Origin of the sequence: Legionella micdadei (assembly GCF_000953635.1) — a bacterium.
GTDB classification, from domain to species: Bacteria; Pseudomonadota; Gammaproteobacteria; order Legionellales; family Legionellaceae; genus Tatlockia; species Tatlockia micdadei.
This window is the reverse complement of sequence record NZ_LN614830.1, coordinates 598,015-713,357: the sequence shown is the minus strand read 5'-3', so window position 1 is coordinate 713,357 and position 115,343 is coordinate 598,015. Positions and strand designations below refer to the sequence as shown.

Genomic DNA, 115,343 nt, shown 5'->3' with positions numbered 1-115,343 from the left:
TAGCACTGGAGAACAGTCTGATAAAAAGCAAAAAAAGGACGATTTTTTAGAATTAAAACGAGAAATAATGAATGTTTACCTTAAAGATAATTTTGTGCAAACAAATCAAATGCTAACCCTATCGTCATTCAAGATTTAAACCTAAAGCAGATTACTTATTCTTTTTTGTTGTAAACAACTAGAAAAATCCAGTTTAGGCAGTCACGAGTGATAACTAAAAGTAGTCCTACATTCCATACCTACTAGAGCCTGGGGTTGAGTCCATAAAATTATCTTTATCCAGTTCAGGTGCGCTAGGCATAATTTGCAAATGTGCTGCTAATATTGCACTTTTAAATTCTAAATAGTTTTGCCATAGTATTCTTGGATCCTTTTCCTTATCTCCTGCTCTGTACTCTTCTATTGGTTTTTGTAAGTTTGTTGTATCTTGTAGTTTTTCGATTACTTGGCTAACTAATAAAGCATCGATCTTCAAATCCAATTCAATTATTAAAAACGCTAAAAAATGAGAATCAGGGGAATTGAAAAAGGAAGAAAAAACAGCATCTTGGTATTTAAGAGCCTCTGATGCATTAGTGATGGCGCGGATTTTTTTAATTTCTTTGTTAAAACTTTCAAGATTATTAAATTGAGCAGGTATACGTCTTCTTTCTACTGGTTCGGAGAAAAACGATTTCTCTTTTTTCCAGATAAATGTTGCATTTTTTATGTAAAACTGTCCATATTCTTTTTTATACAATGTTAAAAAATCTTCACTAGCAACAGATTCCATTTTCTCAGCTAAGCCAGGCTTCATTCTTTTTATAGATTGCAGATGAGCTAATATCTTGCGTATATGTTTATTTAAAGCTGTGTTGTTTTCATCTACTGCATCCCTTGAATATTTGGTGTACATAATAATAGCCAATAGCAAAAAATTAACATTGCGCCTAATTTTAATGCACCTATATTAAGGAATTATTAAACAGCAAAATATTGAGGCCGAAGAGGGAAAAGTCTAATTTATCTATTGTCAGAATATAATTTAATTAACACGTGAGCTAAATTTCACCTAGGAAAAAATTAAACCCAACTGTTGCCATAATAAGTTAAAATTGTACTATTGGATTTAATATTGAGTTATAATTAAAATTTTATAGTACATCAAACCGTGATATAATTGTATCTAAATTAACCACATTGAATTGGGTATTATTTACAATACCTTGCTTATACGCCCCCTAAATCATCACTTCTCACAATTTAGGATTAGAAATACCGAATGACATTCGGTTAGCAAATTATTTATAAGGAAACAACATGAGTTTTGCATCATTGGGTTTAATAGAACCCTTGCTCCGTGCCGTTAGCGAATTAGGCTATCTTGATCCATCCCCCATTCAGATTCAAGCTATCCCTGCTGTTTTACGCGGTAAGGATGTCTTAGCTTCAGCCCAAACTGGTACAGGTAAAACAGCCAGTTTTGTCTTACCCATTCTACAAAAATTAAAAGATAAACCACGTGCTAGAAATAACCGGACCCGCGTTTTGATAATCACCCCAACACGCGAATTAGCTGCTCAAATTCATGAAAGCATCATTCAATACGGATGCCATTTGTCACTGCGCTCTGCTGTCGTTTTTGGGGGAGTAAAAATTAACCCACAAATGATGAAATTGCGTGGAGGCGTAGAGCTATTAGTGGCAACGCCTGGACGATTACTGGATTTACACCAGCAGCGAGCCATCCTATTTGATGAAGTGGATATCTTAGTTTTAGATGAAGCAGATCGTATGCTAGATATGGGTTTTATTCATGACATAAAGCGTGTTATCAAGTTATTACCTGCTAATCGGCAAAATCTCATGTTTTCTGCCACTTTTTCTGAAGAAATCCGCGCCCTGGTTAAAGGCATATTAAAGGAACCCATAGTAATTGACGTAGCGCCTCGCAATACCACTGCCGCTACCATAAAACAAACGGTTCATCCAGTGGATAAAAGCCGGAAATCTGCTTTATTAAGCCATTTAATCCATAAAAATAAATTGGGGCAAACACTGGTGTTCTCTCGAACCAAACATGGGGCAAACAAATTAGTAAAGCAATTAGCCCAAGACCACATTCACGCCGCAGCCATCCATGGTAATAAATCACAATCACAACGCACTAAAGCTCTGGCTGAATTTAAATCTGGCGAGTTACACATTTTAGTTGCTACGGATATTGCAGCTCGTGGCATTGATATTGATCAACTACCTTGTGTTATCAATTTCGATCTTCCGCAAGTTGCAGAAGACTATGTGCATCGCATTGGCCGAACAGGTCGAGCTGGCGCTTCGGGACAGGCAATTTCTTTAGTGAGCGCAGATGAGGCGGCACAATTAAATGCTATAGAACGATTGATTAAACGTAGATTAGATAGAATTGAAATTGAAGATTTTGAACCCAACCATAACCTCCCTAATAGCCCATCACCTGCTCAAACTAAAAAAAATAGTCCTAAAAGAAATAAAGCAACCGCCATTGCAGAAAGAGCTCAGAAACAGCGGTTTGGCAAGTGTAAATAGATGTAATTAGCGCCTGGATTAGACGATTTGAGGTAGGTGCAGCTGCTATAGTGCTTTATCCAGGTTTTGATACATGACTATTATTATTTCTTAATGGGACTAGTCCTAATCCACCTGAGGGCTTTTACCATATATTATTTGGGCAGAAGAAAAATTAAATCGAATTAGCTATAAATTGAATCCTTAAGTACAATGAAAGAATAAAGTTGAGATAATTGAGGCTCCTTATGATTTTTGGTATTTTAAATCTTACATTTTGGGGATATATTTTCGCGCTTCTTCTCCTCACACAAATCACTATTGCTTCAGTCACCCTTTACTTGCATCGCTGTCAAACCCATCGGGCTGTAACCTTGCATCCAACAGTGAGTCATTTTTTTCGATTCTGGATTTGGTTAACAACCGGTATGGAGACAAGGGTATGGGTTGCTATTCACCGTAAGCATCATGCCATGACAGATGTTGAAGGGGATCCGCACAGCCCTCAAGTCTTCAGTATAAAAAAAGTCTTTTGGCAAGTCCCTGAATTGTATCGCGAAGCAGCAAAAGATAAGAATATGATTGAAAAATATTCCCATGGCACTCCAGATGATTGGATTGAACACAACCTGTACTCTCGTTATTCTAATAAGGGGGTACTTCTTATGTTTCTAATTGATTTACTACTATTTGGTTTTCCCGGGATAACTATTTGGGCCATACAAATGATGTGGATTCCGCTGTCAGCCGGTGTAGTGAACGGCGTAGGGCATTATTGGGGATATCGCAATTTTGAATGTTCCGATAAGTCAACGAATGTATTGCCTTGGGGCTTTCTGATAGGCGGGGAAGAGCTCCATAATAATCATCATACATACGCTTCTTCTGCTAAATTTTCTGTGAAATGGTGGGAATTCGATTTAGGTTGGTTTTATATACGTTGCCTATCTTTCTTGGGTCTTGCTAAGGTAAAAAAATTACCCCCCAAATTAGCCAGGGACAACACAAAATTACATGCTGATTTAAATACTATAAAAGCTGTTATCGGTAATCGTTTCCAAATTATGTCTGATTACTATAAAAGGGTAACTGTTCCTGTTCTGAAAAATGAAAAACGTAATCATCTTAAAAATAAAAAAGAATGGCATTTATTTAAATGTGCTAGACGTCTATTACGACAAGAATCCACAAACGCTAACTCCCATTTGCTAACCTTACTAAATCGGTTTGAACAATTACAGCTTGTTTATAGTTATCGTCAATCATTGCAACAAATTTGGCTAAAAAAAGTATCATCTCAAAAGGAATTGATTGAGTCCTTAAACCAATGGTGCAAAAAAGCGGAAGAGTCAGGGCTGGATGTATTGCATCAATTTTCTCTTCGACTAAAAAGCTACGTTTTAATTAGCAAAGATGGTCCATCAGTGGAAGTACTGCAAAAATGACCGGTGTTCCGAAACCATGAATGTGGGGGATAGGCATGGGAATGCACCAAACTGGGCATGAAACCCAATCTATTTGTACATGTTGCCCCCTTGCTACCTCAATACAAGTCTAGTGAATTAGTTTTATTTGCAAACATGTCCCTAAAGATTACGCGATATTCATATTGTTAGGTGGGCTATAATTAAAATATTACGGAAAAGAGAAATTTAAATGCTAAACATCGAACCTCAAAAAGTCAGACAAATTCTTACTGAAATAAAGCATTTTCAGGAAAAGGTAGATGAGTACCCCAAATTGACCACCGAAAAGGACACGCCGCTTATTTTATCTGATCCTGAATATCAAAATATGCTCACTACAATAAATAACTTACCACCTAACCAACAGGCAACTTTAGTTGCTTTAATGTATCTGGGTCATGGCGACTTCAAAAAAAACGAATGGAATGAAGCGTTTAATATTGCCCAAAACCAACTGACAAGACATATAGGACAATACCTATTATCCCAACCAAATGTAGTAAACTGCATTGAGAACGGCCTAAATGTTTTAGGCTTCACAAAGAATTGAACATGAGAGTAGGTATTTTGCAAAATTTTTCTCTGATTGAGCATTTAACATTCTTCGTGAAAGAGGCTCTAAATAGGCAGAGTGCTTATCTTAAGAAATATTGAATTCCGTTCCCTTCTATTACCTATCGCGAAATGGATGCAGTCGGATCAAACTATTTTTTGCACCTGATGCAAAAAATACAAGACGATCTCAAGAAAAGAAAGCAGGGATTTGGATTTATAACAGTAATCCAAGTTTCCTAACTAGTAAACTTAAAGGTTTCAGCTTCCCTACTATCTATGCCATACTACGGGAATTTTCGAGCGTTTTCCCTTATCTGATATTAAAATGAACTCAAACTTCAAGATAACCACATTTATTTTGTTAAGAGGTGAGAATCAACCTTAATTGATAAGTAATGGTTCATATCCTTATGTTGGATTTCGAACACAAACGGTCAGATTAGGCCCTGAAGGGAGCTGGGCATCAATGCGCAATAAATTAATAAAATCGATTTTTCTAGGGGCGCTCTTACTTACTTATGGTTTGCTTTTTTATTTCCTTATAAATCTTAAGTTAAATTCGGATTTCACTTCTTTTTATGGCTCAACTCTGGCTTATACTCAGGGTATGAATCCTTACCAAGGAGTAACAAGTTCTTTTTTACCGCATTCTATTGACGTACCTGTGGATTTAAACCCCCCTTTCTTTTTGGAGTTATTTGCGCCATTTAGCCATCTAACCTTCATTACAGCATCTATCTTATGGTTTTTCATTTCATTAATTTTAGGAGGAGTTGGAGCCGTATTAAGTTTTTTTATTTTTTCTTCCCCGACAATGTTTAAAAAGTACTGGTGTAATTTACTCCTACTTTATTTAGCCATGTACCCAACCATCATGAATATTAGTTTCGGCCAGTTGGGTAATTTTTTATTATTTTTTATTGTCCTCGGTTATTACTTTTTTTCTCATAATAAGAAAGACTACTTGGCTGGTTTTTTTTGGGGAATTGTCGTTGCAGTTAAATTATTTCCAGCCTTACTATTCTTTTTTGTCCTGGTACAAAGGCGGTATAAAGTCTTTTGGGCTATGCTAGTGACCGCTAGCTTTGCAAGTCTTATTCCTTTATTTACCCATGGATTTCAAATCTATGTCCTTTATTTCAAAACACTAAAGAATGTTTTATGGTATGGCAATAGCTGGAATGCATCCATTTATGGTTTTCTCTATCGTTTATTTATCAATGTGGATACTCAGCAGAATTTTTTACCGATAAAAATTATTTATTTATTTATTTTTATTGCCTTATTGAGCTGGTATATAAAAAAACTTCATTATTTCCAAAAGATTGCCCAGCCCCATTACGCTTTTTGTTTAACCATAATTATGATGCTACTGTTGAGCCCTTTTGGTTGGCTTTACTATTTTCCACTGCTGGTTATGCCGTTAATACTTATCCACAAAGCTTTAAGCTCGACACTTCTTGCTTCTGGAGCAAAAAACCCAAAAATCTGCATTAACGAATCTGCTCCTACCTTAAACATAAGAGAAGAAAAAAAGAAAATATTTTTTGGAAATAATGTGCGTGGAAAATCATTGTATAATTTATGGATCATAGGATTATTTCTTATTTGCTTTCCTCAAGGTAATATTCAAGCTCGTTATATGGGGTTATTTATCTACAAAATAACAGTCTATTCTGTTTTTTTTTACGGCTTGCTGTTACTCGTATATCTTTTAAATACAACTTGTCGTTTTGCTCCCTATGGCCAAGCACCACATGCCCATAGCACTTGCCTTTTTCCCGCAAAAATTGTTTTATCTCTAGGATTAAGCGTTGTTTTAATAATCCTTCTCATGCATTTTTATCTAATACTCCTTTAGCCTGTTATCGGCATTCTCTCCCAGCTTCTGGTAATTATATTTCGGACTATCCAGTTGACTAATAGCTATTCCGATAAGTGATCGCTATCTCGATTCAGGTATTTATCCATTAGATCCCGGTGCCACAGAACGGATTAGTATGAATCCTGGATAAGCTATTGAAGGTCGAGAAGACGGTTACCTATGACCAGCAATCCATGATGAGTTCAAACCACTTCTCATTGGCTGCGTCGACATGAATGGCAATAATCTCTTAGCAGATGTGTCTATCGATAAATCTGTAGATGAAAACTTATTCCACTTATTCACAGGAACTATCATATTGTACGTAATATAACCATTGGCAAGGCAAATGATCCGGATGGCTATATCACCGGTATTGCTGTTGAAGGAGCCAGAGAAGCAGTTATTGCTTTTACTCGGATTTTTGTCAGCAATAACCAAGCCAAACAGCTTACAGGCGTTCGAGTATCTAATCTGGGCAGATGAAAAATAAAGTTTTGATTTTTTATTCTGCACTGCGGTGGAGTCTAATTAATCAGTTATTTAATTCTTAATCGTCCCTTAATCTATTTTTATTACAATAATGGCGATTTTTGAATTCTTAGATTAAGGGTATGAAGTTTTTTGAAGAGAGTCATCATTTAAGATTATATTATGCGCAAAAAGCAATTGATTATACTCTATCTAGAATAAAGTACTCGAGCAATTTAGGCGACAATGACAATAGCAATTCGTTAGAAACTGGAGAAGATAAAACTTTCAATAAGATGCGAAGCATTGAAATAACACATGCACCGTACACATTTGAATGGATAAATATTATTTCTGATTTAGCTGAATACTATTCTGTTGGAAACTGTTGCGAAAAATCATGTGTTGCCTTTATGTATTTATACAAAAAATTTTCTCGATTACCTATCGATCAACGGCCCTCGCTTGAACTCTTTAATAATCCTTTTGATGATCATTTTTTCGTTGTTATTGGACGCTTCAATGGTACAGAAAGCTCAGACCCAAGAACCTGGAATCCAGGAGCAATCATCTGTGATCCCTGGGCCGAAACAAAAAGCTTTGCAATCAACCAAATTGATTTCGATAATATTGAAAAACAAACGAATTATGTAATTCAATCACTACGTTCCCATGATCTTTTGCACCCAGGATTAATCTTGAAGCGCGATGTATTAGCGAAAGCAAATCAAGTTAAAGACAGAATCGTAATCTCTCAAGAGTGTCTTGTTTTACGAGCACGCTTTGATTTTCTACGAAATCAATTATTTTGCTTTAATCAGAATGTACCTATCACTTATGAAGCTTGGGATTATCCAAAAGAAAAGCATTATAAAAAACAAATCGACCTAGAAACCAAGTTGCCATTTTAAGTACTGAAATCATCAGTAACAATGGTCTAGACAGTAATCCAACTGATGTCTTAAGAATAAAGCCGGATGATGAAGAGACAACTAATTTATCGAACCCAGCAGTTATTTTTGGCCTTTGTGCCGATATTTTAATATTTTCTTAATAAACACTTTGTACGATATCGCTTTTTCAGAAACAGACATGAGCTAAATGAAACTGTACCATTACCTTTCCGAAGCAATTGCAGCATTTCAACGAAAACCAAAAGAAGTATTCGCTATTATCTCTCTTAATAGTAAAGCCTATTTCGTTTTCCGTAGTAATCCTGATGCGAATACATCCACGATTATGCAAGCCCATGCAAAAATGGTTATCGGAAATGAGCTGAAAAATTCTGATTTAAACGATGTTGATGACGTCCGCAAGCAAAAACTTTATCATTTCATGATTAATGGTGGTGTCCCACAACAATTTCCACGACATTCTCAACACGCTGAAGAAAATCTCATTCGTAACTTCCCTAATATTTTAAAAAAATTTAAAGCAGAATTTCCAAACCAAAAAATTAATACTGTTGAAATTTTTTTAACGCACTCGCCTTGCTCAAGTAATGGACAAAAGAGGTACAGTGCGCAATGTTATACGAATAACTTCTTTCTTCCTCCTGGTTGTGACAAAAAGCTATCTGCATTTTTTAAAAAAGAAAATTATAAGTATTTTGATCAACAACTATTTAATAGAAAAGTGAAAGTTAGAATACATTATAACCACCAATTTGATCCCTCAATAGGCTATGATAATCACTTCATCAAAGAAGCAGATCCAATTCTTAAAAAGGTTCTATGCAGTGGATTTGATAACAGATTAAAGCATTAACAAGGGGGCCACACCTTTTTAAAAAGAAGCGTATTTCGCATTTCTTAGGCAATGCCCGGAAGCTGCCTAGGTTTGGTTTTTTACAACCGGCAACTCACTCCATCGTGTAGTGTATGCAGGCGATTTAAGTTCCGAACGCATAGCCCAATGCCGGCTACATCCTTCAGCAGCCAATCGAATTGTTTCGTGTCCATATCGATTATTAATTGAATCAAAAACTTTCATCAAATTCTCTTTTCTTGCTAAATCACTACTCGATGGCTGGTTAAACATATCCATTTGTCTTGGATTTTTAGGGGAAAGCCTCTCAAGACAGACACCCACTTTCTTGTAAAGGTATCCCTTTTTAAATAAATTTTTTAAACATAATTTCGCAATTTTAGTAATAATAATTAGATCATCAGTTGGATTAATCAGTTTAAATTGCATACCGCGGCAGTATTGCGCTAAGTCCTCGCGAAAACGATTAGTTTGTACAAAAACATACACGTATTGCGTTACCAAATTTTGGCGCCTCAATTTTTCACATGCCCTAGCACAATAAGAACTAATCGCTTGGGCAATAGATTCATAATCGGTTTGCATCTGGCCAAATGATTTCGAAGACATAATCGATTGCCGTGCCTCAACCTCTGCTAGCCCATGGCAAGCGATTCCGCGTAATTCCATGGCAATTCTCATCATGACAACACTCCATTGCTTTCTTAGCCAATGAGGATTTGAGTTTGCCAAATCAAAAGCGGTATAAATCCCTTGTCGCATTAATTTTCCCGCTAATTGCCGCCCTACGCCCCAAATATCCCCTACTTCAATTCGTTCTAACCACTGGCGTTGGTGCGTTATGTTAAATACGGGAATTTTTAATTCTTTTTTGCACACATGATTGGCAACCTTAGCCAAAGTCTTTGTAGGCCCAATACCAATTGAAGTGGGAATGCCTGTTTCTTTTAAAATTTTTTTTTGTAATTTCGAGCAAAAATAATCATGCTGTTCTTTAGGGAGCGAAGACAAATCTAAGAACGCTTCATCAATGGAATAGATTTCAACATCCGTCCAATTTTCCTGGATTACAGACATTACCCGATGAGAGATATCACCATATAAAGTGTAATTTGAAGAAAAAATATGCACCTTATGCGCTTTACAAAGCGCTTTGATCTCAAAAAGAGGGCAACCCATTTTTATTCCTAACGCTTTGGCTTCATTTGAACGCGCAATCACACAGCCATCATTATTGGATAAAACGACAATGGGTTTATCTCGTAAATCAGGACGAAATAAGCGCTCGCAGCTGGCATAAAAATTATTGCAATCAATTAGGGCAAACATAGTTCACCCAAACGTATGGATTACGTGTTTTACGACTCCCCAAATCACCAAATCTTGCTCATCAGTGATATCAATAGCCGGATATTTATTATTTGCAGGTAAAAGCTTTACACAACCCTTTAATTTATAAAGTCGTTTAACAGTAAGCTCTCCATTAACAGCAGCAATGACAATTTTTCCGTGGGTTGCTTCAAGGCTGCGATCCACAATTAATAAATCTCCCGATTGAATACCGACATCGGTCATTGAATCACCCGATGCTTTCACGATGAAAGTGGCCGCCGGGTGATTGATGAGATATTCGTTTAAATCGAGAAAATCTTCGATGTAATCATCGGCAGGCGAAGGGAAACCTGCCCTTACCGAACTTGAATAAATAGGCAGCTTATGGATGGTTTTATTTGAGGGTTCTAAAAAATACAATACTTCCTGTATCCGAGAAATAGGTACACGTAATGATTTTGTTGGCTCGCCATATTTTCCTTGCCCTTTAGGCCTTCCTGCTCCGGGTCTTTTTCCACCATGTTTATTTGTTATCATTTGTTCATTTTGATTTATGAATCATTAATCAAAATATTAGAAGTAAAAACCATCTCTGTAAATCAAAAAATAAGCATAATGGATAAAAGTAAATACAACTCATTGGTTATAAAAAGAAATATTTTAAAAATAAATTTAATCGAAACCTTAACCCTGAATGGCGTGACCTGTATGAATAAATTTGCCGATGATTCAGATCGAATGGATGCCGCGGGACGTCGGAGAACAGAGCTAGACTGGGTTTTCACAGATGTGTAGATTCAAGGGCAGCCGCAGCACGTGGGCGGTAAGTGAATTGTCAACAGCCCCTAACTGATAAGAGAAAAATAAAATTCGTCGAAGATGTAAAACCAACCAAAAACCAGTCCTTCCGAAGCATTACAAACTAAAATTGGTTTAATGATATAGAATTAAGTTGTAAGAATTTAAGTGGCTAAAGGAGAAAGAGATGCTTGAAGAAGCCCGTAGAATTCACAAACAATTTCAGGGATTTCTTGAATACTCCAACTCGATGGCCTCTCTTTGGTTACAATACACCAACAAAACCATTGAACAAGCGAACAATGTAACCCAAGCTTTAATCAACTTCCAGCAGACACTGATTAATCCCTATCCCTCAATGTTAGATGATGCTGCTGAGTACATCACTGATTTTATCCAACGATTCCTTTTGTTTGAAGATGTGATGAGAAAACGAGGCAATCAATATCTTAAGCATGAACAAGATGGGCAACCCCCTGTGCTCATTTTTTCCTACAAAATGCTTATGGACGGCAGGACATTTGATAGACCAGTTAACTATGCTTTAGTTGAAATTGTTCCTCCTGAATCGATTCAAATCGATCCCACTAAAAGACCTTATGTGATTGTAGACCCACGCGCAGGCCATGGCGCCGGAATTAGCGGTTTTAAAGATGAGTCACAAGTAGGAGTCGCGTTACGCTCAGGACATCCGGTGTATGTTGTTATTTTTTTTCCTATTCCTGAACCAGAACAAACCTTGATGGATGTAACCGCTGCTCATGAAAAATTTTTAAATGAAGTGGCACTGCGTCATCCCCAAAGCCCCAAGCCTTGTGTGATTGGAAATTGCCAAGGAGGCTGGGCGGTGTTAACCCTAATAGCTGCTCATCAGGATATCGCAGGAGTTGCCGTAGTGAATGGTGCCCCATTGTCCTATTGGGAAGGTGAAAACGGAAAAAATCCTATGCGTTATATTGGTGGAATTTTCGGTGGAAGCTGGATTGCCCAACTGGCTGGTGATTTAGGAAACGGCAAATTCGATGGTGCGAATCTCGTCATGAATTTTGAAATGGCCAATCCAAAAGTGACTTATTGGCAGAAATATTATAATTTATTTGCCAATATCGATAATGAAGAAACTCGTTTCTTGAATTTTGAACGTTGGTGGGGAGGGTTCTCTTTATTAAACGCAAATGAAATGCGGGGAATTGTCGATAACCTTTTTATTGGTAATAAAATTGTGCATAGCAAAATTCCTTTGGGTGAATCCGGCAGTAATTTGGATTTGCGTGATATTACCATCCCAGTCATTGTTTTTTGTTCAGCAGGAGACACCATCACACCACCACAACAAGCTTTAAATTGGATAGCAGATCTTTATTCAAATACCTTAGAAATAAAATTAGAAGGCCAAGTTATCGTTTACCTAATTCATGAAAATGTTGGCCATTTAGGTATTTTTGTATCAAGCGAAGTGGCCAAAAAGGAACATAGCCATATTGTCGATTTATTAAATTATATTGAACATTTGGCACCAGGATTATATGAATTAAAACTGCATGAAATCAAAGGCGATCATGAGACACCAGTGCATTACCTAGCCCATGTTGAAGAACGATCCATTGCCGATATTCGTCACGAAAATCGAAAAAATGATACAGAAATTTTTAATCTGGTGAGAATGGTTTCTGAGTATAATGCTATGGGCTATGATTTTTTTATAAGCCCAATAATTCGGTATTTAAGTAATGAATATACAGCAGAATTAATTAGAAAATTACACCCTTTAAGACAAAACCAATATTTATTAAGCGATCTTAACCCACTCGTGTCCTCTTTGGGTCTAGCTGCATCTGTTGCTAGGCAAAATCGTGTAAAAATTTCTAAAACCAATCCTTTCCTGCTGCAACAATTGCATTTTGAAAAATTGATTAGTTCCCTCTGGGACTTCTCAACTACTATTCGTAATAATTTAGCCGAAATGATGTTTTATGCACTGTATGGCTATATACAGTTATGGGTACATTTTGATCCTAAAAGAGACATGATAGTTCATTATGTGGATCAAAATTATAGCGAAAAAATAACTCAATCGATTATTGCCCATACTCATGAAGGAGGGATTCCTGAAGCAATATTTCGTATATTACTTCTATTAGTTAAAGCACAAGGGTATTTTATTGTCGCAAATTTTCCTCATGTATTTAAAAAAATACGTGATAGTATTGCCTTGAACCACTTAGAAGTGAGTGAATTAAAACAAATCGTCCATGCACAAACAATCATGATCGAATACGACCCAGAGTTGGCCCTTAATACGCTACCCCATTTATTAAAAAGTCGGGAGGAGTGCACCATCGTCCTTGGAGTGATCGAAGATATTTTAAACTCATTAAAAATAAGGCCTTCAGAAAAATATATCGAAAAATTTCAAAAAATTAAGGGATTATTGGAAGAAAAATTCAAGGGCAATACGCTAGAGGAATAGATCTATAAATTCAGCTTTTCTCTATTCAGGGAAACATTATTCTTAATTAGTTTTCAAAATTTCTACAACAAAAATAAGTTAACTTATGAGATGACATTAATTCTTAAATATACACCGTTTGTGATTAGATTTTTATTTCGCCTTTGAAATCTAGCTTGATTGATATAACCCACATCAAACGAAGTGGATTTTGAAATGTGTTTTTCTATGCCAGTAAAGAAGCGATTTTGAGAAAAGAACTTATTACTTACCCAGGACGGGTGATTTAAATTAAGGAAAAACTCATCGAAAGTTATAAATGAGTATTTTTTATTCTGAAAAGGGATTCTGAGGGTAAATTGATCTCGAAAACGTATTGCCCATTGAGGGTATAAAGTATTTTTTCGTTCTTCTAAACGAGTACGATTGTTCAATTTAAAGGATTTAGATTTGTACATGTCCCAAAGAAATTGCTGCCACACTACATTTTCATGGGACTCAGTTCCTTGAATATCCTCAGATAAGAAATAAGCAGCACCAACATAAGGTGCAAAATTTGGCGTGATTTGGTATCCCGCACCATAGAAAACGTGAGCTTCATCCAACCCATATCGATCATCGATGACGACTAATCTTGGTTGCAAATAATACTTCCATTTTTCATGTTTTTTTAAAAATGAACCGATAAAAGTTCCATCGAACCAGAGATTTGCATAATGTTGCGTATGTGAAAAAGCTGGGATGCAAAGCAAAAGGAAAAATAATGAATATAAAATCCTTTTTATTGTTACATTCTTCACTTTGTAATCCTTTGGAATATAATGCCGACGTAGAATTTAAAAAATTAGGGCGTCAACTATTTATTCTCCCACAAAAAACACGCGGAGTTAAATTCCCTAATGCGTACATAATCAACTCATAGTCAATTTGGCTGGGGATTCCCCCTATTTTATTGGATTACCTTGTTGTCTTCGTTAGACATTGTTTTCCTGATTGTGAATATTTTCAACAACCCATTTTTGGGTATGAGTAGTAGGCATTCTGGAAAATACAGCATAGCTAAACACCAAAAAACTGAAAAGTAACAAATAAACTAAATCCCAATAAGGAGGCAGGACATGTTTCCCACCATAATTACCAAGATAAGAGAACGTGCTAAGACCTAAAAGATACAATATAAACCAAAGTGCTCGTTTCCCATCAAGTCCCTGATGTATTTTTTTTATCAAGCAATAAAGAAAACAACACATCAGCCCTAAAAGAGTGATCACCAATAGCTTTCGCACGCTGTGGAAACCCGCCCAATAAACTCCGACCGTGCAAACATAAAATCCGATAAAAGCAATCAGGTTACCACCTTTCACGCGAAAAGGCCGTTTATAGTTTGGTAATTGCTTTCGTAAGCAAACAAGTCCGATGGGGCCTGTGGTATAACTCACCATTAATATTGCTACAAGAAACGCTGACATTTCCTGCCATCCATGCAACACAAGCGACATTATGGCAGCGAGTATGAAGTTTACTCCCAAACTAACCCAGGGCACTTGGTACTTATTGCGTTTGGCAAGGACAGGGGATGTATGAACAACTGAGCCCATGCTGCTTAGCATATGGGCTGCAGTCGTTGAATAAACTAACCCAGTTGAATAAGGCGATATAAACGCATCAACATACAATAAAACGCTCAGCCAGAGTATCCCAGCCAGTGCGGCCAACGCTGCAAATGGTCCTGCGTCACCAGTAAACGATAAATTCACCCACCCCTTTTCAAGTGCTTGTTCGCCAACACTACTAATAAAGGACCATTGTAATCCTGTATAAAGTAATGTCGTGAACAATAATGAGCCACCCAAAATCAGAGGAATGTATTGTCCTGGTTTTTGCATTTCACCCATCATGATAATCACTTGCCTAAATCCCAATAAGGAAAAAAGTACACCTCCACTTGACATTGCAGCCATAACCCCTTGCCAACCATAGGGCATGAAACCACCGTATTGAAAAAAATTATTTTTGTGATAACTCATGGTTAGTAAGCTTGCGATGGTGAGAGCAGGGATTATCATCTTCCAAACAGTAAACGCTGCATTAATGCGGGCAAATAAACCAATACCGAAATAATTGAATAAAACAAAACTCATTAATACAACTAAGGATAGTACATAACCTAACGGAGTATTCTTATAGTAAACACCGTAATGAGTGACTAGGCCTGGAATATAATTGCTGGCGTATTGAATGACGCCTTGGGTCTCAATGACCGGTAAGATAGCCAAGGAAAACCAGGTCATGCTGCTTATAATCATGCTGGTTAGGCGTCCATGTGTATATAACGGCAAGTAAGCAAGACTATCGGACTGCGGAAACATCATACCTAATTCAGCGTAAGACAAAGCAACAAACAAAAGTAAAAAACCTGCTAGTGGCCAGGCTATAATGGCTGCAGGGCCAGCAAAATGAGCCGAATATAATGAACCAAATAACCAACCTGAACCGACCATGCTAGTTATTGAAATCCAAAGTAAACTCAAAGCACTTAAATTTTTATTCATTTGTTTTTTTGTATGTCCTTATTTTTTGATGCAAGGTGAACAATTAGACCAGGTAACCGAAGCACAACGTGTCTAGGATGATGTGTTGATTCGCTGCCAAAGTTTATAAACCTCAATCCCATCTGGATCCGGATGATGAACCATAGGCATATTACGTTCTTGCCAGGGTTTGGCGAATTCTCCGTAGAAATTATCCAGAGTAAAATATTTGCGATGATCTTCGTAATATTTCTTGTATTCGTCTCTTGTGGTTATAAAGGTCACCTTCAAGGGACTGCAATAATACATTGCCGCTAAACACATCGGGCAAGGATGAGCTAGGATAAAAAACTCACAATCTGTTAAATGCTCTGATTTTAACTTTGCGGTTGCTTCCCGTATCGCAACAATTTCCGCATGCGCTGTAGGATCTTTGGTTTGTGCAACCTGGTTAGTAGCTTCAGCAATGATTGTATTATTTTTAGTAATAATACAGGCAAAAGGACGGCCTCCTTGCTTAACATTCTCTATTGCCAATTCAATTGTTCGTTTAATGAACTCGGTCATAGCTATCTCCTTAACCAAATTAAAATCCATTTTTGCAAAAGAATATCTGCTAACAGTATGGCCTATCACAACATAGATTAATGCAATGAATTAAAGATAACTACCTATTAATGATGGCTAGCTATCCTTTTGGATTCAAAAAGCCGGGCTCATGTCCATTACTCCTGGCTTCATCAAGCTTAAGGCAGCTCATCGAATCGCTTCAAATTGATTACTTTATCTTCCCAAGACGAACGGCTTGCATAGAAAATATGAGCTGTTGGCTCCAGGGAAATATCATCATCGAGTGTTCCTGCCGGTAAAACTACTTTGCCTTTCCCATCTTGCCTAGGAAGCGGGCAGCCACAAATCTTGCAGAATGCACGTTCTTTTCTTGTATTTTCCAACTTGAAATAGGCGATATTCTCTTCGCCCTGCTCCCACAATAATTGAGCATCATTAAAGAAAACGTTAGCGCCATGCGCTGTGCCAGTTTCTTTTCGACATCGGCTACAATGACATAAATACATTGCTTTTGGCTTTTGCCCTGTAGCGATGACATAACGGCAAGCGCCACATAAACACCCACCTTGGTATCGATTCATTTGAGACTACTCCTATTTGACTTAGATCCGCAGCATTCATTGCCTTATTCTAAAAATGCACAGTTTTCGGGAGAAGGGGCGTGGCATTCAGCCAATGTCCCATGATTTATCCAATGCCAATAAGGGCTCTCTTTAGGTCTCCATGCATCATGGGCGAGAATAACTTTATTAGTGATAGGATCACCATGGTAGAAACAATGGCCGTTCTCTAAATAGGCTTTATCCCATTTCGCTGCAACAAATACCTTCACTCCCTTGATAAATTGTAAAGTATCAATTTGCCTAGCCAGTTCTTCACCATCAATGTAGAGGGGAAGCCAATCATGGAATAGCCCCTTTTTAATTTCTCCTACTGAGGGACAAACAAGGCTATTCGGCTGGGAATAAGCCCTGGAAATGAAAAACAAACACAACATTATTCTTATTATCATCGTGGAAGATCCTTTTTGGGTTGGTATGCTTGCGGCCACAGGTTAACATTCCTAAACTTGAAATAGCAAGATCGAGCCAAACTTGGTAACAGCATTTAAGATATACAAGCGATTACTTCTGCATTTCATCAATAGGAATATATTGTGACCTTTAAACAAAACTGGGAAAAAGCGGGTTTAGGGCACCATTTGCCAGATGAAACACTTGAGGCTATGGTAGAGCTTGCTTTTCCTGGGAGAACGATTCAATCCAAGCACTCTATCTCAGAGGGCTGTGCCAATTTAAATTACGTCATTGAAATTGCGCAAATTAAAGGGCCCTTTATTTTACGTATTTATTTAAGAGATCAAAAAGCTGCTTATCGCGAACAAAAACTGGGGCAATTGCTAAAGCAAATTGTCCCTATTCCGCAAATTCATTTTATAAGCAATTATGAATCTTATCGTTTTGCGATTGCTGAATACTTACCAGGAATATCATTGAGGGATTTACTTTTAGGTAACCGTTCCCAAAATTTCGGTGCGCTTCTAGTTGATACAGGGCTAATGCTCACAAAAATTCGTAGCTATGTTTTTGAGGAAGCTGGCTTTTTTGATGAAGATTTAAAAATAACCCGATCTATCTCGCAACAAGGGTATTCAGAGTATGGGCAACAGTGCTTAAGGGAGCCCGTTGTTGAGCAAATCTTCTCACCACATGTCCTTGGTAAGATGGGTTATTTTTTAAAAAAGTACCAAGCATTCTTTCCTGATGAACAAGAAACCCATTTAGTTCACGCCGATTTTGATCCAGCCAATATTCTAGTTGTCGAGACGGATAAAGAATGGCAAATTTCGGGCATTTTAGATTGGGAGTTTTCTTTTTCAGGTTCTTCTCTATGTGATATAGCGAATATGCTTCGTTACGCCCATCAAATGCCGGCCTGGTTTGAACGTGGTTTTTTACAAGGATTAAAAAAAGGAGGATATCGGCTTCCTGAACATTGGCGTATATCGGTTCACTTGCTTAATTTACTCTCTTTGCTCGATTGCCTTATACGAAGTTGTGGTAAACGTCCCAATCAACGCAAGGATATCTGCGCCCTGCTTGGGAACATTTTAACCGAATTAAGCCGCTTTGCAGAGATTGAAAAAAATGGATAAAGCCGTTAGACCACTGTTTCTCACGAACAATTACAAGCTTTCAAAGCCACAACCGAGTGTCTTTTAAATCAGCAAGTATGGCAATGGATTGATTAATCACTTCAGGGCAGTCGCCCCAGCCAATGACCGGCTATCAATTGCTTGTAGTGTTTTAAAAGCGGTGATTGGGAAAATCATATAACAATGACTAAACTTAATTTGATAGCGTGCTCAACAAGGAGTGTTATGGTGAAACTAATCAACGCTTTCGTTATTGCAATTATTTATTTCGGATCTACCCAAAGTTTTGCTGCTAAAAAAATATTAACATTAGGCCCGCCTCCAAGGGGACTGGAGTGCCAAGAAATATATGAAACAGCTGCTCAACCCAAGTCAACAAAAGAAATTTTCGCTACAACGCAATCGATATGTGCAAGGAAAGGCGGATTAAATGTGTTGAGTGAATCATACGGTGATCCAAAAGAACCTCAAGGGGTAATCTTATCTTGTGTTGGGGACACTCCTGATAGAGTCATTTTTGCTTGCTATTTTCCGGCAAATTGATGAAATTTATCCTCTTACTGTTTATTTTTATTACATATCATTAAATTGCTCTGCTTTGGCTAGCAGCTATCGGCCCTACAGTTCCTATCCAATCTTTAATATAAAAGCACATTATTCTTAATTTTTATAAATATTGATAAAAACATTTGCATTGTACTCAAGATTTAGATTATTCTGGAAGGGACTCACAAGTATAAGGAGATCATGATGGGTAAAAGTGCTACAGATACTCGTGCAGTAATCAATGGAGATAAAAAAGGAAAACAGCCTGCTTCTAATCATGGAGCGCCACTTTTTTTTAATCAAAGGCCAATTTCCCCAACTTCAGAAACAGCGGGAACACAACAGCCCGTTCAACAAATCCACTTAGAAACTAATACTGAGTTTTTACTCGCTGCAATTTTAGAAGAATTAAAAACGCGTAACATGCTTGACCTCATGAAACTAAAACTTAAACAGGCTAAAGAGCAAGAGGAGTTGCAGACATCCGAAGAAAAACAAGCAGAAGATGCAGCACGGTTTGAGGAAATCCGACCTTCGATGTATACCTGATTTATATCCGCTAAAAACCAATTAACAGCTGGCTGTTAATTGGTTTTTTAATAGCATACCGAACCAATTTATTGATATTTCCTTTACATAAAGTCAAAAATCCTCGAATTATCCGCGCGAAATTAGAGTTGTATCGCCTCTTCTAATAATTGTTTAAAGCCTGTAACAATTTTATCCGCGTGTGATAACTGGTGTTTTTCATACGTGGTCAGTAACCCTATGACGCACATTCCTGCCTCTTTAGCCGCTTTTACCCCATGAGGTGCATCTTCAATTGCCAAGCAGCGATTTGGAGAAATATTTAATCGCTGAGCCGTCAATAAATATCCCTCAGGTGAAGGTTTGCCCAACTTCACATCTTCTGAAGTCACAATCGTATTAAAATAGGATTGCAATTTCCCTTCTCTTACCCTGGAAAGAACGGCGGTAATTTCGCTTTTAGTAGAACCACTGCAAATTGCTACCTGCTTTACTTGAGAAACGATTTGAAAGAGGAATTGTTCAAAATCAGCAACTAAAGGTAATTGATCCCGGTTGCTGATCATATTCATGTAGGCTGCAACTTTTTTGTGAATTAAACCATTCATTTCTTCCGCTGAAAAAGAATAATTCTTACTCTGCATAAGCTTAGGGAACATATCTTTATCAGATAGGCCGAGGTATTTTTCAACGTATTCCTTATAGGTTAAAGTAACTCCTAATGGCGCTAACACGTGGCAACATGCTTCATAATGAAGTGGCTCACTATCTAGGATTACCCCATCAAAGTCAAAAATGATTGCATCAAACATAGGCCTAATGATCCGTATTCATTAATTAAACCCGCATAATATAACCAATCGTTCTGCTCAAGCTCCACCTCTTTACATCAAAAAAAAAATTATTTTTATATTGAGATTGACCCTAACGTTGCGTGATAGTTTAAAATCGCGGAAGAAGGAGATGTTGTATGAAGTATTATCAAATTAAAGAAATCAGCCAAATGACCTCACTTTCTATTCGGTCACTACACTATTATGAGGAAGTGGGTTTGTTAAGACCTTTGAGGCATCCTGATTCTGGTTATCGCCTATACTCGGAAGATGATTTACTTATTTTGCAGCAAATTATTACTTTAAAATTTCTTGGATTTCCTTTATCTATTATCAAAGAAATAATCAGAAATCCGAGTTTTAATTTAGCAGAGTCAATGGGCATTCAAGCTCGAGAATTAGGCGAGAAAGCTGTTAAAATTAATGAAGCCGCTTCCTTATTAACTTATATTGCCAGTCAACTGGAAATGAACGAACATGTTAATTGGAAAAGTACCGCAAAAATCATTGAAATACTGGAGCTAAATACTATGAGCGATACTGTATTAAAAAAATATCAATTAGTTAACAAATCAGAATTAGGTAAAAAATCGGATTACGATGCAATCTACAATCCCAATCGACTCTATCCTATACACAGGGCAGGTAAACGCCAAGAAATCGGCATTGACCCTGCCAATCTGCCTTTTGTTGGTTTCGATTGCTGGAATCATTATGAAGTTTCCTGGCTCAATGAGAAAGGTAAACCAATGGTTGGAATTGGCGAAATTTTTTATGATTGTAATTCGCCAAAACTCATCGAGTCCAAATCGATGAAGCTTTATTTTAATTCCTTTAATAATACCAAAATTAAAAACATTGAAGTGCTAGAAAACACAATAAAAAAAGATTTAGAAGAGCGGGTTGAAGCACCCGTTTTTGTTAAAATTTACCCTCTAGAACAAGCAAAAAAATTCACTGTATCACCAACATTTACAGGCGAATGCATTGATTATCTCGATGTCGAATGTTCTGTTTATTTTGTTGAACCATCGTTTTTGAGTGTGCATGATCTTGTAGTAGAAGAAGTTTTATACTCTGACTTACTAAAATCAAATTGCTTAGTTACCAATCAACCGGATTGGGGGAGCATACAAATTGCTTATAAAGGAAAAAAAATTAATCGAGAAGGCTTATTGAAATACCTTATTTCCTTTAGAAATCATAATGAATTTCATGAACAATGCATAGAACGAATTTTCGCGGATATTATGAATTGCTGCAAACCTGAGAGCTTAACTGTATATGGTCGTTATACAAGACGTGGTGGATTAGATATTAATCCTTATCGAACGACGGAAGCTGCTGCCTTTGATGGGAAAAATAGTCGATTAGTTCGTCAATGACACAGAATAGATAATATTTACAGGACCACCCCTTCTAAAGGGGCTTCCTAGTTTATGTAAAAGCTTTTTGCTGGTTATTTATTACTCCATTAAAAATAAGGATAAATTCTATAAAAAAACGATCTATACTGATAGTTAACCGGAAATCTTCTTGCCTTTTTATGCCTATTGCAGACGAAAACGCGCCTAAAAACGACACGAAAGAGTTATTTCTTTGTTTAACAGATAAATCAATTCGTTTTGAAAAAATAGATGAGTCCGTTTGTGTATTTAATCGAGAGAATTATAGATATTCTTCAAACAATCAAGCTGAATCAAAAAATCCTCTTTTGGCAGCAGAATTCGCTGTTTTTTCCGGAAATTTACTTCGATTGATCCTTGGTAATTTTCAACCAGAATATTATCTTGCAATCAATTCAAAAGATAGAAAAATCTATAGGATTGGTACAGAAGTAGCCAATTATAAAGATTGGTGCGAAGTGGTTCATGTAGATAACTCTCGTGAAGGTTCTTTATTTTTACGTTGGGATACAGAGGATGAACAGGACATCTTAAACTTAAACATACGGGGTCTGACAGCCATACTGGTCGCCTGCTATTTTCTTGGGGAAGCAGATTGGGCTGACAATAATTTTGGTTTTGTAAAGGTGGAAGACGGCTTTATTGTTGTGAGACTTGATCCTGGTTACAGCTTTAATTCATCCATTATTAATAATTGCACAGTTAATCTAGAGCATTTAATGGGTAACCTGCTTCTCAATTTTATCGCCAAAGAAACCAGTGGTGAAAACTCTGAATGTCAGTATCTGTCCGATATTATTGATTATGAGCGGGAAGAGGTTAGAAATTCTGCAGCTAAGATCATGTTTTCCAACAAATCTGAAATAATATCCACAGTGAAAAGAATAGTTGATATTGACGCAGAGGACTTACATCAAATAAAAGAGAGATCTTTTGTTAAAAACCATTATGGTTTAGCGGATAAATTAATAAATAAATTAATTCAAAGGCAATATTTATTTAAACAATTTCTTAATCGGCTTGAAGAAGAGCTTCCTAAGCTTGATGAAGGAAAATTAATCCAAAATATTCCTCACGTAGAGAATACTCTGGATACTACTAACCCTTCTAACCAAACATCATTTAAATTTTTTCCTACTGAGACAAAACAGGATTCGCATAAAAGAAGAGACGATGCTGCGTCCCTAAGTGGTGTTGCCCACTCGAAGAAATCCAGAATCTAATGGTTGGTTTGCATAACTTGCTATTTGTTCAATGGCTCAAGAAAACCCTGCTGATTATTTGTGAAAAGAATAATATGGTAAAGTAAGCTCGATATGAATCCCTAATCGTTAAACCCACTTGAGGTTGTGAATGGTATCAACAATGACATTTCAGCTCTCTTTTGAAGAGAATCCTCATCCAGATGATATTCAGGCTCTGAGTCATGGCATCATGGACCATGCCCAGAAAAAGAAAGGGTTTAATCCTTTGGAGTTTTTTGCATTCTTTATCCGCGATTCAAGCAATGCTGTTGTTGGAGGATGTAACGGATGTACACTCTACGGCTGTCTTTTTATCGATCAGCTTTGGGTGAGCAATTCATTAAGAAACCAAGGCCGAGGTACCCAATTGATGAGGGCAGCCCTGAGCTATGGGGAAAAGAAGGGCTGCACTTTTGCCACTGTCAATACTATGGATTGGGAAGCACTCGGCTTTTATCAAAAGTTAGGGTTTAAGATTGAGTTTGAAAGACACGGTTTTCAGAAAAATTCTGTTTTTTATTTTTTGCGCAAAGAATTTTTGGAAACATCAACCCAACAAGATCAAATAAACATACGTCCACTCGCTGAAAAGGATATTATGCATTTAGTTGATGAATTCGCCCGTCACCTTTGGCCTAAGCCACGATCAACATTTGACCTGTATTGGCATGAGCAAGCTAAAAATGAGCGGTGCATATGGCTTGCTTTCTACAACAAACAACTTGCAGGCTACGTGACCTTACGATGGCATTCCGATTACCAACCTTTCAGAGATAATCATATTCCTGAAATCATGGACTTGAATGTTTTACCACCGTACCGTAATAAGGGAATTGGCTCACAATTATTGGCCATCGCCGAAAAGGAAGCAGCTTCTCGTTGTGATGTGGTTGGTTTAGGTGTCGGTTTGTATCGGGATTATGGCGCTGCACAAAAACTGTATATCAAAAGAGGGTATACTCCTGATGGGAGGGGTTTAACCTATCAGTATAGGCCGATTAACCCAGGAGACAATGCACCGGTTGATGATGATTTAATCTTATGGTTTACAAAACAAGTTAACTTGTACATATAAGGATAATTTTGAGTCATGATGCCTGAAATTGTTATTCGCAATGCATTACTGAGGGATATTCCTCATTTTCTACCCCTGATGGAGCAATTGGGTTATCCACAATCGCTTGAAGGTTTGCAAAAGCGGTTTGAAGTATTCGCAACGCAACCTGATTACGGCGTTCTTCTAGCAGAAGCGACAACCCAAGTGCTCGGGTGGATTGCATGGTCTAAGAGCCCTCTTTTTATTTCTGATATAACACGAATTCATATTGAAGGACTGGTAGTCGATAGAAATTTTCGCGGCCAGGGAATTGGTAAAAAGCTAATGGCTGAAGTTGAAAAATTCGCTGCGCAATTTAGTCCTTGCATCATTGATCTTACATCTGGATTAAAACGTGCCAAAGATGGTACCCACGAATTTTATAAATCCCTTGGGTATCAAAATGAAGGGGCTATGGCAAAATTATATTTAAGGAAAGTGTTGTGAAGATGAAAAAATTATAAGCACCGATCGTTTAATATTGAAGTGGGGAACACTACCCCAATAATTAGATACAACAACCGGAGTGAAAATTGAGTAGACAACGAGTAGTGATTACAGGCATTGGGATGGTTACACCACTTGGTCTGACTGTAGAAGAAACTTGGAATAACATTTTGACAGGCAAAAGCGGTGTGCAAAAAATTGTAGAGTTTGATGTCGCTGATTACTCTACCCAAATATGGGCAAAGGTTAAAAACTTTAACAGCGATAATTACATACCCGCCAAAGACGCCCGCAAAATGGATTTGTTTACCCAGTATGGCATGGCTGCTGCAGAAGAAGCCATGCGTGACTCAGGACTTAAGATAAACGAGCCCTTATCATTGCGTGCGGGGGTTGCTGTTGGTTCAGGAATTGGCGGTATCGATACGATTACCTCTAATTTTGAAAAATTACAGCAAGGCGGTCCAAGGAAAGTTTCCCCATTTTTTATACCAGCAAGCATCATTAATATGGTTGCAGGCCAAATTTCGATTAAGCACCAGCTCAAAGGCCCGAATATCTCGGTTGTAACTGCATGCACTACCGGCGCACATAATATAGGTCTCGGCGCACGCTTAATTGCTAGCGGGGATGCCGACATCATGGTGTGTGGTGGTGCAGAAATGACATGCACCCCCCTCTGTTTGGCTGGATTTTCGGCGGTAAGAGCCTTGTCAAAGCGCAATGAAGAACCTGAAAAGGCATCCCGTCCATGGGATAAAGATCGGGATGGCTTTGTGATGGGAGAAGGTGCCGGCATTCTTATTCTCGAATCTTATGACCATGCCAAAGCACGGGGCGCTAAAATCTATGCAGAATTAGTAGGGTTTGGAATGTCAGGTGATGCTTTCCATATCACCGCTCCTGATGAAGATGCTGGCGGCGCCTCGCGCTCTATGCTCAATGCCCTTCGGGATGCACAAATTGAACCTCATTTAGTCGATTATATTAATGCCCATGGAACTTCAACTTATTTAAATGACTTAAATGAGACCATTGCGGTCAAACGCATTTTCGGTGCACATGCGTACAATTTAGCAATGAGCTCAACTAAGTCGATGACAGGTCATTTAATAGGTGCAGCGGGAGCAGTGGAAGCTATTTTTTCAGTCTTAGCGATACGGGATCAGGTAGCGCCCCCGACTATTAACCTTGACAATCCCGATGAAGATTGTGATTTGAACTACGTTGCACACCAACCACAAGAAAGGCGAATTGAGTATGTTTTAAGTAATTCGCTAGGATTTGGCGGAACAAACGGAAGCTTGTTGTTTAAAAAGGTTTAACTGCTGTTCACCCATTTTGTCATCCCGAACCTGGATCCATAGCCGTAAGGCTAGAAGATTTTCTCTTCCCAATCTCGATCCGGGTTCAAAATAGTTTACATTATTCAGCTATGGGTCAAGCGGCCCCAACTTATTCCAGCTGAGTTACCGCAAAATATTGCGCCAATAGCGTCCCTATTTTCCTAATCTGTATTTCATGCGTCACCCCATCAGCCTCAACAGCCTTTCGAAATTCGTCATGCTCAAGTTTCCTCTCGTCAACTTTGTCTGAAATAAGTAACGATGAGGTATAGAGAGGAAGCAATTTGTAGAATGGATCTGTTTCAGGAGTTGACTCGATAACTTGTTTCCGCCATAGCGATGGTTCAAGTTTGTTTGCTTTAAATGCTAACTGCGAATTAAGAAAACCAAAAAGTTCATGCAAGGATATCGAGTGGTTTAAGCAATTATAAACCTTCGACTCAAGCGCATTTTCATTACATTGTTTAGCAATTAGCTCAGCGACATCAGCAGTTGCTAACACAGCAAATGATAACGGCAAATCAGGATAACCCCCAAGACGTAAGCATTTGATGACAAAGGCTACAAAATGATTCTGTCGTAATAAAAGTGGATCTGTACCATCAATAATGAGGGGCAGACGCAACGTGGTCACTGGGTATTTCTGTTTGACGGCTGCATGCATAAGTAGTTCAGCAATAAACTTAGATTGTTCATACCCTGAACTAAACTCACTGATACGAGCTTCACTCATATAACTTTCAGGCAAGTCATTGATTTCAGAAAATTGCGTAGACATATGAAAAAAATGGGTGCAATTCGCTATTCTCGCCAAATTCAGCATATTTTGACTGACGAGGACATTATTTGTCTTGAGACGCGCATAATCGACCACATGATTCACCTCGGCAGCAGCATGGATAATTATCGAAATAGCTCCGCAAACATGGTGAAAATCGCCCGCTTGCAAACCCAAAGTAGAATGTGCTAAATCACCGCCATAAATGCAAACGCGGCTTAAATCGATGGTGCGTGAAAAAACCCTTGCAAACCGCTCGGTTAATCGCTTTCTTGCCTGCCCATCATCCTCTGCACGAACAATAAGGTAAACTTGCTTTTCGGTATGATCCAATAACGCCCTTAATACATGTAAACCTAAATGCCCAGCACCCCCAGTTAATAAGACAGCGTTTGTTTTCCGTGCTTTATGAAAGGGAGGTATCTCGTTAAGAAGCGTGAGTTCTTTTTTCCAAATGGACGATGTCGTGCGGTTCCCATTAAGTAACGCATCAATTGTTGGGTTAGCAAGGAATTTTGCAAAATTGGCTTTTACATTCAGCTCTTTTTCCACTTGCAACGTCATTTGAGTAAGTAACAATGAATCTCCACCTAACTCAAAGAAATTTTCGTCAATACCAATGTTTGATTTCCGAAGCAAGCTTTCCCATATTTTGCAGCAAGCTTTCTCAAGGGTAGTGACCGGTTTTCGTGTGGATTCGCCTTTTTCAGTGGTTGATTTAAATTCTTCTTCGCAATCCTTGCGCACTAAACTCGCCAATACCTTTCTATCGACTTTAGCACTGGAATTGCGTGGAAATTCTGCAAAAACCATAATTTTCCATGGAAGCATGTACTTGGGTAGATGTTGCCCGAGATGGTGCATAATCCCTTTGGTATCTACGCAATCTGGCATGAGGCATAAAACGATGTGCTTGATTGTCGTTTCATTGATTTTAAATTCAACAACCAGCGCACAAGCATTTTTTATTTCTGGAAACGCCTTTAACACGCACTCCTCAATCTCCCCCAACTCAACCAGAAGGCCATGCAATTTAACACGATTATCTTTACGCCCTATATATTCCAATGTGCGATCATCAAGCCAACGCACAAAATCACCCGTTTTATACATTCGCGTATAGCGTGATTGAAAGGGATTATCGACAAAAGGATTGGATTTTAACTGCCCGCCAATATAACCGCGGGCAACTCCACTACCAGCTAAATAAAGCTCACCAATTACTTGCTCAGGCACAAGACTGCCATATTTATCCAAAACGAGTGGAATCACATGATCAGAAACTTCACCAATGGGAACCGAAGCGGAACGAATAGGTTCACGACAGGGGTAAGCTGTGGCATAAACGGTGACTTCTGTAGGGCCGTATAAATTGTATAATACGCAAGAGGTACCACTTGCCAACCATTGGTTAACTATCGCCGGTGGGAGCACTTCTCCAATCATGATAAGATGTTTTAAGGTAGCACACTGCGATAAATCGGAAAGCAGGATACTGAATAAGGAGGGCACTGTACTCATCATGGTCACTTGATGCTGTGTACAAATTGCAGCATGCGCGTTCGGATTATCGTCAGGATGAAAAAGCACCATGGTGGCACCGCATATTAAAGGTAAACAATATTCCGGTAGAGAAACATCAAACGTGACGCTGGTTGATTGCAAAAACTTATCTTCTGGCGAAAAATTAAAATAATTTTTCATCCATAATAAGCGCTCAATAAGGCCATCCTGTTCGATTAAAACCCCTTTCGGCAACCCAGTGCTTCCTGAGGTAAATAAAATATACGCCAGAGGCGAAGTGGTTTTACGGTGAGATTCATCAATTGCCTCAACGGTGGTTGAAACCGGCGCGTTAATCACCTGAATCGTCAGCGCTGCTGACTGTACTCTTACATCGAGCACCAATTTAGCGCCAGAGAGGAGAAACCCCTTGATGGCTGCGTCAGGATTATCAATCACAATAATCTTCTCACATCCGACGGTATCTAAAACATATTTGATACGCTCTAAAGGATGATGGCTATTAAGCGGAACATAGGAAAGACCTTGTTTCCATAATGCTAAAACAGTTACGATGAATTCAATGTTCGCACGTTCGGGAGATAAAATAGCAACCGTCTCATCAGGAGTTTGCGCAAATTCAGCTAATGCTAATGCCATGTCATCTACCCAGCGTTGCAACTGCTCGTAAGTAATTTTTTGCTCGCGCATTTCAATTGCAATCGCTTTAGGGAAGCATAGAGTTTGCTCAACAAAATAATCATAAACAAACTTGGTTGGCCGTTGTGCATTCTCTGGCGGGAGACATTTGGTTATTTCAGCAGCGGACAATAATTGAATATCCGATAACTTAGGCATCGATTGCTTTTGTAATAAGGCCTGACTTAATGAAATAAGAATCGCCTTAAAGTGCTTAGTAAAATTCGCAAGCAACTTCTCAGAAAAAAGCTCCGCTTGATACTTGATTTCAAACGCATAGCGATTGGTTTCGTAGGTTACCCATAAACTCATTTGAAATTGAGCTTCTTGTTGTGGGTACACCAAGGGTTGGATTGCCATTGATTTATTACAGATGTTGATATCAAGTTCAGAAGCATCAAAATAATTAAAATAAGTTTGTAAGAGAGGCCGTCCTTGTAACGATTGTTTCACCTCGGGGTGCATCATCAGTTTAACTAGCGGAAAATCTTGAAATTCCATTAGCTCAATCAAATGATGCCTAACGTGATTGATAAAATGGTTACAAGTTTCTTTTTGGTCAATTTTAATGCATAAAGGCAACACATTCACAAAATGACCGACCACTTCAGCCCATTTCTTTTGGGTTCTTCCATTAAATGCAATACCAACTAGAATATTGTCCTCACCTGTATATTTTGCCAACAACAATGCCCAAGCACTTAAGCAAAGATGGACTCGGATATTCATTGGCAATGACAAGATTGTTTGCATTTCATCTTCCGTAAATGCAATCGCAACCGTCCCTCCTCGTGCCAAATCTGGTAGAGCCGAAAGGGTTTTCCTGGGCAACTCGAATACACGCAACTCCTTGTCTTCATTGAGCACTTCTTTGAGCAAAAATTTGAGTGCTTTTGTGTTGTAATCCGTGGATTGCTGGTTTTGTTGCTGCACAAATTCATGATAAGACGCGACAAAGGGCTTCATTTTCAAGACAAACCCCGGCTCGCATAATGACCGTAATAATTTCTCGCCAACCTGAAACATCGCCGCCGCATCCATCACAATGTGGTGCGACGAGAGCATCAAATACACATCATTATCTTGATGGATAATAAAGATTTTTGTCGGCAATTCCCGAGAAAAGTCGATTTCTCGCAGCAAACGGCTTTGTAAGTATTTTTTTACATCGATTGCTGTGTCAATGGTTTCAACCACAATCATTTGTTGTTTTAGTGCTTGCGAAACAGGAAGGATCTCGTAGCCTAAAGTCCCTTCTTTGCTGGTAAACATGGCACGGAGCATTTCATGCGTGTTAATTAAGGTTGCCCATGTTGCTTCAATTTGCTCAAGATGAATTGCATTTCCACTTATTTTCCAACCGATAGAGCAATGATAAGCCGTATTATTTTCTACTGACTGTTGTTCATACCAAATGGAAAACTGATTATAAGACAGTCGATAAAAATTATTTTGGTTACCATTGACCGGATATTCTGTTTCAGGTTCTACATGCTCAACTTGCTGATTGACCATCCACATCTCCACCAATTGCTGGGTAACAGCTTCAATGGTGGTTTCTTCGAGTAAAACCGATAGAGGAATGTTTAAACCTAATTCGGTTTGTAATTCTGAGCGAATTCGGATGGTATTGATCGAATCCATACCCAGCTCGCTTAGCGCAATCTGATCATTTATCGTTAGCGCATTGTGATTAGTCTCTTGTGCAATTAATTGGAGTAAGCGCGTTTTTATAGACTTCGCTGCCTCTTCTTTTGAGGAATGTTGGCTGAGCGAAATTTTTTCCAGTTCAACACTAACTTGATCTGGCTGGCTAAGTGTATGCGTTTTAAATACAGCAAAATGGTGATCTTTTCCATGCGTTAGACAGGTAAACAATAGTTCATTACACATTGCCGGTAAAAGCGGCTCAAATTTGCTCAATGGGATGCTTGAGGTGGAATGAGCTCCGATATTAGCCATCATGCCCGTTTTGGCCCAAGGACCCCAATCAATAACAGTAATGGGTAAATTCTTCTTATGGCGATAAGAAGCTAATTCGTGTAAACCTAAATTCGCCAAAGCATAGTCGAACTGGCCTGGTGAAGAAATGAGTGTGGCAAGAGACGAGAATAAAACAAACACTTGAAGTTCAGTGAACTCTTGAGTTAACTCATGCAAAAGCCAAGCTGAGAACACTTTGGCGGCCAGCACCTTTTCCATCGACTTAATACTTGTTTTCGCCAGTGTTTGGTCGGTATTGACCCCAGCCAAATGAAAAATACCGGATAAAGGCCGGGGTAGCGTTTTAACTAATTCGCTAAGTTGGTTTTCGCTTGCTACATCAACGCAACGGCAAAGGATATTAGCCTGGTATTTCTTAGTTAATTCGTCAATAAAACTTTGATCAGCCAGTTCAAAATGCCGATAAGTGACAATGAAATTCTTAAGACCCAAGTTGGTTACCATATGCTTAAGCATTGTTTTGCCAACACCGCCTAGGCCGCCTGTTACTAAGTAATGCCCTTCTTCAGGCAACACTGTAGGTTGAGTTTTTTGCGTAAGTTCATGTGGTTTTGTTTTACAACGATAAAGTTCATTGCCGTGAACAGCCCAGAAAGGTGTTGTAATCTCTTGGGCAACCTGCGTTTCATTGTGATTGGCAAAAAGGTAAGTAACATTTTCTTCAGTAAACCGATCGTATGCGAAATATCGGAATTTAATCGTGGGAAATTCTGTGGGGAAAGCGAGCGTCATTGCTTTCAGTAAAGAGCAGATAAGATTTTTGTAATCCGCAGATTGCGTACAAGAAACAAACGAGATGGTCTTTAAATGCCCTGGAATCTGCTCATCTTGCTTGCATAAAAAATGGTAGACTGTCTGAAAAAGGTTATAGAGGTAACCCGGATCCCTCTTCGTTTCTACATCCTGTAGCTTTTCGCGGGACATCGAGGAGAGATGAGTTGTTATGTTCAGAAGCTCATTTTTCTCTAACGTCATTGCCTCTATGACAATAAGCAAATGCCCCGTGCGAATTGTTGTACCTCCCACCAATTCACACCAATCCATGGAAGGTACACCATGCTTTGAATCTAGCAATCTTTGGAGTTGCTGCGTTTGAGGCTTTTTCAAATCGGCAACTAAGGCACAATGCGTTAATGCTTCATCCTGAGTAAGATAAACAATTTTTTCCAAACTGATGTTGTGGATTATATTGTTAGGTAATGTTTGTAATTTAACAGATTGGCAAACAATCCCATCCATTTCCATTAATACGTCATTTTGGGCGTTATAAATCGTCAGATTGGCTTCTAAATGTTCCTCAGTGTGCGCAATAATCTGTGCATGGCAACGTAACCCCGTTTTCCAATTGTCTTCTTTATACAATTTGATGTGACGGATTGCCATCGGGGCGTAAGCTTGCTCGAGTTGATCTAATCCTAAAGCCATTGTTTGGAAACAATTATCCAAAAAGGCCGCATGAGTAGTCAGTTCGCTTTCACTTGGTGCTAATTCACTTACCGTGTTTTGTGCATCAAGAATATAATAAGCTTTTTGCTTTCTAAACAAAGACCCGTAATTAACGCCTTTTGCGGCATAATTGGTATAAAATTTTTCTGCATGCTGAGGTTGCACAGTTTGATACGGGCACAAAGAGCGATTAGACACTTCCTTGCTTTTTAACAGCAAACTCGCTTCACAGACTGCTTTGTCCTGTTCGGGCAAACAAAAATAAGTCAATTTAAATTGATTTGCCGATTGTTGGCGAATGACTACTTTTAAACTTTCCTGACCCACCGATGAAAAAATAACCGGACGCAGAATAAGCAAATTATCCATTTCAATCTGCATTTGAGATTGATCAGTAAAATACGTGTCTTTAAGTTTTTCTATCAAATCCAGACTGGTCGTTATATAGTAAGAGCCTGGCAAAATACACATTTCATGAATGACATGCTGTGCGATATAAGCGTTCTCGGCTTGTGCTAAATCCAGGTTGATTTGGAATTCTAAATGCGTCGGTTCTAAAGTCATCGGTTTTAAGCGTTTTTTAGACATTGCCGACAACGCATTCGTCTTTAAATAATCCGGCAACAATTTCGTTCGGGCAAAAGGATAAGCTGGTAGGAAAACAGAAGAATCACTAGCCGTTTTAGCATTCAATAGTGCTGCAAGTCTTTGACTGTCCAAGCGGTTAGCTTTGTATAAATAGTCTAATAAATTAAAAAATAAATCTAAATCTGCTTTGTTCTTGCCATTAATTGCCAAAAAAGCCAACTCATTGAATCGCTCATTCCCTTTCAAGCAATGACTTGCCAAACTCGTTAGAACACTGTCCGGACCTATTTCAATAAACGAAGTGACTCCCAATTCATAGCCTACTTCGATCGCTTGTTTAAACCGAACCGGATTAACGATTTGCGCCTGCCAATAGTCCATTGATGCAAAATCATCATTCTTGCTATCAACTCGGTATTCTTCTGCGGTGCTTATAAATACAGGCCTTGTATTTGCGGTTGAAAAAGAGATACCGGACGCTATCAAACGCTCTTTAAAATAATGAGCTGCCGATGCAAGCAAAGGTGTGTGAAAAGCATGAGTTGTGTTTAATTTAACACTGTGAATGTGCCTTTGTTTTAGCTCCTGCAACAAGCGTTCAACCGCGTCCCCTGCTCCTGAAACCACTTGTATTTCAGGGGCATTGTAAACCGAAAGCCATAATGCAAGTTCGGGCGCCTCTGATTTAAGCTCGTTTACTAAATCTTCCACGACGTTGCTGTTCGCATAGATTTGCACCATGACACCATGGGTGAGCCCTGGATACTCACTGATTGCTAAGCTTCGTTGATTAACCATTTGTGCGGCATGTTCAAATGATAAAATCCCTGCGGTACATGCTGCGGCATATTCTCCTAAACTATGACCAATTACAAAATCCGGCATCACGCGCAGTTGGTTTAAGAGTTTGGCTAGAGAGAACTCAATCAGAAACAAACTTAGTTGAGCAGCTTGCGCATTGTCTAAAGTTGGTGAAGCTTCATCATTAAAAATATAACGTTTAATCTTATGCGGAAACTCAATGCAAGCATCGAGTTTCGCCGCATAGTGATCAAGGATGTTGCGATACAAAGGAATTACCTCATAAAGCAATCGAGTCATGTCCTTGTACACTCCACCTTGGCCAGTAAACATAAAAGCAAGTTTGGCTTTGCGTTTAGCAAAACGCTCATTCGATGCAACGGTATCAACATTATCCAGTTGCTGCAGTAGTGCTGCTTTGTTATGCCCAAACACCAACTGGCGATAACCAGGCCAACTTTTACGTTGATTAGCCTGGACTAACAAGGCGTTAAACGCTTTCTCATCGCTTTGCTGTAAAAGAATACGATACGCATCGTATAATTTTTGCATGGATTCGGCCGATTTTGCCGATAATGCGAGATACGGATAAGGAATTGTGGTACATGAGGAATTAAGTTCCTGGTTGGAGGATTCTTCAGCCCCCAAAATCACATGGGCGTTTGAGCCGCTCATACCAAACGAACTCACTGCCCCAATAATATTTTGCTTAACTATAATCTGTGCGGGAAACTCAGCTTTGCATAAATCACGTCGCAACTCAGGATTTAAGCAATTCGCTGCGGTATGAGGAGGGACAATATGGTGATAAATACATAAACTGGTTTTAATCACCCCCGCAATACCTGCCGCGGCTTCGCAATGCGCGATATTTCCTTTCACTGAACCAATGTATAAGGGTTGTTCTCTGCCTTGATAAATTTCAGACAATGCCGAAAATTCGATTTTATCGCCTAAATCAGTTCCTGTTCCATGCGTCTCAACATAGTTAATTGCTTCCGCCGATAATTTGGCATCTTTTAATGCTTCTTTAATAACGCGCTTTTGTGATTCTTTAGATGGTGCAGTAATTCCGTTGGTTTTCCCGTCGCTGTTAATGGCACTTCCAAGAATATTGGCATAGATTCGTCGCTTATCATTAAGGGCTTCTTGGTGCCTTTGCAGGATAATGACCCCTACCCCTTCACCCCGGGCGAAACCGTCAGCCGCTTTGCTAAAGGGTTTACATCGCCCGTCTTTGGCCAATAAACCTGCACTGGCTAAGTCAAGATTGTAGTCAACAGTTAAGATTAAAGTAACCCCGCCCACAATCGCCAAATCACACTGATTGAGCTGCAAAGCTTTCACGGCTTGGTGCAAGGCAACTAATGAAGAAGAACAAGCTGTATCGACAACAAAATTCGGGCCTATTAAATCAAAATGATAAGCAATCCGGCCTGCCGCCATACTTCCTAAAGATCCTTTGCTGTGGAATCCGGTGAATTCCCCGGAATTGTGCATGACCCGTGAATAATCTTGGGTACCCAACCCAATAAAGACACCACAGTTGGTGCCTTTGACCGTTTCTGGATCAATATTCGCATCCTCAAAAGCATGATAAGTTTGTTCCAGTAAGATCCGATGTTGCGGATCCATGTGCGCTGCTTCTTTAGGCGATATTGAAAAAAATTGGTGATCAAATTCCCACGGATTCCTACGCAAAAATCCACCATGTCGGATTGACTGCGGCAGCGTATCTAACGCCACATTCCAGCGATCAGCGGGAATGTCTGAAGTCGCATCCATCCCTTGAGTGATTACTTCGTAAAAATGAGCCAATGAATCAGCCTGGCCCGCAAACTCGCAGGCCATACCAATGATTGAAATAGGTGAGTGCAACTTCAATTTGATTACCTCTTAAAACATAAGTACCCAGCCCCTACCACACTGTCACTAAGTTAAGATCCAATAATCCGCGACCATGAGTGACGCAGATAGGATCACTTAGTTTAATAGCCAGTGATCTTCTTAAAACGATGCAGCTTGCCGGTACGATTGTTCAATCGCTGAGATCGCAAAATCCGCAGAGCGGATAGACCCCTCAAAAAAACCCTGACATTGTGAAAACGCTTCACCGCAAATGTGAACATTTTTATGCTGGCCATTTTCTCGCAACGAAAAGGCTTTCAGCGTTTGCATGATTAAACTGGATTGCGCCCCAACCTTCCATAAATGAACTGCTGCACCAAAAGGAGGGCGCCCCCAATCGCGGATTCCCCATTCGTCAACCGAGGGTTTGATTGGCAAACTAAAATGCTGCTGCAGGGTTTTTTCAATCTCATTTTTGAAAAATTCATTTTTATTGACCTGCGGGAGATACTGATAACCTTCAAAGTCATCCACATTATCTTCCACATAATGCCGCCAATATTGATGCCAAGGGCCATCACAATACAGCATAGCCATACCGTAGGTTTCGCCTTTTTCTTCTTTGAATTCCAAATGCGCAGCCCGAATAGGGGCAAACTCACCACTGGTGGGTTTGGCATCTAACTCCCAAGGCGGGTTTTTCATGGTTGCGGTTACCCAGATAATCGGGATTGGCGATACGCTATCAAGCAAGGTATTAATCGTGGCAGGCAAGCAAGCGGCTAATTTTTTCAAAGGATACTGAGGAATTGCCAGAACAACATGCTCGCATGTGAGCTCTTCAACCTTTCTTGATTGCACCTGCTCTATCTTCAAGCAAATAGTTTGCTTATCTATTTCATTCATGGCTTGTAAATGATGATTCACATGAATATCGACGCCCAAGGAGCGAAGCTCTTTTTCAATAAGATTTATCATTTGAATCATACCTCCCTCCGGGATATAGGAAGGTTGCTTCATGAGGCGCAAATTAAGGAGAAAAATGATCCAGTCAATGGCATTTTGATTATCATTTTTCATGTTGTAGTAAGCACCTTTTTCTCGGAAAAATTCCACTGCTTCGTAAGAAAGGACATCGGAAAATACATTCCATGCCCCCTGCTGATAAAGAGGCTTATTTTTGTAAGTCGCCGTATTTCGAAGTGTCTCAAGAGCTGCATTGCGGTGCGGATTAGCCAAGTCGTCCGTATGCAGATCCCACTGGTTACCCAATATTTTTTTCATTCCTAATTCAAGTAAAGTGATATCTGCGCCAATCTCAGGGTGCTTTAAAATAAGTTCTCGTTCTTCAGCGGTCAGTGCTTCAAAATTAGGCGTCGAAGAAGAACTCGCTTCCCCTTGCTCAATGTGTTTCACCGGAATTTGTAATTCCTGCATAAAGCGGTGTGTCTCTGTTTGGTAATCGGGCTCAATTCGCAAGGCTCCGTAAGCGGGTTTAAATAAGCCATTGGCAAACGATCCGGTTTGAATCCGCCCACCTAAGAAAGGCAGGGACTCAAACACCGCTATGCTTTTTTCCGGAAAGGATTTTTTTAAGCGATAGGCGCTGTATAATCCTGATATGCCGCCCCCGATAATCGCAATATCTATTTTTTTCATTTTTTTTCTACCTTCTCAAGCAACACAGCTCATGTGCTCGTCAATAAAGCTGGCTAATTTTCCAATGGTGTAATACTCAAATAAATCTTCCGTGCGAATCTCAACATTAAAATGCTTGCTCAAGCGTAAAGTGAGCATTTGAAGATCAACTGAATCAAGCCCAAGATCAGCAAAGCTGATCTCTGAATCCGAATCAATGTCGTCTTGAATGATTTCCGCAACCATCTTAGCCACTGTTTCTTCTAGAGAAAGCTCCTCCTGCTTAGCGGTTAGCTTTTGGAAGTGCTCGGGAGTTTTCATTGCAGCTAGAATTTCCATTAATTTTTTTCTATCTGCCTTAGCACTCACTGCTTGCCTTGGAATAGCGTCGAGGATTTTCATCCGCTTGGGCAACATATGCTTGGGTAATTTTTTCTCCATCTTCTCGCGAACCTGAGCTAACCAGCTTTCCTCATGGTTTGGTACTGTCGTTGGCACCAAGGCGATAATTAAATCCCCTTCAATTAATAAAGCCCCCACATCATGCACTTCTGGCAGTGTCGAAAATTGATATTCGATTTCGGCCAACTCAACGCGTTGACCATTAATTTTGACCTGATCATCCAGACGGCCTAAACAATAGATATTCCCTTCAGCATCCACGCGGCACCGATCGCCGGAAAAGTAGAGCCGGTGATACATGGATTGCGGATCCATTTCTAGCGGATTTTGAACAAATCGTTCATTCGTTAAGCCTTCATCATTCACATAACCATTTGCCAACGACACCCCGCTAATACATAACTCCCCTTCTGAATTAGGCAGGGTAGGTATAATTTTTCCGTCATCAGTTTTTAAATAAAATGCCATATTGTAAATAGCAGGACCAATAGGAAGTGCCTCTCTATCTTGTGGTGCTTCAATTTTCCAGCCACTCGCCATGATGGTCGCTTCAGTAGGGCCATACACATTATGAAATACGGTATTCGGCAATTGCGCCAAGGCCTTCTCAGCCAACGCTGGCCTGAAAACTTCCCCCCCCACACAGACGTGTTTTAAGCTGCGGCATGCAGAAAAATTGGGTGTGTTGACTAGAAGGGTCAACATGGTCGGTACCGTAGTGATGTGGGTCGCTTGATGGCGAATAATCGCGTCGGTAATTTCGCGACTATCCAATTTTCTTAAGCCGCCGATTAAGCCAATACTACCGCCTATCATCAAGGGCGCCATTAACTCATGCATAGACGGATCAAAAGAAGGGTTGATCGTTTGCAGCCAAATATCGTTAGGCTCAAAGGAGGTATAATCCATAATCCAGGCAAAATGGTTATGAGCCGCTTCATGAGAAACAGCCACCGCTTTCGGCCGCCCCGTCGAGCCAGAAGTGAAAATAATATACATGGGATCGCGCAGCTTTATCGTCAAGGGAAGGTTTGCGTTGGAATACTGCGCCAACTTTATGGCATCTAAATTGACCAGACGAGCTGTTAACTCTTGCTCTTTAGCGAACAGCTCTGAACGATTTACCAGAATGATTTTGGCATCAATTTTACCCGTCATGTAATTGATTAAATCAGCAGGGTAGAATGGATCGATAGGGACGTAAATCGCTCCCGCTTTGGCAATAGCCATCAGGGATAAAACACGCTCAGGATCATGGGTCATACACACACCGACACTGTCGCCTGGTGCAATGTGTAATTCTTCACGTAAATAATGGGCTAATTGATTCGCTTTATCATTTAAATCACGGTAATTTAAAAAACAATTCTCACTAAAAACAGCTCGGTTTGAGCCAGAAATAAGAACTTGTTCTTCAAATAATTGATGGGGAAACTTTCCCTCGTAAGTCATTTTATTCATAAATAACGTCCTAAATTTGAATTAATGTGGGAAGCGAGATCATCAACATGAGGGATATTCAGCATGGTGAAGTGATTACCACTCACATTCTTGCCAATCGTAATGCATTTTGTATCTTGGTCAGTGAAGTCATAGGCCAATCGATCGCTTGCATGAATCATATGCGCTTCCACCTCTGGGTATTCGCGATAGACATACCGACTTAGCGCCCGTAGGCAGTGTTTCCTGGTTTCTAAAATTGCTTCCAGCCGATGAGGCTTTAAACATCGGTGAAGTAATTCGAGCAGGGTATTTTCTTCACATTGATAGACATCATGTTTTTCTATCATTTGTTGCGAAAAAATAGTGCTTGCTAATACGCGCAGCTCAAACAAACGTTCGGCATGATAATCGCGCATAGCAAGAGGTAAGTTTGGGTCAAGCAAGAATACAGGGAACTCCCTTTTCTTTTTTGCCGCGAGCATCGCTGCCATTTCATAAGCAACCAGACCACCAAAGGAATGACCTGCAAGCACGTAATTTACATCCGGGTAAGACTGGGATAAAAAATCTAAATAAGTTGCAGCAAAAGCTTCGATTGACTCGCAATGGCCAACGACAGAATGAACATAGCTCACACCAACAAGGGGGAAATGAAGCTTTCTAGCCAACTCATAAAAAGAAGCAATTGATCCATCAGCCCCGTGTACCATGATAAAAATTGTCGAGCCTCCTGAATCGAGAGGGGATAAGCCGAATTGCTGGGCAAAATTGGTTAATAACTGATTCATGATTTACTGTTCCTGCTGGCTTTGGGAGTTTTTAATCAATTGGACATAGAAACGAATGCTATTAAGATAATTGGCGATGGAAATCCGCTCATTAATGCCATGATACCCTTTAAAATCGTCCATCGTGCCGCGAATAAAAAGAAACTGATACGCATTATCCGTTAAAGCGGCAAAATGCCTACCGTCAGTACCGCCGATAGTGAGCACAGGTGCTACCAAGACTGAGTCCTGATCGATTTGCTGGGCAGAGTTACTAATGACATGAAACCCATAGGCATTGGTGTCTGCTAGCACAGGTCCGTTAAAAGTATCGAGGACTTTGATTTCAACCGGCAAATCTTTTAGTACTTTTTGCAGATGTTTGACTACTTCGTCTTTAGTATCCCCTGGATATAAGCGGTAATTGATCGTAGCCCTTGCCAACTCGGGAAGTATATTTTGCTTCACACCTGCGTTAAAAAGGGTTGGTGCAGCGGTAGTTCGCATCATGGCATTCATGAGCGGATTTTCGATAAGTTTGGCTGTAAGGAGCGGTTTAAATAACCATAAATTCGCCATAATCAGCCTTTTAGAAAAAGGTAAGTAAGGCGCCATTTTTTGAAACAAAGGAAAAACTAAGGAGTCAGCATGAACTGGCATATCATGCGCTTTTATCCTCGCAATGGCTCCACCTAAAATATCTATCGGAGTTTTTTGCGGTGGTTTGGCTGAATGCCCGCTTTCCCCTCCAACCGACAGCTCAATATTAAGCTGCCCCTTTTGTCCAATCCCGATCAAACATAAAGGCGATTTAAGCTCCGGGAGCATTTTTTCAAGAATCGCTCCTCCTTCATCGATAATGTAACACAATTTACCCTCTTCCGCCTTTAACCATTCCGCTGCTTTTTTAGCGGTAGGTCCACCAACTTCCTCATCATCACCAAGATAGATGTAAATAGTTCTTTGCAGTTGAAAATTCTCCTGCATCAACCGACTTACCGCCTCTAAAATCGCCACCAAACTGGTTTTCATATCCAAAGCGCCTCGCCCACAAATATAACCTTCCTTCACTTGGCCTGAAAAAGGAGGGAACGACCATTGATCATATTCCGTGGGAGGCACTGGAACGACATCTTGATGGGCAATTAGCAGCATAGGTTCTAAGGACGAATCATTACCTTGCCATTTTAAGAGAAGCGCAAATTCCCCAAATCGTTGTATTTCGACCCGTTTGAATAATTCAGCATAGGTAGTAAACAAATAGTCATGCAAAGCCTTAAAAGCTTCAGGATTCGCATTGACTAAAGGTTGCTCTGAAATAGTCTCAAATTGAATCACTTGACTTAAGCGGGAAATCGCCGAATCTTCTTCAATTTCAAGTTTAACCTGTTCACGCACTGGCGGCGCAGAAGGTTTGCTAAGCAAAGCTCGAAGTACTATCACGCCGAGCCCTACAATAACCAATACTCCTACAGAGAGAACCCACATCATGTTTTACCTTTTCTTATTCTGCGACCGAGCATAGTTCGTTATCCTCTTGTTCTCTGAGGCCGACACCATTGCTGTACTTAATCGATAATAATGAGCCTGTAGTGAGAATCACCACCGCAACCATAAAAGGAAGAACAGTCAATATCGGCTGTAAAAAAGCAGACATTAAAGGCGCAATACCCCAGGCCAACGAATTAATTGAGGATGAAACACCCATGATTCTTCCCTGAAATTCGCGTTCAGTCTCGTTAGACAGGATACTTAGAATCACCACATAAACACTAGGAACCACAATCGCCATGAGAGCGACACAACTCCAGAAGACCCAAATATTCTCAAAGCAAATGATCATCGCGATCAAAATTGGCTGCGGTATTATGCCTAAGAGCAAACTCTTGCGAAGGCTTACCCGCTTGGTTACAGCCGGAATAATAAGCAGCAACGATATCGCGAAAAAAACCGAAAAATAAGTGAGTAAGACGGATTCCATCAAACTATCAAATTGAAAAACCTGCAGGGAATAAGCAGATAAATAATTAAAAAACATGTAATAGCCGATTAGAAAAATGCCCAAAATAAAAATGGGTAACCGGGTTTGGTGAATTTTAAACGCGTAGTAAATATTCACCATCGCAGAAAATAAATTTAACTTAATGCTTCGATTCCCTGGATAAGTTTCTTTGAAGGAAAAAACAATTAACAAAAAGGTTAGTAAAGGCAATACAGCAGTAATATAAAAAGGAGTTGCATAAGAGAACACATGGCTTAGCAAAATGTCAGTTGAAAACACACCGCCTATAACCGGTCCTATAGAAAATCCGACTGCATTCGCAGCTGTGATAATACTGATATTTCTGGACTTTGTTTGTTCCGTACTCATATCAATGATAGCAGCTTGGGCAATAGGCAAACTTGCCGCAGTTATTCCGCAAATGATGCGCCCTAAAAGGATGATAGAGATACTATTCAGACTAACCCCTGCACCCGTGATGATTAAGCCAAACAAGTTACCTAGCAGGCAAACGAGCAAGGTCGGCTTTCGCCCATACTTGTCTGATAATGCCCCCAAAAACGGTGATCCCAAAAACATCATTAAGGGATACATCGCCAAGACCAGGCCATAGACGTAATAACGGACTTCAATAGGGGTCGCCGCATTAAATAAATCGGTACTGTTATTGATAAACAAAGGGGTGAGTATCGGGAAAATCAGGGCTAACCCTGCAGCATCCACAAAAATAGTCAAAAACAAAGAAAGAACCGCTATTTTCGATCTATTCCCTTCTGGTTTATTTGTCGCTTCTTGCATTTTTTCTCCTTAGGTTTCCTGGGCGGTCGCTGTAATCACCAATTCACGAATACAAACTTGCTGCGGTTGTGTATATAAATAAAGTGCAGCCTGGGCGACATCTTCTGGCCTTAATACATAATTTAAAGTCGATTTCCAATCGGTATAGGCTTTAATGATGTCTTCTGAACTCGTGTGACTCAATAAATCCGTTTCGACAACGCCTGGGGCTATGGTTGAAACACGGACATTGTGTTTTGCCACATCAGCGCGAATGCTTTCTGAAAGCGCATGAACCGCAAATTTAGAGGCACAATAACCAGCATGGAAAGTAAAAGTTTTGCGTCCGGCAATTGAACTGATATTGATAATAGTGCCATGCTTGCGTTGGATCATACTATTTAAAACGCAGTGGATTCCATTTAATACACCCAATACATTGACATCCAGCATCGTTTTTAATTCATCTGGATTTTGGGTCTGCGGGTCGCCTAGTAGCATCACTCCGGCATTATTGATTAGACAATCCACTTCACCGAATTGCTGCACTGCTTTATCAAGCGCCTTTTGAAATTGTGCCACATCACGAACATCCACTTCTTCGCATAGCGCATTGGGCAGGTTTAACGAACGTAACCGCTCAATACGTCGCGCTGCCAATAATAAAGGAAAACCAGCTTCGGAAAATAGCTTGGCAATAGCTTCCCCAATACCAGAGCTTGCTCCGGTGATGACCACTAATGACTTAGGCTTAGGTTGCATATTACTCCCCTTGCTCCTGTTGGCCATTTTTAGGATAGTAAAAATGGTCACAATGCGAATCGCCTTTCATTAGCGTTTTAGTTCGTTTAAATCCGATGTTGGGATTAAAGCCTTTCACATTATGTAAATCTTTGTTGCACTCCAGAATAGCTAACCATTCAGCGCCGCCAATCATTTTCGATAACTCATGGATAGGACAACTTGTGCAGTGTAACTGCGAACCTTCTGCACGTTTTTCAACCGTAAATTTAAACCCTAAAGGTGCTAGGGGCTCCCATACCATACGAATGAAATGATCAATAGAGTGGTCATCCTCTTTCGCTGCCGCATTCGACCAGCGAATTTGTTCTTCGCAAGCAACCAAAGCAGAGGTTAATTCCGCTATTTTTTCACCATATTCTTGCTTTAATTGCTCTAATAAATTAACCGTGAAATGCATGTTTTTAATGTAGGTGTTGACTGCATCTTCCGGCTTGCAGTTTAACCACTGCTCACGCTCAGCTTTAGGGGCTATTGTTTCTGCTAACTCCCCTACCTTGGTTCCGAATTCATTTTCTAATTCTTGAATCAATTTGGCAGTGAACTGGATGCTATGTAATATCCCATGGCTCATAATTATTATTCCTGTGTAATTAAAGTTTTTGCAAAACACCCTGACGCACTAGGTTCATAAGGTAAGTTGTAAATAGTTTTGTATCCATTGGGTGACAACGAATATCCGTTTCTCGCAAGCATTCTGCTACCTTTTTACCGCTATAACAACGATTCGAAAATAAAGGTCTGTCATCAAACATCGGTAAAAGAGGAATCATCGGATTGCTTCTATTCTGTTGGCGTTCCCTACGCAATCGCTCACGCCAGTCATCAAATGATTCCGTGCTAAGCGGATAGCCCGCCTCTCTGATCATTTGAACCATTTCAATCCAACGCACCGGCGTCGCATTGACCAGATTGTATTTCTCACCCATCGTGTGCTTTTGTAAGGACAAATGCACTAACGCCCTGCTGACATAATCAATAGGAACCACGTCAACATAAGCATCGTTATCCGGAGCAAAACCTAAATCAATACATCCCCGCAACATAATCCCAACGAAATCAGATGCGGAACATACCCCTGTGCGGCTATCGCCAGAAATATTCCCTGGCCGATAAATGGTGACCGGAATCCCGCGTTTTTCAGCTTCATTAATAAGACGCTCGGAAACCCACTTGCTTTCATCGTATCCGGTATGAAACCCATAGCTGTTTTCAAGAGGTAGGGTTTCATCCGCATGAGCTAGACCGACGTAATTCTCTGAATCATAAACAGCAATTGAAGAAACATGGTGAATATGCTTGGTCCTTGTCTGGCAAGCAAATTCAATGACATGCCTAGTCCCTTGCACATTAATTTTGCGCAAGTTGCGATAAGGATCGATGAAGCTCAATCTGGCTGCGCAATGGTAAACAGAATGAATTGTTTCGGCTAATTCAAAATACTGCTGCTCAGAAAGACCAAAACGAGCCACTGATAAATCACCCAAGACAAGATGAATCCGCTCTCTTTGCTCAAGGCCTGATAAACCATACTGAGCAAACGCTTTCTCCAAACGAGAAAAGCCTTCCTCCAAAGATGGGGCTCTGATTAAACAATAGAGTTTGGAGCTGGTTTTCTGCAACAACTCATGCACAATAAAACTACCTAAAAATCCGGCAGCACCCGTGATAAGAACAGCGAAAGGATTAGCATCATATTGAAACTGTGTTGGCGGTTGTAAATTGGCATCTAAAACTAAATCTTGGGCTGCCTCGCTCGCCCGACCTGCCAAAGCTTTCGCCACACCTTGCGTTTGGGCTGTAGAAATTAGACTGGCTATGGATTCCACGGTCGGGGCTTCAAAAAGGGCATTCAAGGGAAGATTCAAATGAAAGGCTTCCTTAACCAAAGCAATTAACTCCACCCCTAACATGGAATCACCGCCAAGATCAAAAAAGTTATCGTGAACACCGATGGGTGCTATTCGCAACAGCCGAGTGAAAATGGCAACTAATTGTTGTTCTATCTCATTACGCGGTGCAATCAATTCTGTTTTTAAATTTGGCCTTTTGTATTGAGCAACATCCTCAGTGTTTTTTGAAACTGAGGCCTGGATAGAAGCAGAAGGCTCTCGCCGTTCTATCCAATACCTTTTATGTTCGAAGGGATAAGTCGGTAACGGTGTACGCTGCGAAGTGTTATGTAACGCATCCCATTGGGGTTCGATACCCATCAACCAAAGTGTGCCTAACGCCGTTAGCATGGAAAAACGATCATCATCATTAACGTAAGGAAGAGACGTCACAACCCATTGGGGTGTTTGGTTTTCATTCACTTGCTTCATTGCTTGAGTGAGACTATCCCCTATTCCGACTTCTAAAAACAATTGATCAGGTCGCTTCGTAAGTTTAGCTAACTGCTCTGGTAAGGAAGAACCGCTCTGTTCTAAAGACCAATAGGTTGCGTCTTTAAATTCTTCATTTCGAACCAATTCACCACTTAGCCGAGATACCAATGGAATTTGCGGATTTTGGCAATTCAGTTGTGAAGTGGAGAGTTTGCCTGCGATGAGTGATAGAGCATCGGTTAAAGAAATCACGTTAGCTAGACACGCCGCTACATAAGCACCTACCCCCTCACCGAATAGGGCTTGTGGTTCGATACCCCATGCCATCCATAATTGGGCAAGGGAATACTCAATGGTAAAAAGTAATAATTGATTGATTTTTCCGGGAATTTCAGCAGAAGTTATCGCCTGTTTTGTCGTAGTGTACAAGACCGAATGCAAATCGATTCCCATTAAGTTTCGCACTAATTGAGAGCAGGCATCAAAGGTTTGCCGATAAACTTTTTCGGTTTGATAAAGCTCAGCGGTCATCCCTGTCTGCAAATCACTTTGCGCAGGAAAAATAAAGCTGATTGAACGGCGGCGCTCGTCAACGACAGCGCTTTTGATTTTAGTCAATTCATTCTGTAGAAAGATGTCCGCTGCTTGCGCTATGTCACGACAAACTAGAAAACGGCGATGGGCAAAGGCATGTCGCCCAACTTGTAACGTATATGAGACATCAGCAAGATCAGATGAATGCACTTTTAGATAATGCCCTAAACGCTGTTGCATTTGCGATAAAACTTTAAGAGATCGCCCAGAAAACGGGAGTATTTGCCATCCCGTTTCTTGATGTTTTTTTTGCAGCTCAGGGGCTTGTTCTAATACAACGTGGCTATTTGTTCCACCAATGCCGAAAGAACTTACACAACCTCGTCTTGGATTTCCTGGATTAAATTTTGCACCTTGGCTGACAAAGAAAGGACTGTCGTTGAAATCAATATGATGATTAGGCCGCTCAAAATGTAAGCTCGGGGGAATTTCAGCATTTTTCAGGGCTAATACGGCTTTAATGAATCCAGTGATACCCGAAGCAGCATTTAAATGACCTATATTTGTCTTTGCTGAACCTAGGGCACAAAATCCTGATTCATTGGTGTATTTTCTGAAAGCAAGTTTCAAAGCCTCCACTTCGATAGGATCCCCTAATACAGTCCCAGTACCATGTGCTTCAACAAAAGAAATGGTCGAGGGATCAACATTAGCAAGTTCCAATGCTTCAGTAATCACTTCCATCTGGCCTTCCACACTGGGTGCGGTAAAGCCGGTTTTATTGGCGCCATCATTATTAATCGCTGAACCGCGAATAACAGCGTGGATACAATCCCTGTCTTCAATCGCTTTGCTTAATGGTTTTAGCAAAACGACCCCCACACCCTGACCAAAAACAGTACCACGTGCATTATCATCAAACACCCGGCAGTGCCCATCTGGAGAAAAAATACCGCCTGATTGATATAAATAACCTGCTTTATGAGGGACATCGATGGCAGCACCGCCAGCCAATGCCATGTCACACTCGCCAGACATTAAACTTTGACAGGCAAGGTGCAAAGCAACCATGGAGCTTGAGCATGCTGTTTGTACCGTGATGCTTGGTCCGCGTAAATTTAATTTGTACGATGTTCTGGTACTAACATAGTCTTTGTCATTGGCAATGAGCACCTGATTGGCTAATGAAGGCTCATGTAGTTCAGGGCAGGTGATTAAATTGAATAATAGATAAGTGTTTTTACTGGCGCTCGCAAACGTGCCTATACGGCCTGCAAAATTGAAAGGATTATACCCTGCACATTCCAACGCTTCCCAGGCGCACTCTAAAAAAATCCGTTGCTGGGGATCGATGAGCTCTGCTTCCCGTGGTGGAATATTAAAAAAAGAAGCATCAAATCCCGCGATATCATCCAAAATGCCTTTAGCAGCAACATAGTTGGAGTCAAGCCGTAATTGTTCGGGAACACCCGCTTCCTTAAGTTCTTCGTCAGAAAAAAAACTGATCGATTCAACCCCGTTTTTTAAGTTTTCCCAGAATTGGTCAATGTTATTTGCACCGGGGAAACGGCCTGCCAACCCTATAACCGCAATACCGAATTGAAGCAGATGGTCATCTATATTATTCATGTTTTCTCACTTAGACTTTTCGCATGTCACTCCCTACATGCGCTATTAACTTTTCTTTTTGACCGATGTAGGTTGGGCCTTGGCTCTTGGCCTAACCTACACTAATCAATCAACTGGAATATCTGCAAGTTTTGGATTACGCCGTTTTTGTTGTTTAGCCATCCAATCTCTCCGTGTATTCGCACGATTACTTGCCTGGGCAGATGCTGTTGATTCGTCTTGCTTAGCAAATAAGGTGGCAACCTTGCGGACAGTTGGGTATTCAAACAGTTTAACGATAGGTATTTTGCGCTCGAAAAACTCCTGCAATTGACCATGAATCCTGACTAACAAGAGAGAATGCCCGCCCATATCAAAGAAATTATCATCGATACCAACTCGTTCCACACGCAGTACCTCGGCATAAATTTCAGCGATTTTTTGTTCGATTTCGCTAGTCGGTGCTGCATAAGCGTTGTTTAATTGCGGAGAAAGTTCTTCAGGTTTTGGCAAAGCCTTGTGATCGATTTTCCCGTTTGGCGTTAAAGGAAATTGTTCTAGAAATACAAACGCTGAAGGCACCATATAGCTTGGTAATTTCTCCAACAATAAATGGCGCAATTGGGTATTTGTGTAAGTTTCTTTATCGTAGGCCAAAAGATAAGCAACGATATAATTTTCTCCAAAACCGTCCTCGGTAATCCGGACAATCGCCTTATCAATGCCATCAAGCCCATTGAGAGCAGTTTCTATTTCGCCTAGCTCGATACGAAATCCCCGCACTTTGACTTGTTGATCAACGCGGCTTAAATATTCTAAAACACCATCTGGGCGAAATCGGACCAAATCGCCGGTACGGTACATCTTGTGACGGTTTTGGTTAAACGGATCAGGCGTAAATCGTTCTGCGGTTAATTCGGGTAGGTTACGATATCCGTGGGCAACACCAAGCCCACTGATATAAAGTTCCCCTGGCACCCCTATAGGCACAGGGTGCTTAAACTCATCCAATACATAAACCTGAGTATTGCCTAAGGGTTTCCCAATGGGAATTAACTCATCCGCGGATTCAACATGCCATAACGTCGACCAAATCGTAGTTTCGGTAGGCCCATACAAATTCCATAAATCACACCCTCTATCCAATAAATCACGGGCAAGCTCTTGTGACATGTGTTCCCCGCCGCAAAGTGCTTTTAGGCCAGCATGTCCCGTCCAACCAGTACTTATCAACATTCGCCAAGTGGCTGGGGTTGCTTGCATTGCCGTAATCCTTTTGTTGCTCATGGTTAAAGCGAGTTTTTCACCATCGATACTCATCTCTTTTGAAGCTAAAAAGACTTGGGCACCGGTGGTTAGCGGCAGATAAAGTTCAAGGCCGGCAATATCAAAAGAAATAGTGGTCACCGCTAACAAAACGTCGGAAGACTGCCAATTTAATTGTGAATTCATCGAGCTTAAAAAGTTACTTAATGCTCGATGAGGAATTTCTACGCCCTTCGGTGTTCCGGTTGAGCCGGAAGTGTAAATAACATACGCCAAATCGTCTTTTTTCTGTTCAAAAACAGGCTGGGCATGTGAACGAGTACTGATCGCTGGCCAATCGGATCGCAAATTAACGTTGTGATAATTTCCAACTGGTAAATTCTCGCAGGTGGAAGTTTCAGTCAGAACAATGGCTAATTGCGCGTCGTTCAGCATAAAGGCCAATCGCTCTTTAGGGTATCCGGGATCAAGCGGTACATAAGCACCGCCTGCTTTTAAGATCCCTAAGAGAGCTACAATGAGATCGACTGAGCGTTCAAGACAAATTCCTACCAATACATTCGGCCCTACTCCTAATTCGCGCAAATAGTGGGCTAGACAGTTAGAACGTTCATTCAACTCTCTGTAAGACAGGTGCCCGTCTTCACACTGGACTGCAATCTTTTCCTCATGCATTTCTGCTTGCAGAGAGAAAGAGTGATAGACAAATGGTGCCATTTCCGCCATGACATCGTGAGTTTTATTCCACTCTTCGACCACCAGCTTATGTTCATCAAGCGGGAGTAAAGGAATAGTCTTATATTCGGTATCATAAGCCGCGGCCATCGCCTTAAGCGTGTTCAGGTAGTAATGCGATAAAGATTCAATCTGTTGCTGCGCCAACACCCCAGTATCGACATCTAAGAAAAACAAAAGCTCCGAGCTAGCTTGGGAAATATCCAAATGGAAATAGGCAGTTAAGGGGAAGTAGGTCTGATCAGAAGGACTCTTCCAGCCTAAAACAGATAAATCAGGGACATTTTCCAAAGCTTTATAGACATGGAAATGGATGTAGTTAAATCCCGTTTCAAAAAGTTGATTCCCATCTCCAAACGTCCTTACTAGTTCAGCCAGGGGAAAACGCCTGTGCGGCAGCATGTTTCGTTCTGTTTGGAAAGTATCGTGTACCAATTCTATCCAATTTTTACTGTGTAATTTGAGGTGGAAAGGTACTGTATTTAGAAACATTCCGATAACACGGTCCGAATCCAATTCTTCTGGGCGGCCATTGGCTAACAACCCAGTTGTCACTTCACTGCGTCCGGTTAAAAGACCTACCACGCGCATATGTGCTGCAAGCAATACCGATTTAAAAGGCACTTCAGCAATCGCAGCTAGCCCTTGTAATCCTTTTAGGGTTGAACGTGGGACTTGGACAGTCATGCGGATATGATTTCCTGGGCCTGCTTTACGATGTGCAGGCCAGCGCGGCAATTCACTACGCGCAATCCCAGAAAGTTTCTCTTGCCAATAAGCTAAAGAAGTCTCTGAAGCCATGGTTTGTCGCTCCAATGCAACAAAATCACGGTAGTTAATTTTAGGGGCAGGATTAAGCGGAGGATTCTGTTTCTTCAATAAAGCCCCATAAATAGTGAAAAACTCAGTGACCATCAGCCCCATGCTCCAGCCATCAAACAAGGGATGGCTGAAGGTGAATTGGCTCTCGACAAGACTTCGTTTGTGAATAGCAAGTCGTAAAAAAGGCGCCTTAGTCCAGTCAAATTTGCGCCATTTTTCCTGCCGCATGAACTGATCGATTTCTTGCTCTTGGGCTTGCGAAGCCAAGTGCTGAATATCAAACAAAGTAACCGGTATCCTTACCTCAGGATGAACAAATTGCAGAGGTTCGCTGTAGTGAATAGTGTCAAAAGAAGTGCGCAATAAAGGATGGCGCTGGCTTAACTTTGCCAAAGCCTCATGCACGCACGCTAGCTCTAGGGGAAGGCCAATGTGCAAGCCCATGACATAAATTTCATAGTCCGGGCTAAATTCACTATGAAAAACAAGCCCTTCCTGCATCTTACTTAATGGATAAGCATCTTCAATAGAAGCAGGTAATTTTATGAAATCTTCCCGGTTAATCAAGCAGAAAGGCTCTAGTGCAGCAAGCTTATCATTCGACTTATTATTTTTTTCAATCAAAGCGGCGACTTCGGCAACTGTAGCATTAGAATACAACTGCTGTAGAGTCACCTCTATCTCCAAATCGCGCAATTTAGCAACAGCACGTAAAACCAAAAGTGAATCACCGCCTAAATCAAAGAAATTATCATTGATCCCAATGCGTTCAACACCCAAAACGGTTTCATAAACACTGCAAAGTATTTTTTCGATTTCGGTCACAGGGGCAACATAAGCCCTGTCTGCATCGACAGTGATTGAGGTGCTGATTTGGAGTAATGATTTCCTGTCCACTTTGCCATTCGACAAAAGGGGTAACCGATCAAGCTGCTGATAAATTGCAGGAACCATGTACTCCGGTAACCGTTCGCTTAAATACCCCCTTAATACTGAAGGCTGTGGGTTTTCTACTGAACTAGTCACATAGTACACAGCAAGACGTTGGCCACCTGTTGCATCGCGAACCGCTAGAGCGACCGCTTCAGCAACTAAAGGATGCGAACAGAGTGCTAACTCAATTTCTTCCAACTCGATACGAAATCCGCGGATTTTAACCTGGTTATCAATACGGCCTAAATATTCAATTGACCCTTCATCATTAAACCGACAAAGGTCGCCTGTTTTATATAACCTTGCCTTGAGATCACTCGAAAATGGATGCTGGACGAATCGTTCAGCGGTTAGTTCAGGCCGATTTAAATAGCCTTTTGCTAACCCAACGCCACCGATAAATAATTCCCCTGGAATGCCGATTGGAACAGGAAGAAGGTTGCTATCCAATATGTATAGCTGGGTATTGGCAATAGGCTTACCTATAAGCACGCGTGGGATTGCTTTATCGCGGGGACAATTCCAAAACGAAACATCGATAGAGGCTTCTGTCGGCCCGTATAAATTGTATAGCCCCGCATTAAGTTTAGAAAAACAGACTTTTACCAATTCGGGATTTAATGCCTCACCGCTACAGAAAATACGTCTGAGCGCCTGACAGTGCCCCACCTTTTCGTTGTCTAAGAAAGGCTTTAACATCGAAGGGACAAAATGGATTGTGGTAATGTCGTGTTGTTGAATTGTATTGACTAGGTAGTCTGGATCTTTATGACCGCCTGGTTCGCTCATATAGAGTGAAGCCCCGACCGTTAGCGGCCAAAAAAACTCCCAAACTGAAACATCAAATGTATAAGGAGTTTTCTGTAAAACACGATCTTGGGCATTTAATTGATATTCATCCTGCATCCAAAGAATACGGTTACGAATACCACGATGCGGAACTATCACGCCTTTGGGTTTACCTGTGGATCCTGAGGTATAAATAATATAAGCACTGTCCTCAGGCTTGACTGCCACAGATGGATTTTCTTTCGGTTGGTTTTTAAACTCTTGCCCATGCGCAGTTAGGCTTATCACTGGACATGCAATTTGTGCCGAAAACAAATCGGGTTGCGTTAAAATCATTTTAGGCGCGGCATCATTTAGCACCCATTCCAAATGATTTTGCGGGTAACCTGGATCAAGAGGCAAATAAGCCCCTCCAGCTTTAAGCACCGCATAGAGAGCAACTGCCATCTCCAACGAACGATGCATATAGATGGCAACAATGCTTTCTGGCCCAACCCCCATACTCATGAGATGATGCGCGAGCTCATTAGCACGTGCATTAAACTGGGAGTACGTAAGTGAATTATTTTTATCGAGAACAGCAAGGTTATCGGGTGTTTTCTCAACCTGGGTTTCGAATAACTGATGCAAAGGCTTCTCTAACTCATAATGAATTTCAGTTGCATTCCAAGCATCCAACATCTGTTCGCTTTCTTCCTCACTAAGCAGTGTGAATGTTCCGACATTTTGCCCTACATCACTGATCATTTGCTGGAGCACCATTTGAAAGTGCTGAGTCATCCTTTCAATAGTGTCTCTATTAAACAAGTCTGTGCTGTATTCCCAAGTTGAAGCAATTCGACCATTGACAACAGCAACACCCACATTTAAATCAAATTGGGCGCCATATGTTTCAATGGGGTAAGATTCAAGCGTCAACCCATGATAATTTAAACAAGCGCCCCCTTGCCCTAAAGCGAAAGCAGAGACGTCATGCCCGAGCATAGGATTTAAGTAACTGAACATGACCTGAAATAAAGGAGTAGTACTGGCATCCCGCTTAATCCTAAGATCATCGATGATTCTAGGTAAGGGGTATTCCTGATTTGCAATAGCTGCAAGCGTTTTATTTTTAATTTGTCCAATAATTTTTTTGAAAGTGGTTGACTGCGAAAAATCAGCTTTAATTGCCACTGGATTTACTAAATAAGACACTAAGTTAGCAAACCTTGCATCTGCGCGATTGGCCATGGGTGTACCAACAATAATTGAAGATTTTTCAGTATAACGATGCAGCAGAACTAAATAAGCTGAAAGCAATACCACATATTGGGTGACTCCCTCTTTTGCCGCCAATTCCTGGATTGCTTTGCTAAGCTTAGCTGGCAAATTAAATGTAAATGTCTCTCCCCGATAGCTCTTTACCGGTGGACGTGGGTAGTCTGAGGGTAAATCCAACGAACCATTGGCACCACTTAATTCTCCCAACCAATATTGGCGCATTTGCTGGGCTTTATCAGAAGCAAGAAACGCCCTTTCGTGCTGGACGTAACCTTGCGGAGAAGAAAGCAAGTGAGGTAAATGCGCTTTTTCCCCTGAAATTTCCGCATGATAATACTCGAATAATTCCGAAAACAATAAAGTAAGTGAGAAGAGATCAGAGACAATATGGTGCACAGAAAAAAGCAGCACCGCTTCCTGCCCTTGCTGCAGCATTACTAAGCGGGCTAATGCGCCGGCACTCAAATCAAACGTCTGCTTTGAGTAGTTTTCTAAATAAGCCGACAACTCTGCGTCAGACCAGGCTCTAGCATCGATAACACTAAAATCGGGTGTAAACGATTCAACGATTGATTGAAAACCTACCCCATTTTGTTCGTAAAAACGTGTACGTAACGCGACATGTCGAGTCAGTAAATTTCTGAAGGCGTTTTCCAACGCAGATAAATTCAACGGAGTAATGACCCTGACTCCACGGGAAATAACATAAGCAACATTTTCAGGGATGAGCTTATTCAGAAAAAATAACGATTGCTGCCCGCAAGATAAGGGGAATTCATTAATCCCGCATTCTGACAAGGGTTGCTCAACAGAAGTACTGTCCTCCATAACATCTGCAATTTCCCTAGAGAGCTGGATCAAAGTTGTTTCGCTTAAAAGGCATTCTGCACTGATTTTTACCCCAGTGATTTCTTGAATCTCATGCTGAATTCTTACCTTAGAAAGGCTATCCACAGCGATAAGATTTAATGGCGCAACGATATTGATTTCATCCAAATTCACATCCAATTCGCGCGCTAAGACTTTCTGCAGGTAAGTTAGGATTACTGCAAACCGCGCATCTGGCGTTAGTTTGAAGAGGTCTTCTTGCCTAGGTTTAGCACTTGCTGATATAAGCTCTGTTGGTTTTCTGCTTAGTTTGCTTTCCTGTTCAAGTCTATCAAGTTTGTCTTCAATGTAGCGATTCTTACATTCACCGCGACGTACTTTTCCACTCGAAGTTACTGGGATACTTCCCCTTTTAATGAAGAGCAATTCCTTAATGACTAAATCATGTTTTGCAGAGACTTCTTTCCGGATAGCTTGCTCTATCGCGTCTTTTTGCTCGGTAAACGCTTTAGGTTGCGTTACCAGCACAACTAAATTTTCTTGCCCATCAAATTCATGACTAAAAGCAACTGCACGACTTTGTGCAACGAGAGGATGACTTGCAACGACAGTTGTTTCGATGTCTTCTGGCGAATGATTTTGTCCACGAATAATGATAAGGTCTTTCATTCTTCCGGTCACATACAACCAATCTTCCTCTAAAAACCCTAAATCGCCAGTGCGAAGAAATTGCTGTCCTGTTGCTCCCTCTATTACGGCTTTAAACGTAGCGTCTGTTTCGTGAGCTCGATTCCAATACCCTTTACACACCGAAGGACCATTTACCCAAATTTCACCGATTTGGCCAGGCAGGCACCTTTTTTTTGTTTCAGGATCGACAATCTCCACCTGTTGAGTCGCTTGGATTTTCCCGCTGCTTACTGCAATAAAAGCCGAGGCAACATCTGTCGTTTTTTTAACCTCACCCTCTAAAAGCGCTTTCCTATCTAAAATCACTTCACGTGAACCTTGGGCTTTTCCTGAACTGCTTACCATTAACGTTGCTTCGGCTAAACCATAGCAAGGGTGAAATGACTTCGCTTTAAACCCATAGCCTGAAAAAATAGTTTTAAACCGTGTGAGCGTACTCTCACGTACCATTTCCGCACCGTTGTAGGCCACTTCCCAAGAGCTTAGATCTAATCCCTCACATCGTTCAGGACTAAAATATTGGCTGCATAATTCATAAGCGAAATTAGGTCCCCCACTGACTACCGCTTGAGTCTTGCTAATTAGCTCCAGCCACCGCAATGGACGACGAATAAAATCCATCGGTGAAAATAAATGAAGAGGGGTTCGACTGAACAATGCCCCTAAGATATTGCCAATCAATCCCATATCATGGTAGTGAGGAAGCCAAGAGACTACATTTTGACCCGGTAGAAGACCAAAAGCATCGCGAATAATCCGCAAATTGCTTATGAGATTCTGGTGAGTCACCATAACTCCCTTTGGGGTTCCCGTGGATCCAGAAGAATACTGCAAAAAAGCAATCGAATCAGGATGAATCTCCGTAATCACTCCCGTGGAGCCTGTGCAACCCCAAGCTTCGAATGAATCCGTTGCTAAAAATACAGCCTCCTCAAGCCAAGGTGCGCTTTCAATGAAGCGCTGTTTTTCTTTTACAATTGCATTGGTCGTTAAAATTAACGTCGCCTCGGTGTCTTGCATAATTGATTTAAGCCGAGGCAAGAGTTTTTGCATTTGAAAATTTTGTGAATAAGTTGGCACGGCGATAATGCCAGCATAAAAACAGCCAAATAAAGCACTGATAAATTCAAGTCCAGCTGGGTAAAGCAAAATCGCGCGTTCACCGCTTGATGCATAATTACTCATTTGTGCTGCAATCAAGCAAGCTTGATAATCGAGATCGCTATAAGTAAGTGAAGCCTCGGTATGATTGCCGGAGAAGGTATACAGTAACTGCTGGGGGTAGTCAGAGGCAAGTTGGCCTAGCACTTCGACTATAGTTTTTTTCTTATTTGTATCCATATAAAATCCTAATTTTAAGATCTCTATGCCTACCTTGCGCTTTTCCTAAAAAAAGATACATCAAGTGTTTTTGATGGTAGAAATTACTTTTGAACAGTGGTCCAACTTGAAGTAAACAAGACGAATCGGGGAAAATATAAAATCTGTTAAAAATCAATTCCTTGTATACAAAAGACGGCTATGATGTTCTCAAACTGAATTCCATGGCTATTTCATATGCAATCTAAGTATTTGTCAATACTAAATTTTTACGCTTGTTGGTTAAATTTTTTATCTATTGCTTAGTAACTGGAACATTAGAACAATTTTGATTTGTCTGCTTATATTTTTTTGATAAGATGCGCCGAAGGAAAATAACCTACTTAAGAATGAAGGATCTAACCATGAAAAATTATCTATTGGCACTCCTGTTGTTATCTGGCTTATCAGCACAAGCTCCAGCTGCTACTTTTTCCTCAAATTTAGAAGGAGATTATGAGTGCACCGGCACAGATGAAGAACATCCGAACATGGTGTTTAAAGGAGAGATGGTCATCAAAAAAACAGGACAAACCTATTCCGTCAATAGTTCGTTTAGTGACAATGCATCTTATATCGGCACTGGCATTTACGATAAGAAAAAAAGAACAATAGCGCTTGTTTTCGTTAATTCCCAAAATACGAAGGAAACTGGGATTTCCGTGATGAATATACAAGAAAATGGGGCCATGACAACAGACTGGACTTATTTAAACCGAACCACCATCGGTCACTCTACTTGCACTGCAAAAAAAGGTACTGCGTAAACTTAATTTAGTCATAGGTAAATGTTAGGTTGAACGAAAATAGGTGCGTATTCCCTATGCTATAATTAGTGATGTGGTGAGGTCAGCTACAATTGGAGCGAAAAGGAGTTCAACCATGAAAACCCTGCTTAAAGCTTTTCTTTACTCATCGTTTCTCACTTTGAGTCTGTCTACCCCTCTTTCTGCTTACGCCGATAAATGTGACGTGGATTGCCCGAAAGGGTCCAGTGCTATCGAATGCGAAGAAGGCTGCGGGTGTTGGTGTGACGCTGAAGGCAAAGCAACCTGCTCTTGCTCTAATCAAAAATCCTGTGATGTAGACTGCAAACAAGGCAGTAAATCAATTACCTGCAGCGGTGGTGGTTGTGGGTGTTATTGTGATGCAGATGGCAAACCAACTTGCGAATGCACCAAAGGGGGTCACAAAAAATAATCAACATAAATTATGACAAAATTCGTTGAGGAGCATATGAAGCATTGCGATGGTATATTTACATCAGTTGCTTCTTAGAATTGGGTTTGATTCGTTGCACTAACAAGGTGAGTATAGGAATTAGTGGGACTTACGACCGAACTCTTATGTACAGGTGGATGTCGGATAATGAGCGTTAGGCGTCTTCATCTAAGTGAAGCTGGCACACGGCTTATTAGTGCTGACCTCCCTTCTGAGATTGTAAGTTGTGTAAGCCCAGCTAATTCTCTAACTTATAATTTAATGTAGGTGAAGTTTTTTTTCAATACATTATGTGATTTTTTTACACATTTATTACAGCTTTTTTCTTTGGCGTATTTAAATTTTGTAAGACGTGGTAGTTATGATGTGTCATAAATCCATTAGATTACTAAGGAGGGTTTTCCGATGAACAGAGTTAAATTATCTCTAATTTTATTGTTGCTGTTTGGTATTAATGGGGCGTCTCTAGCTAGCGATAACAATCAATCTAACGCGGTAGTGATACCCCAGATTTTTGAGAAAGCCAAACAAAACGATAACTGGAAGCTTGCTTTTTTAACTGCAAAAAATGCTCAAATTGTTTTCATGAGCGTTTCACCTGCTACCAACCCAAATAATGAAATTGGTAAAGAAACCCATCAATTTGATCAAATCATTTTTGTGGTTAAAGGGCAAGGTAAAGCAATCTTGAATGGCAAAAGCACCATGATTAATCCTGGTGATATCGTTTTTATTCCACAAGGGGTTGAGCATAATGTTGTTAATCTAAGCACTAAGAACCCACTTAAAATTCTTAGCGTTTATTCATCAACTGACATTCCCGCAAACTCAACTTATAAAACAAAAGCAGACGCACAATAGGAGAATAATGCGGATTCAATTCATTGAATCCGCCAGCGCCTCAACCATCTCTTTTTTAAATTTAGATCAATAAAGGATCAATAAGTACTATAATTACCCTGTACAAAGGTGTAATTATGGATATTGATGCGATCAACGATGATGTCATTTCTTACAGATACGCGCCATTTTATGCTGAGCGCGATCCAAGAAATGTCGTAAATATAGACCCAACTGAAGGCCATGGTATCTTTACCTCAGGCATGACGGAATGCGTGTCGTTTGCCTTTATCATGAAGAAAAACAATGAAATTAAACGCCTATCTATGATTCATTTCCCGGGAGGTATCACAAGTTATGCTTTAGATTCAGAAGAAGGAAAAGAAATTCTTAAAGCAATGGTAGCCAACGCACCTAAAGATGCTGAAATTGAAGCAGTAATTGGATTGAGTAGTTCACACTACCCCAACGGCCTTTTTGATGACCAAGAAATTTTAGAAGTCCTTAATAAACAAGTTACTGAATTAGGCTTCCAACTTACTGATCTTCAACTTTGTGCGGGTAATGGTCGAAATTTAGATGAATCGGGCTTTAGTTTCGGGGTAAATTTTAATGGAGAATATGGCGAATTTGTCAACTGCCATGGATTACGCGCAAAAGGGATGTGGGATTCTAAAGAAGCTTGTGTAAATTATGATGATACTCCTTTAAACCTATCCCAACTTACCTACCTACTTCATTTGGCTCGTCTACGCGGAGATAAGCAAAGATGGGAAACACTACAGGAAGACATCAAGCGCTTGGAAGGAATACATACCGATAAAGATTTTTCTCAAGTAAAAGCAATGCCTTTTAAATTAGAACAACAGGACCTCCCTCTTGATAATCCTGCTCAATTGAAAGACATGCTGCTTAGGGTGCGAGAAGGGAATAATAAGTAATTATGGCAGCAAATTAAAACAACCATAGTGCAAACAATTGAACAAAGCAGTGATAAATCTGCTTCTTTAGTTAAATATAAATCGATTTTACAGCTCCATCTCGACAAAAACGCTTCTCATCAATACGTGGGAAGTTTTTTCAGCAGAACTTTCCAGAAAGGGGAGCCAACGCATTGGCGACAAGTTAAAAAATATGATTCACCCGCTGAAACCGCTCAAAGTGGTCAAGATTCTTCAATCGATTCTGAATCTTCTGATTCAGACCCATTTCATGGACCCAAAGCATAGAAAATTCGTGCAGAATCCCCCTCCTAAAAATATTTACTCATCACAATCAATAGTAACGGAACAGCTAACAACTGCACCGTCACTGAAAAAATAACAAGCGCCAGAATAGAGGTATCATAAAGAACCCCCATTAACACACTGCCTAAAAACCAAAAAATCCCAAATCCAGTGTTGAAAATACCATAAGCAGAAGCTCTTTTTTCTTTCGGTATCATCTGAGCGACAACAGCACGCATTAAAGACTCTTGTGCACTGACACCAATGCTCCACAAGATAACGCCGACCAAAGCGAAATTGAAATTTCCCAAAAATGCAAAGGGAGCGAAGAGGCACGAAATTAGACTCACCGTAATTAAAACAACAAAGCCTTTGCGATCATAAAGATAACCCAACAATGGTGCACTTAAGGTACTAGCCCCCATTGCAATTGAGTAAAAGATTGGAATCCAAGTGGGTGATAGAAGCGCTGTTTTTTGAAAATGATAAGCAATTAACGGGAAATCAGCATAACCGGCTGCAATTAATGCAGCTCCTGCTAAGTAAATCCAAAATGCTGGATTCATTGTCAAGGTTTGCAGATTGCCCTGCTCTATTTCCAAATCTTGTGGCTGAGGATATAACCAGCGTGCAAACAGTAAGGTGGCTAAAGCAAGCAAAGCAGGAATTAACAGAATTGCGAAACTGCATTGATATCCTTCTTTAAAATAAAGAGCCACAGCAATAATGACGGGACCAATCATTGCCCCAATTTGATCAAGCGCTTCATGTAGCCCGAATGCCCACCCGATGCCCATCTTATTCCCAGTGTGGGATAGCATGGCATCCCGGGCAGGAGTTCGGATTGCTTTACCAACACGTTCGATAATTATTAAAGCCGCAGCAATCCACCAATGTCCTGCTAATGCCATCAAAGGAACCGCAAATAAATTACAGGCATAACCGAAGATAGTAATTGTCCAATATTTTCTTGTGCGATCAGCAAGGTACCCTGAAGCGCTGCGTAGTACGTACCCTAGTAACTCCCCGCCGCCCGTAACAAAACCCACTATAGCTGCGTTAGCTCCTAACAAAGCAAGATAAGGCCCAATAATGCTGCGTGCCCCCTCATAAGTGATATCCGCAAATAAGCTGACAACCCCTAAAAGAATGACAAAATTGAATGCCTTCTTATAAGGTAAGTCTTCTTTATTTGGTAATTTCATCAAAATTGCGTATTGATTTTAGCCAGGCATGGGGGATTGGATGTCATGTTTAAATCCATTTCCTACTATCTCCTTATTAAATTTGTGCATCATTAAACAGTTTTTTTTCTCATGTGCCTCAGTGTGAAACAAAAATCAAAACTACTTTTTTCATCTAACGTTAACGTTCCTCTGTTTATCTGGTATTGTTGCATAAACACCTCACCTTCCCCTCTCTCGCAGTATTATTCAGGCATAGAGCAAATCAATATTATCTCCCTCTCTTGCCGCAATTTTTTCCTCATTGCAATACGCATTTGCAGTATACTGTTGCTTCATGTTGCCCCTCCGTTAATAAAGGGCTCTAATACAAGTCTAGCTATTTTGGGCTAAATTGCTACTCTAAACTCTGCTGAGCATTATCGAATGACAAAAAGTAATTCCAGGAGGATCGTTATGTCATCTGAATTGGGTCGAAGAGCTTTCTTAAAAAAGGCAGCTATAGTGCTGGGCGGTTCACTACTAGCAAGTCCATTGCTCACAGAATCACTGTTCGGCGCGGTAAAACAAGAAAATGAAATTTCGCCAAACGAAGATTTAATGAGAGAACATGGAGTATTGCGCCGCATAATCCTGATTTATCGTGAAGCGATTTTCCGCATTGAAAACAATGGAGAATTAAACCCCGTCCTTCTCCATAAATCAGCCAGTATTGTTCGGCATTTTATTGAAGACTATCATGAAAAACTTGAAGAAAACTTCCTATTCCCTCGATTTGAAAAAGCAGGCCTTCTGGTTAACCTGGTGAATACCCTCAAAATTCAACATCAAACTGGAAGGAAATTGACCCATGCTATCTTGGGGTTAGCTAACCCAAAGCAATTGAAGGTGAATAGCAACAATCTTGTTAAGATCTTATCCCAATTCATTAAGATGTACGAACCTCATGCTGCAAGAGAAGACACTGTTCTTTTTCCAGCCCTAAAAACAATTGTTTCAGACAGGGAATATCAAGAAATGGGCGAACAATTTGAGGCTGAGGAGCATAAACAATTTGGAAAAGAGGGATTCGAGGGCATCGTTTCCCAAGTTGCAATCATCGAAAAAGAACTAAACATTTATGATCTCTCAAAATTCACGCCTAAATGAAGTAACAAATTTGCCCCCCAATTCTCTATAATTAAGGGATAACTCATAAGGAGAATAACTGTGGAAAAAAACGAGCGTTATGAGTTGGAAATACCTGAAGAGGGGCTGGATTACGATATACTTGATATGGCTTTTAATCCTACAACTCAATCCTTCATCGAGACCCACGGTATTCAACCCGGGATGCGTATATTGGATGTCGGTAGCGGGTCAGGGATTATGACGCATTATCTAGCCCGTCGCGTTGGCGATCATGGGCATGTGTTATCGATTGATAATAGCGCTGAACAATTAGCACGTGCTGAACGATTTTGCCAGCAGCAGGCAGATAAAAATGTCACTTTTAAACCACTTTCTGTTTACGATCTCGATTCCCTTAATGAGACCTTTGATTTGGTCTATTGTCGGTTTGTGCTTCATCATTTACATAGCCCAAGACTCGCCATTCGCCTTTTTTATAACCTATTGAATAAAAATGGTATTTATATCGCGGAAGAAGGAATTATTAGTGCAGCATTTTCCTACCCGCCATCCCCAGCCTGGCAATATTCGCGCCCATCTATTCTTCCTCCCGATAAAGAGCACGACGGTTTAGATCGCGATGGTGAGTTTGGCATGAAGTTATTTTATTGGATGAAAAAATCAGGCTTCACGATTAAAGGTTCAAAACTCATCCAACCAATCCTCAGCACTGCCGAACAAAAAATAAAATTAGTTGATGGACATGAGGCGTTTAAAAAAACAGCACTGCTTCAAGGTAAAAGCGAAGCAGAGTGGGAAGAAGAAAAGCAAGCATTAATTCGTCTCGCTGATGATGATTTTTCTATTGTTGGTTTTTATCAATCCTGCCAAGTCTGTGGGATGAAATAAATATAGGCATCATAATAACCGTCCCATAGCGATATCATCAGGATGACTTTCATACCCATCGGGATCATTAAAAGGCATCTCGAGGTAGCCCTGCTTGACATAAAAATTCTTTGCGTCCTTTGATGCTTCAACCTGCAACGTTATAAACCCACCTTGTTTGAGCCATCGTTCACAAAGCTTAAGGAATTGGCCTCCTAAACCCTGGTTACGATACAGCTCATCAATGACAATAATACGCATCGCTGCACGAGCATCTGGCCATTGTTGGATGTGGGCATAGCCCACGATATCAGCACCTTGATACAAGACAAAATGAGTATGCTTTTCATCTTTGAAAGTCCATGTGTATGGGTCAGCTAGTCCCGCCCTGTCAAAAAAGTAAAATTGGCGAAAATGGCGTGCTGCCTCCCACTCGCGTGTGGTGAGCGCTTTAACCATCCGCAATCCTCTAAACCCTGCTTTTCTATCAATATCACCTATAAACGAATCTTTACCTAAACAATAGGACGTGATGTCATAAGGATATTGACGAGCTAGACTCTGCTTCAGGTTTGCATAAGCCTCTCTGTCTGCTTGATTTAAACTCAACCAATCCCGAAAGCGCAAGTGCCTTTCAATCTCAGGATTCCCCACTTCGTAAACATGGGCTTGGTGGGTACGCTGATTCCCTCCTTTTTGAAAATACCGTCGAAAAGGGATGCCATATTCACCCTTCGCTGCATAGTGAAGTTTCAGCATCAATGGGTTTGCAGCATCGACTAAAGTGATATCTTCAACTACAGGAATCATATCAATAACCGGCTTAGCAGCTAATCCTGGTACCGCGGTAGAACCAATGTGATGAATCTCGATACAATTCTCTCCTAGCGCCTTTTTGACACGAATTGCTTCCTGCTCAAATTGCTTTGGCCATTCTGGGTTATAAGGAACTACTTCAATGAATCGTTGATTATTTGCCATCGCTTTCACTTTAAAAAATAGAGGGGGAGCAATTAAAAATGACATGACAATTATAATACATACATTAAGATTGGAAACGTGCTTAAATCAATTTCAGAGTAACTCAATGCCTAAAAAAACGCCCCCCACTTTGGAAACGCCTCGCTTGTTGCTCAGAACGCCTCAGCCTGGCGACGAAATTCCTCTTAACCAAGCGATTAATCGCTCTTTAAACGAATTAAAACAATGGATGCCTTGGGCGAGTGATCCCCGCCTAGAAACCACAGCAGAATTTGTTACCAAAGCAATAGTGCAATGGAAAACAAAGAATCAAATAGAATTCCCCATGGTGGTTATTTACAAACAAAATAACAAGATCATTGGCGGATGTGGTTACAATGAGCATAGCGACCCTCAGGTTCCGTTTTACGAAATAGGCTACTGGTTGGATACGGAGTACACTGGGCTGGGTCTGGCTACAGAATTAACGATCGCTTTAACAAAATATGCTTTCGAAGCTATGAAAGCAGCACGGGTACAAATTTGTATTCAAGCAGATAACACCAAAAGCATTCGTGTTGCTGAAAAATGTGGCTTTGATCTGGAAGCCAGATTGCACCATTATCGACTCGATTGCAAAACAGGAAAACCAGCAGATGAACTTATTTATGTGCGTTTTAATGCGAATAAACTGGAACTAACATGAGAGAAATTATTTTAGCCACTTCAAACAAGGGTAAGATTGCTGAGTTAGGCGCTATTTTGTCGCACTGGCATTGTATCCCTCAAACAAACTTAGGCATAAAAGACGCTGAAGAAACAGGATTAAGCTTCGTTGAAAATGCAATTATCAAAGCACGTCATGCAAGCCGCCTAGGTCATAAACCAGCTTTAGCGGATGATTCGGGCTTAGTCGTTCAGGCACTTAACGGTGCACCAGGCATTTATTCGGCGCGTTATGCCGGGAATCATGCCAGCGATCACGATAATATTAATTTATTGCTGGGCAATCTTGCAGCAATCCCTAATTCCCAGCGTCAAGCTTTTTTCTATTGTGCCATTGCATTAGTCATGCATGCAGAGGATCCAACTCCCCTTATCGCTACAGGCAGATTAACAGGAACAATTTGTCAAACACCTAGGGGTGATCAAGGATTTGGTTATGATCCAATTTTCTATATCGAAAGCCAGCAATGCACAGTCGCTCAATTGCCTGCTAAGATTAAAAATAGTATTAGTCATCGCGCGCAAGCTTTAAATCAATTGCGCAGGCAACTTGAAACAGAATTATGATTACGACAAAGAATGAGGTGCAAGAGGCATTATTTATACAAGCATTGGAATTACAACGCAAAGGGGAGCTGCATCAAGCAATTGGCCTTTATGAAAAACTATTGCTTGCCCAACCTGAAGACAGTCAAGCATTGCACTTCCTCGGTTTGGCGCACGCTCAGCTTGGCGACATGCAACAGGCAATCTTATATATGGAAAAAGCTTTAGGTTTTGATCCAAATAATGCCAGTTTACATAATAACTTAGCCAACGCTTATAAAAATATCCAACAAATTAAAAAAGCAATTGAACACTATCAAACTGCAATCCAACTTGCCCCTGAATATGCGCAAGCACATCACAACCTAGCTACAGTGTACGCTTCACAAGATAATTATAAACAAGCGCTCCATCATTATCGCCAGGCAGTGCATGCTTCACCTGACTTTACAACAGCCCACTTTAATCTAGGCCTTTTGCTGCTCAAAAATAATCAATTAGCCGCTGCTAAGGTGCAGTTTAACAACGTACTAACGCTTAACCCTGGTAACCCCGATGCCGAATTTTATTTGGGCTTACTTCATCTAGAATCAAATCAATTAGAAGAAGCAGAAAAGCATTTCCAAAACGTTTTATTACAAAATAACGAGCACGTGGAAGCGCTTACCAACTTAGGTGTCATTGCGTTAAAGCGCGATCAGGGACAACTTGCAGTCGATTACTTTACTAAAGCATTGGCGTTTGATAATGGTCATCTTGAAGCGCGTAATAACCTGGCTGCAACCTTTATGCATCATGATCGCTTTGAAAATGCATTAATGCATTATGATGTATTACTAAAACAAGATCCTAATAATATCGAATACTTATACAATTCAGGGGTTGCCGAAATGGCTCTAGGGCATTTAAGCGAGGCGATAGTCCATTTTGAAAAACTCTTAAGTTTGAATGAACACCACTTCGCAGCCCTCAACAACTTGGCTGCCATCTATATTCGTCTTGAGGACAAAGAGCGGGCACGTAATTTACTTAGACGCGCTATTGCTGCAAATCCAAAGGATACGTCAAGCCGGCATATGCTCAATGCATTGACTGGCGAACAAATTAAAGCAAGAACTTGCCCTGATTATGCAATGAATTTATTTAATAACTATGCACTGTATTACGATCAACACATGCAAAATCAATTGCATTACAGCTTGCCGCAACATATCGCCCAATTAATTCATAAATTTGAGCTATTCCATATCGAGAATGCGGTTGATTTAGGCTGTGGCACCGGTTTGACTGGTGTAGTACTCCGTGAAATTTGCCATCACTTAATCGGTGTTGATATTGCCGCTAAAATGCTATCCCAAGCAAAGAAAAAAGCGCTTTATGATCAGCTGATTGAAGCAGATCTTATTCCTTTTTTAAACAAGGATAAACTACACTACGACCTCATGGTTGCAGCAGATGTACTGCCTTATTTTGGCGATCTAAACAATTTATTTGCTGCTGTAGCAAAACGCCTGAATCGAAACGGGTACTTTATTTTCTCCACTGAAATTAGCCATAATGAACCTTGGCGATTACAAGACACCGCCCGCTTCAGCCATCATCCAAATTACATCAAAGAATTGTGCGCAAAGCATGGTTTACAGCTCGTACACCAAGAACAAGTCCTTGCCCGTCAACAAGATCAACAAGCACTTCCAATAATGCTTTTCGCCGCTGAATTTGTGGGAGAGGTAATCGTTCTACACTAAAACCGCTTTCGCAAAAAAAATCAAAGAGTCACTTGAGTGGCCACCATTGCTAAGCTTGATGCATCGCCTTTTTCGCTCTGGCAAGAAGCGTGTCTATAGTATCGCCATGTTTAAGCGTACTCAATCCAAAGGAGAGTGTAAGATTTATTTTTGTCCCATGATAATAAAACTCACACTCTTCAACTGCAGTTTGCAAATTTTCAAGGATCTTGGCCCCATAGTAGGCTGAAGTTCGCTCAAAAACCAGTACAAACTCTTCGGCGCTATAACGTGCAATAAAATCCGCAGCACGAATGGATGACTTCAGAAGAATCGCTACTTTCTTTAAAGCCTTATCACCGACTAAATGACCGTATTGATTATTTATCTCTTTTAGATGATCTATCTTGGCTAACGCTAGGGATAATTCTCCGAATCCTCTCTGCCATCGATGAAAAGCACCTAAAATGTATTCATCATAAGCGGTTTTATTGGGCAAACCTGTTAACGAATCGTGGTTAATCCTAACTTTATGAGAGGATAAGTGGTTTCTTATTCTTTCAGCACCACCCTCTGCTTCTTCCAATTTACTTTGCAAAATCATAATCTTTTCGTTGTATTCTTTGGTTCGATTTTGCTCATTTTCACGATAAAGGCGAATTTGCTGGCTTAACTCTTCTAAACCATCACCAACCGATCTGGATAACTCTTCAATGGTCTTTACATCCTTAAGGTAACTTCTAATATGTTGAATGCAATTTTGAAATTCTATTTCAAATCGTACCGCTTCTTGTTGCGATTCCAAATTATGGGTATTCGTAATTTCGAGATACTGACCAAAATCGTGTAAATAATCAGCAAATCGATTTAAAAATCCTTTAAATTGGTCATGCTCCAAATTAAAAGCCTCAATAACCAAATCCGTTAATGCATCAATGACTTCTGTCAATGAACTTGTGGTAAGTTGATCTTTTAAACGTGACTTAAGCATCTGCAGTTTTTTTGCAAGATCTTCTGGAATCAGCACATGTTCTAGCAGCTGATTTAAGCGGCTATTAATTTGATGATCGATAAAAGGTTGAGAAGGCTTGTTGGGTTGTGAAATTTTCCTAGATTGAAGTTGGTTTTGTTGATAATCAGCTAATTGCTTTGTAACCCACTCAATAGAATCTTCGAGTAATTTATTGAATTTTTCAATAAGCAACTGCTCATTGTTCTCGTCTTTAATGGATTGCTCGGCCTGCTTAAATGCTTTCTTCTCTTTTTCCGTAATAGCTACACGACTTAGTAAGTCTGTTTCCTGTTTAATAAAATGGGTTAGGTTTGCTTGAGTGAGCTGCTTTTTTTCCTTTAAATTGGACATCGCATTCACTAACAACTCAACGCTTCTCTTAATCTTTTTACTTCCTCTATTTTCTTTAAGGTTGGTTCTCAGATTGCGTATTGGTTTATCAAGACTCACATGAATACCATGAGGAAGAAGGCTTAATTGATAAATTGCGCTTTTAAGCACATTAATTTCGTCCTCTAACTGATGGCATTTTAATTTATATTGATTGACAGTATTGGCAATTCTATTTTTCAGGTCTTTTTCAAGCATCGGGCTAATTTCCATTTAAAATGATTCCAGTTTTATTCAACGATATGCTAATAACCATTTTGTTTAAGAATATGTATATCTAAGTATATACTATTCACTGGCTTTAAGGCTTGATAATAGCCGGCTTGTTCTTTTTTTGAATGAATATTGCCGCTAGTCCCGTGCAAAATAAATGGATTCCCTTAGGACATCGCGAGAGAGTTTATGCCTAATGACAACGATTCCTATCGCCTGCCAACAGGCTATGGCCCGCTATTCATTTGCCAGAATCGGCAGGCTCCTTGAGATAAGTAAGATAACCCGGAAAATCATTGCGTTTACCCTGAACAAGATCTAAGTAAGCGTTTTTTATGGCTGAAGTTACTTTTCTCTCGTCCGACTGAGCCAATTTTTTATCATTAATAGAGCGTATCGCCGTCACTTCTGCAGCGGTTCCTGTAAAAAATGCTTCATCAGCTTGATAAGCCTTTTCTAAAGAAATATCTTCTTCAATAACAGTGAAGCCCAAGTTGCGTGCGAGTTTTACTACTGTATCACGAGTAATCCCTGAGAGTATTCCTCCTAATTGGGGTGTATAAATCACGCCATTTTTGACAATGAAAAAATTCTCCCCCACCCCCTCGGTGATGTAACCGTTGCTGTCAAGAAACAAGGCCTCGTGATAATGAGTACCTTGTAACTCGAGGGAAGCTAAAATGCCATTGATGTAATGGCCGCATAATTTAGCATCGACAACAGTAGAATCTGGATGAATACGAATGTAACTGCTTATTTTTACATCAACACTATCATGAGGAAGATAAGCGCCCCAAGGCCAGCAAGCAATGACGAATTCGATAGGGTTGCCAATAGGGTTAACCCCCATTTTACTGTACCCATAAAAAGCAATAGGCCTTATATATCCCGCATCAAGATTGCTGTTGCGTACGACCTCTTTAATTGCGGAGATAATTTCTTCTTTGGAAAAAGGTAACTGCATTTTTAAAGTCGCAGCAGAATACAGGAGGCGATCAACGTGATCAATTAGGCGAAATATTGCAGGTCCTTGATCTGTACTATAAAAGCGAATCCCCTCAAAAGCCCCCCCGCCATAGTGTAAGGTATGTGCCAATACATGAACCTTTGCCTCTGCCCAGGGTACAAACTTTCCGTTCTGCCATATTGTTTCCGTTGTTTGCATCATTTGTGTTCTCCTGTTCAGCTGCTAGGCCTGCGCTGAAGAATTAGGGCCATGTTGGCAATTGATCCTTTTAAAAAGAAACAACAAGATTTTTATCGATCTCTTGTAATTCCGATTTAAATAAAATTTGTATTTGTTTCAAGCTTTCCTGATCTTTTGCTTCAAAACGAGCGACTAAACAAGGCGTCGTATTTGAGGCTCTGAGTAACCCCCAGCCATGCTGAAACTCCACCCGCAAGCCATCAATAGTAATGATGTTTGCATTAGGAAATTTAGCCTGTTCACTAAAGCGTTGCATGAAAGTGAATTTATCCTCTTCAGCGATAGGGATCTTAATTTCCGGCGTATTGACACTATTGGGAATAGCCGCAAATTGTTCACTAACGGATTGTTCACTCACGCTGAGTATTTCGAGTAATCGACAGGCGCTATAAAGCGCATCATCAAAACCATACCAACGATCCTTGAAGAAAAGATGGCCACTCATTTCTCCGGCCAAAGCCGCATTTTCTTCTTTCATCACCCCTTTAACAATGGAGTGGCCTGTCGGACACATTCTAGCTATACCATCAGCTTCCTCAATCACGCGCGCTAAGTGACTTGAACATTTCACATCATAAACAATGGTTGCGCCTTTATTGCGCTTTAGCACCTCACGAGCATAGAACATCAACAATCGATCTGGCCAAATCACTTCTTCCAGATTGGTAACGACACCTAAGCGATCGGCATCGCCATCGAACGCCAAACCAATATCCGCTTTATGCTGGGCGATAGCCTTTTTCAAATCGATTAAATTGGTTTCAATGGTGGGATCAGGATGGTGGTTGGGAAATCGCCCATCAACTTCACAATACATCGGGATAACTTCACAGCCCAAAGCAGTAATCACCTTAGGAACGATTGGTCCGGCAATACCATTACCGCAATCGACAACTACTTTGAGAGGACGATGTATTTTAATATCGCTGATGATACGATTGATATAATCAGGAATAATATCAAACGAACGGGCTATCCCTTGACCATCTTGAAACTTTCCAGCAACAATTAACTCATAAAGTTGCTCAATATCAGCTTGCACCAATGTTTTGCCAGCTAATACCATCTTGATGCCGTTATAATCTGCAGGATTATGGCTGCCGGTTACCATTAAACCGGAATCGATCCCTTGCGTATGCGTGGCATAATACATAACAGGAGTCGCTACAGCACCTAAATCAATTACAGTGATCCCACTATCAAGCAAGCCCTGCTTCAGAGCAGCAGACAAGCTATCACTTGTGAGTCGACCATCGCGAGCAATAAAAATCTCATGACGTTTTAGCTCGCGAAGGCGGCAGCTAATTGCTCGCCCAATCGTATAAAAATCATCTTCATTCAACTGCTTCCCTATAACACCACGAATGTCATAAGCCCTAAAAACAGAGCGTTCTACTAATTTTTGCCGATAAACCATTTATCCTCTCCCTGAACTACCAAAACCACCATGACCGCGACTAGTTTCTATAAAACTGTCAACCACTTCAAAAGCAGCCCTCACAATGGGTAAGAAAACTAATTGAGCAATACGTTCACCCGGGTTCACGGTAAAGTGCTCTTGATTACGATTCCAACAGGAAATTTTTAATTCCCCTTGATAATCTGAGTCGATTAAACCCACCAAATTTCCCAAAACAATTCCATGCTTATGCCCTAAACCGGAACGAGGTAGAATAACTGCTGCTAAGTTTGGATCACCAATATAAATAGCAAGGCCGGTGGGTAATAAGACTGTTTCCTGAGGTGCAATTTGTAATGGCGCATCGATGCAAACGCGTAAATCAAGGCCAGCTGAGCCTGAAGTTGCATAACTTGGCAACGGGATCGTATTTCCTACACGCGGATCTAATATTTTTAGTTGAATGGGTTGTTCCATACTACTCCCCTGTTTTTCGATGGGCAGTATTTTGAATACTTGCTGCAAGGATTGCAATAATTTGGCCTGCCAGCCTTGTTTTATGGGTCAAATGAAGCTCGACTTGTTCATTTTTAGTCAAAATGGTCACTTGATTAGTATCCGTATTAAAGCCCAATCCACTACCCACTTGGTTAGCGATAATCATATCCAGTTTTTTAATTAACAGCTTATCTTTTGCATTCTTTACGACCTGGGAAGTTTCTGCTGCAAATCCAATGACATACGAGCACTGGCCACTCGCGGCCACATCACTAAGAATATCCGGATTTCGCTTGAGTATAAGCGTAAGTTCTGAGCTAGTCTGCTTCTTTATTTTTTCACTGGCAGGGGTTTCCACACCGTAATCAGCAACTGCAGCGGTGCCTATAAAAATCATTCCCTTATGCAAATTCTGCATAACAGCTTCATGCATGGACTTGGCTGAGTCGACTTGATAGTATGTCACGCCTATGGGGGGCGGCAGATTGGTAGGGCCGCTGATTAGGATCACTTTGGCGCCTGCTAAATGGGCGGCTTCCGCCAAAGCATACCCCATCTTTCCCGAGCTGTTATTACTGATAAAACGAACCGGATCCATAGGCTCGTGCGTGGGTCCTGCAGTAACCATGACTGTTTGACCAGCCAGAAGCTGATTCACCTCATGTAATCTCAATGCATTAATTATAGAATGAACCTCAGCCATTCGGCCAAAGCCTTCTTCACCACAAGCTTGCGAGCCCTCACCCGGCCCGAACAAGATAACTCCTCTCTTGGCAAGGAGTTCACAATTAGCTTGTGTTGCCGCATGGGCCCACATTGAACGGTTCATTGCTGGACAAACAATTACCGGAGTCTCGGCAACCAAATAGAGTGTAGTTAACAGATCGTCAGCCAAGCCGTTTGCCATCTTTGCGATGCAATTGGCTGTGGCAGGAGCGATAACGAGGTAATCAGCCCATCGTGCCAATTCAATGTGCCCCATTGCGCGTTCAGCCTGCTCATCAAATAAATCAACACGGATATCCTCCGCCCCTAATGCTTGCAATGTGAGCGGGGAAATGAACTGTTGCGCAGACTCAGTCATCACCACACGCACTTTAGCACCCAATTGAGATAGCTCACGTACTAGATATGCTGTTTTATAAGCGGCAATCCCACCACAAATACCGAGTAGAATTTTTTTATTGATGAAATCTTGCATGGTCTCTCATTTTTGATAAGAATAACTGCGATCAAACCACAAACCTCGTCATAAAGGAATAACAATGACTTCCCCGCAAGCAATCCGTCCTTTGCGTCTACGTGAAAAATTACTCGCCCAAGGCGTACAAAGCCTTTCTGATGTAGAGTTACTAGCGGTGTTTATCAGTTCAGGAAGCGCTAAGAAATCTTGCCTCCAGCTCGCCGGAGACTTAACTAATTATTTAGGCGACTTACGAGCCATTTTAAATGCCGATCAACAAACCTTTATCCAAGTGCCAGGGCTAGGATTAGTCCGTTATGCACAATTACAGGCAGCACGTGAAATTTGCCGCAGGAGTGATTTTATTTCCCTTCAAAAAGATTCCCAATTATCCAATTCACAGCAAACCCACGCCTATCTTAAACGCCAATTACGCGATAAGAAGAACGAGACCTTTGTTGGCTTATATCTTGATAATCAACATCGTGTTCTTGCTTACGAAGAATTATTCACTGGAACAATCAACGCAGCTAGCGTTTATCCTCGCCCGATTATTGAACGAGTCCTTAAATGGAACGCTGCTGCCGTAATTCTTGCTCATAATCATCCATCGGGATTAGCGGATGCAAGTGAACAAGATATCGCAATCACCCAGAGGCTTAGCCAAGCTTTGGAATTAGTTGATGTCCGTTTGTTGGATCATTTAATCATCGGTGATAACGAGGTTTATTCGATTACAAGTCAAATCAAATGGCATTGTAACTGATATCCCGGAAAAACGTGTTAACTACTTTTTCTATAATAATGACCCATAATTCTAAAGAAGGAATTTGAGGAATAAGGAAAATCCATGCGTGTAAAGGAAACGATTTTCTTCTTAGGGGGCATCCTATTGATTACCCTTGTACTCGTTGATGTTTTCAAAATAAAACGTCCATTGTCGTTCACACGTTCAGAAGCGGCTGGGGTTAAAGAAACCGCAACTCCGGCTGATGGAGTTAAATCGCCAGCAACAATCCCTGCTATTAATATCTACGCCAATGCAAATACCGGAATGTTTAGTGATGCGACAAAAGGGGCGCTTCCTCGTGTCTATGTTCCCAATAGTGGGGACGGGACTGTTTCCGTCATTGATCCCTCCACTTACAAGGTGGTCGACACCTTTAAAACCGGCACACTTCCTCAGCATGTTGTTCCGTCTTATGATCTCAAGACCCTATGGGTGCTCAATAATGAATCCAACACGGTAACCCCAATTAATCCCGCTACAGCTAAACCGGGAAAAGCCATTCATGTTACCGATCCTTATAACCTCTATTTCACGCCCGATGGCCAGTTCGCAATCGTCGTTTGTGAAGCGCACCGCCAGTTGGAATTTCACGATCCTCACACAATGAAGTTAGTGGAAATAATGCCGGTTAAGTGTAAAGGGTTAAACCATATGGATTTTACCCAAGATAATCGTTATGGCGTAGTTACATGTGAATTTTCAGGCCAATTGATGAAATTTGATGTCGTAAAACACAAAGTTATCGGTTATTTATCATTAGGCACACGCAAAACCAGCATGCCACAAGATATTCGCCTCTCTCCAGATGGGCTTACCTTTTACGTGGCTGACATGCTGCGTGATGGAGTCGTACTGATTGATGCTGGCAATTTCCGTGAAATAGGATTTATCCCGACAGGCATCGGGACTCATGCCGTTTACCCAAGTCGCGACGGCAAGTATTTTTATGTGTCTAATCGTGGTTGTCATCATTTGAATTGTCCGCCGCATGGACCAGGTAATATCACCGTGATTGACCCCAAAACACAAACTATAGCCACCACTTGGCCTATACCTGGTGGTGGCAGCCCAGATATGGGGAATGTGAATGGCAATGGGACAGAACTTTGGCTCTCGGGCCGCTATGACAGTGAGGTTTATGTATTTAACACCGCAAATGGAGCGCTCACTCACCGTATTAAGGTCGGAGATGGCCCGCACGGCCTTACTGTCTGGCCGCAACCAGGACAATTTTCGCTGGGGCACACAGGGAATATGCGTTAATTACGGTGGAGTTATTGATGTCTTCTGTTGCGGATTTTGTGGTGGTCCCTGATGTGAAGAACATTGACTCACTTTTATTGTTTTTTGTGCTGATACTGTACACGTTATGATGTTGTTTGCCCCATTAACAATCGTCAAGTCTGCGTTGCCTGGCACATCACCTGTAACAAAAACTCGATAATCATATGGATTAACCACCTGCTTTAATGTATCAGCCATGCATTTTGCAAATTCAGCATTAGCCGTGTGCTTCACATCATAACACTCGCGCATCACTTGAATAGTCGCATTCAAAACAGCGGCATTTAATTCATCAGCAGTGGAAGCAATGCTGCCAATTGGGAGAAGTAAAATTATTCCCGCTACAATCCCCTTGAATAGAAACATGAACGTCACTTATTGAGAAGGATAAGTTAATTATAGTTGCTAAATTATTGAAAGATCCCATAATTAGGTTAAGCACTTGAGATGCTTAAAGGTAATATTATGACTGCAAAGCCCATTTCTTTTGAAAATCAAGAGGGACTCTTACTTCAAGGAATCCTGGAAATCTCAGAAAAAAGCACTGATAGTTATGCTATATTTGCACACTGCTTTACTTGCTCTAAAAACTCTTTAGCTGCCTCCCGAATCAGCCGCGCTTTAGCAAGAAAAGGGATTAACGTTTTACGCTTTGACTTTACTGGACTGGGAGATAGTAGCGGAAACTTCTCTGAGACCAACTTTACTACAAACATTAATGATTTAACGGCTGCTTTCCGTTTTCTGCAAGAACAGTTTTGTGCGCCTAAGATTCTTATCGGCCATAGTTTAGGGGGTGCTGCTGTTTTGGCTTCACTTAATCACCTACCCCAAATTGATGTCACAGTTACCATTGGTGCCCCTGCTTACGCGAAGCATGTTACCCAAAATTTTAATGATAAATTATCCGAAATAATACGGCAGGGTAAAACAGAAGTTACCCTAGGGGGAAAACAACTTACGCTCACTAGACAATTTCTTGACGACTTAGCCCGTTACCACTCCCTCTCATTTTTAAGAAAAATCAAAACAGCATTGCTTATTTGCCACTCACCCCTGGATGAAATTGTAGCCATAGAAAACGCACAGGAAATTTTTAAAGCCGCGAAACATCCAAAATCTTTCCTATCTTTGGGTGATGCCGATCATTTAATTAGTAAGCAAGTTGATGCTAACCTTTTGGCTGATGTGATTGCTGCGTGGAGCACTCGTTGGGTTAAATCAGACTAACAGACAATTACTCCTGTTGCGTATTAAGAAGCATCATAAGATAATCTAGCCCACTTTGACTTGCATCGGCGATTTACAATATGGAGATTCTAAATGCTCAGACGCCTATTTCTTATCTTATTTGCTTACCTGTTTGTCCCGCAACTTCATGCTGCAACAGAATCCATACGCATTGCACATCGAAATAATTACCCGCCATTTGTTTATGTAAAAAACGGTAAATCAGAAGGCCTCATGGTGGATATTCTTAGGGAAGTAGCCGCAAAGCAAAAAATTAACATTAAATTTGTACCGGTTCCTTTTGCACAAGTACAAAAGACGCTGGTCGATGGGCAAGCTGAAGCAATCATGCCTTTAGCAATTACTGCAGAAAGACGAAAAATCTATGACTTTAGTAGTCCGTTAGTGAGCACTGGCGGTGCTCTTTTTGTCAAATCACCCGAACCTGCACCCACCAACCTTGCCCGATTAGCAGGCAAGATTGTTGTTACTCCAAAAACTGGACCTTTTGCCAGCTATATTCAGGAAACAGCGCCAGATATTAATCTTGTTATTACAGAAAATTATGAGAGAAGTTTCGATTATATTCTCAGCGGAAAAGCCGATGCTGCAGCACTGAATTTCCAAGTAGGAAAGACAATGATTAAGAAAAATTTCTCTGGTAAAGTGACTGTTCCCCGAAAAATGTTCACAGAGTTTCCACTTGCGGTAGCATTAAAAAAAGGAGAACATCCCGGATTCTTGCGTCGCTTAAATGCAGGTTTATCGGCACTACGCGCTGACGGTACTTTGCAATGGCTCTATAAAAAATGGAAGGTACGCTAACGATTTAACCTAACACGCTGCATCCAAACTATAATTTGAGTAGCTGAGCTTACAAGGCGGAACAATTTTGATATGTTCACCACCTTATCAAAGCTTTAGGAAAAACCAACCATGGCTTTTGGTAAGCGGGAATAAATACAAAATTTTCCATTGAAAGCTCGTCCATTACTGCGCTCTTCAAAGGATGATTCAACCATGTGCCGATTTGTCGCTTATCTTGGTTCCGGGGTTTTACTAGAGCATATTTTAGTACAACCGAATAATTCAATCATAATGCAGAGTTTGCATGCGCGCGAAAGCACTATTCCTACCAATGGCGATGGCTTTGGTGTGGGTTGGTACGCGCCGGAGATCAGTCCGGAGCCTGCGTTATTCACATCGATCTCACCGGCTTGGAATGACCGAAATTTATTGCAATTGACTGCAAAAATTAAATCGCCCTGTTTTTTTGCTCATATCCGTGCTGCTGGAGCTGGGGGAGTGACCACTTATAATTGTCACCCATTCGTTCATGACAAATGGATGCTGATGCACAATGGCGATATTAGTGATTTTATTTTGGTAAAACGCCATCTGCGCCATTTGCTCGAAGACGATATTTATCATTGGATTCAGGGTGAAACTGATTCTGAACACTTATTTGCATTGTTCTTGCAGTTTGCAAAAGGCAGAGATCTTAATCAACTTTCAGTTGTGGCAGATGTTTTGCGGGAAACTATTCTACAAATTAACGAGCTTGTGGAGCATTATAGTAAAGATCATGCTTCTTACTATAATCTCTGTCTTACCGATGGAAAACGGATCGTTGCAAGCCGCTATTGTACCGTAAAGGGGGGTTTACCAGAAAGTTTGCATTATTTTTCTGGAAAATGCCTTAATCGCCATTTGCATAAAGAACATCATGAAGCAGTAGTGGTCAGTTCAGAAATACTCACTGAGTTTAACGCCGATTGGCAAGATGTACCTGCTAATAGCTTCCTACTCGTTGATTATGATAGGAGTATCAAGATACGTCCATTCTAATCAAGGGAATAGCCGTTTAGTTATAGCTATGTTAGATTGATTATCTATTATTTCAGCCAGAGCATTCCATGGAACGATCTGTTCTTTTACTTATGCTAATACTCACATTTACTTCCATAAGCTGGGGGCAAGAGGTATTAACGATTAATATCAAGGGGCATCAAACAATTTATACCCCGGAAATTTTATTAAAAGATCCTCATCGCGTAATTCTCAAGCAAGTACGTCTCCCTACCTACCCCAACCAATATTTTGATTTAAAAGCGGTGCCCTTATGTCATTTGCTTAATATCAATGATAAAAACGTCGGCAGTGTTCTGAAAATTCGCGCTTCCGATCAATATGTTTCCTACTTTAATTTACACCGGATTTATCCTTGTGATAAAACAAGGGCTTCAATGGCCTATATTGCTATTGAAGAACCTGATAAACCTTGGCCTATTGTCAGCAAAATTAAACGTTCCGCAGGCCCCTTTTACTTAATTTGGCAAGGAGAAAAAGTACCGCAAACGGACTGGATTTTTGGGACAGAAATGATTAGCGCCACCGACCAAAATCCTTTCTCTACGCTTTTGCCTGCTAACAGTACGGGTCAAGAAGCCCAGGGACTTGAAGTATTTTCCAGCAAATGCGGGGTTTGTCATTCGATTAATACGGTTGGTAATTTAGAATTAGGGCCTGACCTCAATTATCCCATGAACCCAACAGAATATTTTTCCGAGGAATTGCTACGCAAATTTATTCGCAATCCTCAATCAGTTCGCTTTTTGAAAAATGATAAAATGTTTCCCTTCACCAAAACCCTTTTGCCAGAAGAAGAATTAGATGCAATCATCGCTTTTTTGAAGTTAATGCGAACCCATAAGATAAAGGCCTTACCTAAACATTTAATCCCAAGCAATAAACCCATTGAATCATTTAACGATGAATAACCAAACGCCAAGGGTGATTATGGACTCCGACATTTTGTTTAGTAACTTCAACTTAAAAGGCCTTCATTTAAAAAATAGAATTGTCATGGCCCCTTTGACCCGCAATCGTGCGCTTCCTGAAAGTGATGCTCCGCAACAACTTAATGTCGACTATTACGCCCAACGTGCAAGTGCAGGTCTTATTATTTCTGAAGCAACACAAATTTCACGTACTGGAAAAGGTTACGCCTGGACCCCGGGCATTTACTCTCCGGATCAAGTCGCTGGTTGGAAGCGCATCACAGAGGCTGTCCATGACCAAGGAAGTGCTATTTTTGCACAGCTCTGGCATGTCGGTAGAATTTCGCATCCTTCTTTGCAACCCGCTGGCAAAGCGCCAGTTGCTCCTTCTGCAATTGCTCCCATCAAGCAACGCATCTTTATTGAGACTGGTCAATTTGTCGAGGTAGGAACACCACGTGCCCTCGAACTTAACGAGATTCCAGCCATTGTTGAGGATTACCGCAAAGCCGCTAAAAATGCGATGGCTGCAGGATTCGATGGGGTTGAAATTCATGGTGCAAACGGTTACCTCATTCATCAATTTCTCTGTGATGGTTCGAATCACCGTATGGATCAGTATGGGGGTTCTGTTAGCAATCGCCTTCGTTTTGCGATTGAGGTTGTTGAAGCTGTTGTCAGTGAAATAGGCGCACACCGCACTGGAATTCGTCTGTCCCCCGTTAGCCCCGCTAATGGTGTTTTCGATAGCTCACCTACCTCCGTGTTTTTTCCTCTTGTTCGTGAATTGAATCGCTTAAAGCTTGCTTATATCCATGTGATAGAAGGAGCAACAGGAGGCGCGAGAGAATTTCATGGTTTTGATTTTCATGCCTTACGTGGTGAGTTTAATGGCGCATGGATGGTTAATAATGGTTATACCCGTGAAATGGCAATCGAGGCAATAGCAAGCGGCTACGCGGATCTCGTCGCTTTTGGGAAACCTTACATCGCTAATCCGGATCTCGTTGAACGCTTTAAGCAAAATGCACCTTTAAACCAGGCTGATTCTGCTACATTTTATGGAGGAGATGCTAAGGGTTATACCGATTATCCGATATGGGAAAATAAACACACGAGTTGACAAAATTGGCTTATCTAATCAACTCAAAAACAGACGCTTTGATTCCAATCTGGAAAAATCCTGGAAAAATGTGGAGTGGGATGTTCATGACTCTAGCAAAAGTATGGTAGATAGAATTACTGTTGAGTGAAGCTGATAACGGGATCTTAAACCCTCCTGGCGGGTAATCAAGATTTAACTCATTGATTGCTTCAACTGCTTTTAGCGCTTGCAACCAAAGCTGTACACAATCTTCCCCTTCGTACACCGTGTGATAAGCATGCAACGGTAATGCATAAGTACCTCTTTGCAAATGGTATCGTCTGGCAAAATTTGCATTATAAATCATGCAATGCGCTTTCAGGCTATGATCCCTCCTATATCCGATTGGGACTATTTCACCGGTCTTTCTTGAAGTCGCAAGACCATGTAACTGAGCCACAATTGAATTGCTTTCAATATCTCTTAAAACCCAAAAGTTATGAGTAAAGCGCTTTAGAAATGGAATCGGCAACTTAAACATCGCTGCCTGAATGCAGTATTTCGTCATAACAGCAAAACCCCTCCTCATTATCCTCATTATAGATCAAAGCCTGTTGGACAATAGACTCTTGCCTACCCAAATTTTTTGAATAAAAACAATAGGATTTGCTTTTTTTATACGGAAAGGTTAAAATATTACACGTTTTGTCCAGTCAGTTCCTCAAATGCAAGAAGCGCCGGATTATTTTGATTTTTCTCGATTGTCTTCGGATGAAATTGCCTGCCTGCTTAAAAAATATAACTTGCGACTCACCGTTGATGAAGCCCTCACGATCCAGAATACCCTTTTGAAACGTCCACCTACCTATGCTGAATGCGTCCTGTGGTCTATTCAAGGTTCTGAGCATTGTTCTTATAAAAGCAGCCGCAAACACTTAAATCAATTTATTACTAGTGCTCCTCATGTCATTCTTGGACCTAAAGAGGATGCTGGCATTGTAGCCGTAGCTACTGATAAACAAAATCGCCGTTATGGCATCGTCGTCAGCCACGAGTCGCATAATCATCCTTCACAGCTTGTACCCTATGAAGGGGCAGCAACCGGTGTAGGGGGTAATGTTCGTGATGTATGTTGTATGGGCGCTGAGGTGATCGCTGTGGCAGACAGCTTGCGTTTCGGTGATATCAATCGCCCCAAAACAAAATTGATACAGCAAGGGGTGGTTCGCGGTATTGCAGGGTACGCTAATCCACTTGGGATCCCTAACTTAGCAGGCGATACTTACTATGACGAAGCTTACAATGAAAATTGTTTGGTTACTGTGGTTACTCTTGGTGTCGTCAGAGAAGATCAGATTATCCATTCTTACGCGCCTGCAAATGCACAAGATTATCAATTTATTTTAGTGGGGAAACCAACTGACAATAGCGGTTTTGGTGGTGCTGCTTTTGCTTCGGCAACACTTAATGAAGAGGAGCAAGAGAAAAATAAGGGGGCGGTTCAAGAGCCTAATGCTTTTTTACAGCGGCATATCCTTAAAGCGAACTATGCCATGTTTGAATGGCTGCGCGAAAATAAATTAACGGATCGTGTTGGCTTTAAAGACTTAGGCGCAGGTGGGATTGCCTGTGCGAGTGTGGAGTTGGCTGAAGCAGCTGGCTATGGCGCAGAAATTAATCTCGACCTTGTCCCCACCAGTATGAAGAATTTATTGCCTGCGGTTGTTTTATGTTCTGAAACACAAGAACGATTCATGTGGATTGTTCCTCAAGATTTCACTGATTTATTCTTAAACCATTACAATAAGCGTTTTGCCTTACCTGAAATTTGTGATGGCGCCCAGGCCACGGTCATAGGTGAGTTGCGACACGATGGTTTATACGTTGTCAAAGCCAATGGTAAAGAAATTGTATCGGCTAGGGCAGAAGATATTACCAAAGGCATATTGTATGATCGCCCTTTCTGCGCTAAACAGCAAGTCAATACTGAACCGCCTGCCTTGGTTGTTGAAGACTACAATGAACTATTGCTGAAGCTCTTGGCTCACGAAAACATCGCTTCACGTTCACCTATTTATGAAACTTACGATAAACAAGTTCAAGGCCGCTCAGTGATTGAACCAGGATGGGCTGACGCAGGTGTCATAGCTCCATTCAATGAAGAGAAGTACCCCGAAGAAATTCGTCAGACTGGCGTTGCTTTATCTGTCGACCATAATCCTCGCTACAATAAAATAGATGCTTATTGGGGAGCAGTTAACGCCGTAATCGAATCCGTGCGTAATGTGGTTGCTGTTGGTGCTTGGCCGCTAGCACTAACCGATTGCTTGTGTTTTGGAAACCCAGAAAATCCAGTGCAAATGGGTGAATTTGTTGATTCCGTACGCGGCATTACTGATGCGTGTAAAGCAATTAGGATGCTCGATAATCCAGAAAGTAACCTGCCTATTATTTCGGGAAATGTATCCCTTTATAACGAATCAACGCAAGGTGCTATCCCGCCAAGCCCTATTATTAGCTGTGTTGGCGCAATGAGTGATTACACCAAAGCCATTCGCTATGATTTGAAAAAAACCAACTCTGTGTTGTTGATGCTTGGCGAGCGCAAAGATGAATGCGGTGGCAGTGTTTATTATCAACTTCACAATCAGCTTGGCAACCGACTACCTAAGCCTGATCTTGCAGCATTCACTAATGAAATCACCGCAGTGCATTTAGCGATGCAAAGGGGGTTGATTTTGTCTGCCCATGATATAGCGGAAGGTGGTATCGCGGTAACGCTGGCTGAAATGAGCTTTAAAAATAAGATTGGTGTTAATGTAACCATCCCCGGCGATTTACCTAACGATAAAAAGCTATTTTCTGAAAGCGGTGGCTATGTTCTTGAAGTTTCCCCGCACCAATTAGCGGCGGTCGAACAATTGCTCAATGAGTATTCTGTTTTCTTTAGAGCAATTGGTGAAACAATCGAAACTCCTCGGTTGATATTAAATTCTGTTATCAATTTGCCCATCAGTGCTGCGAATGCGGCTTGGGAAAAAGGTTTAGCTGGGAGACTGATCTAATGTCGAGTATTGATTATAAAGCTGCAGGCGTAGACGTTGAAGCCGGTAACGAAGCAGTTCGTCGTATAAAAAAAGCAGTGGAAACCACTTTTTCACCTCAAGTGCTTACCGGAATTGGTGGATTCGGTGCCATGTACGACATTAAAAATCTCATGCAAGAATATGAGCACCCAGTTCTTGTACAAAGTATCGATGGCGTTGGTACGAAAATGATGGTTGCCAAAATGATGCAGAAATTCGATACGATTGGTATCGATTTGGTGAGTGCAACAACAAATGACATCCTCGTCCTCGGAGCAAAACCACTCACACTTCTTGATTATATTGCCAACGATAAACTCAAACCGGAAATTATCGAGCAAATTGTAAGCGGGATCGTTGTTGCCTGTAAGGAGAATAATATCTCTCTTGTGGGCGGGGAAACTGCAGAAATGCCCGGTACTTATCTTCCTGGAGAAAACGATTTAGTCGGTGTCGTTACCGGTGTAGTAGAGAAAACAAAAGCCATCGAAGGAAAAAATATTGTTGAAGGGGATATTGTTGCTACTTTTCCATCCAGCGGGTTACACACCAATGGCTACTCTCTGGCTAGAAAACTCCTTTTCGAAGTAGCTGGGTACCGAGTTGAATCACAATTCCAAGACTTCACTCATAGTATTGGTGAAGAACTTCTCATCCCTCATCTCAACTACACCAATCCCGTTTTAAGTATTTTGAGCAAGAATATCCCGATCAAAGGCATGGCTCACATTACAGGTGGCGGCTTGCTCGAAAACCTACCTCGTGTATTACCAAAAAATTGCTCGGTTGAAATTCACAAAAAACAAATTCCTGAGCGCCCAATATTTAGTCTCTTGCGTAAGCTGGGTAACTTGAACGATGACCAAATGTACCGCACATTTAATATGGGTGCTGGATTAGTCCTTATTTTAGCGCCAGAAGCCCTATCCCCCATTCGTGAGGTTTTAACCCGCTTCCCGTCTTTCCCACTCTACGAGATTGGTCGAGTAATAAAAGGTGATCAACAGGTAAAATTGCTATGATACGAATCGGATTAATTCAATTTCCAGGCTCAAATTGCGAACGCGAAACAGCATTGGCAGTGAAACGCGCTGGGATGGAGCCCGTCGAATTTCTATGGAATGAACCTTTAGAAAAACTGCGTAGCCTAGATGGTTATATCATTGTGGGTGGCTTCTCCTATGAAGATCGTTCCCGGGCAGGGATTATTGCAGCACTTGATCCAGTTATTCAAGAAATCAAAGCACAAAGCGAAAAAAGAAAGCCAATACTCGGAATTTGTAATGGGGCTCAAATCCTTGTGGAATCAGGTTTGGTTCCCGGCCTTGAAAATCATCATCAGTCTATCGCACTGACTGAGAATAAGCGGATATTAGACGGCAAAATCGTAGGAACGGGGTTTTATAATTCCTGGGTGCATATGCGCCTATCAACAAATCACCAACACAACGCGTTCACACACTACCTCACGCCTGCGGATTTTATTTACCTCCCTATTGCCCATGCCGAAGGCCGCTTTCTCATGGATGAATCTTTGTTAGATACCATAGAGAAACAAGGCTTAAATCTTTTTCAATATTGTGATGCCGAAGGAAATATCATTAATAATTTCCCGATTAACCCTAACGGGTCGGCAGGTAATATTGCGGCGGTTAGCAATCAACAAGGCAATATCTTAGCTATGATGCCACACCCCGAGCGTACTCCTAATGGAGATGCTATTTTTACTTCGATGCGAGATTATATTGCCGACAATCGTAACCAAACGGGATACACAATCCATCAATCTAAAAACCCTATAAAACCTCAACATTTTGATAAAATCCCTGGTAGCCACCTTTGTCTAGTCAAATTAATTATTACAGACAACCAAGCTTTAACAGTACAAAAAACGTTAAGACGTTTAGGGTTTCCAGTCACAGTGAATCGCTTTGAACACTGGGAAATTGATTGCGATTCAGCAGAGGGTCTTAAAATACTGAACCAATCAGAGCTTTTATACTCACCCCGAAAGGAGCACGAAGTCCCTGCGACTGAATTTTGCACTAATAATGCTGTATCCATTTTGGTTCGCCCCAAAGAAGATCTTAAAGGCCAACAAACTCTACAAACCCTAAAAACCCACTACCTCGTACAACAGGTTAAACAAATTAAACATGGTGTTGTATGGCAATTTAAATCAGAGGACGCCGACCTCACTAGATTAATAGACGCAATTTTGTTAACTAGCATTATCGGGAATCCCTATGCTCATGAACACTACATCTACCAATCCAAATTATGAAAATAAAATCCGGGCTGCGATCCCCTTTTGCCTGAACCAAACCGATTTACCTATTGGCGATCAATATCGAGGGAAAGTGAGGGATTCTTACGATTTAGGCGAGCACATTTTGTTGATCACGACTGATCGACTCACCGCCTTCGATAGACATCTGGCGCTTATCCCCTACAAAGGCGCAGTGCTCAACTCAACGAGTGCTTGGTGGTTTGAGCAAACTGAAAACCTCGTGCCTAACCATATTGTCGCTGTCCCGGATCCTAATGTGGTTGTCGCTAAAAAATGCAGAGTTTTCCCCATTGAATTTGTGGTAAGAGGCTACATCAGCGGAACAACAAATACGTCGTTATGGACCCAGTACCAAAATGGTGTTCGCAAATATTGCGGCATAACCTTTCCTGATGGATTAAAAAAGAATCAAAAACTTGAACAACCTGTTTTAACTCCTACAACGAAAGAAAAAATCCACGATCGGCCTATTTCTCCAGCCGAAATCGTTTCTGAAGGTTGGATGGACGAAGCCGACTGGCTAGAAGCAAGTGCTCTAGCAATCAAATTATATCAACGTGGTGTAGAACTGGCTGAGGAACACGGTTTAATTTTAGTCGATACCAAGTATGAGTTTGGGCGTGATGCAAATGGAAAAATCGTTGTCGTGGATGAAATACACACGCCCGATTCAAGCCGTTATTGGCTAGCTGATAGTTATCGGGTCCGCATTGCTGAAGGCTTAGAGCCTGAGAACATTGATAAAGAATTTTTGCGGTTGTGGTTTGCTAAAAACTGTGATCCTTATCAAGATAAAGAATTACCCGAGGCGCCGCAAGATCTCGTCGTGGAGTTATCTTCACGCTACATTCAGCTTTATGAAAAAATTACAGGAAAGCAATTCAATTTTGCAGAGCATGATGAACCGGCGGAACAACGCATCGCCAGAAATATTGCAAACTTTTTAAGGTAATCAAAATGTGTGGGATAGTGGGTATTTACAGTCATGAACCGGTTGCTTTTGAGCTCTATGAGAGCCTCATCCATTTGCAACATCGTGGCCAGGACGCTGCTGGGATACTTACCTGTGATCAGCGCTTCTACACTAAACACGGTTTAGGGCTGGTTCAGGAAATTTTCACTCCTGAAAATATTTCATCCCTCAAGGGGAACATAGGCATCGGCCATGTCCGTTATCCTACCGCTGGCGGTTACTCGGAAGCTGATGTACAACCTTTATGGATAGGAAGTCCGCGGGGTATTGCCCTTGCCCATAACGGCAACATCGCCAATTACCCCGAATTAGCAGATGAAATTCGTTTAAAACAGCACCGGCATCTTAATTCCTCGCTTGATTCAGAAGCAGTTTTACTAATGCTTGCCGATCAATTATCAAATGCCCCTTATGGTAATGAAGAGGAGGAAATATTCTTCGAATCATTATGCCAAGGAGTTAACCGTATTTTTCAGCGAATGGAAGGCGCTTATTCCATCGTCTCAGTCATTATTGGCAAAGGGCTTGTTGCTTTTCGCGACCCTCATGGCATACGCCCACTCGTATGGGGGACACGCGAGAACTTAGACGGCACAATTGATACGATTTTTGCTTCCGAAACGACCCCATTTTATGCATTAGGCTTTAAGCCCCAAGGCGATATTCAGCCTGGTGAAGTCGCATATGTTGATCTTTCCGGTAAACTTCATCGCCGTATTGTTAAAAACGCTGAATTTAGACCTTGCGTTTTTGAGTATGTTTACTTCGCCCGCCCTGATGCAACGCTCAACAACGTCAGCGTTTACCGAGCCCGCTTACGTATGGGCCAAAATTTAGCCCAACAGTGGAAAACAAAATACCCGGATCTCATACCTGATGTCGTCATTCCAGCCCCCTCTACTGCGAACACGGCAGCGCTTTCCTTTGCCCATGAGTTGGGTGTTAGGTACTCTGAAGGGCTATATAAAAATCCTTTTATCGGCCGTACCTTTATTATGCCTAATCAGAAAACACGCAGCCGAAGCATTCGTTATAAATTAACCCCTCAGCGCACAGAAATTCAAAACAAGGTCGTCATGATTGTTGATGACAGTATCGTTCGTGGTACAACTTCACGTGAAATTGTGAAAATGGTGAGAGAGTTTGGGGCTAAAAAAATTTACTTCGCCTCAACTTCGCCAGCCCTGAAAAACCCTTGTTTTAGCGGCATCGATATCCCTTCTCGCAAAGAACTTATTGCGGCAAATCAAACTGAAGATGAAATTGCAGCCTACTTGGGCGTTGATGCATTAATGTATCAATCTCGCGAAAATTTGATTGAAGCTGTCACCCGACGCGGTCAACATCAAATTAAAAAGCCTTGTATGGCTTGCATGGACGGTGATTATTTTTGCAATAAAATAACTCTAGCAAGAATGCAGCAACTAGAGCAGCAGCGAGAAGCAGGCCGCCATTCCCCGCTTGAAAAAAATAAAGAGGACTTTGTTGAATGAAAATTCTTGTAATTGGTTCAGGCGCACGCGAACATGCAATAATTAAAGCTTTAAATCGGCCGCCGCAAGCAACTACATTGTATTGTTATGGTACAACACTCAATCCAGGCATTAAGCAATTAACAACAGACTACCGTGCAGGTGATATCACTGACTGCCCTGCAGTACTAGCCATGGCAAAATCATGGGGAATTGAATTGGCGATCATTGGACCTGAAGCACCACTTGAAAAAGGAATGGCAGATCGGCTATGGCAAGCCGGGATACCAACTATCGGCCCTAAAAAAGCACTAGCGCAAATTGAAACTTCTAAAGAGTTCGCGCGCGATCTGATGCAAAAATACCAAATCGCAGGATTACCCCTTTATCAAAAATTTGCAACCCTCGATAATGTCGAAGCTTTCCTTCATGAACTTGGCGATGGAAACTATGTCATCAAAGCAAACGGATTGATGGGAGGAAAAGGGGTTAAAGTCGCGGGAGAACACCTTCAATCCTTTGCAGAAGCAAAGGTTTTTTGTGAAGAAATTCTCGCCCAAAAACAAACGTTCATTATCGAAGAAAAACTAATTGGCCAAGAATTCTCTTTTATGTGCTTTGCAGATGGGAACCAATTGATCCCTATGCCGCTAGTACAAGACCATAAAAGAGCTTATAACGGTGATTTAGGTCCTAATACTGGCGGTATGGGAAGCTATTCCGATATGAATCACTCTTTGCCATTCTTAGTCCCTTATGAAGTTGACGAAGCATTTGCCATAAATAATGCCGTTTTCCATGCTTTATCAACTGAGTGCCGTGAAAAATACATCGGTATTTTATACGGCAGTTTTATTGCCACCAAAAAGGGCATTTATGTTATTGAATTCAATGCTCGGTTCGGTGATCCGGAAGCATTGAATGTTTTGTCCATTTTAGAATCTGATTTCCTAGCCATTTGTAAAGCGATGGTTGACGGCAACTTAACTCACGACAAAGTGAAATTTGCCAACCAAGCCACAGTGTGCAAATACGCCGTCCCAGAAGGCTACCCCGATAACCCAAAGAAAAATTTCCCGATTGATTTCTCCAATATAACCCGTCAATCTCATTTATATCTTGCGTCCGTTAACGAACTCGATCATCAAATACTCGCTGCTGGCTCACGCACAGCGGCCTATGTAGGTGTTGCTGATACCATTTTTGAAGCGGAAAGAGTTGCCGAAAAAGAAATTTCCCTGATACAAGGATCACTGTTTCACCGCGAAGATATTGGCACAAAACAATTAATTCAACAGCGCATAGAAAGCATGTCAAGGATAAGAGCCTCATGATACGCTTAGCAGTGTTAGGCTCAACGCGGGGCACTAATCTGAATGCCCTTGTTGAGGCAATTAGTAGGCACGAATTAGCCGCTACCATAGAAGTGGTTATGAGCAACAAGGCGGAGGCATTCATTTTAGAACGCGCTAAACTGTTTGGCATTAAGTCTCTGTTTGTTAATCCACAGGGATTAAGCCGTGAAAATTTTGATTGCCATCTGTCAAAAATACTGGGTGAACATAAGATTGAACTTATTGTTTTAATAGGATACATGCGCATCTTATCACCACAATTCGTTGAAGAGTGGAAGGATAAAATAATCAATATTCATCCGTCTCTTCTACCTGCTTATTCTGGATTAATGAACCTGGAAGTTCATCAAGCTGTTCTCGATGCCCACGAGACTGAAACAGGTTGCACTGTACATTTTGTAACTGAAGAAGTTGATGCAGGTCCTATTATCTTACAGAAAAAATGTGCCGTTTTGCCTGATGATACACCCGAAACTTTGCGCGACCGAGTACAATTACTAGAAGGGACAGCACTGGTTGAGGCTATAAAAAAAATATCTACTGAAAAAAATCTCATTGATAAAAATTAAAGCCACTCGGCTGGGTTCGTTTCATCTGACGAATGGTGATTCTAAAAAACAATATGCGTTTAAACAGAGACTTTATATGTCAAAAAACTTAGAACCCCAACTAATTCCAGCAACGGGCGATGATTATTCCACTATACAAAATCTTGCCCGTTTTTATGTCTATGATATGTCACGCTATTGTGGTTTTTTACCGGACTGGGAGTGTCCGGAGGATGGCTTGTATGAAGCGTATGATTTTAAAAGCTATTTTATTGAAAAAGACCGATACCCTTTCCTTATTCGAGTCAATAACGAATTAGCTGGTTTTGTTTTAGTAAATAAAGTTGGCTTTATACCAGACATCGATTGGAATGTGGGAGAGTTTTTTATCACCGCAAAATTTCAACACCGCGGAATCGGGCAAAAGATTGCCCAACAATTATGGCAACGCTATCCTGGCAAATGGCAAGTTTCTGTTCTTCCGCAAAATGAAAGCGGCTTACAATTTTGGCGAAAAACAATTAACAAATTTACAAAAAACCAATTTAATGAAACAACTAAAAAAGTGGCCTATGATGCTAATAATCCTCGCATAATTTTTAGTTTTACCACCTAAATTAACGCTAGGTAATAAGAAAGAGTTGTTGCGCCATCTTAAAAAAGGCTATATTTTAAAACGAGTTCATTTAAGGATTATAAGATTTTTTTTAACAAATCAGACCCACTATGTTGAATTTGGTGCAAAATGTATTATTTAATCACATATTGCGAGAAAACATGGCAATAAACGCAGCATAGATAATTAAGTGAGTAGGAATTTGGTATGTTTTATCGCAATATGCGGCAAATATGGCGAACCCCTATAGCGACTATTCTCTTACGATTTATTTAATCGGATTTTTCACAAATGATGACACTCCTGTATCTATTGTATTGGCTCATTGGTTTGCAAATTGTTTTTAAACCCAACCGCTTTTTAAAACCTCAATTCTTATTTTGCCTGCTGCTTACCTTATTTTGGTTTGATTTTCATGGGGATTTGCTGGGATATGAATAACCAAAATAAAATTCACTACTGGGGAAATTGTTTAGGATTACTCGGTGTTTGTATAGTCCTCATGTTTGCCTTTTATCAGCAATTAATCACTTACCAATTACCTTGCCCTCTCTGCTTATTACAGCGTGTCTGTTTTATTGGGGTTGGGCTCTGCTTAAGCATGAATTTAAAATTCGGTATTAAAATTTCTCATTATGGCCTCATGATTCTATCCGCCTTGTTGGGGCTTGCCATTGCCTTGCGACAGGTATTTTTGCATGTTTCACCAGGCGATTTAGGCTACGGTTCGCCTCTACTTGGCATATACCTCTATACTTGGGCTGCAATCGGCTTTGGTATTGTGATTGGTTTAATTGCTATTGCCCTCTTGCTTGAGCGGGAGTTTACAAAGAAAAGCCCCATACCAAGCTACTGGCACTATTTATTAATATGCTTTTTTCTTATCTTGATTCTTGCTAATGGAATCAGTACATTTTTAGAGTGTGGCCCCTTTATATGCAAAGACAATCCAATACATTACTATCTATTGGATTCTACAGGTTAGGAAATAACAATGCGCTTGCTCATTTTTTCTTTTGTTCTTTTATGCTCTTTACACGTAAAAGCTGACACCATCGATAATTACATGAATATTTCCAATAATATTCCGCAGATGGAAATGAAAGCCGATGCACAATCTCAAGCTTGGGCGAGATCCGCGCGTAACGTGTTAATTATAACTAGCGAGAGCATTGCTGAAACTCTAACCCAAGCCAACGAACTTGCCAAAAGCCAAGGAAGGCCGCTATTTTGCCTTCCGTCTAACGTCAACTTGGATGCAGCAACACTCAATTCGCTTATTCTTAAGACTTATAAAGAGATCCCTAGTCAACAAAGTGATAAAGATAAAATGACCGTTTCTCAAATCGCTTGGCTTGGTGTAACCAAAACTTATCCTTGCCAACAAGATAAACCATCCGTGCAAATGCAGCATATGAGTGAATTGTTAAAGCACTAATTAATAGCAAGCGAAGGAACAAATTGTAAAATTTTTGACATTCCTATGGTTTCTTGTTAAAGTAACTCAAGTAGGCTCTCTCCCCCAATCCACCATGGCTACTTTACTGCAGTTCATACAAAACCATCTCCCTATTGGCTTGGATGACAAATTTACAGAGGATAATGAAACTCTAACCGCAGAAGAAGCGCTAAATCGGGCATTTAACAAACTCTCTTTTGCTTTAAAGCCTTCGGACTATATTGAGACACCCGTGTTGTTTAGCGCCGATTCTTTTGATGAAACCCTGCTGTCCATTCCTTCTATGAACCCTCAAACGGATAAGTTCGCAGAGCAAATAATCTTAAATCTAGGTACGCCGCACGCCAAAATTTGCCACATGCGGCATTATGCCACTGAGAGAGGTTCGCACTGGCATGCTATGTTTGCACAACTTGACGCAACCGGTAATCTGCATAAAATCATCATGACAGACTCAAGGACATTGGCTTCCCAAGGGATTACCTCCTCTAGAGATATTCAGCTAAATCCATTTTTAAACGACAACAGAGAAAAAATTGAGTTCATTCCAGGATTACAGCAACCGACTAGGACGCCTATCTGTTGGATGCATTCTTTAGCCAATTTAGCCGCGCTTGCTACAACTGGAAAAATCTATGAGCGACGACAACTGGGTAATTTTGGAGAAGAGTTAAGTAACCTGATACAAGGAGAACTTCCGTTAGCCACTGAACCCAAAAGCAGCTCAGAGAAACCAATTAGACGAGTGAGCAATACCACCTTTTTTTATGAACCACCGAAAAACCTCCCAAACACCACAGAAGATGAAACCCCACTTTTCGAAGATAAGCCTGTTTCATCACAAGACAAAAGTTGTACATCCTCAAATATAACTGGAGGAAGTTTATTGTTATTTGGAGCAGGAACTATTTTAGCCGGCGGCATAATCTTAGCAGCTGCTTTACCAATTAGCCTGCCTCTCGGAATTCCTCTAATCGTATTTGGCCTAATTCTAGCGCTAGCGGGAGCCTTAGTATTGGTTGCTGGCTGTACCAAGAAAGATGAGGCAACGGAAGAAACCGTTGCTACATTCAATTACTAACCTTGGATAACGGTCACTTTATACAGCCCCTATGCGCCCCGCTTTTATACAAGGTACTTCTATTAAAAGTAATTCAATATCGGTAGGTTCCTGTTTTTAAAAACAAAAATCCAGGGTTTTACGTAGGGGCACAATTTTTTGGATATAAATCAGGCGGGATACCTGTTTAAGCACTAAACTCTTCGAATGCTTCCAAAGCTTCCGCAGCATACATTAGAGAAGGGCCACCACCCATATAAACAGCCATTGCTAAGGTTTCCATTAATTCTTCACGGCTAGCTTGTAGTTTGACTAAAGTTTGAGAGTGAAAACCAATACAACCTGGGCAATGATTTGCAACAGCTAAAGCGATAGCGATGAGTTCTTTCGTTTTTTTATCAAGCACACCGTCTTTTGTAGCAGCCTGGGCCAGTGAGGAAAATCCTGCCATCACTTCGGGCATTTCTTTGCGCATTTTCGCCAATTGTGTGCTGATCCCTTTAGTTACTTCATTGAATTTGTTAGACATTAGTCGACTCCCTTGGTGTAATATTCATAGGAGTTTATATCATGAAATTATCTTAAGCTGTAGAGTTTACCCATCATGCGATTTTTTGCACACCGATGCTTAATTAGGTTCGAAAGAACTTGTTGCCGATAAATGGTTATCCTCTTCATCAATTGAATTGCATCGATAAAATAAAATTGACCTAATCTTGGCAATCCTAAACTTTTTTTCGGATTCACCAGATTCAGATCTCCAATCCCGATGGATTTCAGGGGGTTTAAAAACCTGAGGTTTTTTGGGCGGCTCAACCTCTCTCGTTGATTTATCTAAATTCATTTCCAGATCGAAATTATGGTTAATTCCTTTAAAATTTTTGTAAATTTGGATTTTCCTATTTTTCTCGATGTTTGCATGAACAGAGATCACCGCGCCACAGATCCCTAAAAAAAGCGCTGCAGCAAGAACAGCGGCACCCACAAATGGGATAGCGCTTAAACTGATCATCAAACCCAGGCCAGAAAAAACGCCTATCACGCCAGCACTGCATCCCGCAACAGCCCCGAATACGCCGACAAAGTTAAGAAAGGCTCCATCCAAAAGTTCACCCATTGGAAGTGCTTTAACGCGTTCATTGAAATCAGATGAATTGATAAAAGCCTTAATTATTTTTTTTAGCTTTTCGTTCTTTTTTATTGGACTATGGTGATGATAATTGAGAAGAAACTTTGCTGAATTCCCCCGTACAAATTCAATGAACTGCACTTGGATGGATGTCCTATTACTTGTTTCCTCCCGATCAAGATTACTGCTATTAAGGTAATCAGGAAAATTGAGTGAAGTATCTTCTTCTAAATAACAGTTGTATAACCTGTCAATAAAGCCGGATAAATTTTTATGCAACTTATCATTTAATTGAGCTTCTTCAGCCTTACTTTTTTTATAGGAGAGGTAAAAAACGCGAAGACCGACTAGGAGGAATAATCCGCAGCAAACAGAGCCAAGGCCAGCCATGGCTGCCCCGCCTATGCCCAAACTTAAGGCAGAGGAAAGAATACCAAACAAAGGCCAAGCTACTCCTGCACCAGTACCAACAGCGTCAAATACAGGTTTAAATACAGACATACTTCTCTTAAATCAGCTCAGGAATTAATTCTTTACAATGCTTCATGACACGCTGGTCTTCGGGAGGTAAAGTCATGTAATCTCCGTAAAGATCTTTCAGCATGAGATCGAATCGATTCGGAATATTAAATTCTCTCGTTTCAAAACGTGCCCGTTTTAGCGGGAAAATATCTGTACGAGCTACAAGGTTACTATTCACACATTGATACCCCGTACCCAGATAAGGGCTACCGCTCGTATTTGCTTTATGAATAATGCGTTGTAACGCTCTTTCTAACATTTGTTTAGAGAACAAAGGCTCCAAAAGTTGATAGAGCCTTGCGCCATGCCCTGCCTCTACCGCACTGTATTTAGGGCGTAACAGCCGCAATATCTTTTTCGCTAAGACTTTATAAAGTTTGCGTTGAAAAGGGGACACAGGGAGGCTGTCATAAACAAAAACATCAATGAATATACCCTGCTGATAAGGTTCATTGCCCTGCTCATGCGCTTCAACAAAACGGCTATTTCGATCCCTTATCTTTAACGGCACTGATAAATTAAAAAAACCAGGATCTGTTTGTGCGGTTTGCAGCCACATATTGGCTGGAATTTCCGCAGGCGCCACACGGAGAAAATGCTCATAACTCGCACGTGGCATAGAAATATCGAGATCATCATCCCATGGGATAAATCCTTGATGGCGGACAGCACCTAGAAGCGACCCACCATCGAGCCAGTAATCAATTTTGTGCTTTAAACAAATTTCATCAACAACCTCCAGCATATTAAGCATCTTTAACTGGGCTTGCCTTAGCCGGCCATCTTGTTGCGCCAGGGCTATAAAATTAGGTTGATTTTGAATCACAATAATCCTTTTATTCTAGGGTCTATTGGCGATTGATCCTGGATCTATCCCCGAATTCTAACTTTTTTGGTTTATGATGTCGAATTGATTCAATATTAAATGAACAAAGTGGATTGTCAAAAATCGAATAGAAACAAATTGTTTCATAACAAAATGAAAATGATTCCTCTGGTAGTGACTTCATGATATAAAATGCAACCTTATCTTATTGCAGTTTATCCACGGAGGAAGACGAGATGCCAACTTATCTGAAAGCAACCTATCATATTAAATCAACAAAAATTAAAGAGGCTGCGGACGCACTAGTAATTGGTCAATCCATAGGTAACCCCTACCTGCGTTCGAAATATGAAACCCCAGAAATGCTTGAAAGATACTCAGCTCGCGTAACAAACATTACTGAGCTTCCTGACGGCCAGTTCGAAGTCGAAACTATCTTTCCCTTGGATCTCTTTACTCCGAACTCATTCACCCACCTCCTGACTGTGGTCATGGGCGGTCAAATGGATATCGACCTAATCAAAGGTTGTCGCTTAGTAAGCCTAGATATCCCTGAACAATTGATCAAATCTTTCCCTGGTCCTAAATTAGGTATCCAAGGAATTCGCGATAAAATTTCTGTGTATGGAAGACCGCTGATTGGTGGCATTGTTAAACCTAAAACTGGGTTATCCATCGATATGCTTTGTCGAATGGTCGAAGCAATGGTCGAGGGTGGAATCGATTTTATCAAAGAAGACGAGATTTTAGGCGAAATAGAAGGTGCGCACGTATTACAACGAATTGAAGCGGTGAATCGCGTGTTAGAAGGTGCGAAGGTCATTTACGCGCCTGCAATCAATATCCCAATCGCGCAATATGGGGAAGTCGCAGCAGCCTTAAATGAAAGTAAAAACATCTATGGCTATCATCTGAATGTATGGGCAGGTCTTGATGCATTTGCTTATCTTTCATCACTTGCCAATAAAGTCTCTTTCTATCAAAAATCGGGCGATGGGGTCATCACAAAAAGCGGTTATTCAATTGCCTTTGATGTATGGTGCTTGCTTGCTCGCCTTGCAGGGGCTGATATGATCCATATTGGTATGATGGGCGGCTATTTGGATGAAAGCAAAGAGGTATTGCAAAAGCGTTTAGATGCGTTACAAAATCCTTGTTATGGCCATAAAGGGACTATTCCAAGCTTTAGCTGCGGCGCTACACCGGCACATGTACCTATCCTTCATCAAGCCTTTGGCAATGATATTATGATTTCTGCAGGCGGTTCGATTCATTCGCATAAAGACGGCACAACAGCAGGGGTAAAAGAGTTTCGCCTTATGGCAGACCGCTGTGCCGCAAGTGAATTAAGTGTGGAAATTTAGGAATGCCGAAATCACAATATACTGGTCAATTAAGCCGTCGGTTTAACTTTTATTATGGAGTAATAGCTCGCATGGGGGTTGCATGCGAATAGTTGTTATACCGATGGCAGGATTCGGGACACGGTTTCTTGAAATATACCCTGATAAAAAGCTTACCCCAGTTCCTCCGAACAATGAACCAATGTTCATTCATGCCATTCACAAATTGGGATTTTCGTACGATAAAATTATCTTAATAACCCGTGAGGCCGAATCTATTCAGCCAGTCCTTATGGATTATCCTCTTATTGCCAGCCGCGCAACGATTGTTGCCACTCACAATGAGACTAAAGGCCCATTAGATACTGTAATGTATGCAAAATCGACTTTACTTGAAAATTTAGGTGCTGAGTTAGTCATTTGCAACTGTGATCAAGTCCTTGTTTGGCCAGGGAACTGGGCACTATCCTGGCTAAAAGATCGTGGGGCTGTTGGAGGGATACCCACCATTGAAAGGAAAAGCCAGCGCCATTCATATGCCGAAATTGATGAAAAATTTCCCTGCAAAATCACCCGGGTAAGAGAAAAGGAAAGAATTTCCAATCGTGCAACAATAGGGGTTTATTGGTTCGGAACGATTGCTGACTTTTTGCCTGCTGCAGAAAAAGTATTTATGAATAAAGATGTTGCACCAAATGGTGAATATTACGTGTCCCACGTATACAATTATCTTGACGGACTAATCCTTGAATACCCATTGTGTGAATTTTGGTCACTTGGTGAGCCTGACAATTTCAATAAATACATCAGCAAAAATTACCTACTGGGCGAAGACATCTAGTGTAATAGCCCTTCCTAATTCATTTGTTAGCCCTCTGCCGGATCTTGAATTTGAATGATAGATCAAGTTCCCTATGTTGGATTCGGCACAAAGTATAGGTTGCGAGAAAACATGGCAAAAAACGCAGCATAGCTGGTCTATGCAGGTAGTTTTTTGGTATGTTTTATCCACCAAATATGGCCGTTTCCTGATAGGGGCCGATCTATTACGATTCGGAACAGTCCAACACGGTAAGCGCTTAGCTAGCAAACCCTATACCAAAGCCCTATTACGATGTAGTCGATGTACCCGCCGAATCAAGCGCCTATTAACCTCACGATGCTTTACAAACTTCTTATTTGCATTGAGCTTAAGTGGCCTGTTTTTTTCGGCAGTTTCGCTCTCATTGCCAGAGATAGTCTCCGTACCAGTTGCTGATGCAGAAACAGGAGTCTCTTTTTTAGAAGTGCACGCAGTGAGACCTAGGCTAAGCAATAAGGCAAGTAAACAAATCGCATATTTTCCCATGGCTATCCTTAAGTGTTAGAAATAGGCGTTAACAGCAAATAACACAGTATTACTCTTTCGACCCAAATTCAATCGATCAATGGGTAAATAAACCGGTAACAATTGCCCTGTTGCTGTACTAAAAATATTGTAATTGACATCATGTTGAAAACCTAAACTTTGTGTCGTATTTCGCCAAAGAGAAGTCGTGAACGTGATCGTATATTGCCGAGTAGGAAGCAATAAAGCTAAAGACTGTTTCGTAAAACCGTAGCCAAGTGCGATACTGCTTGGCTTATCAAACAATCTAAAGGCATAAGCTCCTTCAAGATCAAACGCTTTGGGTTTTGCTCCTCTACCATCAAAAGTCATGTCGATTGGTGAGAATCGACGGGTAGCAGTCAGGTATTCAGCAATTAAACTGTACCGCCCTATGGTTAAATTACCATAAATATCAAAGCCAGGTACTTTATGAACGAGGACATTCTGTGTTCTGCAAGGAAATGCGAAACCGCCAAAAAGTGTACAACCTTGTGAAAGTTGCCCATTTAATAAAATCCCTTGTGCATCTGCAATATTAGCAATATACCCAAGCCCAATTTCAGTACTCCAATTGTCCTTATTAATAAGATAATCAACACTTGCACCCCATTCATTGATTGCATTTGAATGAGGAGAAGTCACTGTATCGCCACGGTAGCCGTATACAGTAGCATCAAATTCCATGGTATCCGTACTATGACTATACCCAAACAAAACAGGACGTTGGGAAGTAGTAAACAGAGACGCGGTTAAAGGGCTGTTAATCATGTAGCTATTATACTGGCCAAAAGGCAAATACATTTGGCCAATTGATGCATACCAATCGAATTTATTCAGATTTCCAACGGTTATAAAACCCTGATCGACATATACACGAGAATTACCCACTCTCGAACCAAACCGTGGCGGGGTGAGATCTTCCAAAGCAATATTGTCATAGTCAAAACTGAAAAAACCGGTCACCCATTTACCAATCCCTGCAAGACCAGTAATGTTGGCGACAGTTAAATCGATATCACTGTTCGAACGCCCTATATAGGGTGTTAACCAATCAGCTTGCGCAGATAAGGTTCCACTTAATACAAGATAATAATTAGACATATCCTGTTTGGAAAAAGTGTTCTCAAGCTCTTGGCGGTATTGCAGAGCTAGAAGATCTGTATTTTGTTGAGAGAAATTGGTTATTAAATCCGAACCATCATAAGCAGCGGGTTGGCCTAAATAAGGATTAATGGTGGGGAAATACCCGCCTAACCTACGTACATAATCCTTTATATTAGGTGAGCTGCTTTGATTAGCAGCCTTTTTATTAAGTGCTTTTTTACTGGTTCTTTGATCACCGTTTTTAATGTTTACCGTTTCTTTAGCAGCAGAAACCACGATCGGTTTTTTTAAGGGGAGCTTTTGAGCCTTAGCCTGTTTTTCCTGCGGAATTTGCTGCTTTGATTTTGTTGAGGTAGCTGCCGGCTTAAACTTATGCTCACGTTTATGCTCTGCAAGTTCTTTTTTTAATTGTGCAACTTCTTTTCTTAAAGCCCGCGTCTCGTCAAGAAGTGCACGGATTTCCGCAGCACTTAATGTTTCAGCAAAAGCATTTTGCACAAATGAAATGAAGAGAATAGTTATCGCGAACACGAGCTGCAAAATGGGTTGCAGGATATCCCTCTTTTCTTTAATCATGTGCAATAACTATTGATGTGAATGCTCAGCCCCTATTAACCAGGCTTCCTAAAGGCCTACTAGGCAAATATTTCCTGAAGAAAATTGGTCATCGCTTGCCAAGCACGCCGTTCCGCTCTGGCGTTGTAAATCAACCCCAACTGGGCATCGTGGGCATGAGGGTTTGTAAAAGCGTGTTGGGTATGGCCGTACACATGAACCTGCCAATCGGCTTTAGCGATGGTCATTTCAAGGCAAAACTCATTAACCTGTTCAGGCTGAACCATGGGGTCATCGTAACCATGTAATGCTAAGATTTTTGCATGGATAGTTTCATTAGCTAGATTTTTAGGTTTGTTAAGAAGACCATGAAAACTGACCACACCTTTGAGCTCTGCCCCACTGCGGGCTAAATCAAGGGCACATAAACCGCCAAAGCAAAATCCTATAACGGCAATCCGATTAATATCCACTTCCGACATGGCAATTAAAGCATCAAACGCAGCCCGAATACGATCCCGTAATAAGCGGCGATCATTCACTAAGGGCTCCATAAGCGCTGATTTTTCAGGAGTAGAGGCACCAATTCGCCCATTCCCATACATATCCACTGCAAACCCAAGATAGCCCATCTTGGCTAACATCTCCGCTTTTTCACAAGCAAAGTCATTCCGTCCTGACCAATCATGGACTACCAATACGGCTGGTCGTTGTTTATCAGTCGTGTCATCATAAGCAAGGAAACCATGTAACTCTTGTTCACCATGATGATAGAGATAAGTCGATGTGTGCATGAAAAATCCTTGTTCAGCAATAGGGTCTTTGGTGATCAACAAACCCTAATCCAAAAATTGAATTTGAGGTAAAACAAATTTTGCCAGACGCATTTAAAAAATGCGAGTCATAACCAACTTAATTTCCTTAAATTTTTAATTTCATTTGAAATAATGGATTCCCCAATAACAAACTTAGATTCAACTACACTATAAGTAACTCAAACTCACTTCGATTTGGTAGCTTATGAAACCGATTCGTGCCTTTTTTGCTATTAGTCTGCCTGAATCATTACAGAACCCATTAAAGAAAATATTATCTTCGCTCAAGCAAGATCTGCCCACAAAAACAATCCGTTGGACTACCATAGAAAATTTACATATTACCCTACAATTTCTTCGCGAAATTGAATATGCCCACCTCATTCAATTAATTGAGATAGTAAGAGTTGAATTAAAAGATGCGACTGTTTTTCAGCTGGAGTTAGTTAACCTCGAGTTATTTCCTTCTGTTAAACGCCCGCGAGTTGTTGCGCTACAGGTAGAGCCTCATGATGTTCTAGCCGACCTTTCGCACCGAATTGGCCTAGGAATTTCTGCGATAAATTATCCCCTTGAGCGGGGGCAATTTCGTGGTCATTTAACCCTCGGACGCATAGTCCGTCTAGATAAAAATATTCATGATGTGGAGGCCCTTAGAATACCTCAAATTCCAAAAACTGAAATCAATGAAATTTGCCTTTTCGAAAGCAAAACGGGACATAAAAGCCAGATTTACATTCCTTTGGAGCATTTCAAGCTTTCATCCCCTATCACTCCTTCCTGAGGCATAAAATAACTCCATGCTATTTTTTGAACTATGATCAGTTTATAAGCGTAACCATTAATCTTGGGGACGATGGGGATTTATGCCGTTCGGTGAAGTGAACGTTTATTTATAACTCCAGGAAGGATAATAACTATGCGTGCTAAAACACTGACTGAGGTTTGGGACTTAATTCATGCGCAGTTGTGTTATCAATTATTTATTACCCCTATCCACCTGCCCATCGAAAAAGAATATCGGGATTTCGCCCAAAAAGCCTGTGAGTTTTTTGTGGCAAATCGCAACCGCTCAATAAACCTTGACACTCCTCGCCACCATGTCATTCATTGCTTTGAACAGGTTGACAATCCACAAGCAAAAAAAGTACTGATCGCCCATGGATGGTTATCAAGAGCGGCTTATATGTCACGTTTAATTCGTGCCTTGCATCAACAAGGTTATCACGTTTATGCCATCGATTTTCCAGCTCATGGGGAAGCGAAAGGGGTGCAATTGACTTGGACTGATGCCGTGACCATTCTACAGCGAACTATTAATCAAATAGGTCCATTTTATGCGGTCATTGGACATTCGTTTGGTGGCTCAATGTTGTTGAATACCTTAAATTTGGCCTGTCAATTCCCAGAATGGGGACTCGTACAAGAACCTGAGCGCGTGGTTTTAATGTCGTCACCCACTCGCATGCGTACGCCTGTCAGTAAATTGGCAAGGCGTCTCAAACTCAGCGGCAAGGGTTTTATTTTTTTACGCGAGCTTTTTCGCCAACATGCAATAACCGATTTAAAGCATCTTGATTTTCGTCATTTTATCAGGCAATCGCAAACTCCTGTCCTTTGCATTCATGGTGATAAGGACGACTCGATCAGTCCCTATGAATCGGCAATTTTTTGCGAACAATATCGGCATGGCTCTCTTGAACTATTACCTAATGCTGATCACATTAGCGTCCTGATTGACGAGCGCGTGGAATTAAAGGTTTGCGAATTCTTAGCTTAAGCGTTCTATTGCTTGTGTTTAGCAACAACCTTCTAATCCAGTGTTTGACGGTATCGTTTAACACCGATTGCCATAACGACAACCATAAAGGCTACGATGCGTACGACTTCAGGCCAAACTTCCAAAAATCCATTCCCCTTTAATAAAATGCCGCGCACAATTAACAAAAAATGAGTTAAAGGGAGAATACTGCCTACCCATTGAGCCCATTCGGGCATGCCGCGAAAAGGGAACATGAATCCGGACAATAGCATTGAGGGCAGAAAGAAAAATAGGGCCGCTTGAACGGCTTGCAGCTGATTTGTAGCAATTGTTGAAAAAGTTAACCCTACCGCCAGATTGGCTGCAATGAAAGGCAAACAGAGAATCAATAAAAGGATAACACTGCCTTGAATAGGCACACTAAATAAAAGCCTTGAAATTACTAAAATAAGTAATACTTGAATATAGCCCACGATAATATAGGGTAAAATTTTCCCAATCATGACCTCTAAAGGCCTCACCGGGGTAGCAAGTAAATTTTCCATTGTCCCACGCTCATATTCCTTAGTGATAGCAAGCGAAGTGATGACTATCATCGTCATCGTCAACACAACACCGAGCAAGCCTGGCACAATGTTATAAGCCGTTATAGCCAATGGATTATAAACAGCATGGACAAGAGGTTGGTATGCAGGAGAATCACCCGATAAATTCTTTAAAGGACCAACTAACTCTTCCTTTAAAATGAGGTAAGGCAAATCGTTAAAAACAGCAATAGCATTACTCGTCGCCGCGGGATCGCTCGCATCTGCCTCCAACAGTAAAGTCGGTTTCAACCCTTTAACTAAGTCGCGTGAAAAATTGATGGGAAAATTGACAACAAATTGCACTCTGCCTGTTTGCAATAATTCATGGGCCTCCTTTTCGCTGGATGAAGGACTAATAAAACGAAAATAAGTTGAGTTCTCCATTCCCACTAAAATTCTACGGGTAAAATTGCTGTAGTCAGGATTGACAATCGCTGTGGGTAAATGTCGCGGGTTTGTATTAATGGCATAACCAAACAACATCAATTGCATTAAGGGAATACCAATAATCATTGCAAAAGTCCCTTTATCACGACGGACTTGTACAAACTCTTTCGCCATGATGGCAAACATTCGTGTAGCTGACCAAAATTTCAACCGAGTTCTCCTTGAGATTCATTTACCAAACTAATAAATGCATCTTCTAAAGTGGTATCTATTTGCTGCCAACTAATCGTCGGGAAGCGTTTGGCCAAATTAGTTAAGCCAGATTCTATTTTTGCTTTGTCAAATCCACAAATATGAATTCGATTACCGAAAAGAGCTGCTTGAGTAATTTCTTCAATATCCTTTGTTTGACGTAATAGTGAAGTGGTTACTTCGCCAGAAATTTCCCAAGTTTTAAGTTTAGTCATTGAAATGACTTCTTTGACCGTCCCTGTGATCAGTAATTCGCCCCTAGCAAGATAAGCCAATCGGGTACAACGTTCTGCTTCATCCATATAGTGGGTCGAAACTAAAATGGTTACGCCTTGTTCGCTCAGCGTATGAATCTTATCCCAAAATTCTCGTCGAGCAATGGGGTCAACGCCTGCAGTCGGTTCGTCAAGTAACAATAATTCTGGCTCATGCAATAAACATGCTGCCAAAGCAACCCGCTGCTTCCATCCACCAGATAACTCTCCAGTGAGCTGCCGCTTTCTTGCAGTTAAACCCAATTCTTCCAAAGCGCTATTCACCCGCGCTTTTCGGTTATCAATCCCGTAAATACGCGAGATTAAAGTTAAGTTTTCCTGAATAGTTAAATCATTATAAAGACTAAATTTCTGTGTCATGTAACCAACATGTTGCTTAATTTCTTTTGATTCTTTAATGATGTCATACCCCAAACAAGTACCTTGCCCACCATCTGGGGTTAGAAGGCCACATAACATACGAATTGTGGTCGTTTTACCACTTCCATTGGGTCCGAGGAATCCAAATACCTCGCCCTTTTTAATATGTAAATTAATGCGATTAACAACAATGTTGTTATTAAAGGATTTCGTTAAACCAGTAACATCAATGACCTCTTCACTCATGGTAAAATCACCGACACAGGTTGACCCGGTTTAAATTGATGGGGATGCTCAATAACCGCTTTTATACGAAACACCAGTTTATCATTATTTTCACGTGTATAGACAAGCGGCGGGATATACTGGGCTTCAGGAGAAATATAAGTAATCGTGGCTTGATTGGGATTGTTGCAACCTTCACAAATAAAATTAATTTTTTGGCCTCTATGAACAGCAGACAGTTCTTCTACCGGAATGAAAAATTCAATGCGTATATTTTTAGGCGGCAATAAAGACAAGACCGCTTGTTGATTTGGAACAAATTCGCCAACGCGAAAATAAGTATCAAAAATAAAACCATCATCGGGTGCTGAAACACTTTTTTGCGCCAACTGCCATTTAGCTTCATTGAGCTTGGCTGTGACAGAAATAATTTGTGCTTCTTGGGCTTTTATTTGTTCAATGCGGCTACCTAAACGGGCTAATTGTAAATTGTATTCATACTGCTCTTTTAGGTGTTTCTCTTCGTTATATTTAGCAATTGCTGCGTCTACCGTGTCTTTATCAATCGCATTCCTTGCCAATAAGGTAGTCATCCTCTTTACTCTCACTTCAGCAAGTTTTAGTTCAGCATCAGTTTGCGCAATTTGAGCTTTTATTGCTTCAATTTCAGGAGTACGCTTCGGGTTTTCCAAGTCTTTTAACACTTTTTCTGCCTGCAATAGATCAGCTTCGTTTTGTTTAACAACCAATGCTTGTGGATTTTCATCGAGCACAAAAAGTAATTGGCCCTGATGCACTTGATCCCCGCGATTTACTAGCAATTTCTTTAAAATTCCGGAGTTGGAAGAAGCTAAATAAATATTTTCTCCTTCTACATACCCCTGATAAGTTTTAGAATGATCGGACGAGCCACAACCTAAGCTCAGAGCGCTTAAGAAAAATATTGATAAAAATTTCGCACGCATTGCACTCATTTTTTTATTATTTTTATTTAGTATAGTGAATGAAAAGCCTTATGTCCGTTTTAATAAAAATTTATTACTATGAGGTGAATTAGGAAATTTTTGATTAAGGAACTAGCAAGTATGAAATATGACTTAATCGTTTTAGGCGGAGGAAGTGGTGGGATAGCCAGCGCTGTCCGAGCAGCAAAATATGGGGCTAAAGTTGCTGTAGTTGAACAACACCATTTAGGTGGTACTTGTGTCAATTTAGGCTGTGTACCTAAAAAAATCATGTTTAATGCTTCAATGGTTGCGGAGACTTTAAGAAAATCATCCGATTTTGGCTTTAGTCCTATTCATGCCAAATTAGATTGGCAAACCTTGGTGGGCAGGCGCAATGCTTATATCGAGAAATTACGGGAAAACTACGCTAAGCGCTTTACCCAGTACAAAATGACTTATTTACACGGCAAAGGCGTTTTTGTTAACTCGAATACGGTTGATGTGTGTGGAACCCATTATCAAGCAAAGCATATTATTATCGCCACAGGAGGAGAACCGATTATTCCAAACGATTTGGCCGGGGTACAATATGCCATTGATTCGGACGGTTTTTTTTCCTTAGCTGAGAGACCCAATAAGGTTGCAGTAATTGGTAGCGGCTATATCGGGGTAGAATTAGCTGGTGTATTGCATGGGTTAGGAGCGGAAACCCATTTGTTAATTCGAGGCCAACGACCTTTAAGTCGTTTTGATTCCATCCTAGGCGACACTTTACTGGAGATTATGCACCAGCAAAAACTTCATGTTCACCCGAATCACCATGCTAATAAAATTAGCTTACAGCAAGATGGTCGAAAAGCAATCCATTGCAGTAGTGGTTCCGTCATTGCTGATTTAGATACCATCATTGTTGCAGTGGGACGGTCGCCCCGCACATTTGGCCTAAATCTCGAATCGCTTAAAATGGAAAGGGACGAACGAGGGCTTATTACTGTCGATCGTTACCAAAATACCTCCATTCGAGGTATTTACGCCATCGGTGACGTGACAGATGCTCCCGCACTAACTCCCGTGGCTATTGCGGCTGGAAGAAAACTTGCCGATCGCCTTTTTGGTAATCAAAAAGATGCCTATCTAAGTTATGAGAACATTTGCTCTGTCATATTTAGCCATCCACCTATCGGCAGTGTTGGCCTGAGTGAAGAAGAAGCGATAGCTAAATACGGACAAGAAAAAATTAAAATCTATCAGACTCGTTTTTACCCTATGTACGATGCTTTAAGTGAAGAAAAAACACCCACAGTAATGAAGCTAGTTACTCTTGGCGAGGAAGAAAAAATTATAGGAATTCACATTATTGGCTATGGTGCCGATGAAATGCTGCAAGGCTTTGGTGTTGCTGTTAAAATGGGAGCCTGTAAACGGGACTTTGACAACACTGTCGCAATCCACCCGACCAGCGCAGAAGAACTAGTAACGATGGTATAGCATGAACACGACTCGTCCTTTTAATACAAAATATCCATTGTTGGGTAAAAGAGTTTATATTGATCCTCAGTCTGCTGTCATAGGGGATGTCACTTTAGGTGATGATGTATCAATATGGCCCATGGCAGTCATCCGAGGGGATGTTAACTCGATTAAAATTGGTAATCTTTCCAATGTCCAAGATGCGTCTGTTTTACATGTTACTCACGAAGGCCCTTATACTCCAGGGGGGCAGCCACTTATTATTGGTAAAGGAGTAACCATTGGGCACCAAGTCGTTCTCCACGGATGCCATATCGACGATTATTGCTTAATTGGAATGGGGACTTTAATTCTTGATGGTGTTTACATTGAACATCACGTTATGGTTGCAGCCGGGAGTTTAGTGCCGCCAGGAAAGCATTTAAAAACCGGCTATTTGTATCTAGGCAATCCGGCTCGTGCTGTTCGTCAACTTACGAACGAGGAATTAGCGCATCTTGAATATTCCGCTAACCATTATGCCAAACTTAAAGATAGCTATCTTAATCAAGAAAAAGCACTGAACAGAAAATAGCCAGTACTATTCTCTGTGAGAATTCTATTAAGAAAAGGTATAACTCACTTATAGGAATAACTCCCAAATGTCTTCGCTACGATCAAAAATCCTCTGGGTCAGATAAAACTCAAATTTCTATCTATACGCAGGTTGTTTTTATGTCTTTCTTATATTTCAAAAACCTTGCAGAAAAATCAAACCCATATTTTCTCTCTAAACCAAACGTTGGGCGGTCTATCCACAGATTCCTGGAATGATCACTCAAGCTGGATCTCGCGAACAAGTCGCAGGAAGTAGAAATGGAGCAAGAGTCATTTTTTTCTGTTATTTTTTATCTGCATAAAGTTCAAAAACAAATAAATCTGTTAGTTTAATATTCAGTTAAGGTTGGTTTGGTATGGTATACAACTCTGATAATAGAAACGAAGCGTTATCATGCCCAGATTAGCAAAAGAGGTTCACCAGTTTGAGCTCAATTATATTTGTTCATGTTTGTTATTATGCAAAATCCGTACTTCCAGAGACTTAGAGAGAAAGTTTGACTACCTACTCTCACAAATAACTAAGAAAGGGATCTTTGACGATTCCTATACGATCAAAGAACGTATTGCAATACTTAAAAAAGCGCTTAGGCTTTATAATTATGTAAACGAATTCGCAATCAGTATGAGTGATGGCTTGATTGCCACTTTTGATACCCGGCTTAAGACAGTGGATAAATCAGTCCCTGCTCTCCCAATACCAACCGATGATGATTTATCAAATGTAACGAAAAGCTACGACAGGCTTATCAAGGCCTATGATACTGAAGAAAAAATAAATAATCTTATCCAAGCTGCGATAATGGATAAAGACTTCATTGAGGTCCCTTGCGTAATTTTGGGTGCGGGTGACACAGGTACCACATTGTGGCTCGAAAAATTTAAAACGCATCATGGGAAAACTGTAGCCCAATTAAATGATAAAACTCTCCCTCCGGTATTGATGATCGCTGAAACTGCGGGAAGCTGGCATCATGACTACACCTTGGCACAGCGGCACAGCATCCTTGAAAGGGTAGGTGCTGAAAACCCAGCAACTTATCTATCAAGCAAGCATCATGAAGAAAACCCTCACGCTAATGGGCGCCATGTTTATCATGGCAAACCAGGTAAATCTTGGCTCAACCGAAGCGCCACTATTAAAAGCAACCGTTTTGAAAATCGAAAAAAAATCTAATCATGAAGAGGATTGGCAAGTTACTGGCTGCCCATACCGCTTAATTGTTAGAACAGCTAGTGGAATAAAGCCAGTTTATACTACCGAAATAAATGTTTGTACAGGCCTTGGTCCTGCAAAAAATATCCTTTCGGATACCATTCTTGACAAAGACCAATTTATACGTTTAAACCAATTCGATAAGCAAAAGCAATTTACCCCTATAGTAGACGGAAATGACTTTATCTTGACCGATAAAGAAGAGAAAAGTGCAGGTAGAAAAATCGTCATTTATGGCGGAGGGGGTACTGCAGCCGCTTGTTATCGCAAGGGCTTTTTTGGGGATGATATTCGAACTCAAGATCAAAAATTTATAAAAGAAAACCAAAAAAATCAGGTTATATGGATAGCAAGAAATTTTGAAAAAGCAGGCACCGGAAAACTTGCAACAAGTGCCTTGTCAAATGCAAAAATGCGCCAAGAACTGTTTTATGGCGACCTACAAAGCATACAAGAAACCAAAGATAATAGATTGATATTAATCTTTAAAAAAACAGGAGGGCATAAGCAAGATCTACCCGAAATTTTTGAAATTGATTGTGACCAATTTATTTATTCTGTTGGCCAAGATGACAGTTATATGCGATGCGTTTGTGAGGAAATCGAGACAGATTTAACACTGATTACAGATGAAGAGGGCATGGTCTTAAATGTAAGCTCTAAAGACAAGCAAGTTATATTTTTCGGAGCAGCTGCTATGGCAGTCCGCGAAAAAGAATATATGGAGGCCACATGGAAATGGCTACAGTCAGAGAACATTGGCGGGGACGTTGGACCTGGTTCTATGCCTCCTTCAAGAGCACAAATTAAACGCTATACTTTCTTGCAAGGCCATAAACCTATTAGCATTAACGCAAATATGGATAGCAAACACCTAATTATTAAATTTCTTGAAGAGGAAAAAAGCATTCGGCACACAGTGATTCAAGATTTTGTCGCTGACATTCTCCAGGCTAGAAAAGAAAATGCTCCCAGTGGTGCTAGCCGCACCACCATTTACGAATTGTTGGTTAAACATGGACTGGAAAATATAATTGAGATTAACGGCCTTGGGCATCTTGTCAAGAAAGTTGTACCAGCACCGGCACATCCACCCAGTTCTACTCTACTCTCTTGGCTTGGTCCGCAGAGAGAAACAAGCGATGCTATCCCCATCATTTCTTCTGTTAGTGTCGAGAAAAAGCCAACTCAACCTTTCAAAAGCGGAGAAGAGATTTTACAATCTAGCCTCCTTGTATGAGGTATTGACTTATAAAACACCCTTTTGATCTCAGGAAGAACATGCCTAATTTAGAATATTTTTTTACCTTAAATGAAAAGGAAATAGAATTACAATACAGAATAATTCATTACTATAAAAACCATGAGAGTACCTTTCTAAACGGGCTAATCAGGAGCACTGATACAGGCAGCTTAATCAAACTTGCTCTTCTAAATCCAGAAATTGATGAAATATGTCATCTCCCACAATTCGCTGAATATTGGAATAATGTTTGGCGCCTTTGTGGAGTTAATCCACGTGAAAACGCAGAAATTAATGGCAGACCGATACATGAATATATGCCTATCGCGACTATTCCCTCATGTTTCGAGCAAATTAAAGGATATTTTCTTTATGTTACTTATCAACATTTATTGGATAAGGATGGGAATTTATCAAAAGAATTATACCCAGAAGCAGAAACATACTTAACTGCTTCTGCTCAGTTTGGATGCTATTTTTCTGCAAATATCCTATGTAGAACGGGTATAAATTTATTGCAAAATCGCTTTGATGAAGAAATTGTAAAAAAAATTCTCTTTTTTGCAGAAATTGCTGCCAGACTCTATTTATCACCCGGCTACTTCCTATTGGCAAATATGTATCAAGAACTCATTAAATTTGAAGGAGAGCCCATTTTAGGAGCTTTTGATTTACGCATGGAAGCCTTTAGAGCCATTAACATTGCTAAGCGACTTGAAGATTATTCTGCACCGATGATAAACAATGCCTATCAAGGAAAAACTTTAGCTGCAGCTACTGGTGGACAAATAAAAAGTTATTCTGAAGCTGAACAGCGGTTACAACAATTGTTATGTTTAAATTATGATGAACTGGAAATCTCGAGTAAGAAAGCTAAAGCAGAAGCTGATTTGATCATCGATCAACTGCATTTGGATGAGGCACTAAATTCCGAAGCCTCTGTCTCGATCGCTGGTTAAAGCGTATCTACAATTTTTTTCTAATGACAATAGGAAATAGAAAAAGCGGCACGAAGGCCGCTTTTTAGAATAAAACCCTGGCGATGACCTACTTTCACATGGGGAAGCCCCACACTATCATTGGCGCAGGTATGTTTCACTTCTGAGTTCGAGATGGGATCAGGTGGTTCCAAACCGCTATAGTCGCCAGGAAACCTGGTTTACCGATTGGGCTATTAACCAATCAGCTTGGTAAAGTGGATAGAGGTTAACACAAACTCTGTATTCATTTGTCTGAGCAATTTACATTGCCCTGTCATTCAATATTGCCTTGCTTCTTCACTCATAACCTAAAGGCAGTTCAGGTTATATGGTCAAGACAATCAGCCAATTAGTACGAGTTAGCTACACACATTACTGTGCTTCCACACCTCGCCTATCAACGTCGTAGTCTTCAACGGGCTTCATGGGAAAACTCATCTTGAGGGAGGCTTCCCGCTTAGATGCTTTCAGCGGTTATCCCGTCCGAACTTAGCTACCCGGCAATGCAACTGGCGTCACAACCGGTACACCAGAGGTTCGTCCACTCCGGTCCTCTCGTACTAGGAGCAGCTCCTCTCAATTTTCCTACGCCCACGGCAGATAGGGACCGAACTGTCTCACGACGTTCTAAACCCAGCTCGCGTACCACTTTAAATGGCGAACAGCCATACCCTTGGGACCTGCTTCAGCCCCAGGATGTGATGAGCCGACATCGAGGTGCCAAACACCGCCGTCGATATGAACTCTTGGGCGGTATCAGCCTGTTATCCCCGGAGTACCTTTTATCCGTTGAGCGATGGCCCTTCCATTCAGAACCACCGGATCACTAAGACCAACTTTCGTTCCTGCTCGAGCCGTCACTCTCGCAGTCAAGCACCCTTTTGCCTTTACACTCTTGGTACGATGTCCGACCGTACCGAGGGTACCTTTGTGCTCCTCCGTTACTCTTTGGGAGGAGACCGCCCCAGTCAAACTACCCATCATACACTGTCCTCAGCCAGGATTACTGGCCCAAGTTAGAACCTCAATAATAACAGGGTGGTATTTCAACGGCGGCTCCATGCGAACTGGCGTCCGCACTTCATAGCCTCCCACCTATCCTACACAGTCATCATCAAAGTCCAGTGCAAAACTATAGTAAAGGTTCACGGGGTCTTTCCGTCTAGCCGCGGGTACACTGCATCTTCACAGCGATTTCAATTTCACTGAGTCTCGGGTGGAGACAGTGTGGCCATCGTTACGCCATTCGTGCAGGTCGGAACTTACCCGACAAGGAATTTCGCTACCTTAGGACCGTTATAGTTACGGCCGCCGTTTACCGGGGCTTCGATCAAGAGCTTCTCCGAAGATAACCCCATCAATTAACCTTCCGGCACCGGGCAGGCGTCACACCCTATACGTCTTCTTACGAATTTGCAGAGTGCTGTGTTTTTAATAAACAGTCGCAGCCACCTGGTCTCTGCGGCCCTCTTCAGCTCATTAAGCATGTCAATTCACCAAAAAGGGCGTACCTTCTCCCGAAGTTACGGTACCATTTTGCCTAGTTCCTTCACCCGAGTTCTCTCAAGCGCCTTAGTATTCTCTACTTGTCCACCTGTGTCGGTTTGCGGTACGGTTCTCTGTAAGTTATGGCTAGCGGCTTTTCCTGGAAGCTTGGCATCAATGACTTCTCCGCACACCGTAGTGTCAGAACCACTTCGCACCTCAGCCTTAACAAGGGGCCGGATTTGCCTAACCCCTCAGCCTACATGCAAGTACCAGGACAACCATCGCCCGGCTCACCTAGCCTTCTTCGTCCCCGCTTCACCACTTACAAAAAGTCCAGGAATATTAACCTGGTTCCCATCAGCTACGCATTTCTGCCTCACCTTAGGGGCCGACTCACCCTGCTCCGATTAACGTCGTGCAGGAAACCTTAGACTTCCGGCGAGTGGGTTTTTCACCCACTTTATCGTTACTCATGTCAGCATTCGCACTTCTGATACCTCCAGCCCACCTCTCAGTGAACCTTCTTCAGCCTACAGAACGCTCCCCTACCACGTGCACTTAGTGCACATCCGCAGCTTCGGTGTATGGTTTTAGCCCCGTTACATCTTCCGCGCAGGCCGACTCGACCAGTGAGCTATTACGCTTTCTTTAAAGGGTGGCTGCTTCTAAGCCAACCTCCTGGCTGTCTGTGCCTTCCCACATCGTTTCCCACTTAACCATAACTTTGGGACCTTAGCCGACGGTCTGGGTTGTTGCCCTCTCCACGACGGACGTTAGCACCCGCCGTGTGTCTCCCGTGGTCCAATTATCCGGTATTCGGAGTTTGCATCGGTTTGGTAAGCCATGACAGCCCCCTAGCCGAAACAGTGCTCTACCCCCAGTAATCATCCCACAAGGCGCTACCTAAATAGCTTTCGGGGAGAACCAGCTATCTCCGGGCTTGATTAGCCTTTCACTCCTAGCCACACGTCATCCGATAATTTTTCAACATTACCCGGTTCGGACCTCCAGTTGGTGTTACCCAACCTTCATCCTGCACATGGCTAGATCGCCCGGTTTCGGGTCTACTCCCAGCGACTCTCGCCCTATTCAGACTCGATTTCTCTACGGCTCCCTTATTAGTTAACCTCGCCACTGAAAGTAACTCGCTGACCCATTATACAAAAGGTACGCAGTCACTAAGCCTAAACCTAGCTCCCACTGCTTGTACGCAAACGGTTTCAGGTTCTATTTCACTCCCCTCTCCGGGGTTCTTTTCGCCTTTCCCTCACGGTACTGGTGCACTATCGGTCAGTAAGGAGTATTTAGCCTTGGATGATGGTCCACCCATATTCAACCAGGATTTCACGTGTCCCAGCCTACTTGTTCGTGTGCTTAGTTCCTCATATCCGCTTCGTATACGGGACTTTCACCCTGTATCGTGGTACTTCCCAGAACCTTCTACTCGCTTCAATGATATATCACACCAGGCTCCTCCCCGTTCGCTCGCCGCTACTTGGAGAATCTCGTTTGATTTCTTTTCCTTCGGGTACTTAGATGTTTCAGTTCCCCGAGTTCGCTTCCGTAACCTATGTATTCAGTCACAGATGACCTCGCTCTCGCAAAGCCGGGTTCCCCCATTCGGACATCTTCGGATCACAGCTCGTTTCCAGCTCCCCAAAGCTTTTCGCAGGATTCCACGTCCTTCTTCGCCTCTTACTGCCAAGGCATCCACCGTTTGCGCTTCTCTTCTTGACCATATAACCTCAACCACCTCCCTACAGCGCCCTTTTCGCTCCTCTTCATCGATTAACGAAAAAAACATTGCAAAGATTCTCAAAACAGGACCCATTAGCCCCGTTCCAAGCGCCATCGGTTATACTACAAGGACAATACTAATTCGCTTGTGTTACCTCTATTTCTCTACCAAATTGTTAATGAACTTCCGGATATTCCAGACAAAAGCACTCTCAGCCTCTTTAAACTGAGAATTCTTTGGCCTTGATAATCCCGAAACGACTGATTGGTGGGTCTGGGTGGACTTGAACCACCGGCCTCACCCTTATCAGGGGTGCGCTCTAACCAACTGAGCTACAGACCCAATTTTTGCCTCAGCTTTTGCCAGTCGTTATCGACCAACAAAAAAAATGCAAAATTTTTTGCTTCGGCTTTCTGTTGCTTTGCTGTCGCAATTCTCTTGAAAACAAACTGTGTGGGCGCTTTGAGCTCTCGTCGTACCTTTCATTTCTATTAAGGAGGTGATCCAGCCGCAGGTTCCCCTACGGCTACCTTGTTACGACTTCACCCCAGTCATGAATCACACCGTGGTAAACGTCCCCCATTGGTTAGACTATCTACTTCTGGTGCAACCCACTCCCATGGTGTGACGGGCGGTGTGTACAAGGCCCGGGAACGTATTCACCGCGACATGCTGATTCGCGATTACTAGCGATTCCGACTTCATGAAGTCGAGTTGCAGACTTCAATCCGGACTACGACCAGCTTTCAAAGATTTGCTCCAGGTCTCCCCTTCGCCGCCCTCTGTACCGGCCATTGTAGCACGTGTGTAGCCCTACCCGTAAGGGCCATGATGACTTGACGTCATCCCCGCCTTCCTCCGGTTTGTCACCGGCAGTCTCCTTAGAGTCCCCGCCTCTACGCGCTGGCAACTAAGAACAAGGGTTGCGCTCGTTACGGGACTTAACCCAACATCTCACGACACGAGCTGACGACAGCCATGCAGCACCTGTATCAGTGCTCCTCGCGGCACTTCCACATCTCTGCAGAATTCACTGTATGTCAAGGGTAGGTAAGGTTCTTCGCGTTGCATCGAATTAAACCACATGCTCCACCGCTTGTGCGGGCCCCCGTCAATTCCTTTGAGTTTTAATCTTGCGACCGTACTCCCCAGGCGGTCAACTTATCGCGTTTGCTTCGTCACTAACCTCATTCATAAGGCCAACAACTAGTTGACATC

The 115,343-nt window shown here is 41.1% G+C and carries 91 protein-coding genes, 1 tRNA gene, 3 rRNA genes, 1 other RNA gene and 1 pseudogene (2 of these 97 only partly in view); 55 read left to right on the top strand and 42 right to left on the bottom strand.

The window, feature by feature from the left end:
* Positions 1 to 139: the final stretch of an RCC1 domain-containing protein gene (locus LMI_RS03215; RefSeq protein ID WP_045098507.1), read on the top strand. Its footprint begins 680 nt before the window's first position; only the last 139 of its 819 coding nucleotides appear in the window; its start codon lies beyond the left edge, outside the window; it ends in the stop codon at positions 137 to 139.
* A gap of 87 nt (positions 140 to 226) precedes the next feature.
* Here the strand turns inward: LMI_RS03215 and LMI_RS03210 are convergent, their stop codons facing one another.
* Positions 227 to 895, bottom strand: a complete 669-nt coding sequence (locus tag LMI_RS03210; RefSeq protein ID WP_045098506.1) for a hypothetical protein — start codon at positions 893 to 895, stop codon at positions 227 to 229.
* Positions 896 to 1,299: 404 nt separating this feature from the next.
* On the opposite strand from LMI_RS03210, the gene LMI_RS03205 reads away from it, so the two are divergent.
* From LMI_RS03205 to LMI_RS03180, 6 genes are all read left to right on the top strand, one after another.
* Positions 1,300 to 2,547, top strand: coding sequence for a DEAD/DEAH box helicase (locus LMI_RS03205; RefSeq protein ID WP_045098505.1), 1,248 nt, complete (start codon positions 1,300 to 1,302; stop codon positions 2,545 to 2,547).
* Between the two features lie 227 nt (positions 2,548 to 2,774).
* Positions 2,775 to 3,971 carry a DesA family fatty acid desaturase gene (locus tag LMI_RS03200; RefSeq protein ID WP_045098504.1) on the top strand — a complete coding sequence of 399 codons (1,197 nt, stop codon included), beginning with the start codon at positions 2,775 to 2,777 and terminating at the stop codon, positions 3,969 to 3,971.
* A 211-nt stretch (positions 3,972 to 4,182) separates the two neighbouring features.
* A complete protein-coding gene (locus tag LMI_RS03195; RefSeq protein WP_045098503.1) occupies positions 4,183 to 4,542 on the top strand; it encodes a DUF3775 domain-containing protein in 360 nt (119 codons plus the stop codon).
* A gap of 471 nt (positions 4,543 to 5,013) precedes the next feature.
* On the top strand, positions 5,014 to 6,408 hold the full coding sequence (locus tag LMI_RS03190) for a glycosyltransferase family 87 protein (RefSeq protein WP_052679433.1): 1,395 nt from the start codon (positions 5,014 to 5,016) through the stop codon (positions 6,406 to 6,408).
* Between the two features lie 617 nt (positions 6,409 to 7,025).
* Complete coding sequence (locus LMI_RS03185) at positions 7,026 to 7,793, top strand: hypothetical protein (RefSeq protein ID WP_045098502.1); 768 nt, start codon at positions 7,026 to 7,028, stop codon at positions 7,791 to 7,793.
* Between the two features lie 190 nt (positions 7,794 to 7,983).
* Positions 7,984 to 8,649 carry a hypothetical protein gene (locus LMI_RS03180; protein ID WP_045098501.1) on the top strand — a complete coding sequence of 222 codons (666 nt, stop codon included), beginning with the start codon at positions 7,984 to 7,986 and terminating at the stop codon, positions 8,647 to 8,649.
* A 66-nt stretch (positions 8,650 to 8,715) separates the two neighbouring features.
* Here the strand turns inward: LMI_RS03180 and LMI_RS03175 are convergent, their stop codons facing one another.
* Both LMI_RS03175 and LMI_RS03170 read right to left on the bottom strand, forming a co-directional pair.
* Positions 8,716 to 9,978: a Y-family DNA polymerase gene (locus tag LMI_RS03175; RefSeq protein ID WP_045098500.1), complete on the bottom strand. Its 1,263-nt coding sequence runs from the start codon at positions 9,976 to 9,978 to the stop codon at positions 8,716 to 8,718.
* A gap of 3 nt (positions 9,979 to 9,981) precedes the next feature.
* Positions 9,982 to 10,518 carry a LexA family protein gene (locus tag LMI_RS03170; RefSeq protein ID WP_045098499.1) on the bottom strand — a complete coding sequence of 179 codons (537 nt, stop codon included), beginning with the start codon at positions 10,516 to 10,518 and terminating at the stop codon, positions 9,982 to 9,984.
* Between the two features lie 448 nt (positions 10,519 to 10,966).
* Between LMI_RS03170 and LMI_RS03160 the strand changes: the two genes are divergently transcribed.
* The gene (locus LMI_RS03160; protein ID WP_045098497.1) at positions 10,967 to 13,249 is read left to right on the top strand and encodes a DUF3141 domain-containing protein; all 2,283 of its coding nucleotides are present in this window, start codon (positions 10,967 to 10,969) and stop codon (positions 13,247 to 13,249) included.
* Positions 13,250 to 13,332: 83 nt separating this feature from the next.
* Here the strand turns inward: LMI_RS03160 and LMI_RS03155 are convergent, their stop codons facing one another.
* The 5 genes from LMI_RS03155 to LMI_RS03135 all read right to left on the bottom strand — a co-directional run bounded on the left by LMI_RS03155 (position 13,333) and on the right by LMI_RS03135 (position 17,341).
* A complete protein-coding gene (locus tag LMI_RS03155; protein WP_052679432.1) occupies positions 13,333 to 14,028 on the bottom strand; it encodes a DUF2490 domain-containing protein in 696 nt (231 codons plus the stop codon).
* Positions 14,029 to 14,202: 174 nt separating this feature from the next.
* Entirely contained in the window at positions 14,203 to 15,780 is a 1,578-nt protein-coding gene (locus tag LMI_RS03150) for an APC family permease (protein WP_045098496.1), read from the bottom strand.
* A gap of 72 nt (positions 15,781 to 15,852) precedes the next feature.
* The gene (locus tag LMI_RS03145; RefSeq protein WP_045098495.1) at positions 15,853 to 16,326 is read right to left on the bottom strand and encodes a nucleoside deaminase; all 474 of its coding nucleotides are present in this window, start codon (positions 16,324 to 16,326) and stop codon (positions 15,853 to 15,855) included.
* 179 nt (positions 16,327 to 16,505) lie between these two features.
* The gene (locus LMI_RS03140) at positions 16,506 to 16,910 is read right to left on the bottom strand and encodes a GFA family protein (protein WP_045098494.1); all 405 of its coding nucleotides are present in this window, start codon (positions 16,908 to 16,910) and stop codon (positions 16,506 to 16,508) included.
* 44 nt (positions 16,911 to 16,954) lie between these two features.
* Positions 16,955 to 17,341: a hypothetical protein gene (locus LMI_RS03135; RefSeq protein WP_143001016.1), complete on the bottom strand. Its 387-nt coding sequence runs from the start codon at positions 17,339 to 17,341 to the stop codon at positions 16,955 to 16,957.
* A gap of 144 nt (positions 17,342 to 17,485) precedes the next feature.
* Between LMI_RS03135 and LMI_RS03130 the strand changes: the two genes are divergently transcribed.
* From LMI_RS03130 to LMI_RS03120, 3 genes are all read left to right on the top strand, one after another.
* Complete coding sequence (locus LMI_RS03130; protein WP_045098492.1) at positions 17,486 to 18,484, top strand: phosphotransferase family protein; 999 nt, start codon at positions 17,486 to 17,488, stop codon at positions 18,482 to 18,484.
* 225 nt (positions 18,485 to 18,709) lie between these two features.
* Positions 18,710 to 19,027 (top strand): hypothetical protein, encoded by a 318-nt coding sequence (locus LMI_RS03125; RefSeq protein ID WP_045098491.1) that lies wholly within the window; start codon positions 18,710 to 18,712, stop codon positions 19,025 to 19,027.
* 204 nt (positions 19,028 to 19,231) lie between these two features.
* Positions 19,232 to 19,579, top strand: coding sequence for a hypothetical protein (locus tag LMI_RS03120; RefSeq protein WP_416419546.1), 348 nt, complete (start codon positions 19,232 to 19,234; stop codon positions 19,577 to 19,579).
* Positions 19,580 to 19,701: 122 nt separating this feature from the next.
* Here the strand turns inward: LMI_RS03120 and LMI_RS03115 are convergent, their stop codons facing one another.
* Positions 19,702 to 20,370, bottom strand: a complete 669-nt coding sequence (locus LMI_RS03115; protein ID WP_045098489.1) for an HAD family hydrolase — start codon at positions 20,368 to 20,370, stop codon at positions 19,702 to 19,704.
* 158 nt (positions 20,371 to 20,528) lie between these two features.
* Between LMI_RS03115 and LMI_RS15755 the strand changes: the two are divergent.
* The 6 genes and pseudogenes from LMI_RS15755 to fabF form a co-directional block, all read left to right on the top strand.
* Positions 20,529 to 20,681, top strand: a pseudogene (locus LMI_RS15755) (MerR family DNA-binding transcriptional regulator); the annotation flags it as partial.
* Between the two features lie 240 nt (positions 20,682 to 20,921).
* On the top strand, positions 20,922 to 21,776 hold the full coding sequence (gene queF / locus LMI_RS03110) for an NADPH-dependent 7-cyano-7-deazaguanine reductase QueF (RefSeq protein ID WP_045100539.1): 855 nt from the start codon (positions 20,922 to 20,924) through the stop codon (positions 21,774 to 21,776).
* Between the two features lie 161 nt (positions 21,777 to 21,937).
* On the top strand, positions 21,938 to 23,020 hold the full coding sequence (locus LMI_RS03105) for a hypothetical protein (protein ID WP_045098488.1): 1,083 nt from the start codon (positions 21,938 to 21,940) through the stop codon (positions 23,018 to 23,020).
* A 142-nt stretch (positions 23,021 to 23,162) separates the two neighbouring features.
* The gene (locus tag LMI_RS15195) at positions 23,163 to 24,116 is read left to right on the top strand and encodes a GNAT family N-acetyltransferase (protein WP_082050774.1); all 954 of its coding nucleotides are present in this window, start codon (positions 23,163 to 23,165) and stop codon (positions 24,114 to 24,116) included.
* A gap of 15 nt (positions 24,117 to 24,131) precedes the next feature.
* On the top strand, positions 24,132 to 24,584 hold the full coding sequence (locus LMI_RS03090; protein WP_102010532.1) for a GNAT family N-acetyltransferase: 453 nt from the start codon (positions 24,132 to 24,134) through the stop codon (positions 24,582 to 24,584).
* A gap of 86 nt (positions 24,585 to 24,670) precedes the next feature.
* Complete coding sequence (gene fabF, locus LMI_RS03085) at positions 24,671 to 25,909, top strand: beta-ketoacyl-ACP synthase II (protein ID WP_045098487.1); 1,239 nt, start codon at positions 24,671 to 24,673, stop codon at positions 25,907 to 25,909.
* A 130-nt stretch (positions 25,910 to 26,039) separates the two neighbouring features.
* Here fabF and LMI_RS03080 read toward each other — a convergent pair whose 3' ends face one another.
* The 10 genes from LMI_RS03080 to LMI_RS03035 all read right to left on the bottom strand — a co-directional run bounded on the left by LMI_RS03080 (position 26,040) and on the right by LMI_RS03035 (position 56,560).
* Entirely contained in the window at positions 26,040 to 35,633 is a 9,594-nt protein-coding gene (locus tag LMI_RS03080; RefSeq protein ID WP_045098486.1) for a hybrid non-ribosomal peptide synthetase/type I polyketide synthase, read from the bottom strand.
* 123 nt (positions 35,634 to 35,756) lie between these two features.
* A complete protein-coding gene (locus tag LMI_RS03075; RefSeq protein WP_045098485.1) occupies positions 35,757 to 37,256 on the bottom strand; it encodes a flavin monoamine oxidase family protein in 1,500 nt (499 codons plus the stop codon).
* A 15-nt stretch (positions 37,257 to 37,271) separates the two neighbouring features.
* Positions 37,272 to 39,098, bottom strand: coding sequence for a non-ribosomal peptide synthetase (locus LMI_RS03070; protein ID WP_045098484.1), 1,827 nt, complete (start codon positions 39,096 to 39,098; stop codon positions 37,272 to 37,274).
* Positions 39,095 to 39,868, bottom strand: coding sequence for a thioesterase domain-containing protein (locus LMI_RS03065; protein ID WP_045098483.1), 774 nt, complete (start codon positions 39,866 to 39,868; stop codon positions 39,095 to 39,097). Before LMI_RS03065 ends, LMI_RS03070 begins: the two co-directional genes overlap by 4 nt.
* Before the next feature lie 3 nt (positions 39,869 to 39,871).
* Positions 39,872 to 41,338: a M20/M25/M40 family metallo-hydrolase gene (locus LMI_RS03060; RefSeq protein WP_082050696.1), complete on the bottom strand. Its 1,467-nt coding sequence runs from the start codon at positions 41,336 to 41,338 to the stop codon at positions 39,872 to 39,874.
* A gap of 13 nt (positions 41,339 to 41,351) precedes the next feature.
* A complete protein-coding gene (locus tag LMI_RS03055) occupies positions 41,352 to 42,647 on the bottom strand; it encodes an MFS transporter (protein ID WP_045098482.1) in 1,296 nt (431 codons plus the stop codon).
* Between the two features lie 9 nt (positions 42,648 to 42,656).
* Positions 42,657 to 43,388, bottom strand: a complete 732-nt coding sequence (locus tag LMI_RS03050) for an SDR family oxidoreductase (protein WP_045098481.1) — start codon at positions 43,386 to 43,388, stop codon at positions 42,657 to 42,659.
* Between the two features lies 1 nt (position 43,389).
* On the bottom strand, positions 43,390 to 44,001 hold the full coding sequence (locus tag LMI_RS14775) for an L-2-amino-thiazoline-4-carboxylic acid hydrolase (protein ID WP_052679430.1): 612 nt from the start codon (positions 43,999 to 44,001) through the stop codon (positions 43,390 to 43,392).
* A gap of 19 nt (positions 44,002 to 44,020) precedes the next feature.
* Positions 44,021 to 47,917: a type I polyketide synthase gene (locus tag LMI_RS14770; RefSeq protein ID WP_052679429.1), complete on the bottom strand. Its 3,897-nt coding sequence runs from the start codon at positions 47,915 to 47,917 to the stop codon at positions 44,021 to 44,023.
* A gap of 105 nt (positions 47,918 to 48,022) precedes the next feature.
* Positions 48,023 to 56,560 carry a non-ribosomal peptide synthetase gene (locus tag LMI_RS03035; protein ID WP_045098480.1) on the bottom strand — a complete coding sequence of 2,846 codons (8,538 nt, stop codon included), beginning with the start codon at positions 56,558 to 56,560 and terminating at the stop codon, positions 48,023 to 48,025.
* A gap of 383 nt (positions 56,561 to 56,943) precedes the next feature.
* Between LMI_RS03035 and LMI_RS03030 the strand changes: the two genes are divergently transcribed.
* Both LMI_RS03030 and LMI_RS03025 read left to right on the top strand, forming a co-directional pair.
* Positions 56,944 to 57,345: a hypothetical protein gene (locus LMI_RS03030; protein ID WP_045098479.1), complete on the top strand. Its 402-nt coding sequence runs from the start codon at positions 56,944 to 56,946 to the stop codon at positions 57,343 to 57,345.
* 115 nt (positions 57,346 to 57,460) lie between these two features.
* On the top strand, positions 57,461 to 57,778 hold the full coding sequence (locus tag LMI_RS03025) for a hypothetical protein (RefSeq protein ID WP_045098478.1): 318 nt from the start codon (positions 57,461 to 57,463) through the stop codon (positions 57,776 to 57,778).
* Between the two features lie 139 nt (positions 57,779 to 57,917).
* Here the strand turns inward: LMI_RS03025 and ssrS are convergent.
* Positions 57,918 to 58,025: non-coding RNA, 6S RNA (ssrS, locus tag LMI_RS15795), on the bottom strand.
* A gap of 179 nt (positions 58,026 to 58,204) precedes the next feature.
* Between ssrS and LMI_RS03020 the strand changes: the two genes are divergently transcribed.
* From LMI_RS03020 to LMI_RS15570, 3 genes are all read left to right on the top strand, one after another.
* The gene (locus tag LMI_RS03020; RefSeq protein WP_045098477.1) at positions 58,205 to 58,660 is read left to right on the top strand and encodes a cupin domain-containing protein; all 456 of its coding nucleotides are present in this window, start codon (positions 58,205 to 58,207) and stop codon (positions 58,658 to 58,660) included.
* A 116-nt stretch (positions 58,661 to 58,776) separates the two neighbouring features.
* Positions 58,777 to 59,580 carry a hypothetical protein gene (locus LMI_RS03015; protein WP_231852215.1) on the top strand — a complete coding sequence of 268 codons (804 nt, stop codon included), beginning with the start codon at positions 58,777 to 58,779 and terminating at the stop codon, positions 59,578 to 59,580.
* A gap of 27 nt (positions 59,581 to 59,607) precedes the next feature.
* Complete coding sequence (locus LMI_RS15570; RefSeq protein ID WP_231852213.1) at positions 59,608 to 59,868, top strand: hypothetical protein; 261 nt, start codon at positions 59,608 to 59,610, stop codon at positions 59,866 to 59,868.
* A 23-nt stretch (positions 59,869 to 59,891) separates the two neighbouring features.
* Here the strand turns inward: LMI_RS15570 and LMI_RS03010 are convergent, their stop codons facing one another.
* Positions 59,892 to 61,070: an MFS transporter gene (locus LMI_RS03010; protein ID WP_045098476.1), complete on the bottom strand. Its 1,179-nt coding sequence runs from the start codon at positions 61,068 to 61,070 to the stop codon at positions 59,892 to 59,894.
* Between the two features lie 435 nt (positions 61,071 to 61,505).
* On the opposite strand from LMI_RS03010, the gene LMI_RS03005 reads away from it, so the two are divergent.
* The gene (locus tag LMI_RS03005; RefSeq protein ID WP_045098475.1) at positions 61,506 to 62,198 is read left to right on the top strand and encodes a hemerythrin domain-containing protein; all 693 of its coding nucleotides are present in this window, start codon (positions 61,506 to 61,508) and stop codon (positions 62,196 to 62,198) included.
* 60 nt (positions 62,199 to 62,258) lie between these two features.
* Positions 62,259 to 63,068, top strand: a complete 810-nt coding sequence (locus tag LMI_RS03000) for a class I SAM-dependent methyltransferase (protein WP_045098474.1) — start codon at positions 62,259 to 62,261, stop codon at positions 63,066 to 63,068.
* Between the two features lie 9 nt (positions 63,069 to 63,077).
* Here the strand turns inward: LMI_RS03000 and LMI_RS02995 are convergent, their stop codons facing one another.
* Positions 63,078 to 64,028, bottom strand: a complete 951-nt coding sequence (locus tag LMI_RS02995; RefSeq protein WP_045100532.1) for a bifunctional GrpB family protein/GNAT family N-acetyltransferase — start codon at positions 64,026 to 64,028, stop codon at positions 63,078 to 63,080.
* Between the two features lie 106 nt (positions 64,029 to 64,134).
* Between LMI_RS02995 and LMI_RS02990 the strand changes: the two genes are divergently transcribed.
* Genes LMI_RS02990 through LMI_RS02980 form a run of 3 tightly spaced genes read left to right on the top strand, consistent with a single transcriptional unit; the run spans position 64,135 to position 67,027 of the window.
* Entirely contained in the window at positions 64,135 to 64,713 is a 579-nt protein-coding gene (locus LMI_RS02990; protein ID WP_045098473.1) for a GNAT family N-acetyltransferase, read from the top strand.
* A complete protein-coding gene (rdgB, locus tag LMI_RS02985) occupies positions 64,710 to 65,300 on the top strand; it encodes an RdgB/HAM1 family non-canonical purine NTP pyrophosphatase (protein WP_045098472.1) in 591 nt (196 codons plus the stop codon). The genes LMI_RS02990 and rdgB overlap by 4 nt, the downstream gene beginning before the upstream one ends.
* Positions 65,297 to 67,027 (top strand): tetratricopeptide repeat protein, encoded by a 1,731-nt coding sequence (locus tag LMI_RS02980; RefSeq protein WP_045098471.1) that lies wholly within the window; start codon positions 65,297 to 65,299, stop codon positions 67,025 to 67,027. Before rdgB ends, LMI_RS02980 begins: the two co-directional genes overlap by 4 nt.
* Positions 67,028 to 67,076: 49 nt before the next feature.
* Here LMI_RS02980 and LMI_RS02975 read toward each other — a convergent pair whose 3' ends face one another.
* The 5 genes from LMI_RS02975 to coaBC all read right to left on the bottom strand — a co-directional run bounded on the left by LMI_RS02975 (position 67,077) and on the right by coaBC (position 72,926).
* Positions 67,077 to 68,621 (bottom strand): GGDEF domain-containing protein, encoded by a 1,545-nt coding sequence (locus LMI_RS02975; RefSeq protein ID WP_045098470.1) that lies wholly within the window; start codon positions 68,619 to 68,621, stop codon positions 67,077 to 67,079.
* A 241-nt stretch (positions 68,622 to 68,862) separates the two neighbouring features.
* The gene (locus LMI_RS02970; RefSeq protein ID WP_052679428.1) at positions 68,863 to 69,789 is read right to left on the bottom strand and encodes a branched-chain amino acid transaminase; all 927 of its coding nucleotides are present in this window, start codon (positions 69,787 to 69,789) and stop codon (positions 68,863 to 68,865) included.
* A gap of 67 nt (positions 69,790 to 69,856) precedes the next feature.
* The gene (locus tag LMI_RS02965) at positions 69,857 to 71,245 is read right to left on the bottom strand and encodes a phosphomannomutase/phosphoglucomutase (protein ID WP_045098469.1); all 1,389 of its coding nucleotides are present in this window, start codon (positions 71,243 to 71,245) and stop codon (positions 69,857 to 69,859) included.
* The gene (dut, locus tag LMI_RS02960) at positions 71,246 to 71,704 is read right to left on the bottom strand and encodes a dUTP diphosphatase (protein WP_045098468.1); all 459 of its coding nucleotides are present in this window, start codon (positions 71,702 to 71,704) and stop codon (positions 71,246 to 71,248) included.
* 1 nt (position 71,705) lies between these two features.
* Complete coding sequence (gene coaBC, locus LMI_RS02955) at positions 71,706 to 72,926, bottom strand: bifunctional phosphopantothenoylcysteine decarboxylase/phosphopantothenate--cysteine ligase CoaBC (protein WP_045098467.1); 1,221 nt, start codon at positions 72,924 to 72,926, stop codon at positions 71,706 to 71,708.
* Positions 72,927 to 72,990: 64 nt separating this feature from the next.
* Here coaBC and radC point away from each other — a divergent pair, with 64 nt between their 5' ends.
* Entirely contained in the window at positions 72,991 to 73,674 is a 684-nt protein-coding gene (gene radC / locus LMI_RS02950) for a RadC family protein (RefSeq protein ID WP_045098466.1), read from the top strand.
* Between the two features lie 84 nt (positions 73,675 to 73,758).
* Positions 73,759 to 74,961, top strand: coding sequence for a YncE family protein (locus tag LMI_RS02945; protein ID WP_082050694.1), 1,203 nt, complete (start codon positions 73,759 to 73,761; stop codon positions 74,959 to 74,961).
* On the opposite strand, the gene LMI_RS02940 is transcribed toward LMI_RS02945, so the two are convergent.
* Positions 74,962 to 75,348: a hypothetical protein gene (locus tag LMI_RS02940; RefSeq protein WP_045098465.1), complete on the bottom strand. Its 387-nt coding sequence runs from the start codon at positions 75,346 to 75,348 to the stop codon at positions 74,962 to 74,964.
* A 99-nt stretch (positions 75,349 to 75,447) separates the two neighbouring features.
* On the opposite strand from LMI_RS02940, the gene LMI_RS02935 reads away from it, so the two are divergent.
* From LMI_RS02935 to LMI_RS02915, 5 genes are all read left to right on the top strand, one after another.
* Positions 75,448 to 76,212, top strand: a complete 765-nt coding sequence (locus LMI_RS02935; protein WP_045100529.1) for an alpha/beta hydrolase family protein — start codon at positions 75,448 to 75,450, stop codon at positions 76,210 to 76,212.
* Positions 76,213 to 76,305: 93 nt separating this feature from the next.
* Complete coding sequence (locus tag LMI_RS02930) at positions 76,306 to 77,037, top strand: substrate-binding periplasmic protein (RefSeq protein WP_045098464.1); 732 nt, start codon at positions 76,306 to 76,308, stop codon at positions 77,035 to 77,037.
* Positions 77,038 to 77,232: 195 nt separating this feature from the next.
* Positions 77,233 to 78,060, top strand: coding sequence for a class II glutamine amidotransferase (locus tag LMI_RS02925; RefSeq protein WP_045098463.1), 828 nt, complete (start codon positions 77,233 to 77,235; stop codon positions 78,058 to 78,060).
* Positions 78,061 to 78,128: 68 nt separating this feature from the next.
* Positions 78,129 to 78,992, top strand: coding sequence for a c-type cytochrome (locus LMI_RS14765; protein WP_052679427.1), 864 nt, complete (start codon positions 78,129 to 78,131; stop codon positions 78,990 to 78,992).
* Entirely contained in the window at positions 78,985 to 80,115 is a 1,131-nt protein-coding gene (locus LMI_RS02915) for an alkene reductase (RefSeq protein WP_269450648.1), read from the top strand. Before LMI_RS14765 ends, LMI_RS02915 begins: the two co-directional genes overlap by 8 nt.
* Before the next feature lie 10 nt (positions 80,116 to 80,125).
* On the opposite strand, the gene LMI_RS02910 is transcribed toward LMI_RS02915, so the two are convergent.
* The gene (locus tag LMI_RS02910; protein WP_045098462.1) at positions 80,126 to 80,644 is read right to left on the bottom strand and encodes a hypothetical protein; all 519 of its coding nucleotides are present in this window, start codon (positions 80,642 to 80,644) and stop codon (positions 80,126 to 80,128) included.
* Positions 80,645 to 80,801: 157 nt separating this feature from the next.
* Here LMI_RS02910 and purL point away from each other — a divergent pair, with 157 nt between their 5' ends.
* The 12 genes from purL to LMI_RS02855 all read left to right on the top strand — a co-directional run bounded on the left by purL (position 80,802) and on the right by LMI_RS02855 (position 92,956).
* Entirely contained in the window at positions 80,802 to 83,141 is a 2,340-nt protein-coding gene (gene purL / locus LMI_RS02905; RefSeq protein ID WP_045098461.1) for a phosphoribosylformylglycinamidine synthase subunit PurL, read from the top strand.
* Entirely contained in the window at positions 83,141 to 84,184 is a 1,044-nt protein-coding gene (purM, locus tag LMI_RS02900; protein ID WP_045098460.1) for a phosphoribosylformylglycinamidine cyclo-ligase, read from the top strand. Before purL ends, purM begins: the two co-directional genes overlap by 1 nt.
* Positions 84,181 to 85,446 (top strand): phosphoribosylformylglycinamidine synthase I, encoded by a 1,266-nt coding sequence (gene purQ / locus LMI_RS02895; protein ID WP_045098459.1) that lies wholly within the window; start codon positions 84,181 to 84,183, stop codon positions 85,444 to 85,446. Before purM ends, purQ begins: the two co-directional genes overlap by 4 nt.
* Entirely contained in the window at positions 85,409 to 86,404 is a 996-nt protein-coding gene (locus LMI_RS02890) for a phosphoribosylaminoimidazolesuccinocarboxamide synthase (RefSeq protein ID WP_045098458.1), read from the top strand. The genes purQ and LMI_RS02890 overlap by 38 nt, the downstream gene beginning before the upstream one ends.
* A gap of 5 nt (positions 86,405 to 86,409) precedes the next feature.
* Positions 86,410 to 87,918, top strand: coding sequence for an amidophosphoribosyltransferase (gene purF / locus LMI_RS02885; RefSeq protein WP_045098457.1), 1,509 nt, complete (start codon positions 86,410 to 86,412; stop codon positions 87,916 to 87,918).
* Positions 87,915 to 89,231 (top strand): phosphoribosylamine--glycine ligase, encoded by a 1,317-nt coding sequence (purD, locus tag LMI_RS02880; RefSeq protein ID WP_045098456.1) that lies wholly within the window; start codon positions 87,915 to 87,917, stop codon positions 89,229 to 89,231. The genes purF and purD overlap by 4 nt, the downstream gene beginning before the upstream one ends.
* On the top strand, positions 89,228 to 89,821 hold the full coding sequence (gene purN / locus LMI_RS02875; RefSeq protein ID WP_045098455.1) for a phosphoribosylglycinamide formyltransferase: 594 nt from the start codon (positions 89,228 to 89,230) through the stop codon (positions 89,819 to 89,821). The genes purD and purN overlap by 4 nt, the downstream gene beginning before the upstream one ends.
* A gap of 76 nt (positions 89,822 to 89,897) precedes the next feature.
* Complete coding sequence (locus tag LMI_RS02870; RefSeq protein ID WP_045098454.1) at positions 89,898 to 90,416, top strand: GNAT family N-acetyltransferase; 519 nt, start codon at positions 89,898 to 89,900, stop codon at positions 90,414 to 90,416.
* Positions 90,417 to 90,707: 291 nt separating this feature from the next.
* Complete coding sequence (locus LMI_RS15790; RefSeq protein WP_217423724.1) at positions 90,708 to 90,857, top strand: DUF5993 family protein; 150 nt, start codon at positions 90,708 to 90,710, stop codon at positions 90,855 to 90,857.
* Positions 90,850 to 91,401, top strand: coding sequence for a disulfide bond formation protein B (locus tag LMI_RS02865; RefSeq protein ID WP_045098453.1), 552 nt, complete (start codon positions 90,850 to 90,852; stop codon positions 91,399 to 91,401). Before LMI_RS15790 ends, LMI_RS02865 begins: the two co-directional genes overlap by 8 nt.
* A gap of 9 nt (positions 91,402 to 91,410) precedes the next feature.
* Positions 91,411 to 91,854, top strand: coding sequence for a hypothetical protein (locus LMI_RS02860; RefSeq protein WP_045098452.1), 444 nt, complete (start codon positions 91,411 to 91,413; stop codon positions 91,852 to 91,854).
* A 94-nt stretch (positions 91,855 to 91,948) separates the two neighbouring features.
* A complete protein-coding gene (locus tag LMI_RS02855) occupies positions 91,949 to 92,956 on the top strand; it encodes a phage holin family protein (protein ID WP_045098451.1) in 1,008 nt (335 codons plus the stop codon).
* A 166-nt stretch (positions 92,957 to 93,122) separates the two neighbouring features.
* Here the strand turns inward: LMI_RS02855 and LMI_RS02850 are convergent, their stop codons facing one another.
* The 3 genes from LMI_RS02850 to LMI_RS02840 all read right to left on the bottom strand — a co-directional run bounded on the left by LMI_RS02850 (position 93,123) and on the right by LMI_RS02840 (position 95,412).
* The gene (locus LMI_RS02850; RefSeq protein ID WP_045098450.1) at positions 93,123 to 93,464 is read right to left on the bottom strand and encodes a carboxymuconolactone decarboxylase family protein; all 342 of its coding nucleotides are present in this window, start codon (positions 93,462 to 93,464) and stop codon (positions 93,123 to 93,125) included.
* Positions 93,465 to 93,563: 99 nt separating this feature from the next.
* Positions 93,564 to 94,565, bottom strand: a complete 1,002-nt coding sequence (locus LMI_RS02845) for a hypothetical protein (protein ID WP_045098449.1) — start codon at positions 94,563 to 94,565, stop codon at positions 93,564 to 93,566.
* A gap of 7 nt (positions 94,566 to 94,572) precedes the next feature.
* A complete protein-coding gene (locus LMI_RS02840) occupies positions 94,573 to 95,412 on the bottom strand; it encodes a LicD family protein (protein WP_231852211.1) in 840 nt (279 codons plus the stop codon).
* Positions 95,413 to 95,648: 236 nt separating this feature from the next.
* Between LMI_RS02840 and LMI_RS02835 the strand changes: the two genes are divergently transcribed.
* Positions 95,649 to 96,776 (top strand): RuBisCO large subunit C-terminal-like domain-containing protein, encoded by a 1,128-nt coding sequence (locus LMI_RS02835; protein ID WP_045098447.1) that lies wholly within the window; start codon positions 95,649 to 95,651, stop codon positions 96,774 to 96,776.
* A gap of 82 nt (positions 96,777 to 96,858) precedes the next feature.
* Positions 96,859 to 97,596 carry a glycosyltransferase family protein gene (locus LMI_RS02830; protein ID WP_058393265.1) on the top strand — a complete coding sequence of 246 codons (738 nt, stop codon included), beginning with the start codon at positions 96,859 to 96,861 and terminating at the stop codon, positions 97,594 to 97,596.
* Between the two features lie 252 nt (positions 97,597 to 97,848).
* On the opposite strand, the gene LMI_RS02825 is transcribed toward LMI_RS02830, so the two are convergent.
* Genes LMI_RS02825 through LMI_RS02815 form a run of 3 tightly spaced genes read right to left on the bottom strand, consistent with a single transcriptional unit; the run spans position 97,849 to position 100,577 of the window.
* Positions 97,849 to 98,103: a hypothetical protein gene (locus LMI_RS02825; protein WP_045098445.1), complete on the bottom strand. Its 255-nt coding sequence runs from the start codon at positions 98,101 to 98,103 to the stop codon at positions 97,849 to 97,851.
* Between the two features lie 15 nt (positions 98,104 to 98,118).
* Positions 98,119 to 99,804 carry an LbtU family siderophore porin gene (locus LMI_RS02820; RefSeq protein WP_045098444.1) on the bottom strand — a complete coding sequence of 562 codons (1,686 nt, stop codon included), beginning with the start codon at positions 99,802 to 99,804 and terminating at the stop codon, positions 98,119 to 98,121.
* Positions 99,805 to 99,863: 59 nt separating this feature from the next.
* On the bottom strand, positions 99,864 to 100,577 hold the full coding sequence (locus LMI_RS02815; RefSeq protein ID WP_045100526.1) for a dienelactone hydrolase family protein: 714 nt from the start codon (positions 100,575 to 100,577) through the stop codon (positions 99,864 to 99,866).
* Positions 100,578 to 100,803: 226 nt separating this feature from the next.
* Between LMI_RS02815 and thpR the strand changes: the two genes are divergently transcribed.
* Positions 100,804 to 101,382: an RNA 2',3'-cyclic phosphodiesterase gene (gene thpR / locus LMI_RS02810; protein ID WP_045098443.1), complete on the top strand. Its 579-nt coding sequence runs from the start codon at positions 100,804 to 100,806 to the stop codon at positions 101,380 to 101,382.
* Between the two features lie 135 nt (positions 101,383 to 101,517).
* Positions 101,518 to 102,378, top strand: a complete 861-nt coding sequence (locus tag LMI_RS02805) for an alpha/beta hydrolase (RefSeq protein ID WP_045098442.1) — start codon at positions 101,518 to 101,520, stop codon at positions 102,376 to 102,378.
* Positions 102,379 to 102,410: 32 nt separating this feature from the next.
* Here LMI_RS02805 and LMI_RS02800 read toward each other — a convergent pair whose 3' ends face one another.
* From LMI_RS02800 to LMI_RS02790, 3 genes are read right to left on the bottom strand one after another with little or no spacing between them, the layout of a single operon-like run.
* The gene (locus tag LMI_RS02800) at positions 102,411 to 103,544 is read right to left on the bottom strand and encodes an ABC transporter permease (protein ID WP_231852210.1); all 1,134 of its coding nucleotides are present in this window, start codon (positions 103,542 to 103,544) and stop codon (positions 102,411 to 102,413) included.
* Positions 103,541 to 104,467 carry an ABC transporter ATP-binding protein gene (locus tag LMI_RS02795; RefSeq protein ID WP_045098441.1) on the bottom strand — a complete coding sequence of 309 codons (927 nt, stop codon included), beginning with the start codon at positions 104,465 to 104,467 and terminating at the stop codon, positions 103,541 to 103,543. Before LMI_RS02795 ends, LMI_RS02800 begins: the two co-directional genes overlap by 4 nt.
* The gene (locus LMI_RS02790; RefSeq protein WP_058393266.1) at positions 104,464 to 105,411 is read right to left on the bottom strand and encodes an HlyD family secretion protein; all 948 of its coding nucleotides are present in this window, start codon (positions 105,409 to 105,411) and stop codon (positions 104,464 to 104,466) included. Before LMI_RS02790 ends, LMI_RS02795 begins: the two co-directional genes overlap by 4 nt.
* A gap of 120 nt (positions 105,412 to 105,531) precedes the next feature.
* Here LMI_RS02790 and gorA point away from each other — a divergent pair, with 120 nt between their 5' ends.
* The 5 genes from gorA to LMI_RS02770 all read left to right on the top strand — a co-directional run bounded on the left by gorA (position 105,532) and on the right by LMI_RS02770 (position 110,878).
* On the top strand, positions 105,532 to 106,881 hold the full coding sequence (gene gorA / locus LMI_RS02785; protein WP_045098439.1) for a glutathione-disulfide reductase: 1,350 nt from the start codon (positions 105,532 to 105,534) through the stop codon (positions 106,879 to 106,881).
* 1 nt (position 106,882) lies between these two features.
* Positions 106,883 to 107,437 carry a gamma carbonic anhydrase family protein gene (locus LMI_RS02780; protein WP_045098438.1) on the top strand — a complete coding sequence of 185 codons (555 nt, stop codon included), beginning with the start codon at positions 106,883 to 106,885 and terminating at the stop codon, positions 107,435 to 107,437.
* 417 nt (positions 107,438 to 107,854) lie between these two features.
* Positions 107,855 to 108,637 (top strand): hypothetical protein, encoded by a 783-nt coding sequence (locus LMI_RS14760; RefSeq protein WP_052679425.1) that lies wholly within the window; start codon positions 107,855 to 107,857, stop codon positions 108,635 to 108,637.
* Entirely contained in the window at positions 108,519 to 109,916 is a 1,398-nt protein-coding gene (locus LMI_RS14755; protein WP_154662695.1) for a hypothetical protein, read from the top strand. The genes LMI_RS14760 and LMI_RS14755 overlap by 119 nt, the downstream gene beginning before the upstream one ends.
* 41 nt (positions 109,917 to 109,957) lie before the next feature.
* The gene (locus tag LMI_RS02770) at positions 109,958 to 110,878 is read left to right on the top strand and encodes a DUF5630 domain-containing protein (protein ID WP_045098437.1); all 921 of its coding nucleotides are present in this window, start codon (positions 109,958 to 109,960) and stop codon (positions 110,876 to 110,878) included.
* A 75-nt stretch (positions 110,879 to 110,953) separates the two neighbouring features.
* Here the strand turns inward: LMI_RS02770 and rrf are convergent.
* From rrf to LMI_RS02750, 4 genes are all read right to left on the bottom strand, one after another.
* Positions 110,954 to 111,069, bottom strand: a 5S ribosomal RNA gene (gene rrf, locus LMI_RS02765).
* 158 nt (positions 111,070 to 111,227) lie between these two features.
* Positions 111,228 to 114,124, bottom strand: a 23S ribosomal RNA gene (locus LMI_RS02760).
* A 266-nt stretch (positions 114,125 to 114,390) separates the two neighbouring features.
* A tRNA-Ile gene (locus tag LMI_RS02755) sits at positions 114,391 to 114,467 on the bottom strand.
* A 150-nt stretch (positions 114,468 to 114,617) separates the two neighbouring features.
* Positions 114,618 to 115,343: ribosomal RNA gene (locus LMI_RS02750) — 16S ribosomal RNA — on the bottom strand; it runs 818 nt beyond the window's last position.
* The 16S, 23S and 5S rRNA genes sit together here with 1 tRNA gene alongside, the layout of an rRNA operon.

What these genes read in the sequence shown, in the direction of transcription:
- LMI_RS03210 (WP_045098506.1), bottom strand. Translation starts at nt 895, where the DNA reads ATGTACACCAAATATTCAAGGGATGCAGTAGATGAAAACAACACAGCT.
- LMI_RS03205 (WP_045098505.1), top strand. Translation starts at nt 1,300, where the DNA reads ATGAGTTTTGCATCATTGGGTTTAATAGAACCCTTGCTCCGTGCCGTT.
- LMI_RS03200 (WP_045098504.1), top strand. Translation starts at nt 2,775, where the DNA reads ATGATTTTTGGTATTTTAAATCTTACATTTTGGGGATATATTTTCGCG.
- LMI_RS03195 (WP_045098503.1), top strand. Translation starts at nt 4,183, where the DNA reads ATGCTAAACATCGAACCTCAAAAAGTCAGACAAATTCTTACTGAAATA.
- LMI_RS03190 (WP_052679433.1), top strand. Translation starts at nt 5,014, where the DNA reads ATGCGCAATAAATTAATAAAATCGATTTTTCTAGGGGCGCTCTTACTT.
- LMI_RS03185 (WP_045098502.1), top strand. Translation starts at nt 7,026, where the DNA reads ATGAAGTTTTTTGAAGAGAGTCATCATTTAAGATTATATTATGCGCAA.
- LMI_RS03180 (WP_045098501.1), top strand. Translation starts at nt 7,984, where the DNA reads ATGAAACTGTACCATTACCTTTCCGAAGCAATTGCAGCATTTCAACGA.
- LMI_RS03175 (WP_045098500.1), bottom strand. Translation starts at nt 9,978, where the DNA reads ATGTTTGCCCTAATTGATTGCAATAATTTTTATGCCAGCTGCGAGCGC.
- LMI_RS03170 (WP_045098499.1), bottom strand. Translation starts at nt 10,518, where the DNA reads ATGATAACAAATAAACATGGTGGAAAAAGACCCGGAGCAGGAAGGCCT.
- LMI_RS03160 (WP_045098497.1), top strand. Translation starts at nt 10,967, where the DNA reads ATGCTTGAAGAAGCCCGTAGAATTCACAAACAATTTCAGGGATTTCTT.
- LMI_RS03150 (WP_045098496.1), bottom strand. Translation starts at nt 15,780, where the DNA reads ATGAATAAAAATTTAAGTGCTTTGAGTTTACTTTGGATTTCAATAACT.
- LMI_RS03145 (WP_045098495.1), bottom strand. Translation starts at nt 16,326, where the DNA reads ATGACCGAGTTCATTAAACGAACAATTGAATTGGCAATAGAGAATGTT.
- LMI_RS03140 (WP_045098494.1), bottom strand. Translation starts at nt 16,910, where the DNA reads ATGAATCGATACCAAGGTGGGTGTTTATGTGGCGCTTGCCGTTATGTC.
- LMI_RS03135 (WP_143001016.1), bottom strand. Translation starts at nt 17,341, where the DNA reads ATGATAATAAGAATAATGTTGTGTTTGTTTTTCATTTCCAGGGCTTAT.
- LMI_RS03125 (WP_045098491.1), top strand. Translation starts at nt 18,710, where the DNA reads ATGGTGAAACTAATCAACGCTTTCGTTATTGCAATTATTTATTTCGGA.
- LMI_RS03120 (WP_416419546.1), top strand. Translation starts at nt 19,232, where the DNA reads ATGATGGGTAAAAGTGCTACAGATACTCGTGCAGTAATCAATGGAGAT.
- LMI_RS03115 (WP_045098489.1), bottom strand. Translation starts at nt 20,370, where the DNA reads ATGTTTGATGCAATCATTTTTGACTTTGATGGGGTAATCCTAGATAGT.
- queF (WP_045100539.1), top strand. Translation starts at nt 20,922, where the DNA reads ATGAGCGATACTGTATTAAAAAAATATCAATTAGTTAACAAATCAGAA.
- LMI_RS03105 (WP_045098488.1), top strand. Translation starts at nt 21,938, where the DNA reads ATGCCTATTGCAGACGAAAACGCGCCTAAAAACGACACGAAAGAGTTA.
- LMI_RS15195 (WP_082050774.1), top strand. Translation starts at nt 23,163, where the DNA reads ATGACATTTCAGCTCTCTTTTGAAGAGAATCCTCATCCAGATGATATT.
- LMI_RS03090 (WP_102010532.1), top strand. Translation starts at nt 24,132, where the DNA reads ATGATGCCTGAAATTGTTATTCGCAATGCATTACTGAGGGATATTCCT.
- LMI_RS03075 (WP_045098485.1), bottom strand. Translation starts at nt 37,256, where the DNA reads ATGAAAAAAATAGATATTGCGATTATCGGGGGCGGCATATCAGGATTA.
- LMI_RS03070 (WP_045098484.1), bottom strand. Translation starts at nt 39,098, where the DNA reads ATGAATAAAATGACTTACGAGGGAAAGTTTCCCCATCAATTATTTGAA.
- LMI_RS03065 (WP_045098483.1), bottom strand. Translation starts at nt 39,868, where the DNA reads ATGAATCAGTTATTAACCAATTTTGCCCAGCAATTCGGCTTATCCCCT.
- LMI_RS03060 (WP_082050696.1), bottom strand. Translation starts at nt 41,338, where the DNA reads ATGATGTGGGTTCTCTCTGTAGGAGTATTGGTTATTGTAGGGCTCGGC.
- LMI_RS03055 (WP_045098482.1), bottom strand. Translation starts at nt 42,647, where the DNA reads ATGCAAGAAGCGACAAATAAACCAGAAGGGAATAGATCGAAAATAGCG.
- LMI_RS03050 (WP_045098481.1), bottom strand. Translation starts at nt 43,388, where the DNA reads ATGCAACCTAAGCCTAAGTCATTAGTGGTCATCACCGGAGCAAGCTCT.
- LMI_RS14775 (WP_052679430.1), bottom strand. Translation starts at nt 44,001, where the DNA reads ATGAGCCATGGGATATTACATAGCATCCAGTTCACTGCCAAATTGATT.
- LMI_RS14770 (WP_052679429.1), bottom strand. Translation starts at nt 47,917, where the DNA reads ATGAATAATATAGATGACCATCTGCTTCAATTCGGTATTGCGGTTATA.
- LMI_RS03035 (WP_045098480.1), bottom strand. Translation starts at nt 56,560, where the DNA reads ATGGATACAAATAAGAAAAAAACTATAGTCGAAGTGCTAGGCCAACTT.
- LMI_RS03030 (WP_045098479.1), top strand. Translation starts at nt 56,944, where the DNA reads ATGAAAAATTATCTATTGGCACTCCTGTTGTTATCTGGCTTATCAGCA.
- LMI_RS03025 (WP_045098478.1), top strand. Translation starts at nt 57,461, where the DNA reads ATGAAAACCCTGCTTAAAGCTTTTCTTTACTCATCGTTTCTCACTTTG.
- LMI_RS03020 (WP_045098477.1), top strand. Translation starts at nt 58,205, where the DNA reads ATGAACAGAGTTAAATTATCTCTAATTTTATTGTTGCTGTTTGGTATT.
- LMI_RS03015 (WP_231852215.1), top strand. Translation starts at nt 58,777, where the DNA reads ATGGATATTGATGCGATCAACGATGATGTCATTTCTTACAGATACGCG.
- LMI_RS03010 (WP_045098476.1), bottom strand. Translation starts at nt 61,070, where the DNA reads ATGAAATTACCAAATAAAGAAGACTTACCTTATAAGAAGGCATTCAAT.
- LMI_RS03005 (WP_045098475.1), top strand. Translation starts at nt 61,506, where the DNA reads ATGTCATCTGAATTGGGTCGAAGAGCTTTCTTAAAAAAGGCAGCTATA.
- LMI_RS02995 (WP_045100532.1), bottom strand. Translation starts at nt 64,028, where the DNA reads ATGGCAAATAATCAACGATTCATTGAAGTAGTTCCTTATAACCCAGAA.
- LMI_RS02990 (WP_045098473.1), top strand. Translation starts at nt 64,135, where the DNA reads ATGCCTAAAAAAACGCCCCCCACTTTGGAAACGCCTCGCTTGTTGCTC.
- rdgB (WP_045098472.1), top strand. Translation starts at nt 64,710, where the DNA reads ATGAGAGAAATTATTTTAGCCACTTCAAACAAGGGTAAGATTGCTGAG.
- LMI_RS02980 (WP_045098471.1), top strand. Translation starts at nt 65,297, where the DNA reads ATGATTACGACAAAGAATGAGGTGCAAGAGGCATTATTTATACAAGCA.
- LMI_RS02975 (WP_045098470.1), bottom strand. Translation starts at nt 68,621, where the DNA reads ATGGAAATTAGCCCGATGCTTGAAAAAGACCTGAAAAATAGAATTGCC.
- LMI_RS02970 (WP_052679428.1), bottom strand. Translation starts at nt 69,789, where the DNA reads ATGATGCAAACAACGGAAACAATATGGCAGAACGGAAAGTTTGTACCC.
- LMI_RS02965 (WP_045098469.1), bottom strand. Translation starts at nt 71,245, where the DNA reads ATGGTTTATCGGCAAAAATTAGTAGAACGCTCTGTTTTTAGGGCTTAT.
- dut (WP_045098468.1), bottom strand. Translation starts at nt 71,704, where the DNA reads ATGGAACAACCCATTCAACTAAAAATATTAGATCCGCGTGTAGGAAAT.
- coaBC (WP_045098467.1), bottom strand. Translation starts at nt 72,926, where the DNA reads ATGCAAGATTTCATCAATAAAAAAATTCTACTCGGTATTTGTGGTGGG.
- radC (WP_045098466.1), top strand. Translation starts at nt 72,991, where the DNA reads ATGACTTCCCCGCAAGCAATCCGTCCTTTGCGTCTACGTGAAAAATTA.
- LMI_RS02945 (WP_082050694.1), top strand. Translation starts at nt 73,759, where the DNA reads ATGCGTGTAAAGGAAACGATTTTCTTCTTAGGGGGCATCCTATTGATT.
- LMI_RS02940 (WP_045098465.1), bottom strand. Translation starts at nt 75,348, where the DNA reads ATGTTTCTATTCAAGGGGATTGTAGCGGGAATAATTTTACTTCTCCCA.
- LMI_RS02935 (WP_045100529.1), top strand. Translation starts at nt 75,448, where the DNA reads ATGACTGCAAAGCCCATTTCTTTTGAAAATCAAGAGGGACTCTTACTT.
- LMI_RS02930 (WP_045098464.1), top strand. Translation starts at nt 76,306, where the DNA reads ATGCTCAGACGCCTATTTCTTATCTTATTTGCTTACCTGTTTGTCCCG.
- LMI_RS02925 (WP_045098463.1), top strand. Translation starts at nt 77,233, where the DNA reads ATGTGCCGATTTGTCGCTTATCTTGGTTCCGGGGTTTTACTAGAGCAT.
- LMI_RS14765 (WP_052679427.1), top strand. Translation starts at nt 78,129, where the DNA reads ATGGAACGATCTGTTCTTTTACTTATGCTAATACTCACATTTACTTCC.
- LMI_RS02915 (WP_269450648.1), top strand. Translation starts at nt 78,985, where the DNA reads ATGAATAACCAAACGCCAAGGGTGATTATGGACTCCGACATTTTGTTT.
- LMI_RS02910 (WP_045098462.1), bottom strand. Translation starts at nt 80,644, where the DNA reads ATGACGAAATACTGCATTCAGGCAGCGATGTTTAAGTTGCCGATTCCA.
- purL (WP_045098461.1), top strand. Translation starts at nt 80,802, where the DNA reads ATGCAAGAAGCGCCGGATTATTTTGATTTTTCTCGATTGTCTTCGGAT.
- purM (WP_045098460.1), top strand. Translation starts at nt 83,141, where the DNA reads ATGTCGAGTATTGATTATAAAGCTGCAGGCGTAGACGTTGAAGCCGGT.
- purQ (WP_045098459.1), top strand. Translation starts at nt 84,181, where the DNA reads ATGATACGAATCGGATTAATTCAATTTCCAGGCTCAAATTGCGAACGC.
- LMI_RS02890 (WP_045098458.1), top strand. Translation starts at nt 85,409, where the DNA reads ATGCTCATGAACACTACATCTACCAATCCAAATTATGAAAATAAAATC.
- purF (WP_045098457.1), top strand. Translation starts at nt 86,410, where the DNA reads ATGTGTGGGATAGTGGGTATTTACAGTCATGAACCGGTTGCTTTTGAG.
- purD (WP_045098456.1), top strand. Translation starts at nt 87,915, where the DNA reads ATGAAAATTCTTGTAATTGGTTCAGGCGCACGCGAACATGCAATAATT.
- purN (WP_045098455.1), top strand. Translation starts at nt 89,228, where the DNA reads ATGATACGCTTAGCAGTGTTAGGCTCAACGCGGGGCACTAATCTGAAT.
- LMI_RS02870 (WP_045098454.1), top strand. Translation starts at nt 89,898, where the DNA reads ATGTCAAAAAACTTAGAACCCCAACTAATTCCAGCAACGGGCGATGAT.
- LMI_RS15790 (WP_217423724.1), top strand. Translation starts at nt 90,708, where the DNA reads ATGATGACACTCCTGTATCTATTGTATTGGCTCATTGGTTTGCAAATT.
- LMI_RS02865 (WP_045098453.1), top strand. Translation starts at nt 90,850, where the DNA reads ATGAATAACCAAAATAAAATTCACTACTGGGGAAATTGTTTAGGATTA.
- LMI_RS02860 (WP_045098452.1), top strand. Translation starts at nt 91,411, where the DNA reads ATGCGCTTGCTCATTTTTTCTTTTGTTCTTTTATGCTCTTTACACGTA.
- LMI_RS02855 (WP_045098451.1), top strand. Translation starts at nt 91,949, where the DNA reads ATGGCTACTTTACTGCAGTTCATACAAAACCATCTCCCTATTGGCTTG.
- LMI_RS02850 (WP_045098450.1), bottom strand. Translation starts at nt 93,464, where the DNA reads ATGTCTAACAAATTCAATGAAGTAACTAAAGGGATCAGCACACAATTG.
- LMI_RS02845 (WP_045098449.1), bottom strand. Translation starts at nt 94,565, where the DNA reads ATGTCTGTATTTAAACCTGTATTTGACGCTGTTGGTACTGGTGCAGGA.
- LMI_RS02835 (WP_045098447.1), top strand. Translation starts at nt 95,649, where the DNA reads ATGCCAACTTATCTGAAAGCAACCTATCATATTAAATCAACAAAAATT.
- LMI_RS02830 (WP_058393265.1), top strand. Translation starts at nt 96,859, where the DNA reads ATGCGAATAGTTGTTATACCGATGGCAGGATTCGGGACACGGTTTCTT.
- LMI_RS02825 (WP_045098445.1), bottom strand. Translation starts at nt 98,103, where the DNA reads ATGGGAAAATATGCGATTTGTTTACTTGCCTTATTGCTTAGCCTAGGT.
- LMI_RS02820 (WP_045098444.1), bottom strand. Translation starts at nt 99,804, where the DNA reads ATGATTAAAGAAAAGAGGGATATCCTGCAACCCATTTTGCAGCTCGTG.
- LMI_RS02815 (WP_045100526.1), bottom strand. Translation starts at nt 100,577, where the DNA reads ATGCACACATCGACTTATCTCTATCATCATGGTGAACAAGAGTTACAT.
- thpR (WP_045098443.1), top strand. Translation starts at nt 100,804, where the DNA reads ATGAAACCGATTCGTGCCTTTTTTGCTATTAGTCTGCCTGAATCATTA.
- LMI_RS02805 (WP_045098442.1), top strand. Translation starts at nt 101,518, where the DNA reads ATGCGTGCTAAAACACTGACTGAGGTTTGGGACTTAATTCATGCGCAG.
- LMI_RS02795 (WP_045098441.1), bottom strand. Translation starts at nt 104,467, where the DNA reads ATGAGTGAAGAGGTCATTGATGTTACTGGTTTAACGAAATCCTTTAAT.
- LMI_RS02790 (WP_058393266.1), bottom strand. Translation starts at nt 105,411, where the DNA reads ATGCGTGCGAAATTTTTATCAATATTTTTCTTAAGCGCTCTGAGCTTA.
- gorA (WP_045098439.1), top strand. Translation starts at nt 105,532, where the DNA reads ATGAAATATGACTTAATCGTTTTAGGCGGAGGAAGTGGTGGGATAGCC.
- LMI_RS02780 (WP_045098438.1), top strand. Translation starts at nt 106,883, where the DNA reads ATGAACACGACTCGTCCTTTTAATACAAAATATCCATTGTTGGGTAAA.
- LMI_RS14760 (WP_052679425.1), top strand. Translation starts at nt 107,855, where the DNA reads ATGCCCAGATTAGCAAAAGAGGTTCACCAGTTTGAGCTCAATTATATT.
- LMI_RS14755 (WP_154662695.1), top strand. Translation starts at nt 108,519, where the DNA reads ATGAAGAAAACCCTCACGCTAATGGGCGCCATGTTTATCATGGCAAAC.
- LMI_RS02770 (WP_045098437.1), top strand. Translation starts at nt 109,958, where the DNA reads ATGCCTAATTTAGAATATTTTTTTACCTTAAATGAAAAGGAAATAGAA.